At 71.1% G+C, this 115,343-nt stretch carries 98 protein-coding genes, 1 tRNA gene and 2 pseudogenes (1 of these 101 running past the window's edge); 51 read left to right on the top strand and 50 right to left on the bottom strand.

The annotated features are described in order from the left end of the window. From HZS56_RS00500 to HZS56_RS00485, 4 genes are all read left to right on the top strand, one after another. On the top strand, nt 1–216 hold the 3' portion of the coding sequence (locus HZS56_RS00500; RefSeq protein ID WP_216718595.1) for a C-glycoside deglycosidase beta subunit domain-containing protein. Its footprint begins 204 nt before the window's first position; 216 of the gene's 420 nt are visible here — the last part of the coding sequence; the start codon falls outside the window, past its left edge; it ends in the stop codon at nt 214–216. Then, the gene (locus HZS56_RS00495; RefSeq protein WP_216718594.1) at nt 213–1,226 is read left to right on the top strand and encodes a sugar phosphate isomerase/epimerase family protein; all 1,014 of its coding nucleotides are present in this window, start codon (nt 213–215) and stop codon (nt 1,224–1,226) included. Before HZS56_RS00500 ends, HZS56_RS00495 begins: the two co-directional genes overlap by 4 nt. 53 nt (nt 1,227–1,279) lie before the next feature. Continuing rightward, the gene (locus HZS56_RS00490) at nt 1,280–2,146 is read left to right on the top strand and encodes a siderophore-interacting protein (protein WP_308407948.1); all 867 of its coding nucleotides are present in this window, start codon (nt 1,280–1,282) and stop codon (nt 2,144–2,146) included. Between the two features lie 243 nt (nt 2,147–2,389). After that, a complete protein-coding gene (locus tag HZS56_RS00485; protein ID WP_216718593.1) occupies nt 2,390–3,538 on the top strand; it encodes an ROK family protein in 1,149 nt (382 codons plus the stop codon). A 51-nt stretch (nt 3,539–3,589) separates the two neighbouring features. Here HZS56_RS00485 and HZS56_RS00480 read toward each other — a convergent pair whose 3' ends face one another. After that, nucleotides 3,590–4,597 (bottom strand): sugar phosphate isomerase/epimerase family protein, encoded by a 1,008-nt coding sequence (locus HZS56_RS00480; protein WP_216718592.1) that lies wholly within the window; start codon nt 4,595–4,597, stop codon nt 3,590–3,592. A 233-nt stretch (nt 4,598–4,830) separates the two neighbouring features. Between HZS56_RS00480 and HZS56_RS00475 the strand changes: the two genes are divergently transcribed. Continuing rightward, complete coding sequence (locus tag HZS56_RS00475; RefSeq protein WP_216718591.1) at nt 4,831–6,105, top strand: ROK family protein; 1,275 nt, start codon at nt 4,831–4,833, stop codon at nt 6,103–6,105. Nucleotides 6,106–6,142: 37 nt separating this feature from the next. After that, nucleotides 6,143–7,297 carry a Gfo/Idh/MocA family protein gene (locus HZS56_RS00470; protein WP_216718590.1) on the top strand — a complete coding sequence of 385 codons (1,155 nt, stop codon included), beginning with the start codon at nt 6,143–6,145 and terminating at the stop codon, nt 7,295–7,297. Between the two features lie 6 nt (nt 7,298–7,303). Here HZS56_RS00470 and HZS56_RS00465 read toward each other — a convergent pair whose 3' ends face one another. The 3 genes from HZS56_RS00465 to HZS56_RS00455 are packed head-to-tail and all read right to left on the bottom strand — an operon-like array spanning nt 7,304 to nt 9,953. Then, a complete protein-coding gene (locus HZS56_RS00465; RefSeq protein ID WP_216718589.1) occupies nt 7,304–8,020 on the bottom strand; it encodes a maleylpyruvate isomerase N-terminal domain-containing protein in 717 nt (238 codons plus the stop codon). Then, a complete protein-coding gene (locus HZS56_RS00460; RefSeq protein ID WP_216718588.1) occupies nt 8,017–8,841 on the bottom strand; it encodes a fumarylacetoacetate hydrolase family protein in 825 nt (274 codons plus the stop codon). Before HZS56_RS00460 ends, HZS56_RS00465 begins: the two co-directional genes overlap by 4 nt. Beyond that, the gene (locus HZS56_RS00455) at nt 8,838–9,953 is read right to left on the bottom strand and encodes a cupin domain-containing protein (RefSeq protein WP_216718587.1); all 1,116 of its coding nucleotides are present in this window, start codon (nt 9,951–9,953) and stop codon (nt 8,838–8,840) included. The genes HZS56_RS00460 and HZS56_RS00455 overlap by 4 nt, the downstream gene beginning before the upstream one ends. Before the next feature lie 50 nt (nt 9,954–10,003). Here HZS56_RS00455 and HZS56_RS00450 point away from each other — a divergent pair, with 50 nt between their 5' ends. Beyond that, entirely contained in the window at nt 10,004–10,807 is an 804-nt protein-coding gene (locus tag HZS56_RS00450; RefSeq protein WP_216718586.1) for an IclR family transcriptional regulator, read from the top strand. A 45-nt stretch (nt 10,808–10,852) separates the two neighbouring features. Here HZS56_RS00450 and HZS56_RS00445 read toward each other — a convergent pair whose 3' ends face one another. The 3 genes from HZS56_RS00445 to HZS56_RS00435 form a co-directional block, all read right to left on the bottom strand. Continuing rightward, complete coding sequence (locus HZS56_RS00445; protein ID WP_216718585.1) at nt 10,853–11,962, bottom strand: MBL fold metallo-hydrolase; 1,110 nt, start codon at nt 11,960–11,962, stop codon at nt 10,853–10,855. 470 nt (nt 11,963–12,432) lie between these two features. Further along, nucleotides 12,433–12,975 (bottom strand): cupin domain-containing protein, encoded by a 543-nt coding sequence (locus tag HZS56_RS00440; RefSeq protein WP_216718584.1) that lies wholly within the window; start codon nt 12,973–12,975, stop codon nt 12,433–12,435. A 175-nt stretch (nt 12,976–13,150) separates the two neighbouring features. Continuing rightward, nucleotides 13,151–14,071 (bottom strand): LysR family transcriptional regulator, encoded by a 921-nt coding sequence (locus tag HZS56_RS00435; RefSeq protein WP_216718583.1) that lies wholly within the window; start codon nt 14,069–14,071, stop codon nt 13,151–13,153. Nucleotides 14,072–14,214: 143 nt separating this feature from the next. On the opposite strand from HZS56_RS00435, the gene HZS56_RS00430 reads away from it, so the two are divergent. From HZS56_RS00430 to HZS56_RS00345, 18 genes are all read left to right on the top strand, one after another. Continuing rightward, nucleotides 14,215–15,153 (top strand): VOC family protein, encoded by a 939-nt coding sequence (locus HZS56_RS00430; RefSeq protein WP_216718582.1) that lies wholly within the window; start codon nt 14,215–14,217, stop codon nt 15,151–15,153. A gap of 26 nt (nt 15,154–15,179) precedes the next feature. Then, entirely contained in the window at nt 15,180–16,583 is a 1,404-nt protein-coding gene (locus HZS56_RS00425; RefSeq protein ID WP_216718581.1) for an aromatic ring-hydroxylating oxygenase subunit alpha, read from the top strand. After that, entirely contained in the window at nt 16,580–17,110 is a 531-nt protein-coding gene (locus tag HZS56_RS00420) for an aromatic-ring-hydroxylating dioxygenase subunit beta (protein ID WP_216718580.1), read from the top strand. Before HZS56_RS00425 ends, HZS56_RS00420 begins: the two co-directional genes overlap by 4 nt. Beyond that, complete coding sequence (locus HZS56_RS38855; protein WP_216718579.1) at nt 17,107–17,307, top strand: ferredoxin; 201 nt, start codon at nt 17,107–17,109, stop codon at nt 17,305–17,307. The genes HZS56_RS00420 and HZS56_RS38855 overlap by 4 nt, the downstream gene beginning before the upstream one ends. Before the next feature lie 2 nt (nt 17,308–17,309). Continuing rightward, nucleotides 17,310–18,515 (top strand): NAD(P)/FAD-dependent oxidoreductase, encoded by a 1,206-nt coding sequence (locus HZS56_RS00410; RefSeq protein WP_216718578.1) that lies wholly within the window; start codon nt 17,310–17,312, stop codon nt 18,513–18,515. A 36-nt stretch (nt 18,516–18,551) separates the two neighbouring features. After that, on the top strand, nt 18,552–19,379 hold the full coding sequence (locus tag HZS56_RS00405; protein ID WP_216718577.1) for an SDR family oxidoreductase: 828 nt from the start codon (nt 18,552–18,554) through the stop codon (nt 19,377–19,379). Between the two features lie 2 nt (nt 19,380–19,381). Further along, nucleotides 19,382–20,530, top strand: coding sequence for an alpha/beta hydrolase family protein (locus HZS56_RS00400; RefSeq protein WP_216718576.1), 1,149 nt, complete (start codon nt 19,382–19,384; stop codon nt 20,528–20,530). Between the two features lie 9 nt (nt 20,531–20,539). Then, on the top strand, nt 20,540–22,636 hold the full coding sequence (locus HZS56_RS00395) for a hydantoinase/oxoprolinase family protein (RefSeq protein WP_253913480.1): 2,097 nt from the start codon (nt 20,540–20,542) through the stop codon (nt 22,634–22,636). A gap of 1 nt (nt 22,637) precedes the next feature. After that, nucleotides 22,638–24,791 (top strand): hydantoinase B/oxoprolinase family protein, encoded by a 2,154-nt coding sequence (locus HZS56_RS00390; protein WP_216718575.1) that lies wholly within the window; start codon nt 22,638–22,640, stop codon nt 24,789–24,791. Between the two features lie 26 nt (nt 24,792–24,817). Beyond that, nucleotides 24,818–25,720, top strand: coding sequence for a beta-keto acid cleavage family enzyme (locus tag HZS56_RS00385; RefSeq protein ID WP_216718574.1), 903 nt, complete (start codon nt 24,818–24,820; stop codon nt 25,718–25,720). Continuing rightward, nucleotides 25,717–26,112 carry an acyl-CoA thioesterase gene (locus HZS56_RS00380; protein ID WP_216718573.1) on the top strand — a complete coding sequence of 132 codons (396 nt, stop codon included), beginning with the start codon at nt 25,717–25,719 and terminating at the stop codon, nt 26,110–26,112. The genes HZS56_RS00385 and HZS56_RS00380 overlap by 4 nt, the downstream gene beginning before the upstream one ends. Beyond that, a complete protein-coding gene (locus HZS56_RS00375) occupies nt 26,112–26,909 on the top strand; it encodes a CoA transferase subunit A (protein ID WP_216718572.1) in 798 nt (265 codons plus the stop codon). The genes HZS56_RS00380 and HZS56_RS00375 overlap by 1 nt, the downstream gene beginning before the upstream one ends. Beyond that, nucleotides 26,906–27,562 (top strand): CoA transferase subunit B, encoded by a 657-nt coding sequence (locus tag HZS56_RS00370; RefSeq protein WP_216718571.1) that lies wholly within the window; start codon nt 26,906–26,908, stop codon nt 27,560–27,562. Before HZS56_RS00375 ends, HZS56_RS00370 begins: the two co-directional genes overlap by 4 nt. 384 nt (nt 27,563–27,946) lie before the next feature. Beyond that, nucleotides 27,947–28,375: a hypothetical protein gene (locus tag HZS56_RS00365; protein WP_216718570.1), complete on the top strand. Its 429-nt coding sequence runs from the start codon at nt 27,947–27,949 to the stop codon at nt 28,373–28,375. After that, entirely contained in the window at nt 28,372–30,429 is a 2,058-nt protein-coding gene (locus HZS56_RS00360; protein ID WP_216718569.1) for a hypothetical protein, read from the top strand. Before HZS56_RS00365 ends, HZS56_RS00360 begins: the two co-directional genes overlap by 4 nt. 293 nt (nt 30,430–30,722) lie before the next feature. Continuing rightward, nucleotides 30,723–31,214 (top strand): hypothetical protein, encoded by a 492-nt coding sequence (locus tag HZS56_RS00355; protein WP_216718568.1) that lies wholly within the window; start codon nt 30,723–30,725, stop codon nt 31,212–31,214. Beyond that, complete coding sequence (locus HZS56_RS00350; protein WP_216718567.1) at nt 31,211–31,567, top strand: hypothetical protein; 357 nt, start codon at nt 31,211–31,213, stop codon at nt 31,565–31,567. The genes HZS56_RS00355 and HZS56_RS00350 overlap by 4 nt, the downstream gene beginning before the upstream one ends. A gap of 104 nt (nt 31,568–31,671) precedes the next feature. Then, the gene (locus tag HZS56_RS00345) at nt 31,672–31,998 is read left to right on the top strand and encodes a helix-turn-helix transcriptional regulator (protein WP_216718566.1); all 327 of its coding nucleotides are present in this window, start codon (nt 31,672–31,674) and stop codon (nt 31,996–31,998) included. Between the two features lie 89 nt (nt 31,999–32,087). Here HZS56_RS00345 and HZS56_RS00340 read toward each other — a convergent pair whose 3' ends face one another. Then, on the bottom strand, nt 32,088–33,245 hold the full coding sequence (locus tag HZS56_RS00340; RefSeq protein ID WP_253913479.1) for a tyrosine-type recombinase/integrase: 1,158 nt from the start codon (nt 33,243–33,245) through the stop codon (nt 32,088–32,090). 183 nt (nt 33,246–33,428) lie between these two features. Between HZS56_RS00340 and HZS56_RS00335 the strand changes: the two genes are divergently transcribed. Continuing rightward, a complete protein-coding gene (locus tag HZS56_RS00335; protein ID WP_216718565.1) occupies nt 33,429–34,712 on the top strand; it encodes an MFS transporter in 1,284 nt (427 codons plus the stop codon). Between the two features lie 159 nt (nt 34,713–34,871). On the opposite strand, the gene HZS56_RS00330 is transcribed toward HZS56_RS00335, so the two are convergent. The 9 genes and pseudogenes from HZS56_RS00330 to HZS56_RS00290 all read right to left on the bottom strand — a co-directional run bounded on the left by HZS56_RS00330 (nt 34,872) and on the right by HZS56_RS00290 (nt 47,630). Further along, a complete protein-coding gene (locus HZS56_RS00330; protein WP_308407947.1) occupies nt 34,872–39,974 on the bottom strand; it encodes a DNA-binding protein in 5,103 nt (1,700 codons plus the stop codon). Then, nucleotides 39,971–40,831 carry a DUF4132 domain-containing protein gene (locus tag HZS56_RS00325; RefSeq protein ID WP_216718564.1) on the bottom strand — a complete coding sequence of 287 codons (861 nt, stop codon included), beginning with the start codon at nt 40,829–40,831 and terminating at the stop codon, nt 39,971–39,973. The genes HZS56_RS00330 and HZS56_RS00325 overlap by 4 nt, the downstream gene beginning before the upstream one ends. Before the next feature lie 129 nt (nt 40,832–40,960). Then, entirely contained in the window at nt 40,961–41,656 is a 696-nt protein-coding gene (locus HZS56_RS00320) for a GntR family transcriptional regulator (protein ID WP_308407946.1), read from the bottom strand. Between the two features lie 50 nt (nt 41,657–41,706). Next, entirely contained in the window at nt 41,707–42,708 is a 1,002-nt protein-coding gene (locus HZS56_RS00315; RefSeq protein ID WP_216718563.1) for a proline racemase family protein, read from the bottom strand. A 12-nt stretch (nt 42,709–42,720) separates the two neighbouring features. Continuing rightward, nucleotides 42,721–43,617: a dihydrodipicolinate synthase family protein gene (locus HZS56_RS00310; protein WP_216718562.1), complete on the bottom strand. Its 897-nt coding sequence runs from the start codon at nt 43,615–43,617 to the stop codon at nt 42,721–42,723. Between the two features lie 482 nt (nt 43,618–44,099). Beyond that, nucleotides 44,100–45,446: pseudogene (locus tag HZS56_RS00305) on the bottom strand (FAD-dependent oxidoreductase); the annotation flags it as partial. Beyond that, nucleotides 45,436–45,735 carry a (2Fe-2S)-binding protein gene (locus tag HZS56_RS00300; RefSeq protein ID WP_216718560.1) on the bottom strand — a complete coding sequence of 100 codons (300 nt, stop codon included), beginning with the start codon at nt 45,733–45,735 and terminating at the stop codon, nt 45,436–45,438. The pseudogene HZS56_RS00305 and the gene HZS56_RS00300, both read right to left, overlap by 11 nt. Beyond that, entirely contained in the window at nt 45,732–46,880 is a 1,149-nt protein-coding gene (locus HZS56_RS00295) for an NAD(P)/FAD-dependent oxidoreductase (RefSeq protein WP_216718559.1), read from the bottom strand. The genes HZS56_RS00300 and HZS56_RS00295 overlap by 4 nt, the downstream gene beginning before the upstream one ends. Nucleotides 46,881–46,970: 90 nt before the next feature. Further along, the gene (locus HZS56_RS00290; protein WP_216718558.1) at nt 46,971–47,630 is read right to left on the bottom strand and encodes an MmyB family transcriptional regulator; all 660 of its coding nucleotides are present in this window, start codon (nt 47,628–47,630) and stop codon (nt 46,971–46,973) included. A 424-nt stretch (nt 47,631–48,054) separates the two neighbouring features. On the opposite strand from HZS56_RS00290, the gene HZS56_RS00285 reads away from it, so the two are divergent. Together HZS56_RS00285 and HZS56_RS00280 are read left to right on the top strand one after the other, a co-directional pair. Further along, a complete protein-coding gene (locus HZS56_RS00285) occupies nt 48,055–48,717 on the top strand; it encodes a helix-turn-helix domain-containing protein (RefSeq protein WP_216718677.1) in 663 nt (220 codons plus the stop codon). Between the two features lie 342 nt (nt 48,718–49,059). Next, nucleotides 49,060–49,296: a hypothetical protein gene (locus HZS56_RS00280; protein ID WP_216718557.1), complete on the top strand. Its 237-nt coding sequence runs from the start codon at nt 49,060–49,062 to the stop codon at nt 49,294–49,296. A 38-nt stretch (nt 49,297–49,334) separates the two neighbouring features. On the opposite strand, the gene HZS56_RS00275 is transcribed toward HZS56_RS00280, so the two are convergent. Together HZS56_RS00275 and HZS56_RS00270 are read right to left on the bottom strand one after the other, a co-directional pair. Then, nucleotides 49,335–50,015, bottom strand: coding sequence for a 4'-phosphopantetheinyl transferase family protein (locus HZS56_RS00275; RefSeq protein WP_216718556.1), 681 nt, complete (start codon nt 50,013–50,015; stop codon nt 49,335–49,337). Beyond that, nucleotides 50,012–50,881 carry a metallophosphoesterase family protein gene (locus HZS56_RS00270; RefSeq protein WP_216718555.1) on the bottom strand — a complete coding sequence of 290 codons (870 nt, stop codon included), beginning with the start codon at nt 50,879–50,881 and terminating at the stop codon, nt 50,012–50,014. Before HZS56_RS00270 ends, HZS56_RS00275 begins: the two co-directional genes overlap by 4 nt. Before the next feature lie 384 nt (nt 50,882–51,265). Here HZS56_RS00270 and HZS56_RS00265 point away from each other — a divergent pair, with 384 nt between their 5' ends. Next, nucleotides 51,266–52,438 carry an ATP-grasp domain-containing protein gene (locus HZS56_RS00265; protein WP_216718554.1) on the top strand — a complete coding sequence of 391 codons (1,173 nt, stop codon included), beginning with the start codon at nt 51,266–51,268 and terminating at the stop codon, nt 52,436–52,438. Between the two features lie 85 nt (nt 52,439–52,523). Here HZS56_RS00265 and HZS56_RS00260 read toward each other — a convergent pair whose 3' ends face one another. Then, nucleotides 52,524–53,861 carry a 6-phospho-beta-glucosidase gene (locus HZS56_RS00260; protein ID WP_216718553.1) on the bottom strand — a complete coding sequence of 446 codons (1,338 nt, stop codon included), beginning with the start codon at nt 53,859–53,861 and terminating at the stop codon, nt 52,524–52,526. Nucleotides 53,862–54,347: 486 nt separating this feature from the next. Here HZS56_RS00260 and HZS56_RS00255 point away from each other — a divergent pair, with 486 nt between their 5' ends. After that, the gene (locus HZS56_RS00255; RefSeq protein WP_216718552.1) at nt 54,348–55,748 is read left to right on the top strand and encodes a glycoside hydrolase family 16 protein; all 1,401 of its coding nucleotides are present in this window, start codon (nt 54,348–54,350) and stop codon (nt 55,746–55,748) included. A 147-nt stretch (nt 55,749–55,895) separates the two neighbouring features. On the opposite strand, the gene HZS56_RS00250 is transcribed toward HZS56_RS00255, so the two are convergent. Continuing rightward, entirely contained in the window at nt 55,896–56,831 is a 936-nt protein-coding gene (locus HZS56_RS00250; protein ID WP_216718551.1) for a helix-turn-helix transcriptional regulator, read from the bottom strand. Between the two features lie 157 nt (nt 56,832–56,988). Here HZS56_RS00250 and tkt point away from each other — a divergent pair, with 157 nt between their 5' ends. The 7 genes from tkt to HZS56_RS00215 are packed head-to-tail and all read left to right on the top strand — an operon-like array spanning nt 56,989 to nt 67,071. Beyond that, nucleotides 56,989–59,085, top strand: coding sequence for a transketolase (gene tkt, locus HZS56_RS00245; protein ID WP_216718550.1), 2,097 nt, complete (start codon nt 56,989–56,991; stop codon nt 59,083–59,085). 46 nt (nt 59,086–59,131) lie between these two features. Beyond that, nucleotides 59,132–60,301 (top strand): transaldolase, encoded by a 1,170-nt coding sequence (gene tal, locus HZS56_RS00240; protein ID WP_216718549.1) that lies wholly within the window; start codon nt 59,132–59,134, stop codon nt 60,299–60,301. Continuing rightward, nucleotides 60,298–62,085 (top strand): glucose-6-phosphate dehydrogenase, encoded by a 1,788-nt coding sequence (gene zwf, locus HZS56_RS00235; protein ID WP_216718548.1) that lies wholly within the window; start codon nt 60,298–60,300, stop codon nt 62,083–62,085. The genes tal and zwf overlap by 4 nt, the downstream gene beginning before the upstream one ends. Continuing rightward, entirely contained in the window at nt 62,082–63,017 is a 936-nt protein-coding gene (opcA, locus tag HZS56_RS00230) for a glucose-6-phosphate dehydrogenase assembly protein OpcA (protein WP_216718547.1), read from the top strand. Before zwf ends, opcA begins: the two co-directional genes overlap by 4 nt. Beyond that, nucleotides 63,010–64,662, top strand: coding sequence for a glucose-6-phosphate isomerase (gene pgi, locus HZS56_RS00225; RefSeq protein ID WP_216718546.1), 1,653 nt, complete (start codon nt 63,010–63,012; stop codon nt 64,660–64,662). Before opcA ends, pgi begins: the two co-directional genes overlap by 8 nt. 1 nt (nt 64,663) lies before the next feature. Beyond that, complete coding sequence (gene gnd / locus HZS56_RS00220; RefSeq protein ID WP_216718545.1) at nt 64,664–65,554, top strand: phosphogluconate dehydrogenase (NAD(+)-dependent, decarboxylating); 891 nt, start codon at nt 64,664–64,666, stop codon at nt 65,552–65,554. Between the two features lie 56 nt (nt 65,555–65,610). Next, entirely contained in the window at nt 65,611–67,071 is a 1,461-nt protein-coding gene (locus tag HZS56_RS00215; protein WP_216718544.1) for a membrane-associated oxidoreductase, read from the top strand. A gap of 72 nt (nt 67,072–67,143) precedes the next feature. Here HZS56_RS00215 and HZS56_RS00210 read toward each other — a convergent pair whose 3' ends face one another. Next, nucleotides 67,144–69,327 (bottom strand): MMPL family transporter, encoded by a 2,184-nt coding sequence (locus HZS56_RS00210; protein WP_216718543.1) that lies wholly within the window; start codon nt 69,325–69,327, stop codon nt 67,144–67,146. A gap of 5 nt (nt 69,328–69,332) precedes the next feature. Beyond that, nucleotides 69,333–69,548, bottom strand: a complete 216-nt coding sequence (locus tag HZS56_RS00205; RefSeq protein WP_216718542.1) for a hypothetical protein — start codon at nt 69,546–69,548, stop codon at nt 69,333–69,335. 204 nt (nt 69,549–69,752) lie between these two features. Between HZS56_RS00205 and HZS56_RS00200 the strand changes: the two genes are divergently transcribed. From HZS56_RS00200 to HZS56_RS00190, 3 genes are all read left to right on the top strand, one after another. Next, nucleotides 69,753–70,928, top strand: coding sequence for a sensor histidine kinase (locus HZS56_RS00200; protein ID WP_216718541.1), 1,176 nt, complete (start codon nt 69,753–69,755; stop codon nt 70,926–70,928). Continuing rightward, nucleotides 70,903–71,574 (top strand): response regulator, encoded by a 672-nt coding sequence (locus tag HZS56_RS00195; RefSeq protein WP_216718540.1) that lies wholly within the window; start codon nt 70,903–70,905, stop codon nt 71,572–71,574. The genes HZS56_RS00200 and HZS56_RS00195 overlap by 26 nt, the downstream gene beginning before the upstream one ends. Nucleotides 71,575–71,773: 199 nt before the next feature. Then, nucleotides 71,774–73,003, top strand: a complete 1,230-nt coding sequence (locus HZS56_RS00190) for a serine hydrolase domain-containing protein (protein WP_216718676.1) — start codon at nt 71,774–71,776, stop codon at nt 73,001–73,003. A gap of 25 nt (nt 73,004–73,028) precedes the next feature. Here HZS56_RS00190 and ribA read toward each other — a convergent pair whose 3' ends face one another. Next, nucleotides 73,029–73,700, bottom strand: a complete 672-nt coding sequence (ribA, locus tag HZS56_RS00185; RefSeq protein ID WP_216718539.1) for a GTP cyclohydrolase II — start codon at nt 73,698–73,700, stop codon at nt 73,029–73,031. Between the two features lie 125 nt (nt 73,701–73,825). Here ribA and HZS56_RS00180 point away from each other — a divergent pair, with 125 nt between their 5' ends. Continuing rightward, a complete protein-coding gene (locus HZS56_RS00180) occupies nt 73,826–74,599 on the top strand; it encodes a creatininase family protein (RefSeq protein WP_216718538.1) in 774 nt (257 codons plus the stop codon). 86 nt (nt 74,600–74,685) lie between these two features. Here HZS56_RS00180 and HZS56_RS37890 read toward each other — a convergent pair. The 5 genes and pseudogenes from HZS56_RS37890 to HZS56_RS00160 all read right to left on the bottom strand — a co-directional run. After that, nucleotides 74,686–75,441: pseudogene (locus HZS56_RS37890) on the bottom strand (lysylphosphatidylglycerol synthase transmembrane domain-containing protein); the annotation flags it as partial. Nucleotides 75,442–75,578: 137 nt separating this feature from the next. Next, entirely contained in the window at nt 75,579–76,757 is a 1,179-nt protein-coding gene (locus HZS56_RS00175; protein ID WP_253913478.1) for a procyclic acidic repetitive family protein, read from the bottom strand. After that, entirely contained in the window at nt 76,754–77,938 is a 1,185-nt protein-coding gene (locus HZS56_RS00170; RefSeq protein WP_374201045.1) for a glycosyltransferase family 4 protein, read from the bottom strand. The genes HZS56_RS00175 and HZS56_RS00170 overlap by 4 nt, the downstream gene beginning before the upstream one ends. Before the next feature lie 101 nt (nt 77,939–78,039). Next, nucleotides 78,040–78,438, bottom strand: a complete 399-nt coding sequence (locus HZS56_RS00165) for a 6-pyruvoyl trahydropterin synthase family protein (protein WP_216718536.1) — start codon at nt 78,436–78,438, stop codon at nt 78,040–78,042. A 114-nt stretch (nt 78,439–78,552) separates the two neighbouring features. After that, the gene (locus HZS56_RS00160) at nt 78,553–79,557 is read right to left on the bottom strand and encodes an MDR/zinc-dependent alcohol dehydrogenase-like family protein (RefSeq protein ID WP_216718535.1); all 1,005 of its coding nucleotides are present in this window, start codon (nt 79,555–79,557) and stop codon (nt 78,553–78,555) included. Nucleotides 79,558–79,666: 109 nt separating this feature from the next. On the opposite strand from HZS56_RS00160, the gene HZS56_RS00155 reads away from it, so the two are divergent. Beyond that, entirely contained in the window at nt 79,667–80,452 is a 786-nt protein-coding gene (locus tag HZS56_RS00155; RefSeq protein ID WP_216718534.1) for a CDP-alcohol phosphatidyltransferase family protein, read from the top strand. Between the two features lie 49 nt (nt 80,453–80,501). On the opposite strand, the gene HZS56_RS00150 is transcribed toward HZS56_RS00155, so the two are convergent. Next, nucleotides 80,502–81,341: an SDR family NAD(P)-dependent oxidoreductase gene (locus tag HZS56_RS00150; RefSeq protein ID WP_216718533.1), complete on the bottom strand. Its 840-nt coding sequence runs from the start codon at nt 81,339–81,341 to the stop codon at nt 80,502–80,504. A 73-nt stretch (nt 81,342–81,414) separates the two neighbouring features. On the opposite strand from HZS56_RS00150, the gene HZS56_RS00145 reads away from it, so the two are divergent. Next, on the top strand, nt 81,415–82,002 hold the full coding sequence (locus HZS56_RS00145; RefSeq protein ID WP_216718532.1) for a TetR/AcrR family transcriptional regulator: 588 nt from the start codon (nt 81,415–81,417) through the stop codon (nt 82,000–82,002). A gap of 53 nt (nt 82,003–82,055) precedes the next feature. Here the strand turns inward: HZS56_RS00145 and HZS56_RS00140 are convergent, their stop codons facing one another. The 6 genes from HZS56_RS00140 to HZS56_RS00115 form a co-directional block, all read right to left on the bottom strand. After that, complete coding sequence (locus tag HZS56_RS00140) at nt 82,056–83,354, bottom strand: MDR family MFS transporter (protein WP_216718531.1); 1,299 nt, start codon at nt 83,352–83,354, stop codon at nt 82,056–82,058. Next, nucleotides 83,351–85,168 (bottom strand): ABC transporter permease subunit, encoded by a 1,818-nt coding sequence (locus HZS56_RS00135; RefSeq protein WP_216718530.1) that lies wholly within the window; start codon nt 85,166–85,168, stop codon nt 83,351–83,353. Before HZS56_RS00135 ends, HZS56_RS00140 begins: the two co-directional genes overlap by 4 nt. A gap of 3 nt (nt 85,169–85,171) precedes the next feature. Then, complete coding sequence (locus HZS56_RS00130; protein WP_216718529.1) at nt 85,172–86,680, bottom strand: ABC transporter substrate-binding protein; 1,509 nt, start codon at nt 86,678–86,680, stop codon at nt 85,172–85,174. Between the two features lie 85 nt (nt 86,681–86,765). Further along, entirely contained in the window at nt 86,766–87,305 is a 540-nt protein-coding gene (locus HZS56_RS00125) for a GNAT family N-acetyltransferase (RefSeq protein ID WP_216718528.1), read from the bottom strand. A 176-nt stretch (nt 87,306–87,481) separates the two neighbouring features. Further along, nucleotides 87,482–87,688: a DUF397 domain-containing protein gene (locus HZS56_RS00120; protein ID WP_216718527.1), complete on the bottom strand. Its 207-nt coding sequence runs from the start codon at nt 87,686–87,688 to the stop codon at nt 87,482–87,484. Beyond that, nucleotides 87,685–88,563 (bottom strand): helix-turn-helix domain-containing protein, encoded by an 879-nt coding sequence (locus HZS56_RS00115; RefSeq protein ID WP_216718526.1) that lies wholly within the window; start codon nt 88,561–88,563, stop codon nt 87,685–87,687. Before HZS56_RS00115 ends, HZS56_RS00120 begins: the two co-directional genes overlap by 4 nt. A gap of 284 nt (nt 88,564–88,847) precedes the next feature. Here HZS56_RS00115 and HZS56_RS00110 point away from each other — a divergent pair, with 284 nt between their 5' ends. From HZS56_RS00110 to HZS56_RS00100, 3 genes are all read left to right on the top strand, one after another. Next, nucleotides 88,848–89,312, top strand: coding sequence for an ATP-binding protein (locus tag HZS56_RS00110; protein WP_216718525.1), 465 nt, complete (start codon nt 88,848–88,850; stop codon nt 89,310–89,312). A gap of 431 nt (nt 89,313–89,743) precedes the next feature. Further along, nucleotides 89,744–90,520 carry a hypothetical protein gene (locus HZS56_RS00105; protein WP_216718524.1) on the top strand — a complete coding sequence of 259 codons (777 nt, stop codon included), beginning with the start codon at nt 89,744–89,746 and terminating at the stop codon, nt 90,518–90,520. 245 nt (nt 90,521–90,765) lie between these two features. Next, entirely contained in the window at nt 90,766–91,905 is a 1,140-nt protein-coding gene (locus tag HZS56_RS00100) for a hypothetical protein (RefSeq protein WP_216718523.1), read from the top strand. Nucleotides 91,906–92,046: 141 nt separating this feature from the next. Here HZS56_RS00100 and HZS56_RS00095 read toward each other — a convergent pair whose 3' ends face one another. The 7 genes from HZS56_RS00095 to HZS56_RS00065 all read right to left on the bottom strand — a co-directional run bounded on the left by HZS56_RS00095 (nt 92,047) and on the right by HZS56_RS00065 (nt 100,120). After that, nucleotides 92,047–92,520 (bottom strand): DUF2690 domain-containing protein, encoded by a 474-nt coding sequence (locus HZS56_RS00095; RefSeq protein WP_253913477.1) that lies wholly within the window; start codon nt 92,518–92,520, stop codon nt 92,047–92,049. Between the two features lie 362 nt (nt 92,521–92,882). Continuing rightward, on the bottom strand, nt 92,883–94,109 hold the full coding sequence (locus tag HZS56_RS00090) for a hypothetical protein (protein ID WP_308407945.1): 1,227 nt from the start codon (nt 94,107–94,109) through the stop codon (nt 92,883–92,885). Beyond that, a complete protein-coding gene (locus HZS56_RS00085; protein WP_216718521.1) occupies nt 94,097–95,236 on the bottom strand; it encodes a hypothetical protein in 1,140 nt (379 codons plus the stop codon). The genes HZS56_RS00090 and HZS56_RS00085 overlap by 13 nt, the downstream gene beginning before the upstream one ends. 142 nt (nt 95,237–95,378) lie before the next feature. Next, on the bottom strand, nt 95,379–96,998 hold the full coding sequence (locus HZS56_RS00080; RefSeq protein WP_216718520.1) for an alpha/beta hydrolase: 1,620 nt from the start codon (nt 96,996–96,998) through the stop codon (nt 95,379–95,381). 218 nt (nt 96,999–97,216) lie between these two features. Further along, complete coding sequence (locus HZS56_RS00075) at nt 97,217–97,912, bottom strand: response regulator (RefSeq protein WP_216718519.1); 696 nt, start codon at nt 97,910–97,912, stop codon at nt 97,217–97,219. Next, nucleotides 97,909–99,231 (bottom strand): sensor histidine kinase, encoded by a 1,323-nt coding sequence (locus tag HZS56_RS38850; protein WP_216718518.1) that lies wholly within the window; start codon nt 99,229–99,231, stop codon nt 97,909–97,911. Before HZS56_RS38850 ends, HZS56_RS00075 begins: the two co-directional genes overlap by 4 nt. 388 nt (nt 99,232–99,619) lie before the next feature. Continuing rightward, nucleotides 99,620–100,120: a MarR family winged helix-turn-helix transcriptional regulator gene (locus tag HZS56_RS00065; RefSeq protein ID WP_216718517.1), complete on the bottom strand. Its 501-nt coding sequence runs from the start codon at nt 100,118–100,120 to the stop codon at nt 99,620–99,622. Between the two features lie 123 nt (nt 100,121–100,243). On the opposite strand from HZS56_RS00065, the gene HZS56_RS00060 reads away from it, so the two are divergent. Then, nucleotides 100,244–101,068: an SDR family NAD(P)-dependent oxidoreductase gene (locus HZS56_RS00060; RefSeq protein ID WP_216718516.1), complete on the top strand. Its 825-nt coding sequence runs from the start codon at nt 100,244–100,246 to the stop codon at nt 101,066–101,068. Next, the gene (locus HZS56_RS00055; protein WP_216718515.1) at nt 101,068–102,297 is read left to right on the top strand and encodes an NADH:flavin oxidoreductase/NADH oxidase family protein; all 1,230 of its coding nucleotides are present in this window, start codon (nt 101,068–101,070) and stop codon (nt 102,295–102,297) included. Before HZS56_RS00060 ends, HZS56_RS00055 begins: the two co-directional genes overlap by 1 nt. Nucleotides 102,298–102,414: 117 nt before the next feature. Here HZS56_RS00055 and HZS56_RS00050 read toward each other — a convergent pair whose 3' ends face one another. Next, nucleotides 102,415–102,819, bottom strand: coding sequence for a winged helix-turn-helix transcriptional regulator (locus HZS56_RS00050; RefSeq protein WP_216718514.1), 405 nt, complete (start codon nt 102,817–102,819; stop codon nt 102,415–102,417). A gap of 175 nt (nt 102,820–102,994) precedes the next feature. Between HZS56_RS00050 and HZS56_RS00045 the strand changes: the two genes are divergently transcribed. Continuing rightward, complete coding sequence (locus HZS56_RS00045) at nt 102,995–103,897, top strand: alpha/beta fold hydrolase (protein ID WP_308407944.1); 903 nt, start codon at nt 102,995–102,997, stop codon at nt 103,895–103,897. Here the strand turns inward: HZS56_RS00045 and HZS56_RS00040 are convergent. Both HZS56_RS00040 and HZS56_RS00035 read right to left on the bottom strand, forming a co-directional pair. Next, a complete protein-coding gene (locus tag HZS56_RS00040) occupies nt 103,831–104,844 on the bottom strand; it encodes an alpha/beta hydrolase (protein ID WP_216718672.1) in 1,014 nt (337 codons plus the stop codon). The genes HZS56_RS00045 and HZS56_RS00040 overlap by 67 nt on opposite strands. A 224-nt stretch (nt 104,845–105,068) precedes the next feature. Continuing rightward, complete coding sequence (locus tag HZS56_RS00035) at nt 105,069–105,860, bottom strand: SAM-dependent methyltransferase (RefSeq protein ID WP_216718513.1); 792 nt, start codon at nt 105,858–105,860, stop codon at nt 105,069–105,071. Nucleotides 105,861–106,248: 388 nt separating this feature from the next. Here HZS56_RS00035 and HZS56_RS00030 point away from each other — a divergent pair, with 388 nt between their 5' ends. Both HZS56_RS00030 and HZS56_RS00025 read left to right on the top strand, forming a co-directional pair. Next, nucleotides 106,249–107,067, top strand: coding sequence for an SAM-dependent methyltransferase (locus HZS56_RS00030; protein WP_216718512.1), 819 nt, complete (start codon nt 106,249–106,251; stop codon nt 107,065–107,067). A 460-nt stretch (nt 107,068–107,527) separates the two neighbouring features. Further along, nucleotides 107,528–109,348, top strand: a complete 1,821-nt coding sequence (locus tag HZS56_RS00025) for a pectate lyase-like domain-containing protein (protein WP_216718511.1) — start codon at nt 107,528–107,530, stop codon at nt 109,346–109,348. 129 nt (nt 109,349–109,477) lie between these two features. Here the strand turns inward: HZS56_RS00025 and fusA are convergent, their stop codons facing one another. From fusA to HZS56_RS00005, 4 genes are all read right to left on the bottom strand, one after another. Further along, nucleotides 109,478–111,586 (bottom strand): elongation factor G, encoded by a 2,109-nt coding sequence (gene fusA / locus HZS56_RS00020; protein WP_216718510.1) that lies wholly within the window; start codon nt 111,584–111,586, stop codon nt 109,478–109,480. A 472-nt stretch (nt 111,587–112,058) separates the two neighbouring features. Beyond that, a tRNA-Leu gene (locus HZS56_RS00015) sits at nt 112,059–112,143 on the bottom strand. A gap of 463 nt (nt 112,144–112,606) precedes the next feature. Further along, nucleotides 112,607–113,851: a sugar phosphate isomerase/epimerase family protein gene (locus HZS56_RS00010; protein WP_216718509.1), complete on the bottom strand. Its 1,245-nt coding sequence runs from the start codon at nt 113,849–113,851 to the stop codon at nt 112,607–112,609. Between the two features lie 123 nt (nt 113,852–113,974). Beyond that, nucleotides 113,975–115,343: alkaline phosphatase family protein (locus tag HZS56_RS00005; RefSeq protein ID WP_216718508.1), on the bottom strand; the 1,369-nt coding region annotated here is incomplete at its 5' end.

Genomic DNA, 115,343 nt, shown 5'->3' with positions numbered 1-115,343 from the left:
TACGAGAAGGTGGCGGGCCTGCGCGACGCGTGGTGGTTCGTCCTGGACCCGCTGCGTGTCCGTATCCGCGATCTGCAGCAGGTCGCCGAGGGAGAGCACGAGGTGACGGCGACCGTCGGGGCACGCGTTCCCTACATCGTCCTGGGCACCAAGGCCCTCGTCATCACCGAGACCCTCACCCGAGCCCTCCCCCGGAGCACAAGGAGCGCCGCATGAGCCGCCAACTGCCGAAGCTGGGCGTGACCGCTTACAGCTTCACTCCCCAGTACCACGGCCTGGAGCTGTCCTTCGAGGACGTCGTCCGCCGCATCGGCGATCTCGGCATCGGTCCCGGCCTCGAAATCGTCGGCTTCCAGAGCATCAAGGGATTCCCCGTCATCCCGGACGGCTTCGCACGTCAATTCCGCGGCCTCGTCGACGAGTACGGTCTCGAGCCGTCGTGTCTGGCCGTCAACGCCGACCTGGGACTGCTGCCCGACCGTCTGCTGTCACCGCAGGAGATGGCCGACTACCTCGCCCCGCAGGTACGCGCCGCCGCCGAGCTGGGCTTCCCCACCGTACGACTGCAGAAGCCCGCCTCTCCCGAAGCCGTTGAACTCCTGCTCCCTGTCGCCGAAAAGGCTCAGGTCAAGATGGGCTTCGAGATACACGCGCCCGACAGTGTGCACAGCGACTGGGTCATGGCGCTGCGCGAGCTGTACGCCCGGCTCGACTCCCCCTACCTGGGCTTCATCCCGGACTTCGGTTCCAGCACCCGCCGGGTGTCCCCGAGCGTGTGGGAGGAGTACCGGCGCCGCGGTGTTCCCCAGGAGGCCCTGGACACACTCAACGCGCGGTGGAACGAGATCCACGGCTCCGACCAACGCCCCTCGGAGAGCGAGCTGATGGGCGAGTTCTCCGAACTCGCCAACTCGCTCGGCCTTGGCTCCTTCGCCCATCCTCTGGCGATGTTCTGCGCCGGCATCCACGGCCACCAGGACCCGCAGGACTGGGCGGAGATCGGCCCTCAGATCATCCACGTGCACAGCAAGTTCTTCGCGTTCGACAAGGACGGCGACGAACCCGCGATCCCGCTCGGCGACCTCCTCAAGGTGCTCGTCGACGTCGGCTACACCGGCTACCTCAGCAGCGAGTGGGAGGGCTGGCACTGGGACCCGAGTCCCGATGCCGCGGAGATGGTGCGGCGACACCACGAACTCAGTCGCGGCATCCTCGCATCGCTGTAGCCGATGTGGCGAAGACGAGTCGACCGGCCGACGGGCCGGAGCAAGGAGCAACCGTGACACCACCACCTCCCGGGCGCCGTGCGCGCGGGCCCCGGACCGCGCTGCGCGTGCAGGTGCGGCGGGTCGAGCGCCTGACGCCGCGCATGACCCGGATCGTGTTCGGCGGCGACAGCCTGGCGGGGTTCGGCGTCGGCGAGTACAGCGACCACTACGTCAAGCTGCTGTTCCCCGTGCCGGGCGCCGACTACCCGGTCCCCTTCGACCTGGGACGCATCCGGGAGGAGCAGCCCAGGGACCAATGGCCGCGCATGCGCACCTACACCGTGCGGCACTGGGACGCCCGGGCCCAGGAGCTGAGCGTGGACTTCGTCGTCCATGGCGACGAGGGCCTCGCGGGCCCATGGGCCGCACAGGCGACGGCCGGTGACGAGCTCTACCTGGTGGGTCCCGGGGGTGGCTACATACCTCACCCCGAGGCCGACTGGCATCTGCTCGTCGGCGACGAGAGCGCTCTTCCCGCGATCGCCGCGTCCCTGGAGTACCTGCCCTCCGATGCGGAGGCGTACGTGTTCATCGAAGTGGCCGGCCCCGAGGAGGAACTGGAACTGGCCTGCCCGGGCAAGGCAGTGATCCACTGGCTGCACCGCGGCGACAGTCTCGTGGGCGAGAAGCTGGTCCCCGCGGTTCGTGCCCTTCAGGCACCCGCAGGTCGCCCCCATGCCTTCGTCCACGGAGAGGCGGCCTTCGTCAAGGAACTGCGCGGGCTGCTGAGGACGGAGTGGAAGGTGCCGCGCGAGCAGCTGTCCGCCTCCGGCTACTGGCGCGCGGGCCACGACGAAGACGGTTGGCAGGCGTCGAAGCGACAGTGGAACCATCAGGTGGAGGAAGAGCAAGAAGGATCCCCTTCAGCCGCCTCATGACATGACTGCCACCGGGGCCGCAGCCGATCCATCGGCTGCGGTCCCGCGTCGCGTTGATCACCTACTCCCCCTTCCGCCCGACTCGCCGATGCTAATGTCGCATGGCGGCAAAAGAGTGGAACTGGTGACGCATTGAGGAGTGGGACGATGGCAGCCAGGAGCGGGGCGGGAGCCGGGCCGGAGGATCTCTCACAGTCCTTGCTGGACATGTTGCGGTTCTCGGGGCCTGCCACGAAGCCTGTATTGACCGCACGTGTCGGGGCGGGCCGCACCCTGGTCACACAGAAGATCAACGAGCTGATCGACGTGGGCCTGGTGTCCGAGGACCGCGTCGGCCGGTCCACCGGTGGGCGGATCCCGCGCGAGGTGCGCTTCCGCAGCGAAGCGGCCGCGGTCCTGGGCATCGAAGTGGGCAGCTCCAGCCTCGATGTCGCCATCACCGACCTGGCCGGCCGCCCCGCCGTCACTCATCACGAGCCGTGGGACATCACAAAGGGGCCTGAAGCAACCCTGGATCGCCTCGAGCAGATCGTGAACCAGCTCCGCGACGAACCCCAGGCGCCCACCGTGCCGCTGGTCGCGGTCGGTGCGGGGCTGGCCGCTCCGGTGGAGTTCACGACCGGCAGGCCCATTTCCCCGCCTTACATGCCCGGTTGGGACGGATATCCGGTGCGCGACCGGCTCTCCGACCGGTTCGGAGTCGAGGCCTGGGTGGACAACGACGTCAGCGCCATGGCCTTGGCGGAACTGCGCGCGGGCAACGCCCAGGACGCGTCGGACTTCCTCTTCGTCAAGCTCGGCCTCGGCATTGGTGCCGGCCTGGTCTCGGGCGGTGTGCTGCACCGTGGTGCCGACGGCTGCGCCGGGGACATCGCCCACATCCCGGTGGCGACGAAGTCTCCGGCACTGTGCCGCTGTGGGCGCCGGGGATGCCTGGCCGCCCACGCGAGTGGCGCGGCGCTGACGCGCGAGGCCCGGCGTCTCGCGGACAGCGGCGAGAGCCCCTACCTGGCGGCCTTGGCAGCCGAGGGCACGACACTGGAAGCCGCCCATGTCACGGCGGCCTCGCACGCAGGAGACCCGGCGGCGACCGAACTCCTGGCACAGACGGGCCGATTCATCGGAACCGCCCTCGGCACGTACGTGAGCTTCTTCAACCCCTCTCTGGTCGCGATCGGCGGAGCGGTGTCGCAGGCCGGTGACATCCTGCTGGCAGCCATCCGTCAGGCGGTCTACGAGTTCTCGCTGCCGCTCGCCACCCGCCACCTGCAGATCACACCGTCCGACCTGGGCGACACGGCAGGCGTCGTGGGCGCCGCCTGCACGGCTCTGGACGCGATGCTGCGTGCGAACCGCCTCGACTGGTGGGCGGAGCAGCCGCTGAAGAACTGACGGCGGGCCCGGCCGCCCCCTGCACGGCCGGGCCCATGACGATGCACCGTGTCAGTCCGAGGGTTGGGCGAACACCGCGTCGAAGCGCGTGCCCGCCGGAGCGAAGTCGAGACCGCGCAGGAACTCCAGACTGGCCGGTGCCCCCTCGTCCCGGGACATGCCGGCGTCCTCCCACTCGACCGACATCGGCCCGTCGTACCCGATCGCGTTGAGCATGCGCACGCAGGCCTCCCACGGCACGTCCCCGCGGCCCACCGAGACGAAGTCGAAGCCTCGCCGGGGATCACCCCAGCTCAGGTGCGAGCCGAGGACGCCGGACCGTCCGTCGAGCTGGATCTTCGTGTCCTTGCAGTCGACGTGGAGGATCCGGTCCCGAAAGTCGTGGATGAACGCGCGCACGTCTACGCGCTGCCACATCAGGTGCGAGGGGTCCCAGTTGAACCCGAAGGCAGGGTGATGGTTCACCGCTTCCAGCGCACGCTGAGCGGTCCAGTAGTCGTAGGCGATCTCGGACGGATGCACCTCCAGGGCGAACCGCACGCCCTGCGCCTCGAACGCGTCCAGGATCGGGATCCAACGGTCGGCGAAGTCCTGGTATCCCCGCTCGACCACGTCCTCCCCCACCGGCGGGAACATGGCGACGTAGGGCCAGATCGCAGACCCGGTGAAGCCCACCACGACGTTCACTCCGAAGCGGCGTGCCGCCTGCGCGGTGACTTTCATGGTGTCGGCCGCCCGCCGTCGGACCCCCTCAGCGTCCCCGTCGCCCCACACCGATGCGGGCAGGATCGCGCGGTGTCGGGCGTCGATGGGGTCGTCGCAGACGGCCTGGCCCACCAGATGAGCGGAGATCGCCCAGCAACCCAGTCCGTACCGGTCGAGGATGGCCCGGCGTTCGGCCAGATAGTCGTCGTCACTCACGATCCGATGCACATCGAAGTGCCGCGGGTCGCACGCGATCTCCAGGCCGTCGAACCCCCAGTCCGCGGCCTTCTTGGCGATCTCCTCGAAGGTCAGATCGACCCACTGGCCGGTAAACAGGGTGTGAGGACGGGACACGTTGACTCCTTTGCGCTGTCTCGCTGGTGACATCAGCTGCCGGTTCGCCCGCATCGCCTCCGCGCCCCAGCACCCATGCACTGTCACTGATCGACGAACTTAAGTGATGGCATACCCGCATGTGCCGCTACTGCGTTAACCTCTTGCCAGCCTGCGGCAAAGTTAGGCCGCACAGCGACGTAAGTCAACGGCCTGGGCCGCACTGGCCAGCTACTGAAGAAGGGGAATCACCCATGCCCGCCCCATCTCGCTCACCGGCCAACGGTCATGACGCCGTGACCGGCACCCTGCTTCGCCTGGTTCGCTCCGAGCCCACCGCCACCCGTGCCTCGCTCATCGAGCGCTCCGGCATGGGCCGGACGATCGTCACGCAGCGGGTGAACGAGCTGGTCGATGTCGGACTGCTCGCAGAAGCCGGCATGGACAAGTCCACGGGCGGCCGCGCACCCCGCACGGTCCGTTTCAGGCGCGAGGCTGCCTGCGTCGTCGGCATAGAACTGGGCGTCTCCAGCCTCGAGGTGGCGCTGACCGACCTGGCGGGCCGCGCGCTGGGGTTCCACGAGGAGGCCTGGGACGTCACCAGGGGGCCCGATGCGACGCTCGACCGGATCGACTCGATCATCGAGACGCTGCTTGCCACCCACCGGCCTCCGGGGACGCCCATGGTCGGCATCGGCATGGGCCTGCCCGGCCCGGTGGAGTACCTCTCGGGCACTCCCGTCGCACCGCCGGTCATGCCCGGTTGGGCCGGCTACCCCGTGAAGGAACGCCTCACCTCTCGTCACGAGGTGGGCGCCTGGGTCGACAACGACGTCAACGTCATGGCGATGGGCGAGCTGCAGGCGGGAAACGCCGCAGGGGTCCGCGACTTCCTCTACGTCAAGGTCGGCACCGGCGTCGGCGCGGGGCTGGTGTCCCGCGGGCGCCTGCACCGGGGAGCGGGCGGCGCAGCCGGGGACATCGGGCACATCGCGGTGGCCGACGCCGCCCCGCTGCCCTGCAGGTGCGGCAAACGCGGTTGCCTGGAGACCCTGGCCGGTGGCGCCGCTCTGGCCGCGGCCGCCTCGGCCAAGGCGCAGGACGGCGACAGCCCGTTCCTTGCGGCACGGCGCGAGGAACGGGCCGACCTGACCGCTCGCGACGTCGCGGACGGAGCCCGCTCCGGCGACCTGACCTGCATCAATCTACTCAAGGCAGCCGGAGAGCAGATAGGGCGCGCACTGGCCGCCATGATCAACTTTTTCAATCCCTCGCTCGTCGTCATCGGCGGTGGTGTCGCCCTCAGCGGTGACCTCCTGCTCGCAGCCATCCGGCACAGGGTCTACGACCTTTCGCTTCCACTGGCCACGCGGAGCCTGCGGGTGGAGATGTCTGCACTCAGCAATCAGGCAGGCATGATCGGCGCCGCCTTCACCGCGATCGAAGAGCTGCTCTCGCCGCAGCAGTTGACCACTTGGACACACCACCTCACGGACACATCCCCGCCGCAGCAAACCGCTACGGCCTGAATCCCCTTCCTGCACGCCACCGCACCAAGGAGCACCCATGTCCCGTCCCCTCAAGGCAGGCATCATCGGCACCGGTTTCATTGGAGGCGTCCACGCCCGTGCCGCGCGTCAGGCCGGTGCACACCTTGCGGGGGTGGTGTCCTCCACTCCCGAGCGATCCCGAGTCGCGGCCGACGCCCTGGGCGCAGACCGCGCCTTCACCTCGCCCGAAGACCTCATAGGCGACGACGACATCGACGTCGTACACATCTGCACCCCGAATCATCTGCACGCCCCACTCGCGATCCGGGCTCTGGCCGCGGGCAAGCACGTCATTTGCGAGAAGCCCCTCGCGCTGAGCGCGGCCGAGGCAGCCCGCCTCGTCGCGGCGGCGGAGGACGCGGGACGCGTGGCAGCGGTCCCCTTCGTCTACCGCTACTACCCGCTCGTCAGGGAGGCTCGGGAGCGGCTGCACAGCGGGAAGGCCGGGCCGCTCAGGCTCATGCACGGCAGCTACTTGCAGGACTGGATGTTGCGCGAGGACGACGACAACTGGCGTGTCGACGCGGCGTTGGGTGGCGCTTCCCGAGCCTTTGCCGACATCGGCTCACACTGGTGCGACCTGGCGCAATTCATGGCCCGTCAGCGCATCGTGCGGGTCAGCGCACGCAAGCTCGTCGCTCATCCCGAGCGACGGCGGGGGGAAGGCGCGGCCTCCTTCACCAACGGCTCCGGCGCGGCAGGGATACCCACCTCCGTGGACACCGAGGATGCCATGTTCGTGCACTTCGAAACGGGCGACGGCGTGCTCGGGTCAGTGACCATCAGCCAGGTCTCCCCGGGGCGCAAGAACCGGCTCTGGATCGAGCTGGACGCCGGAGAGGAGTCCCTGGTTTTCAACCAGGAAGAGCCCGAGACTCTGTGGTGCGGCCGCCGGGAGTCAGCCACCATCCTGTGGCGCGACCCTGCCCAACTCTCCTCTGCCGGAGGCCGGATGACGGCGCTCCCCGCAGGACACCCCGAGGGGTACGCGTCCTGCTTCGACGCCTTCGTCCGCGACACGTACGCGGCAATCGCCACCGGAGACACCCCGGAAGGCCTGCCGACGTTCGCCGATGGACTCGCGGCCGCCTCGATCACGGACGCGGTGCTGGCCTCGGCGGACAGCGAGCAGTGGACCGAGGTCGACCAGCACACGCCACACGCAACATGACCATCACTACAGCCAGCTGGGAAGCTCCGGAAGTGTTCCGCCCGACACCGCTCGTAGCCGCGGACCGGCGAAGCCACGCGTCAGCCAGCGTGCCAGGTCCGCCGCCGGTCCCTCGACCACGTTCCCCGACGTACCGGCCGTGCGCTCGTCCTGTGCCCGGTCGGTCGCCCGGACAGAGACATCGACGGACTGGGCCCCTCGGCGACGGACGAGCACATCGTCGATCAGGACGTCTGTGAAGTCGTCGGGGAAGGCACCGAAGTCACCTCCGCCCGGCAAATCACATGCGTGGATCCACACCTCCCGGCAGCGCAGCCAGGGGATCGTCGTCGCCGGGACCGTCCGGCCTTGGGCCGTGACGACCGACGTCCGCCAACGTTCATCATCGATGCGCCCGAGCGCGGCCGACAGCCGGTCCTGCTCATCTACGACGAAGTCGCGCAGGCGAGCGGTAGACCATCCGGCTCCGGTCTCGATCTCTTCCGCCCGCGCCGACGCGTCTGCGTACATGGGTGTCTCGATACCTGTCTGCGCCCAGTCGGCGAGGCGGGTGAGCGCTCGTGCGTTGTGCCCGACGTGGGAGAGCAGATGCTTGCCCGTCCAGCCCCGCAGCGCCGTCGGCCCCGCCAACCCGGCATCGTCGATGCCCTTCAGGCAGGAGACGAAATACGCGTGGCCCTCAGTCATCCACTGCAGACAGACGGAAGGCGCGCCGTCGGTCACTTTGCCGCGCCCCTGACCGGGGTGACAAGTTCGCCGATGCCCTCGATGCGGGTGACGACGGTCTGGCCGTGGCGGAGGTAGCGCGCGGGCTTGCGGGCATGGCCGACGCCGCCGGTGGTGCCGGTGGCGATGATGTCACCGGGGTTGAGGGTGATCAACGTCGAGATGTAGCTGACGAGATCTGCCGCGTCGAAGACGAGGTCGCCGATCGTGGACTTCTGCATGACCTCGTCATCCACGATGCAGCTGATCTCCGCGTCGGGGGACAGCTCGTCCGGGGTGATCAGACAGGGGCCGAGGGGGGTCGTGGCCTCCCAGGTCTTGCCCTGCAGCCACTCCTTGGTCCGGTACTGCCAGTCGCGCGTGGTGATGTCGTTCAGGATCGTGTAGCCGGCGATCGCTGCCTGGGCGGTCTCGTGGTCGGCCCGCCGGACGCTGCGGCCGACGACGACGGTGAGCTCGGCTTCCCAGTCGACCGCGTCGGACTCCGGCGGCAGGGTCAGCGTGTCGTTCGGACCGATCAACGCCTCGGGGTACTTGGCGAACAGAGTGGGGTACTCGGGGAGGTCGCGGCCCATCTCCGTGATGTGCGTGGCGTAGTTGAGGCCCACGCAGACGATTTTGCCGGGGTTCGGGACGACCGGAGCGAGGCGGTCGGCCTCGACCCGGACGAGGGGGCCTTCGGCAGCTGCCACGACCGACTGCCAGTCCTCCCGGCGCAACAACTCCCCGACGTCGCCGGGTCCGATGTCCACGTATCCGCCGTCCTCAACGCGTGCGACCCGAAATCCGTCCTCGGTACGTACAGTTGCGAGCTTCATGCCTGGTTGCCTTCCATGTTGGTGCGGTTGAGGTGGAGTCGCTCGAAGACGGGGGTGTCGCTGAACCGGAACAAATCAAGACCTTGATCCGTGGCCAGGCTCAGCGGTTGCCAGGAGGGGACGGCGAACAGGTCGCCGCGTTCGACGCTCCACGTGGTGTCGCCCACGGTCACCTGTCCGGTGCCGTCGAAGACCTGGAACACGGAGGAGCCGACTTCCTGGTGCGCGGCCGTCTCCGTGCCATGGGCGAGACGGTGGAACTCGGTACGCAGCGTCGGCAGGATGTCGTCGCCCGTGGTCGGATTGGTGTACCGGACGGCGGCGTGGCCGGGTTCCACCGTGACGGGCTCGCCCTCCGCCTCCAACGCCAGTTGCTCGGCAAGCGCACGGTCCGTGTACTCCCAGCGGTAGGCAAGCAGCGGGGTGGCAGGGGTGGGATCAAGGTGTGTCAGCGGGCGTAGCCCGGGGTGCGCCCAAAGTCGCTCGGAACGGGAACGTTCCGGTGCTTCGCGGGTCTCGACCTCGTCGAGCCCGAACTCGAAGAAGGTCGCCTCGGTGTAGTGCTGAAACGGGATGTCGAGGCCGTCGATCCACGCCATCGCGGTGTCGCTGCGGTTGTGGTGGCCGTGCCAGTTCCAGCCGGCCTGCGGCAGGAAGTCACCACGCCGCATAGCCACGGGGTCTCCGTTCACCACGGTCCACACACCCTCGCCCTCCACGACGAAGCGGAAGGCGTTCTGGGTGTGGCGGTGGACCGGGGCGTCCTCCTGCGGGTTCAGGTACTGGATCGCCGCCCAGAGCGTCGGCGTCGCGAACGGGCTGCCGCCCAGGCCCGGATTGGCGAGCGCGATGGCGCGGCGCTCACCGCCGCGGCCGACCGGCACCAGTTCGCCCGCCTGCTCCGCCGCCGGGAGCAGGTCCTTCCAGCGCCACAGGTGGGCGAGCGCCTTCGACATCGGCTGAGGCGGCATCAGGCCGCCGATCTCCGTCCACAGCGGGACGAGGAGCTGCCGCTCGAAGTCGCGGTAAAGGCGCTCCAGTTGAGGGGTGCGCTTAGGTTGATCGGCTGAGTCCATGGCCTGGATGTGCACCGGTGACTCGACAGGTGGCATGTGAATACTCCCGAGTTCCTGACGGCCATTGCGCCGTCGACTCCGTCTGAATGCCGAATGCCCGCATCCTCGCCACCTTCCTGCTCTACGGGATAGGTTTTTCTGCTGTGAAGAATGAACCGCCCTATCCCATCGCCTCCGTCGACCACGCCCTCCACCTGGCCCTCCTGCTGCGCCAAGAAGGGCCGCTGCGGGTGAGCGAGGCGGCACAGCGCCTGGGAGTCTCCGTGTCGACGGCGCACCGGCTGCTCGCCATGCTGGTCTACCGGGAGTTCGCACAGCAGCTCCCCGACCGCCGCTACGAAGCTGGCAACGTACTTCGCCCGACCGCAGCGACCGAGGCCCCGGTCGCACTGCTCCACCGGGTGTCTTTGCCACACATGGAGGACCTCGCCCGCGACGTGGGGGAATCGGTCAACCTGATCGTGCTGACCGGAAGCGAGGCACGGTTCATTGCCACTGCTGAGGCCGAGCAGGTTTTGCGAGTAGGAAGCAGGGCGGGACGCACGCTGCCGGCTCATCTCACGGCGGGCGGCAAGGTACTGCTGTCGACCCTGCCGACGGAGACCGTCAAGGCGCTCTATGAATCGGATGCCGCCGAGAACTCCGCAGTGGACGTGCCCCGCCTGTACCGCGAACTCAGCTTGATCCGTAAGCGCGGATTCGCGATCAACGATCAGCGCACCGAGGCCGGCCTCACGGCCGTTGCCGTCACGGTCCAGGACGGGTACGGCCAGGACGTGGCCTCGGTGGCGCTGGCGATGCCCAGTGTCCGTTTCGCCAAGGAGCGGCTGGCCGAATGCGTGAAGGCGCTGCACGCGACCGCCGCGAACATCACTCACGGACTGACATGAGGGGTCGGTGAAGCTGCCGGCCCAACTACGTCCGCCGGCTGTCGTTCATCGCCTGCCTCCCACTGCGAACTGGGTGAGGTCCTGCCCGGCCGTCACTCTGCCTGTGAACGTCTTGCGTACGTGCTTGACCCAGGTGTCGTCCGTGACCGCACGAGCATCGCCGGGGGCGATGTGGCTGAGCACAACCTCGCGTACCCCGGCGCTGGAGGCGACCCGCCCGACCTGCTGCGGCGTCGTGTGAGCCTGCTCCATGTGTTCCATGAAGCCGGGTCCGTAACCGACGATGGTGTCCGCGTTCGCGGAGAACCAGTCCAGGTCGACGACCTCGTGGACAAGGATGTCGCACCCGTCGGCGAGCCGGGCCACGTTGTCGCTGAACTTCGTGTCACCGGAGAAGGTCACTGCCCCTTCGTCGGTGTCGAACCGGAAGGCGAACGATGGGAACACCCGACCGTGCGGTACCAGGATCGCGCTGACCTTAACCCGGTTGTCCTCGAAGACGCGGAAGGGCCGCATCGCCGGGGACGTGTGCGTCGCCGATGCCTTCGAGCCGGCGGGAAGCGCGATGTCACGTGCCTCGAACAGCGCCTGGTGGTTGGTCTGGGCACCTTCCTCGGTGTTGCGGATGTTCATGTCGTACGCGTAGCCGGCCAGCAGGCCGCGGAACATGTCGGCCGTTCCGGGGGTGGGGTGCGCAGTGTTGACCAGAGGTACCGACTTGCCGCCGTAGGGTTCCGGGAGCGCGCCCGCCCGGCCGGGGCCGTGGATCGGTATGGGCCGGCTGAGTGCCCCAGGGGTCGTCCAGAGGAGATTGAACAGGTCAAAGAGGTGATCGGAGTGCAGGTGGGTGATGAACATTCCGCTCAGTGATGCCGCCTCCAAACCGGCCTGGCCGAACCTTCGGGCGGTCCCGAGCCCCGCGTCGATGATGTAGGTGCGTTCTCCCACCACCAGGGCTGAGCCGATACCGGCCCTGCCGGGCGTGAAGGCGGGGCCCGAGGCGGTTCCAAGGAGGATCAGTCGGGTGCGGGAGCCATTGGCGTCGCCCGACAGTGACGTGGGCTCGGCGGGAGCAGTCGTGGTGTGGCCGTTCGCCGAAGCGATGCCGGTGCACATGCTCCATGCGGTTGCGGTGGCTGCGGCCAGTACGCCCACGGCTGCCCGTCGGGAAGGGAGGGTGGCAGAGGAGCAGCAGTGCTCGATTCCGGGCACGGAGGTCTCGCTTTCGGCTCAGGAAGGTTCCGGACTGCGGCAGCGCATTGTTCGGCGCGCGGGCCGGAGGACCGACGCGTGGATGCGCGTTACGGGCAGGAATGTGCGGCACACGAAGGCGGATGGGTTGGTGCGAGCGGCAGCCTCCCAAGGGTGACTTCTCGGCCGTCGCCTTGGGCGTGAGGGCGACAAGGCAGTTGGAGAGCGATGACGAACCCGCGGGAGGCTGCCGTCCTGTGGAGGCGGCCGGGGTTCGGAGGCTGAAGTTTGGCCTGCCGTGCGGCAAAGCCAACGGGCTATCACACGGCGCCACACAAGCAGGAGAAGAGCGGGCAAAGGATCGCCAGCACAGCTTGGAAGGAGACCGCGTTGCGGCCCCTCCCAAGCCCGTACAGGCCACGGGCCCGGATCGCCTAGTCCGGCAACGTCCCGCCGATCAGGACGAACGCAAGCACGCACGGCTCCTGCGACCGGTTGGCCCAGGCGTGTGCGGTGCCGCGCTGGACGAGGACGTCGCCGGCAGTCATGCGGACCTCGGTCTCGTCCAGCACCGCCCAGATCTCGCCGTTCAGGACGATTGCGTAGTCGATGGACTCCGTTGTGTGGAAGGCGAGCGGCTTGACCTCCTTGCCGTCCGTATCGAAGCGCCACTCCTGGTCGGGGGGAAGCTCCAGGATTCGGAAGACGGAGCCGTTCTTCGAGGGACCGACGCTGCGCGCCTCGTCACCGGCGACCGGGTCGGCGTAGGGAGATGTGTTGTCCGCCGGGCTGCTCTCGGTCCGCCACACATCTGTCGCCACATACGTCGGTGTAGCGTGCCCGACCTTGCCGCGCACGACGCTGTCGTCGACGATCGTCGATCGGCCGTCGGCATTGACTCCTGTGACCAGGCGACGGACCTTGCGGGTGGTGGCCGCGGGTTCCACATCGGCGGAGAAAGGGTTGTACGCGCCCAAGGGTTTCTCTCCTCTTGCGGGATTCGGTGGCGACTCTGTGCCGCCGGTTCGATACGCCGGTTTTCAGGCGACGGACCGGCGATGTTGACAGACCGACCCCGAGCGAGCCATCCGCTTCCTGCGAGAGTTGTCCGCAGCCTGCGGTGGACCGAGAACACACCTGCGGCAGGAGACGTCAGGACAGACCCGCGGACTCCTCCTCAGCCAGCCTGATCAAGCACTCACGGAACCACCGATGGCCTGGATCGCGATCGGTCCGCTTCGTCCAGGCCATGATTTCGGTGATCGGCTGGAGTTGCGGGATCGGCGGCTCAAGCAGTCGGATCCCGGCAGCACTTCCGATCTTGCGTGCGAGTCGCTCGTGGACCAGCGTGACGAGCCTCGTGCCGCTCAGCAGGAACGGCGCCATGCCGAACCCCGCGGTGATCTCGGTGTTGCGCGACACGCCGAGGAAGTCGAGCTGCATCTCCGACAGGCCCCGCAGATGTCCCGAGGACGCTGCCAGGTACGGGAGCGTCGTGAACTGCTCCAGCGTGATCTCGTCGCCGACCTCGGGGTGATCCTTGTCGACGGCGACCAGGTAGCGGTCCTGGAACAGCACCCGGTGCGGGAATTGCTCATGCTCCTCGAAGGCTTCCCTCGGCATGACCAACAGGTCCGCCCGGTGGCCACGGAGTTGCTCCGCGAAGTCGTCACCCGTCGGGAAGATGTTCAGCCGGATTCCGGGCGCCTCGACGGACAGTCGGGCGATCAAGGGCTGCAGGAATGTCATCGTCAGGTAGTCGTTGGCGATCACCGAGAAGGTCCGCTGGGCCGTGGCCGGGTCGAACGCCTCACGCTGGGACAGCACGATCTCGATGCCGGTGAGCAGTTCACGCACCGGGCCGACGAGCGACTCGGCCAGGGGCGTGGCGACAAGCCCGCGCCCCTCCCTGGTCAGGAGCGGATCGTTGAAGAGTTTCCGCAGGCGGGACAGGGTCGATGACATCGCCGACTGGCCGATCGACAGCCGGTGCGCGGCATGGGTCACGCTTCGCTCGATCATCAGCATGTCGAAGGCGACCAGCAGGTTGAGGTCAACGCGTCGAAGGTCCACGCCACCACATTAATTGATGTCATCAATGCCAGGCATCATCAGGAATTGTTTGTGCACGGTGATCGGCATCACTACGTTCGGATGAACGACGCGTGAACGCGTATTTCGTCGCCGCTGTCGCCGCCACCGAACGAGGAGAGAACGTGACGAAGCCTCTGATCACCCACCTGCGCCATGTGGCGATTGCGGCCCCGGACCTCGACCGCCAGCTGGCCTTCTATCGCGACCTTTGGGGTCTGACCACCGTCGAGTCGGACACCGGCGTGCAGTTCCTGGCCGCCGAGGGGTCCCCCGAGCAGTACATCCTGCGCCTGCGGAAGGACGACCAGAAACGACTCGACCTGGTCTCCTTCGGGGCGGCCTCCGCGGGGGACGTCGACACCCTCGCGGCCCAACTGGCCCAGCAGGGCGTCCAGATCGTCCACCCCCCGAAGAAGCTGGACACCCCCGGCGGGGGGTACGGGTTCCGGTTCTTCGACGGCGACGGACGCGCGGTCGAAGTCTCCTCGGACGTCACCTCCCGGGGCTTCCGTGCGATCGAGGAACGCGAGTCGATCCCGGTCCGTCTTTCGCACTTCGTCGTCAACTCCCCCACCCCCGAGGCAACCGTCGACTGGTACGTCAAGCACCTCGGCTTCAAGCTCTCCGACACCCTGTGTCTCGGCCCCCGCGGCGACTTCATGTGGTTCCTGCGCTGCAACGACTGGCACCACTCCTTCGCCGTCGCCCGGGGACCGCACGTCGCCGTCCACCACGTCTCCTTCGAGATGCGAGGCATCGACGAATACCTGCGCGGAACCGGCCGGATGCTGCGTGAGGGCGTCCAGAAGATCTGGGGGCCCGGCCGTCACAAGGCCGGGGACAACACCTACTCCTACTTCCTGGACCGGGTCGGGAACTGCGTCGAGTACACCACCGAGCTCGAGACCGTCGACTGGGACCAGCACCACCCGTCCGTCTACGACGTCACGAAGCCCGACTTCATCGACCAGTGGGGCACCGCGAACCAGATGAACGAGTTCGTGGCCAAGCAGCAGTTCAACGACCCCGACCGCGGCGTATTCGTCGCGCCCCCGCTCTAACCCTTCCCCTGAACAGGAAGTCATCGATGACTCTCACGAACGACCCCCCGTCGTCGACACCCTTCTCCACCCCCCTGAACGTGCTCCTCGACCGGGCCGAAAAGGACATGCAGGAGAATCTCGTCCCGGCCGAGATCTTCAACAACGACGATGTCTTCACGGCCGAGATGGAGCGGATCTTCACCAACACCTGGGTCTTCGTCGCCCACGAGAGCGAGATACCGAAGGCCGGTGACTTCGTCCAGCGCAGGATCGGGCTCGACCCGGTCATCGTGACCCGTGACGGCAAGGGCGGCATCAACGTGCTGTCCAACTACTGCCGCCACCGCGGCACGCAGGTGTGCCAGACCGACGCGGGCAACTCACGCTTCTTCACGTGCCCGTACCACGGCTGGACCTACGCCAACGACGGACGGCTGGTCGGCACGCCACTGATGCACCGCGCGTACGGCGAGCCACTCGACCCGAATCAGTGGAGCCTCAAGCGCGCACCGAAGGTCGAGAACCGCAAGGGCTTCGTGTTCGCCTCCCTGTCCGAGGACGTTCCTCCGCTGGAGGAGTGGCTCGGCGGCGGTGGTTGGATGCTCGACCTCGTCACCCAGCTGCACCCGGACGGCATGCGGGTCGCGGGTCCGCCCGAGCGGTACATCGTCAACGGCGACTGGAAGACGGCTGCCGAGAACTTCGCCGGCGACGTATACCACCTGCCAACTCTTCATGCCAGCGTCCAGGAGATCGACCTGCTCGAAGGCATCCAGGCCACCTGCGAGATCGGCCGGACCTACGAGTTCGAGAACGGTCACACCTTCATCGGGCACGCATGGACCCAGGCCATCGATCCGAGCTTCACGTTGTGGGGCTACCCGGAGGAGTACAAGGAGCAGTTCGACCTCGGCTCCCTGGACGAGACCCAGCGGTTCGTGGTCGACCACGAACCTCCCACGGTGGGGACCATCTTCCCCAACTTCAGCTACATCCGGTTCTTCTCCCCGCTCCCGGACGGCCCACCGGCAGTCGTCACCAGTTTCCGCCAGTGGCAGCCCGTCGCTCCGGGCCAACTGGAGCTGTGGAACTGGCAGTTCGTGTGGAACTTCCAGGACGAAGACACTGCACAACGCGACTACATCGGCGGCCAGTACCTCTTCGGTTCGGCCGGCATCTTCGAGCAGGACGACACCGTCGCCTGGGAGGGGGTCCAGCGTGCCGCCGCCAGCCCATGGATGCGCAAGGAAGGGCTGAAGTTCAACTACAAGCAGGGAGAGAACTCGCCCGTCGACGACACTCCGGATCCGAACTGGAGGGGGCCGGGCGTCCACCGCAACACCGGCTACGGCGAGCACGTGCAGTTCAACTTCCTTCGCCAGTGGCTGCGCACCTTGAAGGGCGAGACGGCCACCGGCGACGAGACCACCGAAGGGACGCCGGCATGAACACCGCCGAAGCCCCGGACACCCTCACGGTGACCCCCGCGACGCACACCCTCGTGGCGCAGTTCCTCGCACACGAAGCACGGCTCCTGGACGAGGCACGCGAGGAGGAGTGGTTCGAACTGCTCGACGACGACCTGTTGTACACGGTGCCATCGCGTCAGTCGACCGCACCGCGTGACACAGAGGTCGACCGGTCCGCCTGGCGCATCCGCGACACCAAGGCACACATCCGCACCCGGCTCGCCCGGCAGAACACCGGCCACGCCTACTCCGAGGTACCCCCGTCCCGCACCATGCGGCTGGTCGGCAGCATCGAAGTACGAGAGACGTCCGAGGCCGATGTCGTCGAGGCGTACAGCGCGCTGCTGCTGTACCGGCAGCGCGGGATCGACGTCCACTTCGACCTCATCCCCTGCCGCCGCAACGACAGGATCCGGCTCACGGCCGCGGGCCCGCGGCTCCTGTCGCGCGAAGTGATCCTGACCGAGACCAGCCTCAAGACAGCCAACCTGGGAGTGTTCCTGTGAGCCGCGTGACCGTCGACCCGGGGCGTTGCACCGCCTATGGAATCTGCGTCGGCATCCACCCCGAAGTCTTCGCCGTCCCGCCCGGCAGCCCCGTCGCCGTCATCACCCGCGACGTGCTCTCCGAGGACGATCTGGAAGATGTCGAGGAGGCCGTCCGGGCCTGTCCGGCGCAGGCCCTGCACCTGATCGAGGGCTGACCATGAGCTCGGACAACGACGGCATCGTGATCGTCGGGGCTTCGGCAGCGGGCCTCTCCGCCGCCGACGGCCTGCGGGAGGGCGGGTACACGGGTCCGCTCACCGTGCTGGACGAGGAGGCCGATCCGGGGTACGACCGGCCGATGCTCTCCAAGAGCCTGCTGGCAGCCAAGGAGCACGTCGCGCCCGCCGCACTGCGGACGCGAGACCAACTCGCCGCCAAGCAGATCGAGTTGATCGCCGGCCACGGCGCCAAGGGGCTGGACATCGACCGCCGCCTCGTGGTGACCAACTGCGGCGAGGCCATCGGCTGGCAGCACCTCGTCATCGCGACCGGTGTCACCGCGCGCCCGGTCGTGACGACCGGCGGCACGCCCCTGCCCACCCTGCGGACCCGCGGCGATCTGGCCGCCGTCCGGCTGCTCGCGACGAGCGGGGAGCCGGTGACACTCGTCGGAGGTGGGTTCGTGGGCCTGGAAGCGGCCGCCGCGCTCCGCTCCCGCGGCGTCGACGTGACGCTGCTGTGCGCGAATCACCTGCCGCTCGCCGGAGCCCTCGGGGACGCGATCGCCATCTGGCTGCACGGTCTGCACCTGGCGAACGGAGTCCGATTCAGACTCGGCTCCGCCACGCACCGAGTGGCGGAGACACCGCAGGGCTACGACATCCACCTCGCCGACGGTCGCGCGGAACAGGCCACAAACGTACTCGCGGGCATCGGAACGGAGCCGGCCACCGACTGGCTCGTCGGATCGGGCGTCCAACTCGACCACGGTGTCGTCACCGACGCGGCCGGTCGCACGAACGTCGACGGCGTGTGGGCGGCCGGTGACATCGCCTGCCGTTGGGACCAGAGCCGCCGTCGCCACCGGCGCTTCGAGCACTGGACCCACGCCATCGAGCAGGGCCGCCGCGTCGGACTCAACATCGCCCGCGGTGAGGCCACCGCCCACGACGCGGTCCCCTACGTCTGGACCGAGCAGTACGGACTGACCCTCCACATGCTCGGCGAACGCCGCCCCGGCGACACCGACATCGTCGTCGAGGGCTCCATCACCGCCGGTGACTTCGTCGTCGTCCACGGCACGGACGACGAGCTGCACGGCGCCACGATCTGCGGCCGCGTCCGCGCCCTGCGGACCCTCAAGAAGCTGCTCCGTGCCCGTGCGTCGCTGAACGACGCGCTGGGCAGCGCGGCGTCCGCCTGATCCCCACTCTTCGAAAACCCCCAGCAAGGACCCCTCATGCAGATGCTCGACAACCATGTCGTCCTCATCACCGGCGGCGGCTCGGGCCTCGGCCTCGGCCTCGCCCGCCACTTCTTCGAGGAAGGCGCCCAGGTCGCCATACTGGAGATCTCCGCCGACAAACTGACCGACCTCAAGGCCGAGTTCGGCGACGACGTGCTGCTCGTGCGCGGCGACGTCACCCGTACCGAGGACCTGATCGCCTGTCGGCAGTCGGTCCTGGACCGCTTCGGCCGCATCGACGCCCTCGTCGGCGCGCACGGCATCTTCGACGGCAACATCCCGCTGCGCGACGTCCCCCTGGACAGGGTCGAGTCGCTGTTCGACGAGGTGTTCCACGTCGACACCCTCGGCTACATCCTGGCCGCCAAGGTCTTCGTGGACGATCTGGAGAAGACGGGCGGCTCCATCGTGCTGACCTCCTCCACCGCGGCCTACGCCGCCGACGGCGGTGGACTCTTCTACACGGCGGCCAAGGGCGCGGTGCGCAGCGTGGTCAATCAGCTCGCCTTCGAGTTCGCTCCGAAGGTCCGGGTCAATGGGGTGGCCCCGTCGGGAATCGCCAACAGCCAGCTGCGCGGCCCCCATGCGCTCGGCCTGGAGGACAACAAGCAGTCCGACATCCCCAAGGAGGACTTCGAGGCGCAGTTCGTCAGTCTCGCGCTGCTGCCGACCCTGCCGACCCCGGAGGAGTACGCGCCGCTCTATGCCTACCTCGCCTCCCGCAACAACACCACGATGACCGGGCAGACCATCGTCGCCGACCAGGGTGTGTTCAACCGCGCAGTGATCAGCAACGGCACCGCCGACCGCGTGGGGAAGTGACCATGTTCCGCTACTTCCCCACCAATTACGTATGGAGCCTGTCGGTCAGCATCGCCATGAACTGCGGCGGTCAGATCGGTGAGGTGGAACAGATCTGCGCCCCGCTCGTGGACGCGGCCAAGGACGGCGACGACACCGGCACCGAGAAGTTCTTCCAGTCGTGGTGCGCGTTCGCCGACGGACTCGTGCGCGATGCCGAGCGGAACCTCGCGGACGGGCATGCGCTGTCGGCCGCCGCACGCTATGCCCGCGCCTCGGTCTACTACCTGGTCGCCGAGCGCATGCAGAGCCGGCACTACGCACCGCGCGAGGTCGCCTACCGCAAGTCCGTCGAGACCTGTCGGCTTGCGATCGAACACGGCCGGGAGCGGGCCGAGTTCGTCGAGATCCCCTACGAGAACACCTCGTACCCGGCGCTCTTCGTCCCCGCCGACGGCGAGCCCCCGGTGGGTGGATACCCGGTCATGGTGTTCTGCAACGGCCTGGACTCCATGAAGGAGATGCTGTTCAGGCTCGGGCTGCCGAGGGAGCTCGCGCGCCGCGGCATCGCGACGCTCTGCGTCGACCAGCCGGGCACCGGCGCCTCGCTGCGCGAGCGGGGACTTCCCGCGATCCACGACAGCGAGCGCTGGGCCGGTGCCGCCGTGGACTACCTGGAGACCCGGCCGGACGTGGACAGCACCCGCATCGGCATGAGCGGCGTCTCGCTCGGGGGCTACTACGCGCCGCGTGCGGCCGCCTTCGAGAAGCGCTTCAAGCTCTGTGCCGTCTGGGGCGCCAACTACAACTGGGGCGAACTCCAGAAGCGCCGTCTGCAGCGCGAGGGCGAGAACCCCGTGCCGCACTACTGGGACCACGTCCAGTGGGTGTTCGGCAAGACCGACCTCGACGACTTCATGGCGTTTGCGCCCAGCATGACGCTGGAGGGCGTGGTCGAGCAGATCACCGTCCCGTTCCTCGTCACGCACGGCGAGGACGACCGGCAGATCCCGATGGAGTTCGCCGTGCCCGAGTACGAGAACGCCGTCGGCAGCCCCGACCGCCACTTCAAGGCGTTCGGCCGCGCCGAGGGCGGTTCGTCGCACGCCGGCGCGGACAACGAGTCCGTTCCCTCGCACTACATCGCCGACTGGGTCGCCGACCGCCTCTGAAAGGGAGCCATGACCACTCCATCCCCCGCCCCCGGCTGGACGATCGGCACCGACGTCGGTGGCACGTTCACCGACCTGTGGCTCCGCTCCCCCGACGGCGAGTCCTGGGTGTGCAAGTCCCCGACCACCTCCGACGTGGTGACAGGCGTGATCAATGCCGTCCATCTCGCCGCCGAGACCGTCGGCCTCGACACCAGGGAACTGTGCTCCCGGATCACCCGGTTCGGGCACGGCACCACGGTCGGCCTCAACTCGCTGCTGACCGGGCGCTCGGCGAAGACCGGACTCATCACCACCGCCGGATTCGGCGACGTCCTGGAGATCGGCCGGCTGCGCCGCGGCACCGCCGGCCTGCAGGGCCTGGACCTCGGCGACTACCACCTGCGCGGCCAGGTGGCGCCGCTGGTGCCCCGTCCCCAGGTCGTGGAGGTGACCGAGCGCATTGACTCGGACGGCACCGTCCGCACTCCGCTGGACGAGGCCGACGTGCTCGACGCGCTCGGCCGCCTGCGGGACCTGGGCGTGGAAGCCGTGGCCGTCTGCCTGCTGTGGGCCACGGAGAACCCGGCCCATGAACTCGCCGTCGCCAAGCTCGTCGAGCAGAAGCTGCCCGGCTCCTTCCTCTCCCTCTCGCACGAGATCGCGCCCTCGGTGGGCGAGTACGCCCGCGCCTCGACCACGGTGGCGAACGCGGCACTCGGGCCGGTGCAGGGGCGCTACCTCACCCTCCTCGAAGAGCGGCTGGCCGCGCTCGGCATGACCGCCCCGATCATGATGACGACGAGCGCGGGCGGCGTGGTCCCGGCACGGACCGTCACCGAGCGCCCGGTGTCGAACCTGCTGTCGGGACCGGCCTCCTGTGTCGTCGCCGGACAGAAGCTCGGCGCGGAACTCGGCGCCCCGAACGTCCTGACCATGGACGTCGGCGGTACCAGCTTCGACGTCGGCGTCGTCACGGACGGCGTCGCCCTGATGAGCGACGAAGTCACCGTCGGCGGCGCCGACATGCGCGTACCCAGCATCGACATCGCCTCGATCGGCGCCGGCGGCGGCTCGATCGCGGCCGTCGAGGGCGGCGTCCTGAGCGTCGGACCGCGCAGCGCGGGCGCCGAGCCGGGCCCGGTCTGCTACGGCAAGGGCGGCATCGAGCCGACGACCACCGACGCCGACCTGGTCCTCGGCGTGCTCGACCCGGAGCAGTTCGGGAGCGGGGGCATCGTCCTGGACCGCGAGGCCGCCGAGCGGGCCATCGCGGAGCGGGTCGGCGCGCCGCTCGGCCTCGGCGCCGTCGAGGCGGCCAGGGCGATACGCGTCGTCTTCGACAACGCGATGGCCGACCTGCTGCGCGCCGTCACCATCGAACGCGGCCACGACCCACGGGAGTTCACCCTGGTCGCCGGTGGCGGATCCGGCCCGTCGCACGCGTGGGCGCTGTGCCGCGAGGCGGGCCTTGCCGGCTTCATCGTGCCGCCGACGGCCACTGCCCAGTCGGCGTTCGGAGCCGGCACGTCCGATCTCAAGACCACGTCGTCGCGCACGTGTTACCGGCGTGTGCTCTCGGAGGTCGGCCCGAGCAGCGAGGACGCCCGCGTGGTCGCCGATGCCCTCGCGGACACGAGTGCGCGTGCCGCCGCGGCGCTCCCCGACCCCGCGCTCGGCACTGTCACCCACACCGCGTCCATCCGCTACTTCGGCCAGGCACACCACGTCGACGTCACGGTGCCCACTTCGCCGGACAAGGATGCCCTCGCGGAGCTTCTGCACAGCTTCGAGGAGGAGTACGAGCAGTTGTGGGGCAAGGGCTCCGGCTTCCGGGAAGCGGGCTTCGAACTCCTCTCGGTCCGTTCCGTGGCGGCGCTTCCGTCTGCCACGGCGGACGGGCACGGCACGGGGGAGCCGTTCACCCGGCTCGGCACGCGTCCGGTGGTGTTCGACGACGCCGCGCACCCCGACGAGACCGCCGTGTACAGCGTCCGGCGTCCCGCGGCCGGTCAGGAGATCGCCGGTCCCGCGCTCGTCCAGCTCCCCGGCTGCGTCGTGGTGGTCCCCCCGGGCGGGGTCGCCACCACGGACGCACTCGGCCTCATCCACGTGAAGGTGAACTGACATGACCTCCGCAATCGAGGTGGCCCCCGTCTCCTTGGACGACGCGAGTACAGACCCGGTGATCCGCCAGGTCGTCCGCAGCCGGCTCATCGCCATCACCGACCAGATGCGGCTCGCGCTGCAATCCGTCAGCGGCAGCCCGACGGTGACGGAGGCGAGCGACTTCTTCACTGGCATCTACCTGCCGGACGGCGCGTTCGTGACGATGGGCCACCAGGTGACCTTCGAGGCGCCTCCGGTGGGCTCCCTCATACGTCACCTGCTGGGCAACGGCACCCGGCTCAAGGACGGCGACCGCATCATCGGCAACGATCCGTTCATCGGCGCCCTGCACCAGAACGATGTGCAGATGTGCGCACCGTTGATCGTCGACGGTGAACTGCTCGGCTGGGCGGGGGTGATGGCGCACGAGACCGACATCGGCGGCATGGACTTCGCCTCCTGGTCGCCGAAGGCCACCGAGGTGTGGCAGGAGGGGTTGCGCATCCCGGCCGTCAAGCTGGTCGACGGCGGTGAACTGCGCCAGGACGTGCTCGACATGATCCTCACGGCGTCGCGCCTGCCGGACCAGGTGGGCCTCGACATCCGGGCGTTCATCGCCACCCTGAACGTCGCGTCCGAGCGGCTGACCGAACTCTCCCACCGGTACGGCACGTCCACCGTGCTTTCGGTGATGCACACGATGGTCGACGACGCCGAGGCCCTGGTCCGTGCGCGGCTGCGCGAACTGCCGGACGGCGTCGTGCACACCCGCGACTTCCTGGAGCACGACGGCAAGCAGAACCTGCTGTTCGTCATCGACTGCGTCCTGACCAAACGCGGTGACAGTCTCCACTTCGACTTCTCCGGCTCCTCCCCTCAGGCCAACGGCTTCGTGAACTCCTCCCGCGCGGGCTTGGCCGGCGGCGTCGCGGGCGCGGTGATTCCTACCCTGGGCTTCGGCATCCCGTGGAACGAGGGCCTGTTGCGCCCGGTGGAGATCTCGGCGCCCGACGGTCTCGTGTGCACCGCGGTGCCTCCGGCGCCGGTCGGGTCGGCCACCGTCGAAGCCGTGTGGACCGTCAGCAACGTCGTCTCCGCGGCGCTCAACCGGCTGCTGCTCGCCTCGCCGAAGTACGCGCACCGCGCCCAGGCCGTCAGCAGCGGCACCATGGCGACCTTCAACCTGTCCGGCCGCGACCGGCACGGGAAGGTGTTCGGCCTGCACCTGATGGACCCGCTGGCCGGTGGCTTCGGCGCGTTCGCCGACCACGACGGGCAGAACGCGGCCGGGCCGATCAACGCGCCGTGCCCCTCGATCGCCGACGTGGAGGTCAACGAGCAGAAGAACCCGCTCTTCTACCACTACCGGCGTCTCGCCCCCGGTACCGGCGGCGCCGGCCGCCGCCGTGGCGGGCTCGGCGCCGAGGTCGGCATCACCGTATCCGTACCCCAGGCCGAGGCGCTGGTGATGACGCACGGGGCCGAGGTGCCGAACTCCGTCGGGCTGGGCGGCGGCCTGCCCGGCTCTATGATCAGCCAGCGCTTCCGGGCGGGCGAGGGAAATGCCCAGCGCCTCGGGCCGAAGCCCGGCTCCTTCCCGATGACTCCGGCGGACCTGTTCGAGGTCTCCTGGCAGGGGGGCGGCGGCATCGGTGATCCGCTCGACCGCGACCCCGCCGACGTCCTGGACGACATCCGCTACGGCCTGGTCACCCGCGACGAAGCCCAGGAGACGTACGGCGTGGTGCTCGACGGGGGCGGCGACGCGGTCGACGAGACCGCCACGTCGGCCGCCCGCCGGGAGCGGCGTGCCGCCCGACTGGGCGTCGAACCGGCGGCCGTCAAGGATCCGTTGCCCGTCTCAGAGGCGGCTTCCGACGACACAGTGCGACTCGGCGACCGTCTCCTGCTCACGCGGGCCCCGGCCACCGGGCAGGTCCAGGTCCAAACCCCCGAGGGTGTCGTGCTCGCCACCGACTCGACCCGGTGGCGCGAGGGAGCGCACCGCTTCGCTCTGACGCTGCCGCGTTCGGTCGGCGCGCCCCTCCACTCGGACCTGACGGTCACCGGGTGGGCCTGCCCCAGCACCGGTGCCTTGCTCGCGGTCGACGTACATCTCACCGACCAGGAACCGTTCCACGACCTCGAACTCGACCTCAGCTCGCTGCGCTGAGCCGGGACGACCACGGGAGACATCCGATGAGCCGAAAGATCATTCTCACGATCGCCCCGACCGGGGGCATGGCAACGAAGGAACAGAGCCCTCATCTGCCCGTCACTCCGCAGGAGATCGCCGATGACGTGGCCCGCTGCTGGGAGGTCGGTGCGAGCGTCGTCGCCGTCCACGCCCGCCGCGAGGACGGCCTGGCCACCTGTGACCCCGATGTCTACTCCGAGATCAACTCCCTGATCCGAGCCCGGACGGACATCGTCATCAACAACTCCACAGGAGGCGGCATCCACGGCGACATGCCGGTTCGTCTCAACGACGAACTGTGGGAGCTTGACTGGCACCAGAGGATCAAGGGCATCGAGGGCGTCGGCTGCGAGATGGCCACTCTCGACTCACACACCATCACGGCCAGCACTCCCGAGCGGGAGTATCTCGTCACGACGACCCCGAAGCGCACTCGCCGGCTGCTCGATCAGATGACCCAGCGCGGCATCAAGCCGGAGTGGGAGGTCTTCAACCTCGGGCACATCATGTCCGACTTCACCACCCTGACCGCCGAGGGTCTCGACTCCCCGCCGTACTACTGCAACATCGTCCTCGGCGGCCAGCGCAGCTTCCAGGGCGGCCTGCCGTACACCCCCAAGATCCTCCAACTGCTCGTGGAACACCTGCCTGAGGGAACGCTCTGGGGTGTCTCTGGCATCGGACCGACCCAGCTTCCGGCGACGACCCATGGCCTGCTCCTCGGCGGCCACATGCGAGTCGGTCTCGAAGACAACCTTTACTACTCGCGCGGTCGGCTCGCCACCAACCTGGAGCTGGCGGAGCGCGCCGTGCGCATCATCCGCGAACTCGGTTACGAGATCGCCACTCCCAGCGAGGCACGCGACATGCTGGGCCTCAAGCAGCTCGACGAGGTGACCACATGAGCGTCTACACCGCCTCTGGCATCGTCGCCTGGTCCGATACCGATGCCTCCGGCCGTTACCACTACACGGCGGCGTACCGGTGGGCGGAGAACACCGAACACGCTCTGTACCGGGAGGTGATCCCGGACATCGACATCGGCAGGTTCCCCCGCCGCGCCACCGCGGCCTCGTACCACCAGCCGCTGATGGCGGGCGCTGAGTACACCGTCAGCCTCGAGGTCGAGCATGTCGGGAACTCGTCCATCACCTACACCTGGGACGTCATCGGCCCGAACGGCGTCTGCGTGCGCGGCGAGCACTCGGTCGTCCACGTCGGCGCCGACGGCCGACCGGCGACCGTTCCACAGACGCTGCGGGAGCGTCTGGCTCCGACGACGGCGGAGGTCTCGTAATGGACAAGCTCGTGGCTTCCGCCACCGAGGCAGTCGCCGACATCGCCTCCGGCAGCACCCTCGCGGTGGGCGGGTTCGGGTTGTGCGGCGTACCCGCCGTACTGATCCGGGCCCTGCTCGGGGCCGGGGTCGACGAGCTGGAGACGGTCTCCAACAACGCGGGGGTGGACGACTGGGGTCTGGGCCTGCTGCTCGGCGCAGGCCGTCTGCGCCGGGTGGTGGCCTCGTACGTAGGCGAGAACAAGGAGTTCGCCCGGCAGTACCTCGCCGGAGAGTTGGAGGTCGAGCTCACCCCGCAGGGCACGCTCGCCGAGCGGATGCGGGCCGGTGGTTCGGGCATCGCGGCGTTCTACACGCGCACCGGCGTGGGCACCCAGGTCGCCGACGGCGGCATGCCCTGGAAGTACGCGGGCGACGGAACCGTCGATGTGGCTTCCCCGGCCAAGACGGTGGCGACCTTCGACGGCGTCGACCATGTGCTCGAGCACGCCATCGTGGCCGACTTCGGCCTGGTGCGCGCCTGGAAGGGCGACAGGCACGGCAACCTCGTCTTCAAGGACGCGGCCCGCAACTTCAACCCGCTGGCAGCCATGTGTGGACGCACCTCGATCGCCGAGGTGGAACATCTCGTCGAGCCCGGCGACATCGACCCCAACGAGGTTCACCTACCTGGCGTCTACGTCCATCGGGTCGTCGCCCTCACGCCTGAACAGGCTGCAGACAAGCGAATCGAGAAGCGGACTTTGCGGCCCGACGAGACGTGGGGCACCGGAGACAAGGAGGAATCCGTGCGATGAGCTGGACACGCGAACAGATGGCCTCGCGCGCCGCCGTAGAGCTCAAGGACGGCGACTACGTCAACCTGGGCATCGGTCTCCCGACCATGATCCCGAGTTACGTCCCCGACGATGTGGAACTGGTGCTGCAGTCGGAGAACGGCATCCTCGGAACGGGCCGCTACCCGACCGAGGAAGAGGTCGACCCGGATCTCATCAACGCCGGCAAGGAGACGGTGACGGTGCGCCGCGGCGCGAGCTTCTTCGACTCCGCGACGTCCTTCGGGATGATCCGCGGCGGCAAGATAGACGCGGCAGTGCTCGGCGCGATGCAGGTCTCCGCCGGCGGGGACATCGCCAACTGGATGATCCCCGGAAAGGTGGTCAAGGGGATGGGCGGCGCGATGGACCTGGTCCACGGCGCCAAGAAGGTCGTTGTCCTGATGGAACACGTGGCCCGTGACGGCAGCCCCAAGATCGTTAACGAGTGCGCCCTCCCCTACACAGGCAGGGGCGTCGTTCAACGGATCATCACGGACCTGTGCGTGTTGGACGTCACCCCTGCCGGCCTGCGCCTCGTCGAACTCGCCCCGGGCGTCACCCTCGACGAGGTCCGAGCCAAGACCGAACCGTTGGTGCTCGATTCCATCGCCCGGGATGCGAGCCACACATGAGGAGCGGCCCGCGTTCAACATCACCGCGCGGACCGAAGATGGTCGACGAGCGTGTACAGCACTCGCCGCGTCGACGGCCAGTAACTCGCTGTCTTTCAAGTGCTCGAGCGCCGCCACCTACAAGTGCCGGACGAAACTCGAAACTGCGGTTCAGGGTGTCCGATGCGGACTCACGGATTTCGGTGGCAGTGACTCGTGTGAAGAGACTGCACGATCACCGAGTGGCTCTGGATACACGGGTTCAGTACCCGTATCCCTGAGTGCCTCCTTTCCGGTCATATAGCGTTACGAATACGCCACCTTTTGCGCTGCCCTCATGAACACTGGGGCGCGAAGGGCACAGATGGGCCTCGTTGCTGCAAAACCGCAGAGATGAGGGTGATCTTGGACGTTTCAGGGGAACTGGCCACAGTGGGGACGGCTGCCGCGTCGGCGTTGGTCGTGGCCATGGCGGGGGATGGATGGCGTGGGTTCCGGACCTGGCTTGGGCGCTGGTTCGGGGACGAAAGCGACCGGCAGCTCACCCGACTCGACCGCGACCGCGAGGCACTGCTGTCCGCGCCTGAGGGCGAGCGCGAGGACCAGGCCGCCGGCCTGTCGGCCGCATGGGCTGTGCGACTACAGGACGAAGTGGACGAGGCCCCTGAGGCGGGCCGTGAGTTGCTCGCGTACGTGAAGCAGTGGCAGGCCGAGAACGCGCATGCAGCACCACAGGTGGGGGCGCTCAGTCAACGGGCAAAGGCCAAAGGGAAGTCCCGGATCACACAGGTGGGCCGGGATCAGATCACCGTGCGCCCGGAGCGACGATCGTGAGCGCCGGGGGCAAAGACGCCAAAGAGCAGGTCCGGCAAGAAGCCGAGGCGTCCGAGAATAGCGTGATCACGCAGGTGTCTGGAGACTACGAGGAGCACCACCACCGCTACGTGCGCGAATGGCAGTATCTGAAGTCTGTGGCTGTCGACGCGGAAGAGGCCCGACTAGTCGACCAAGCCTACGTCCACGCAGAGGGAGACTCCCCGTACGGGGAGCGGCAGGTCGCACGCGGAGTCCGGCTACTCAACTCGACGATGGGACGGCACAACGTCCTCGTGCTCACGGGCCCCGCCGACACCGGGCGCCGGACCACAGCTCTGCGCGTGCTGCGTGACGCCGGGGTGGAGCCGAAAAACCTCCAAAGCCTCACCCTGGACTGGGACCGCCCGCGCACTGAACAGCTTCCCACAACACCTCAGCACGGCTTCGTACTTGACCTGTCCGACTACAGCAGCCTACCCAGGGACTTCTACGAAGGTCTGGGCAGCTACCAGGAAGAGGCCCTCTCTTCCGGAGCCCACCTGGTGATCCTGGCCACCCCAGCCACCTGGCGGCCTCGCAATCTCGCGAACGTCCCACGGATCGAGCATGTGGCCCCTCCCGCACTGGCCGTGTCCAGGTCCCACCTCAAGGAGCTCAGGGCCGAGCGGTTGTCCTGGCTGGAGGAGGCCACCGATCTGGCCCGACTGCTGACTCCCGCCACGGCCCCCGACGACGCTGTCTGGCTCGCCGAGCTCATCGCGGAGGCAGACGACGACGGCCAGGGCGAGGTGAAGGAAGAGTTCGAGGGATGGCAGAGACATCTCCTGCAGTGGTTCAAGGACCACGACGACGCGGAGCATCTCCGTGACCGTGCGCTGCTTATCGGGACGGCCTTGCTCGACGGACTCCCTGCGGATGTCGTCATGGCCGCCGCTGACGAACTCTTCAAGCAGGTGAAGGGGAAACTGCCACTCGGTGGCGCCTTGGCCGGCCCCGACCTGGAGGCGCGCCTTGAGATCATCGAAGCAGAACGAACCGAGAACGACGGACTGTCGCTGAGCGACGTGCGCCACGGCCTGGACGAGGCGGTGCTCGCGCATGTCTGGGTCCAACGTCCGCATCTCCGCGGCGACCTCCTACGCTGGGCCTCGCAGATCACTACGCCGAAGGGCATCGCCGCGAAGTACCGTCCAAAAGTAGCTGCGGCGCTCACACAGTTGGCCACGGGGCCCGGAGGTCAGGCGGTCCTGGGGATCGTCAAGGAATGGATCGCCACGGGCAGCGAGCCACAGCGCCGCCTGGCTGCAGGCGTGCTGGAGAGCACTGCCATGCATCCAGGTGTCGGTGTTGCGGTTCGGAAGTACCTCTACGACGCCGCCGGCCAGGAGAAGTTGAGCGAAGCACTCGCCCAGACCGTGGCCGAGGTATGTGCTGGCCAGCTCGGGCACGAGTATCCGCGCGTCGCGCTGACCCGACTGCGAATCCTGGCAGGACGCAGCGACCAGCGTGGAGCGCAGGCCGTCGCGGAGGCAGTACGCGACCTGGCTACCGAGCCGGATCTCCGGCCACTGGTTCTGAGCGAGATAGTCGACTGGGCCGAGAGCAACGACGCCAGGATCCGAGAGGCCGGCACACGAGCGTTTCTGGCGCTGACTGAGCTGGCCGGCGAAGCACCACTCGCCCTGGCATTGGTGGAAGATCTGCTCGCCGAAGACGGGCCGGGCATTGAGGACCACGTCTTCGTGCGAGGATGGCGCGCGGCCTGGCGCCATGAACCCGCGGCTGAAGCGGCCAAGAAGTCGCTGGCCACCTGGCTGGACACGCCGTCGGTACCCAACAGCCATGCGGTGAACATCGCTGTAGAGGTCTTGAACGGCAGCAGCATCGACGCACGCGCAGCCGATCTACTAGTGGGCCAGAGCGCGACAACGCCTGAGGGGCGGAATCGCCGCGTTCAGGTATTCAACCGGATCCTGCCCCCTGCCACAGAGGAAGCTCGACCATCCAACAGAGCCGATGATGTCGGCGAACAGGTTGAATCTGACGGGGAGTTGAACGAGCCCGCAGCATGAGTCTGTTCGCCCGGCGCCGCAACGTCCCAGAGCCGGGGCCATCCGAGCAAGAGACGGCGTCGGCCCCGGCCACCCTCGATACGGGAACCCCCTTCAGTCTTCGCGACGAGCGCGCGCCAAGTCGCATACCAAGCGTCCACTTCACCGTCTCCATCAGCGGCATATGGAGCCTCGATGGCTCTGCCTTCCAGCACCACGCACCGGACGCTCTCGCACGAACCCATTTGCGTGGACACACAACTCGCATTCTCAGACGCCACAGCGTTCTGGAGATACCAGCGGCCCAGGACGCAGTGAACGCTGTCATCGCACGACCGCTCACTCCCGAACCAGGCCTCACCGTGCACGGCGAGGCCTGGCTGACACTGACGGACGCCGATCTGTCCATTGCAGAGGAGCACCTCAAGCGCACCCAGCATGGAGATCTGGAACGGGAGGAGATGCGACACCGCATCGACTTCCTCCGGAGCGTCCTGTCCGACCCCGACCAACGCACCGTCTGGTGGATCGACCAATACCCGGAGCGGCTCGCCGAGCTCCATCAAGTGCAGGAGGCGACTGCAGGCGTCACCCCGCCGCGCGATCACACCCACAACACCGTGGAGGACGAAGTCGCCCGGTTCGTCGATCAGTTGCTCGCCGAGATGCGAACCCCACAGCAGCGCGAAGTCTTCCTGCGGGCCCTCACCCAGACCCTGCGCGCGCTCGGCAGTACAGACCTAGAGCACGCCGCAGCCCGTTTGGCGACCTCTCCCTCCGCCCGACCTGGAGCAGACACGACATGAACCTCCACGCGAGACGCTGGTTACTCGCACCGATGCGCCAGTGGCGCACCGCCCGCCTCATTCACCGACACGGGCCATCACTCGACTACGACACCGCCTGGGCCCTGGTCACCCTGTCCCGCAGCCCCGATGAATTCGCGTTCGTGAAGCAGGCTACGCGCGAGGCAAGACCGATCCGCGAGGCGGGGTTTCACTACGACGACTGGAACTCACTCTCCACCCGTGAGCGCACACGCAGGCAGCGTTGGCTCAAACGCCACGGCAGCACTCCGCTTCAGCAACTGCAGGTTGATGAACTGCAGTTGCTGAACGCTGGACTCCGGGTGGTCGAATGGGGTCCGGCTCCCGGCTGACCTCGCCCCAGCACAATCAGCTCAAGCTGTGATCGGCGACCGCCGCCAGTGCCAGCTGCCATCCTGTCGGACACCAAGGGGGTGTGCTCCGATAGACACTCAGCATGTGCGACGCCCCGCCCGAGGAATCCGATCACCTGCGTTCAGAACTCAGCCACGTGGCGTACCCCTACCAGGTCTCCTCCAGCCGGACCAAGTCGCACTTCGCGGGGACGCTGGCCTCCCGCACCGAATCTGGAGGTCCCATGCCCCCGCAGTTCATGGACGCCAAACAGACTGCCGAATACCTCAACATGTCCGTCACTTGGGTCTATCGCGACGCACCACGACTGGGCCTCTCCGCCTACAAGTTCGGTGCCGGCAGGAACGCAAAGCTGCAGTTCAAGGTGTCCGACGTCGACACTTGGGCTCGGCAACAGCGCCTCGGGTGACCCAGTAGTGGCGCCGAAGCCTCGCCGCCGGGCCTCTACCACGGTCAACCTCAAGACCTCGCCCATGGGCGAGGTCTTCGCCGTCTCCATCAGGCCGCAAGGTCGTGCAGACCTCGGTCGAGAAGCCGCGCCGCCCGGCCGACCGAAGCCGGCATGAGGTGACGGTAGATCCGGAACGTCACCTCGATGCTTTTGTGTCCCATCCACTCGGCGACATCGGTGATGGGGATGTTGTGTGCCAGGCAGTTCGCCGCGAAGAAGTGCCGGTACCCGTAGATCGACATGCCTTCGGGAATGTCCACCTCCTTGCCCGGCAGCTTCCGGTACCAGATGTAGTTGATCGTGCTGTGGTTCATGTGCTTCGCACGGGTCCCCTGGAGGACATACCCGTCGTCGGTGGTTCCGTGCTGTTCGACGAAGCGCTCGATCGCTTCTCGGATGCTGCGGGGCAGCGGGACCTCACGGAACTGCCCGCGCTTCCTGTGCTTGAGCTTCTCAATGCTCTTCGTCCGGTAGTGGACCTGCTCCGTGACGCGGTAGACGTCGTCGGCCACGATGTTGTTCACGTTCAGGGCCAGTGCCTCTCCGTTGCGCAGACCGCAGCCGGCCATCATGTCCACGAACATCGAGAAGCGGTCGTGGTCTGCGGCCGCCTTGATGCCGGCGATCTGCTCCTTGGTGGGCACGATGGCCCGCTCGGCCTCGTACTGCGGCGCGTCGACGTCCTGCAGGGGGTGCTCTTCGATCGCGCCCTTGCGGTGGGCGTCGAGCAGGAGCGTCTTGAGGAAGACGTAGACCTTGAACTGAGTGGGGTCAGGTGTTCCCAGGCGGTCCATCGTCGTGAGGAAGTTCTCCACCACCATCGGGCTGAAGGTCTCCACACGACGTGACCCGAGCTCCGGGATCAGGTGGTTCCGCGCGAGGTGCTCGTACTCGTAGGCCGTGCCGTACGCGAGGCGCCGCTGTCGGCCCATGTAGTCACCGATGAAGTCCTCGAACCGCATCTGCCCGTAGTGGCGGATGAGCTCAGCCTTGGATGCAGGGGTGCTGGACTTTCGCGCGTACAGCTCGACGAGCCGCTCCTTGGCGGCGTCCTGCGTGCGGAAGCCGGACTCTTCCCGCTGCTTCCCGGCCGCGTCGCGGTAGCGGATGAAGTACGGGTGCTGGCAGCGGGTGGGCTGGCTGCAGCCGCACGGCTTGGCGAACGTGCCCATGCCGCGGGCGAGCTGCTTGGGGATTGCTGGCAATGTACTGACCTCGGGCTCTTGCTGACCTTTTGCTGACTCAGCGCCCGTGATTGTGGTTTCGATCTACGGCCGCACCAAACGGCGCGGCTCGTCGGCCGCGGCGGTGCGGCCCGAGTGACATCAATGTGTCGACTCGGTCAAACCGCGTGTGAGCTGGGAGTTTCCGAGGTTAGCGTCAGGATCATGACAGAGACGATCACGACTGCGGCCCCTCCCGCCCACCCGGTCCGACAGCTCCTCGCCGCCTCCGTCGGCAACGCCGTCGAGTGGTACGACTGGTACGCCTACACCTTCCTCGCCACCTACATCGCGGACCAGGTCTTCCCCGAGGGCGCGGACAACTCGCTGGTGCCGCTGCTGTCGACGTTCGCCGTGTTCGCGGTGGGCTTCTTCATGCGGCCCGTCGGCGGGCTGCTGATGGGCGCGATCGCGGACCGGCGCGGGCGGCGCGCGGCACTGACCGTCACGATCCTGCTGATGGGCGGCAGCAGTCTGCTGGTGGGACTGACTCCGACGTACGCGACGGCCGGTGTGCTGGCGCCCGCCGTGCTGGTCCTGGCGCGTCTGCTCCAGGGCCTCTCGGTCGGCGGCGAGTTCGCGGCCTCGACGACCTTCCTGGTGGAGTCGGCGGGGCCGGGCAGGCGCGGCCTGTTCTCCAGTTTCCAGTACGTCTCGACGACGGCCGGGCAGCTCGTCGCGTCGGGGATCGCGACGGTGCTCGTGGACACGCTGAGCGAGGACCGGATGAACGGCTGGGGATGGCGTCTGCCGTTCGTGTTCGGGGCCGTCCTCAGTCTCGTCGGTTTCTGGATCCGGCAGGGCGCGCAGGAGACCCGCAGCGCCGAACAGCAACGGGCGCCGCGGCCGGGACTCTTCGAGGCGTTGCGCCGCCATCCGCGCCAGTCGCTGCTGATCTGCGGCATCACGGCGGGCGGCACCCTCGCCTACTACACCTGGACGTCCTATCTGCCGACGTACGCCGAACTCAACGCGGGCGTCGCCAAGTCGGACGCGCTGCTGGCGGGCACCCTCTCGCTGGCCTTCTTCGCCCTGCTCCAGCCGCTCGGCGGGATGCTCTCCGACCGTTTCGGACGCCGCCCTCTGCTGCTCTTCTTCGGCGTGGGCTTCGCCCTGCTGAGCGTGCCGCTGCTGCATCTGCTGCGCGACTCCTTCGCCGTGCTGCTCCTCGTGCAGTGCGCCGGCATGGTCCTGCTGACCGGCTTCACCTCCATCAGCGCCGCCGTCAACGCCGAGATCTTCCCACCCCGGGTGCGGGCGGCCGGGATCGGCTTCCCGTACTCGCTCACGGTGGCGCTGTTCGGCGGCACGGCGCCGTACGTGGGGACGCTCTTCAAGGACCTGGGGCACTCCGGGCTCTTCCCCTGGTACGTCGCCGTCCTGTGCCTGCTGTCCTCCCTGGTGTACCTGCGGCTGCCGGAGACGGCGCACAAGAAGCTGGAACGCTGATGTCTTACGCCTGACGCCCGGGGGGGCGGCCGGGGCAGCCGGGGCGAGGGCGGGCGCGGGGCCGTACGCCGTACGTCGCCCGCCGCACGTCGCCCGCGTTACGGCGACTGGGTACGGCGGGGAGGCCGCTGGTGGTGGCCGTCCCCGCGGGGGTGGAACTCAGCGGCGACGCCCGCGCGGTCGCGGCACCTCCAGTTCCTCCAGCTGCGGCCCGTCGCCCTTCCGGACGCGCTGCCAGGCCTCCCGGTACAGGCCGTCGACGGGCCGGGTGGGCACGACGACGCCCAGGACGGGCGTCTCGCCGTCGAGCACGTCGTACAGCGGCAGCTTCCACCGCTCCAGCGGCTGGTGCGGGTGACCGGGCCGGGTCCAGCCGCCGGGCAGGAACAGCGAGCGTCCGGCCTTGGCACGGCTGCCCTCCACCACGAGGTCGGTGGCGGCGAGTTCGGCGCGGGCGGCACGGAGCCGGGCGGTGCCGCCGCGTTGTCCGCCCCAGCCGGTCCAGCGGGCGGTGTTGCGGTCGGTGGGGTCGGGCATCGCAAGCAGCATCAGGTACAGGACGGCGGCGTCCGCACCGAGCCCGTAGCGCCCGGCGACCTCCGTGACGAGGTCAGGCACCGACCGGGCGGGATCCTGCGGCCACCACAGCCCGTCCCGGTCGCGCTCACCGGCCGCCGGGTCCCCGGGGTCGGCGAGCAGTTCCGCGAAGCGCCCGTCGTGGACCAGACGCAGGGCGGTCTCCTGGGCGTCCGGCCGTGCGCCGGTGAACAGCGCCGCCAGATACGGTTCGTGGCCGTCGGCGTCGAGCAGGGCCGGACGCACGGCCGCGATCGGCTTGTACCCGTTGGTGTCGAACTCGACCGCCCCGTAGCGCTCGATGCCGTCACCGCTGTGCACCGGGTCTCCGACCGTCCGCCGGAACTCCGCCGGGTCCGTGCGCCGGTCGAGGGCGAGCAGCAGGCCGGGGTGCGACAGCCGCTCGTGCAGCGCGGTCAGTACGCGGGGCAGGACGGCGCGTACCGGGTCGCCGGAGGGGAGGCGGTGGGCGAGCCACGCGGCCAGGGCCACCGAACCCTTCAGGACGTCGTTGTCGAAGCCGGGGCACCGTTCCCCGCTTTCGAGGTGGTACGGTCCGAAACTCCAGGTCAGGTCCCGCGTCAACCGGGGTTCGGTGGCCAGGTCGACGAAGCCCCGCAGGGCCGCGCCCGGCGCCCATCCCGGCGAGTCCACGGTGCGGACGGCGTCGTGCACCACGTCCTCGGCCACGGGGGTGCGCCTGCCCAGCCGCTCGTTCCAGACCTCGGCCGCGCGGGCCGCGTCGGGGCCGTGGGTCCACAGCCGGGACGGGTCGCCGGGGAGCAGTGCCGCCACGACGGCCTGCCGGGCACCCGCGTCGAGGCGGCGCAGTTCGTCCTTGGCCACGCTCGCGTCGGTCGTCTTCACCGCGATCGTCCGCAGCGTCGCCGGGGGCACCGCCTCCCGCTCGTCGTCGACCCGGGGCAGGCCCGCGACCACCAGCCTGGCCATGGTCGGGGTGACGCCGGTGAGCCGCGCGAACTCCTCGGCGACGGCCGGGTACCAGGGCGCCGGCCCGCGTTCGGCGAGCTCGGTGAGGAACGCGGCGGCCCAGCCGGCCGGGCGGACCGGCCCCCGCACGAACGGCCCGTCGGCGACCAGGGTGTACGGGGCGGGTGTCTCGAACCGGCCGGAGGGATCGTGGAAAACCGCTCCGTAGCACCTCCCCGTCGTGCAGTCCTCCGTGTCCCATGCGCTGAGGAACCGGGACGCCCGGTCGGTGAAGAGCAGGAACGCGCCGCCGCCGAGGTCCAGCACGGTCTCGTTCGTGTGGCACCCCAGGGCGTCGGGTACCTCGAACAGGCTCTGGTCCAGCCGGAGCCTGACCCTGCGCCAGTGGCCGGGGTCCAGATCCGTGAGTCCCTGCTCGTCGAACTCCGCGAGGAACGCCCGCAGCGCCTCCCGGTGCTCGTCCGGGGTGGACTGCGCACCGGCCCGCAGCGCGACGACCGCGGGCAACTCCGGCAGGGCCAGGGCGTCCACCTTGCCCAGCGACTTCTGCTGTTCGACGCCGAGATGGGTGCGGCCCGGGGGAACGGGCTCCGCCGTGCCCCGCATCGACCGGCCCAGCAGGCCCGGCAGGTCGTAGATGCGGTGGTCGGATCGGTAGTACCGGGGGCGCCGGCCACGGCCGGTCAGGCCGACGCCGTTCACCGCCGCTTCGAGCAGTTCGTCGCCCACCTTCTGCCTGGGCCTGTCCGGGACGGCGGTGCCCGCGATCGCGGTGTCGAGCCGGGCGAGTGCCGCGTCCAGGATGCGCTGCTGCACGGCCGCGTACCGCACCACGCCGGTGATTCCCGCGCGCAGCGCCTCGTGTTCGACGTCCGGCAGCAGGGTGCGGACCAGGCCGGGCAGCGCCTCACGCCCGCTGGTCGTGCCGCCCTCCTCCGGTTCCTGAGCGGGCGGCTCCTGCGTGGGCTGTTCCTGAGCGGGCGGCTCCGCCACGGCCGCCGTCAGCAGCGCCGCCGCCGTGTCCTCGCCGATCCCGCGCAGTGCGGCGGAGCCCTTCGGGTCGCGTGGCCGCAGCAGGTGCCAGTAGCGCAGGGGCGGCATCAAGGGGGTGCCCGCGCTGAAGGGTCCGGCCGCGTGACCGTTGCCCGTGTCGCCGACCAACGCGCCTTCGGGGTCGCGCACTTGAACCTGCCGGGACGCCTCGTTCACGGTCAGGAGCCGGTCGGTGCCGGGGTACTGCAGCACGTTCTCCGGGCGTTGTCCGAGGCCGGGCGGCACGACGACCGTGCGGCCGGCCAGGTCCTCGCCGCGCCAGGAGCCGTCGGGCAGCCGGACCGTGCGCCAGCCGAGCAGCCCGTCCACCGGTGCGGACAGCGGCCCCGGCACGACGGACGGGGCGGGCAGCAGCCGGCAGGCCTCCAGGGTGCTCCCCTCGGGCGCCGCGCGCAGCCCCTCGCGGAACCAGTCGGGCCCGCCGCGCTCCCCCGGCGCGTCGGCGACCGGGTCGTACGTGTGCCAGTCGCTGTTGGTCTCGTCGGAGTAGTCCCTGATCCACACCCAGTACGAAGTGCCGTCACCGATCACCTGCCGCCGGTGCGGCACGTGTGTGTCGCCCCTGCGCAGCACGCCGTGGCCGGTGGTCCGGCCGCCGCCGGGGAGGGGGAGGGAGGCGGGCGGCATGCCGTTCGTCCCGCCGGACCCGTCCGCGGCGCACAGGTCGCCGTAGCGGACGTCGCCCTCCACCGGTACCGGTGACGGCGGACCGGCATCGGCATCGGCGCGGTACCAGAATCCGCGCGAGTCGTGCGTGTCGAACGAGTACCAGGTGACGAGGAGCGCCCCGTCCACGTACCGGAGGTCGCAGTGCCCGGGGGGCACCCCGTCCGGCAGGCGCAGCTCGTGGTTCAGCACGGTGCCCTCGGGACCGATCACCCGGGCCCGGGTGCCGTTGAGGACGATCAGGTGCGGCCAGGCCTCACCCACCCGCGTCTTCCTCGCCTCGTCCCGGGAGGCGGGTGTGCCGACCGCCTCGTCCCAGGCGGGCCAGCCCAGTTCGTCGAGGATTCCGTCCCGCAGGGTGCGGGCGAGAGTCGGGGCCACAGTGGCGGCGAGCGTGTCGCGCACCTGCTGCTCCACGGTGGCCAGGGCCGCTCCGGGCAGCCACTGGAGCGTTTCGAGCGGACTGTGCAAGCCCCTGGCCTCGGCCAGGTTCAGGCGTACGGCCGCACCGCAGACGCCGGCCACCCAGGGTGCCAGCAGTCTCCGTCCGCCCGGCGTCCCCGCCAGCGCGAGGACCGTGCGTTCGCCTCTGCCGTCCCAGTTCCTGGTGGGGCAGCCGCCCAGGAAGGCGTCCCGGAAGCGGGGGTCGGCCGCCAGGGCCTCGAGGTCGCGTCGCTGCTCGCGCTTCGCCCAGCTGTCGAGGTCGAGGGAGCGTCCGGCCGGGTCCGCGACCGGGATGCGCAGGGCCAGGAGCTGGTCGAGGAGGTCGACGTTGCCCGTCAGAGCCGGCAACGAACCTCCCGTTTCGGCCAGTTCGGCGCGGATGGTGTCGGCCAGCCGGTCGACGAGCGGGTACAGGCCGGCCGGTGCGAAGGCGCGCCTGGTGGCCTCGCACCGTTCGAGGAACCGGCTGAGCCAGCCCGCGGTGCCGTCGGGGGAACGGACCTCGGGGGGCAGGCCCGCGTCGTGCAGACCGGCGACTGCCCCGGTCTTCTCCAGCAGGTCGAGCCACTGGTCCAGCTCCTCCCGCTCCCACTCCGAGGGCAGCATCCCGAGCAGGGTGCCGCGGACCGCGGGCTCGCTGCGGGTCAGTGCGACCAGGGCGGCCCGGTGCGCCTTCCACCAGCCGGCCGGTGCCTTGACGGTGCCGGGCAGCGTCAGCATCTCCCGCAGGTACTCCGTCTCCCCCACCTGCGCGTCCTTGCCCGCGGCGGCCTTCGCGAGCCGCCGCAGGTCGGCCGCGCCCGGACTGGACGGGGGCAGTCCGTGTGCGGCCAGCCGGACGAAGAGCCCGCGCAGGTGCCGGAACGCCGTCGCGGCCGGCACCCGGGACGTGAGGCCCTTGGCGTAGCTGGAGAGCACCTTGGTCGGCATGGCGCCGGCGAGGGCGAACTCCAGGAAGACGGTGTCCATGCGGGCCTCGTCGAACGGCAGCGCGTGTGCCGTCTCGGCCTTGCGCGCATTGACGAACATCTGGGCGGCGTACGCCCGCTCGTCGGCGGCCAGGAACACCCGGCCGGCCTCCTCGTAGAAGGTGGGCAGGAAGTGCGGCACCGAGCCCGCCAGGCGCTCCCCGATCGACTCGTAGGCGGCGCGGGCCTTCCTCGCCCGGGACCGCACCGTCCGTGCGACCTTTTTCATCTCCGCGACCAGGGACATCGCCAGATGCCCGTCGGAAGGGTGTCTGACCAGCACCCACTCGGGGAAACCCATGGCCCGTTGCTGTCCGATCCCGACCTCGACGGGCTCGCCCTCGGGCCGCAGCCCCAGGAACCCGTCGGGCGGGTCGCCCGCGCCCAGCCGTACGACGACCCTGCCGTCCACCCCCGGGTGCCGGAAGGCGCGGGTGAACACGGGCACGGCCCGGTCGCCTCCGCCGGTGGTGCCCGGCGGCAGCACCGCACCGGCCCGCAGCAGCTCCTCCACCTGTGCCTCCGCCGTGTTCCGGGCGGCGCCGTCGTTCGTCGTGGCGTGCCTCTCCCCGGTGTCCGCCGCGGTGTCCGCCGTCCCGTTCACTCGGCGCCGTCCGTGGTCGTCGTGCGGCCCGCGTGCAGGGCCGCGGCCATGCGCATGCCCTCCGACCAGGCGAGGGGCCCGACGTCGGACAGCGGCAGGCGCCGCTGCCCGTCCTCGTCGTACCAGCCCAGGTTTCCGGTCCAGGCCTTGTCCTCGGTGTAGGGGTCGCTCATCGCGACGGAGGCGGTGAAGACGCGCCCGGCGTCCCTGATCCGTGCCACGACGCTGCTGCCGGACACCTGGTAGCCGAGGGCGGTGGCACGGGAGGCGAGGTGGAACCACGAGCGGTACTCCGCTTCGGCGAACTCCGTGACGACGTAGTCCCGTTCGGTGATCGCGGCCGGTTTGCGCCAGGTGGCCCGGTGCAGTTGTTCCACCCCCTGCAGCACGCCCAGTCCGGCGGCGAAGGTCCGCAGCCCCTCCAGGTCCGGGAGGAGCACCGGATGGGGCATGGTGACCGTCGGGGCCGCCACGGACACGGTCCCGCCGTCCCGGTTCACCAGCCGCAGCCCGTCCGCCGGGTCGGCGCCGCGCAGCAGACCGACCTCGCCGGGGCCGTCACCCACCACGACGATGTCGCGCAGCGCAGCCTGCCACGCCTCGTCGGGCCAGACCTGGGCGAGCAGTCCCGTCGGCACCGGCAGCGCGGACACCATCCAGGTGGTGACCTGCGCCGCGCAGTCGGCCGCGTGACGGTCCAGCCACTCGCCGAACCGCTGGAGTTCGAGCACTTCCGCACGGTCCCGTATCTCCGCGGGCACGGTCCGTCCCGGCTTCCCGCCCGACGCGGACCGGGCCACCACCCGGCCCTCCACCAGAGCGACTTGGTACGTGTCGCCCGCTGCCAGCCAACCCATCAGTGCTTCGCCTCTCCCACGGCTCGGAACCCGCCACGGCACCCCGGGACGGCCCCGGCCGGCGCACCCCCTGTGACGGTGCCGAAAGACTAGGGGCACCCACCGACAGTCCCCCTCGCCGGCGACCTTTCAGGTCGTCTGTTCCGCCGCCTCGCCGGCCCCGGCCGCCCACAGCCCGCGCACGTGGCCCAGGTGCCGGGTCATCACGGCGCGCACGGCGTCCTCGTCGCGGGCGAGCAGCGCGTCGAGGATCTCCAGGTGCTCCTCCGCCGACGCCTGGAGCCGCCCCTGCTCCACCAGCGCCGTCAGCCCGTACAGCCGGGAGCGGCGGCGCAGGTCCCGTACCACCTCCACCAGGTGGGCGTTGCCGGCCAGGGCCAGCAGCCCGAGGTGGAAGCGGAGGTCGGCGTCGACGTACGCGATGAGGTCGCCGGCCGCCGCCGACGTGACGATCTCCTCGGCGACCGGGCGCAGTGCCTCGAGCGCGACGGCGTCGGCACCGACGGCGAGTGCGGCGGTGGTCGGGATCTCGATGAGCGACCTGATGTGCGTGTACTCGTCGAGCTGGCGCTCGGATACGGCGGTGACCCGGAAGCCCTTGTTGGGCACCGTGTCGACGAGCCCTTCCTTGGCGAGGTCGAGCATGGCCTCGCGGACCGGGGTCGCGGAGACGCCGAAGCGGGCGGCCAGGCCGGGAGCCGAGTAGACCTCGCCGGGCCGCAGTTCGCCCGCGATGAGGGCGGCCCGCAGCGCCTCGGCGACCCGCTCGCGGTGGCTGGGCTTGCGGCTGCCCAGGACGGGCAGGGCGGGCCGGGGGTGCGGCACGGGTGGTGGGTACGGCAGGGGCGGAGGGTGCGGCACGGGGCCGGTGGCGGTCACAGCACGAACCCCGCGGGGAACGGGTCCTCGGGGTCCAGCAGGTACTGGGCGGTACCGGTGATCCAGGCGCGGCCGGTGAAGCTGGGCAGGACGGCGGGCTGTCCGGCGACGTCGGTGGTGCCGAGCAGGCGTCCGGTGAACCGGGTGCCGATGAAGGACTCGTTCACGAACTCGGTGTGCAGCGGCAGTTCGCCCCGGGCGTGCAGCTGGGCCATGCGGGCGCTGGTGCCGGTGCCGCAGGGCGAGCGGTCGAACCAGCCGGGGTGGATCACCATGGCGTGCCTGGAGTGGCGGGCGGTGGCGTCGGGTGCGGTCACCTGTACATGGTGGCAGCCACGGATGGACGGGTCCTCCGGGTGGACGGGTTCACCCTCGGCGTTGATGGCAGCCATCAGGGACAGACCGGCGGCGAGGATCTCGTCCTTGCGGGACCGGTCGAAGGGCAGCCCGAGCCGCTCCAGCGGCAGGACGGCGTAGAAGTTGCCGCCGTAGGCGAGGTCGTACGTGACCGTCCGGCCGTCGGGCAGGGTGACCTCGCGGTCCAGGCCGACGGCGAAGGCGGGCACGTTGCGCAGGGTCACGGCCCTGGCCGCGCCGTCCTCCACGGCCACCTCGGCGACGACGACCCCGGCCGGGGTGTCGAGGCGGATGGTGGTGACCGGTTCGCTCACCTCGACCATGCCGGTCTCCACCAGGACGGTCGCCACGCCGATCGTGCCGTGCCCGCACATGGGGAGGTAGCCGGAGACCTCGATGTAGACGACGCCCCAGTCGCAGTCGGGCCGGGTGGGCGGCTGGAGGACCGCGCCGCTCATGGCGGCGTGGCCGCGCGGCTCGTTCATCAGCAACTGTTTGACGTCGTCGCGGTGTTCGCGGAAGTACAGCCGCCGTTCGTTCATGGTGGCGCCGGGGACGGTGCCGATACCGCCGGTGATCACCCGGGTGGGCATGCCCTCGGTGTGCGAGTCGACGGCGTGCAGGACGAGTTTGCTGCGCACGGCGCTGCTCCCCTACGCCAGTCCGGCCGCGAGGGCCTTCTCGGTGGCGGCGCGCACGGCCGCCTCCTGGGCGGGCAGCAGCGGAACGCGCGGCGGGCGGCAGGATCCGCCGTGCCTCCCGGCCAGGTCCATGGACACTTTGATGGCCTGCACGAACTCGACCTTCGAGTCCCAGCGCAGCAGCGGGTGCAGCTGCCGGTAGAGCGGTTCCGCCGTGGCCAGGTCGCCCGCGGCCGCCGCGCGGTACAGCTCGACGCAGGCGGCGGGCAGCGCGTTGGGGTAACCGGCGACCCAGCCCTTGGCGCCCGCGAGCGCCAGCTCCAGGAGGACGTCGTCGGCGCCGACCAGCAGGTCGAGTTCCGGGGCGAGTTCGGCGATGCGGTAGGCGCGGCGGACGTCGCCCGAGAACTCCTTCACACCCTGGATGTGGCCCTCGCCGTGCAGCTGGGCGAGCAGTTCGGGCACCAGGTCGACCTTGGTGTCGACGGGGTTGTTGTACGCGACGACCGGCAGGCCCGCCTTCGCGACCTCGGCGTAGTGGGCGAGGACCGAACGCTCGTCGGCACGGTAGGCGTTGGGCGGCAGCAGCATCACCGCGCCGCAGCCCGCCTCGCGCGCCTGCTCGGCCCAGCGGCGGGCCTCCGCCGAGCCGTAGGCCGCGACACCGGGCATGACACGCCGTCCGCCGATCGCCGCGACCGCGGTCTCGACGACGCGGGTGCGTTCCTCGGGGGTGAGCACCTGGTACTCGCCGAGGGAGCCGTTGGGCACGACGCCGTCGCAGCCGTTGGCGACGAGCCAGGCGCAGTGCTCGGCGTAGGCGTCGTAGTCGACGGAGAGGTCGTCGTTGAGGGGGAGGGCGGTGGCGACGAGAACGCCGCGCCAGGGGCGGGGGCGGGGGTCGGTCATGGGAATCCTTCCTCAGGACGGTTCGGGGTGAACCGGCCTCGTGGGGTCGCTCGTTCGGGAGGGCGGCGGCCGGGAGCGGTTCGTGCGCGCGAGGTGTCCGGGCGGGGGCGCCCGGACGCGGACCACCCGGACGCGGACTACCCGGACTACCCGGTCGGGGGCGGGCCTGACGTGGGCCGGCGGGACGTGGGCCGGCCGGGCGTGCGCTGCTCGGGGGTGGGCAGGTCGGACGTGGACAGGTCGGGCGTGGACAGGCCGGGCGTGCGCTGCTCGGGCGTGGGCAGGTCGGACGCCGACCGGTCCGACGCGGGCAGGTCGGACGAGGACCGGCCGGACAGGGGCTGTTCGGACGAGGGCCGGTCCGAGGAGGGCTGCTCCTGCCCCGACGAGGACCGGTCGGTCAGCGAGTGGCCGGTCGACGAATGGCCGGTCGACGAATGGCCGGTCGGCGAATGGTCCTGCGGGGGCTGGTCGAGGGGTGTCCGGGCGAGGACGCCGAGGGGGACGGGGCGGGCGAACGGCCGCCGGGGCGCGTCCGGTCGGCAGCCGGCGAGACCGGCGACGGCGGTGGCGCACATCCGTCCCTGGCACCAGCCCATCCCGGCCCGGGTGAGCAGCTTCACGGTACGGACGTCTCCCGCGCCCAGGTCGTCGGCGGCCGCACGGACGGCACCGGCGGTGACCTCCTCGCAGCGGCACACGACGGTGTCGTCGGCGACCTGTTCGGTCCAGTGGGCGGGCGGGGCGAACGCGTCGTCGAGGGCGGCGGCGCCCGTGCGCAGCGACTCGCGGGTGCGCGCGGCCGGTGCCCACCCCGCGGGGTCGGGCACGGCGCCGCGCAGCCGGGCGGCGGCCGAGCGTCCGGCGATGTGCCCCTCGGCGAGGGCGAGGGAGGCACCGCCGACGCCCGTGGTCTCCCCCGCGGCCCAGACGCCGGGGACGCTCGTGCGCTGTTCGTCGTCGACGGTCACCGTCGGCCCGTCCCGGCGGCAGCCGAGTCCTTCGGCGAGGTCGGTCTGCGGGAGCATGCCGTGGCCGACGGCGAGCGTGTCGCAGGGCAGGTACCGCCCGGTGCCGCGCCGGACGCGTCCTTCGGCGTCGAGGGCGGCTACGGTGACGCCGGTCAGACGGTCCTCGCCGTGGGCGCGGACGACGGTGTGCCGGGCGAGGGGGCGGACGCGGTGGCGCAGCAGCCGGGCGGCGTGTCCGGCGCCCTCGGGCAGCTTGCCGGCCAGGGCGCGGGCGTGGCGGGCGACCCGGCGCGGGTCCGCCGACTCCACGAGTGCGGACACCCGGGTCCCGGCCGCCGCGAGGCCGGTCGCCACCGGGAGCAGCAGGGGGCCGGTTCCGGCGACGACCGCGGTCCGTCCGGGCACCACGAGGCCGTGCTTGAGCATCGCCTGGGCTCCGCCGGCGGTGACGACGCCGGGGAGGGTCCAGCCGGGGAAGGGCAGGACGTGTTCGTGGCCTCCGGTGGCGAGCAGTACGGCGTCGGCGTGCACGGTGGCGGGCTGGTCCTCTTCGGGCCCGAGCAGCGCGTGCACGGTGAAGGTGCCGGACCCGGCGGTCACGGTCCACACGTGATGGCCGGTCAGCAGGCGTACGCCGCTCGCGGCGAGTCCGTCCCGCAGCCGCTCCCAGGTGCGCCACTGGTGGTGCAGGGCCCGGGGCCGCCGGGCGTTCAGCTCGGCCGCGGGCTGGCGGAAGTACTGGCCGCCGGGCCCGTCCGCGGCGTCCAGGACCGTGACGTGCACGCCCCGCGCGTCCGCCGCCAGCGCCGCCGCGAGACCGGCCGGACCGGCCCCGACGACCACGAGTTCAGTCCTCATGTCCGGTGCCCTCCTGGGTACGGATCACGTCGCCCGGCCGTACGGGGACCAGGCAGGCCCGTTGGTTCGGGCGGTCGTTGACGGTGACCAGGCAGTCGAAGCAGACGCCGATGCCGCAGAACACGCCGCGCGGCCGGCCGGATCCCCGGGTGGTGCGCCAGGAGGTGACGCCGGCCGCCCACAGCGCGGCGGCGACTGTCCGGCCGGGCAGTGCCTCGACCGTCCGGCCGTCGACGGTGACCGTGAAGGCGGGTTTGGGCCGCGCCCGGACCAGTCGCAGGGGATTCACCGGGCCTCCTCGAAGCGGTCGGGACGGAACGGGGCGGGGTCGAGCAGGGGTTCCCGGCCGGTCAGCAGCCCGGCGATCACGTGGCCGGTGCCGGTGGCCAGGCCGATGCCCGCGCCCTCGTGCCCGCACGCGTGGAAGAGCCCGGGCGCCCCGGGGTCGGCCCCGATCGCAGGCAGGTGGTCGGGGAGATACGGCCGGAAGCCGGCGTAGGTGCGCAGGGCCCGCACACGGGTGAGGAAGGGGAACAGCCGGGTCGCCCCGGCCGCCAGTGCGCGCAGTGCGGGCAGCGACACGGACCGGTCGAAGCCGACCCGCTCCCGGCTGGCACCGATGAGGACCGGTCCGGCGGCGGTTCCCTCCACGACCGGGGAGGTCTGCAGGTCGGCCGAGTCGCTGGCGACGTCGGCGACGTAGTCCGCGGCGTACACCTTGTGCCGGATGCGGGGCGGCAGCGGCTCGGTGACCAGGACGTAGCCGCGCCGCGGGAGTACCGGCAGCCGTACGCCGGCGAGGGCGGCCACCTCGCCGCCCCACGGTCCGGCGGCGTTGACGACGAACGGGGCGTGCACGTCGCCCCGTTCGGTGCGCACACCGCGCACGGCACCGCCGGGGCCGCGCAGAACGCCGGTCACCGTGCGGCCGGTGCGCAGCCGGGCGCCGGACGCGCGCAGCAGGTGGGCGGCGGCCAGGGCCGGCATGACCTGGGCGTCCTGCGGATAGTGCACGGCGCCCGCGAGCCCGGGGGCGAGCCGGGGCTCCAGGTCGTGCAGCCGGTCTGCGGTGACACCCAACGCCGTTACCCCGGCCGCCCGTTGACCGGCGGCGAAGGCCTCGAGACCGGCCAGCGCCTCGGGGGTCTCGGCGACGACGACTCCGCCCTTTTGCTCGTACTCGGTCTCCCGGCCCAGTTCCCCGGCCAGTTCGCGCCACAGGCGGGCGGAGAGCAGGGCGAGTTCCAGTTCGGGACCGGGCTCCTTGTCGGACACCAGGAGATTGCCCTCGCCCGCTCCGGTGGTGCCGCCGGCCACATGGCCACGGTCCACCACGATCACGTCGAGGCCCTCGCGGGCGGCGTACAGCGCACAGGCCGCGCCCGTCATCCCGGCCCCGACCACGACAACATCGCAGGTCAGCGACTCGTTCACCTCAGTACTATGTCACACACCACACCGGCTGAGAAGAGGGCAGGAGCGAGGTGGGGCGGCGGACGCAGGCCACGGCTCCGTCCCCGGCGGTCACTCGGCCGCGGGGACGACCCTCAGGTGGGACGGGGAACGGCGGGCGCGCGGGGGACGGTGCGGCGCACGGGGCGGCTCACGCAGCACCAGCGTCAGCCGCGTGTACCCCAACTCCTCCAGCGCCCGGGGGGTTTCGATCACGACCCGGCACTCGGTGGATCCCCGGCGCGGGTCGGGGTGGTGCAGCGGACGTACGGCACCGTCGTGCTCGACGGCCCGCGCGCCGACGGCGCGGATCCAGTGCGGCAGCCCCTGCCGGTAGGCGGCCTCCATCAGGGGGTCCTGAGCGATGTCGCGGCGGACGGCCTGCAGGCCGGAGTCGGGGCCGTAACGCTCCAGGCTGGCGGCGAAGTGCGCCAGCATGGGCAGGCACCAGCTCGACTCGTGCTCGCCGAGGACGGTCGACGCGTCCGGGTGGAAGAGGACGAACCTGAGGAAGTTGTCGTCCGGCATGGCCGTCGGGTGCGGTCCGACCCCCTGGAAGAGTGTCCGGAAGGCACCGTTGGCCAGCACCACGTCCCAGCGGTGGTCGACGACGAGCGAGGGGAAGGGGACGGCCTCCAGGAGGGTGCCGTAGTCCTGGAGATACGCCTGGGCGTCGGGGGACGCGGGAGCAGGCCGCGGCGCCGGCCGCTGCCCTCCTGCCTGAAATGCCATCGGGAGGTCACCCCTCTTGCCTATGCGGCCTTCTCGCGGCGTCCCGATCCTGGTGCCCCGACGCGAGGCGTGTCAACTATCGTGGCATTTCGTGCCTGTTGACGGCTGAAATAGGCCACAGTTGTGGCGAGACCTGGATGTGGGTACGAGCGGCAGGCTACTCTCCGGGAAGTCCACGGCAATCGCTTGTGAGAAGCCTGTGAGGCCTGTGAGAGACGTGGGAGAGCTTTCGGTGACGGGTGGCTTCGAGGGGCGTTGCCCGGCGGGTTGTGGTTCCGGAGGCCACGATTCCGGAAGCCGCGAACCCGGAGGGCTTGGCTCCGGAGGGTACGGCTACGACGGTCGAGGGGCCGACAGCCGCGAAGCCGACGGTGATGGCCCCGACCCGGGTGGTTTCGCGGAGCAGGGCTTCGAGGGCCGTGGCATCGAGGGCCGTGGCTCCGAAGCGCCGGGGTCCCTTCCCCAGACCGTGCTCGCCGCCGTCGTCGCCAGGGTCGCTGCGCTCGCGGAGCGCCTCGGCGTGCCGCACACCGAGGTCTTCGACGTCGGTGGCCTGTCCGCCGCCTCCGGTGTCCCGGAGTCCGTCGTCGGGTCCCTCCTCGGCGGACGCCCGGCGGGCGAGCCCGATGTGCAGGCCCGGTTCGTGCAGCGGCTGGACCTGTTGCGCCGTACCCGGCTGAAGCCCAACGGCCGCAAGTACACCCAGCAGGAGATCGCCGACGGTGCCGGCATGTCGCGGCAGCAGGCCGGCGCGCTGATCAACGGCGACCGGCGGCCCACCATGGAGCACTGCGACGCCATCCAGCGCTTCTTCCGGGTGCACGCCGGATTCCTGACCGCCGAGGACCCCGAGGCGCTCGCGGGCGCCCTCCGCCACACCGAGCAGGAACTCCTCCAGCAACTCGCCGACCGGGAGCGGGAGGCGTCGGTGGCCGCCGACGGCGACCCGCTGGAGCGGCTGCTGCAGGACCACGGTGTGCGCGGCATCGCCTGGCGGGCCGCTCAACTCCCCACCGACCAGCACCGCGACAAGGTCGCCGAGTGGCTGGACATGCTCCTGGAGAACGTCAAACGACCCGAGTCGTGAGCCGTCTTCGGGCCGTCGTGGGCTGTCTTCGGGCCGTCGTGGGCGGGCTGTCTTCGGGCCGTTGTGAGCCGTCTACGGTCGTCGTGGGCCGAGATGGGCCAGGTGGGCCGTAGTGGGCCGTAGTGGGCCGTAGTGGGCTGATCCGTAGTCGGCCGGTCTGTCCTGAGCCGGTGGAGCCGGCACTGAGCGCGGTGCGGGCGCCGGAAGAGGCCGAACGCCCCGCGCGGGCGCGTCGCGTGGCGCGGCTCGGCCGGATTGTCAGTGGTGGGCGGCAAGCTGGGAGGGTGCCGCCGCTGTGCGGGGGTGCGTGACCGCTGACGTCGTTGTGGGGAGAGCCGACCGATGACCACCGCCGTACTGACCGACCACGAGCGCACCGCAGTCCAGGCCTACCTGCGTCTTCTGCACACCGTGCGGGCCGGTCTCGACACCGCGGCGGGTGCGGCCGGCCCGCCCCGCCCGCCCGTCGTCCCACCCGCGGTACTGGCCGAGGCCGAACAGGCCCTGGAGGCCGCGGGCCTGGCAGGGAACGAGGAGGCGTTCTTCCGGGTGCTGCGCGAGTGGTGTCACCACCCGTGACCCGGCAGCGGCGGTCCGAGGGCCGGCCGGGCCGCCCGTCAGGTGTGCGGGACCGCGACCGCCGTGGCGACCAGGCCGTCCCGGGCGGTCCAGCGGCCGTCGAAGTGGGTCAGCCTGCGGCCGCCCACGGTCGGCCCCGGCACCAGGAGCGCGGCGCGCAGGGTTCCGCGGCGGGGGTCGTCCGGGTCCACGCGGATCTCGATGTCCGCCTCCGAGAAGTCCAGCCACTGCCGGGTGAGGGGGAACCACGCCTTGTAGACCGACTCCTTGGCGCTGAACAGCAGCCGGTCGAAGTGGACGCCGGAGCGCTCCCCCGCCAGTCGGCGCAGTTGCTCGGCCTCGGTGGGCAGGGACACACTGTCCAGGACCCCCTCCGGCAGCGGACCGTCGGGTTCCGCGTCGATGCCGAGGGAGGCCAGGTCGGTGGCGCGGGCCAGGGCCGCGGCACAGTAGCCGTCGCAGTGGGTCATGCTGCCCACCAGGCCCTCCGGCCAGCCCGGCGCCCCGCGTTCGCCGGGCAGCACGGGCTGCGCGGGCACGCCGAGCTTCTCCATGGCCCGACGCGCGCAGGACCGTACGGCGGTGAACTCCCGGCGCCGCTTGGCGACCGCCCGGGCGACGATCGCCTCCTCCTCCGGGTAGAGCGGCAGGTGCCCGGTGTCGTCGTGGGCGTACGCCGCCACGGAGACGACGGTGGGGGGCAGCAGTTCCTCGATCACCGGGCGGCCTCCTCGCGGGCGGGCGACGGCAGGATGCGGCGCAGCCGCCCGGGCGGGTCGGACCGCTTGCGCCACTCCCGTGGGTAGCCCACCGACACCTCCTCGAAGCGGACGCCCTCGTGCCAGGTCGTACGCGGGATGTGCAGATGGCCGTAGACCATGGTGTCGACGCGGAACCTGCGGTGCCAGTCGGCGGTCAGCCGCGTGCCGCACCACATGGCGAACTCCGGGTACCAGAGGATCTCGGTGGGGTGCCGGTCCAGCGGATAGTGGTTCATGAGGACCGTGGGCAGCCCGGCCGGGAGTTCGGCGAGCCTGCGCTCGGTCTTGGCGACCCGTGCCCGGCACCACGCCTCGCGGCTGGGGTAGGGGTCGGGGTGGAGCAGGTACTCGTCGCTGCACACGACGCCGGTGCCGTGGGCGTACTTCAGCCCCTCCTCCTTCGTCGCGCATCCGGCGGGCAGGAACGAGTAGTCGTAGAGCAGGAAGAGGGGTGCGACGACCGCCGGTCCGCCCGCGCCCTCCCAGACCGGGTAGGGGTCCTCGGGCGTCGTCACGCCCAGCTCGCGGCAGAGCTCGACGAGGTGTTCGTAGCGGGCGACCCCGCGCAGGGAGACGGTGTCCTTGGGGTGTGTCCACAGTTCGTGGTTGCCGGGGGCCCAGACGACGCGTCGGAAGCGTTCCGCGAGCGTGCCGAGCGCCCAGCGGATGTCGGCGACTGTCTCGGCCACGTCGCCTGCCACCAGGAGCCAGTCGTCCGGGGACGCCGGGTATGTCTTCTCGACCAGCGCACGGTTCTCCGAGTACGCGATGTGCAGGTCGCTGATGGCCCAGAGCGTGCCCGGGGCGTCGCCCGTCGACGTCATCCCCACCCCTTCCCGACGTCCCTCCGACGTCCCTCCGACGCCACGAGATCACATCCCCGACCCTGTCACAAGAACGGCCCGCGCCGGCCGCACGGGGCTGGACCAGGGCCGGACCGGAGCGGGACCACGGCGGGACCGGGCACGACCCACGGCGGGACCGGGGCGCGACCCACGGCGGGCCGGGGCCCGTCCGGGGTGCCGCGACCGGGGGGCGGCGCATCCGTGTGACGCTCGTTGCGCTCCGGGGCGCACGTACCCCTATGATCGCCCCAACACCACCGCCACGCCTTTTTCTTCGCGCAGCGCGGCTCGGTGACCCTCCAACCCCCTGGCCGGGCACGGCCTGCTTCGCCCTGCCCGCGCGGACCCTGAAAGGCGGCCTGCATGGTTTCTCCCGTACGCGTCTGGCTCAACCGTACGTACGCGGAGAACGTCTTCTTCATGGATCAGCTGCGGAGAAATCCCGCCGACCGGGCCGTCGAGATCCATGCCACGCACGGCGACCCGGACTCCCCCGTGCTGGCCGCAGCCGACACCGCCGACCTGGAGCCGGAGGGGCTGTCCCCGGCGGGTTACGTCGAGTACGCCCTCGCCCAGTGCGAGCGGCGCGGGATCGACGTCTTCGTGCCCCGGCTGCACCAGTCGGCGATCGTGGCCCACCGGGCCGACTTCGAGGCGGTGGGTACGGCCCTGCTCGCGCCGCCGCCGGAAGCGGTGGCCGTCTTCCACGACAAGGTGATCGCGTACGAGGCGGTCCGGGCGATCGGTGTGCCGGTGCCGCCGTGGTGGCGGGTGCGCACGGCCGGCGAACTGGTCCACGCGGTGGAGGAACTGGAGGGGCTCGGCCACCGGGCGTGCTTCAAGCCGGCGTCCGGGGCGGGCGGTGTGGGCTTCCGGATGGTCACCCGGGACCCCTTCTCCCTCGCGCACCTGAACGGTTTCCCGAGTCCCTCGGTGCCGCTGCCGCTGGTCCTCGATGCGCTGCGGGCGGCCGAGGAGCCCGTCGACTGGCTGGTGATGCCGCGCCTCGAACAGCCGGAGGTCTCGGTGGACTGCCTCACCGGGCCGGACAACCGGGTACGGCTCGCCGTGGGCCGTACCAAGCACGGTCGCCGCCGGGGCTTCACGCTCCACGAGCAGTGGCTGGCGCCGGCGCGGCGGATCGCCGAGGCGTTCGGGCTGCACCACCTGTCCAACGTGCAGTTCCGGATGTTCGGCGACCGGCCCGTGCTGATGGACGTCAACACCCGTCCGGCCGGCGGGCTGCACCAACTGGCGCTGTGCGGGGTCAACATGCCGTGGGCGGCGGTCCGGCTGGCCCTCGGCGACGACCCGGGCGAGCTGGAGCCGCCGTTCCTCGGCCAGGACTACACGGTGGTGTCGGGCCCGCGCCCCCTGCGCCCGGTGCCCCCGTCCCACCAGCACGCGGACGTGCCCGCGGCGTCGGCACCGCTGCCGTCCGCGCCGGTGCCCTCCGCAACGGGCCCGCTCGCGGCCCCGGCCACCGCCCGGCTGGACGCTCCCGTCCCCGACCCGGCGGCCGGTGCACCGGCGTAACGGACTCGGCAACGCGATCGGACGGTTCCCTCCGCGCCGGGGGAACCGTCCGGCCACCGGCCCTGTCGCCGACGTGCGCGCGGGCCTACTCCAGGTACGTCAGGCCCGGATGGGCCGCCGTGTAGCCGTCGACCAGGCGGCGCGCGACGTTCACCGAATCGACCAGGGGGTGCAGCGCGAAGGCGCGTACGGCCGTCTCGCGGGAGCCCGTCTCGGCCGCGGCGAGGACGTCGCGCTCGACGGCCTTGACCGCGCAGACCAGTCCGGTGGCGTGCCCCGGCAGCGGGTCGACGGCCACCGGGTGGGCGCCGTCCGCGTCGACCAGGCACGGCACCTCGATCACGGCGTCCGGGTCCAGGACCGACAGGGTCCCGCGGTTGCGGACGTTGAGGATCAGGGTGGTGCGTTCGTTGCGGGCGACGGCCCGCATGAGGGCCAGCGCCACGTTCTCGTAGCCGCCGGACAGGTCCTCGGCCTCGCGTTCGCCCGCGCCCGCCGTCTCCCGGTTCTCCGCCATGTAGGTGGCCTCGCGTTCCGCGCGGGTGCGGTCCCAGGTGGCCAGCGCGGGCGCGTCGGGCGAGCGCATCTCGTCGTAGAAACGGGCCTGCTGGTCGCGCAGGAAGGCGCCGCGGGTGCGGTCGGCCTCCTGGTAGGCGCGGACGGTCTCCCGGTTGAAGTAGTAGTAGTGCAGGTACTCGTTGGGCACGGCGCCGAGCGAGCGCAGCCACTCGGCGCCGAAGAGCCGGCCCTCCTCGAAGGAGCCGAGCAGCTCCGGGTCCGCGAGCAGCCGCGGGAGCTGGTCGCGTCCGGCCACGCGCAGGCCGCGCAGCCAGCCGAGGTGGTTGAGGCCGACGTAGTCGATCCAGGCCCGGTCCGGATCGGCGCCCAGCACGCGCGCGACGCGGCGCCCGAGGCCGACCGGCGAGTCGCAGATGCCGATGACGCGGTCGCCGAGGTGCCGGGACATGGCCTCGGTGACGAGACCGGCGGGGTTGGTGAAGTTGATGACCCAGGCGTCCGGTGCCAGCCGGGACACGCGGCGCGCGATGTCGACGGCGACCGGGACGGTCCGCAGCCCGTAGGCGATGCCGCCCGCGCCGACCGTCTCCTGACCGAGCACACCCTCGGCGAGCGCCACCCGCTCGTCCTCGGCCCGTCCTTCCAGGCCGCCGACGCGGATCGCGGAGAACACGAAGTCGGCGCCGCGCAGCGCCTCGTCGAGGTCGGTCGTCGCCGTCACCTCCGGCGCGTCCGGCACTCCGGCGGCCTGCTCGGCGAGCACCCGGGCGACCGCCGACAGCCGGGCGGCGTCCAGGTCGTGCAGGACCACGCGGGTCACGCGCCCCTCGGCGCGGTCCCGGAGCAGTGCCCCGTACACGAGCGGCACCCGGAACCCGCCGCCGCCCAGAATCGTCAGCCTCACGTCCGCACCCCTTCTTCCGTCGCCCTCCGACCGCACCGGCCGCCACTGCGCGCCGCACCGGCCCGCCGCCTCCGAGGCCGCACGCGACCGTCACCTGCGCGACCGCACCGGCCCGACCGCACCAATCGGTCCGACGCCGATCATGGCACGTCCGCCTGGCGGGGCGAGGCCACGGCGCCCGTTCCGGCCTTCTCCCCTCCTCCCCCCTCTCTCCTCTCCTCCCTCTCCCCTTCCTCCCTTCTCCCCCTCCCTTTTCCCTCCAAGACTGACGACGGCCACCCGCGCCCGTCCGGCACGTTCGCGGACGTACATGACGTTCACGGGCCGAACTCCCCTGCGCAGCAAGGAGTTTCTCGGCTTCACCTCTTGACGGCGGCTGCGGCGCAGAGCACATTGGCCGCACTCTGAGAGCGCTCTCAGCAACTCCCCACGGAGCGCCCTCGGGGCGTACCGCTTCCCACTCCCCCTCCGAGAGGCGACCCCCGCATGAGAGAGACTTCCGGTAACCCGCCCAGACGCCGGCCGCTGCGCCGGGCACTGGTGGCCGTCGTCGGCACGCTCGGCCTCGCCGCGGCGGCGACGGTGGCGACCGGCCCGTCCGCCGGCGCCAGCGTCCCACCGCCCCCGTCCGGCTGGACGCAGGTCTTCGCGGACGACTTCGACGGAGCCGCCGGGTCGGGCGTGAACACGGCCGACTGGCAGTACGACACCGGCACCTCGTACCCCGGCGGCCCCGCCAACTGGGGCACCGGCGAGATCGAGACGATGACCTCGTCGCCGAGCAACGTCTCGCTGGACGGCAGCGGCAACCTCCGCATCACCCCGCAGCGCGACGGCGCGGGCAACTGGACGTCGGGCCGTATCGAGACCAGGCGCGCCGACTTCGAGCCCCCGGCCGGCGGCAAGCTGCGCGTGGAGGCGCGCATCCAGGTCCCGAACGTCACCGGGACCGCGGCCAGGGGCTACTGGCCGGCGTTCTGGATGCTCGGTTCGCCCTACCGGGGCAACTACTGGAACTGGCCCGGCGTCGGCGAGATCGACATCATGGAGAACACCCAGGGCCTCAACACGGTCTGGTCGACGCTGCACTGCGGCACCTCCCCCGGCGGCCCGTGCAACGAGACCACCGGCATCGGCGGCAGCAGGGCCTGTCCCGGCGCCACCTGCCAGGCGGGCTTCCACACCTACGGGGTGGAGTGGGACCGTTCGACGGGCGTGGAGGAGATCCGCTTCTACGTCGACGGCATCAACTACCACACCGTCCGCGCCAACCAGGTCGACGCGACGACGTGGGCGAACGCCACCGACCACGGCTACTTCATCATTCTCAACGTGGCGATGGGCGGCGGCTTCCCGGACGCCTTCGGCGGTGGCCCGGACGGCGCCACGCAGCCCGGCCACTCGATGCTCGTGGACTACGTCCAGGTCCTGTCGGCCGGTGGGAGCGGTACCACACCGCCGCCGACCGGCGGTGACCGTGACGCGTACAGCGCCGTCGAGGCCGAGTCGTACGACGCCCAGTCCGGCACGCTGACCGAGGGCAGCTCGGACTCGGGCGGCGGGAGCAACCTCGGCGCGCTGGCGAACGGCGACTGGGTCCAGTACAAGGGCGTGAAGTTCGGTTCGACCGCGGCGACGCAGTTCAAGGCCCGGGTGGCGAGCGGCGCGGCCGCCGGTGTCAGCGGCCTGGTGGAGGTGCGCCTGGACAGCCGCACCGCCACGCCGGTCGGCAGCTTCGCCGTGGGCAACACGGGCGGCTGGCAGTCCTGGCGCACGGTTCCGGCGAACATCACGCCCGTGACCGGCACGCACGACGTGTACCTGACCTTCAGCAGCGGTCAGCCGGCCGACTTCGTGAACGTCAACTGGTTCAGCTTCGGCCGCTGAACAACCGGCCGGCACACCGGCGTCGCGGCCCCGCAGGAGGGCGAAAGGGGGCTCCACGCGCGCGTGGAGCCCCCTTCGCCGTACCCGGCCTCCGCGCGGCCTCCGCGCACGGGCCCCACACCCCCGACGCCCGCGCGCGGGCCCCGCTCAGCGCAGTTCCGCTCGGAACACCGCCGGTGTCTGGTCCGTGTGCTGCTGGAAGAACTTGGAAAAGTTCGCCGCGTCCGGGAAACCGACCGCCGCGCCGACCCGCCCGATCGGCATCTCCGTGTGGGCGAGGAGGCGCTTGGCCTCCAGGACGACCCGCTTGTCGATGAAGCCCTTGGGTGTCTCGCCGGTGGCGGCGCGGACCGCGCGGACGAGCGTGCGGCGGGAGTAACCGAGCGCGTCGGCGTAGGCGCTGACGCTGTGGTTGGTGGCGAAGCCCCGCTCGACCGCCTCCCGGAACAGGACGAATGTGCGGTCCCCCGGCGTGTCCACCCGCCCCCGCGCCCGGTCCGCGTCGGCCGCGAGGTGGGCGAGGCGCAGCAGGAACGCGGAGAGCGTGTGGCGCAGTACGGCGGTGTGCAGGCTGAGCGGCAGCGTGGTCGCATCCTCGTACTCGCGCCGCAACTGGTCGAGGGAGGCCGTCAGCCCCGCGAGCCGTGCCGGGTCGGGGCGGAGCAGTGGCGGCAGGTCGTAGCGGTAGAGGCCGGTGGCCTCCACGGTGGCTCTGGGCAGGAAGCCGGGCTGCATGGTCAGCACCGTTCCGCGGTACTCGCGCTCCGGCGAGAAGCGGTGGACCTGGCCCGGACGGATCCACAGCAGCTCGCCGGCCGTCGCCTCGTACTCGGCGAAGTCGATCATGTGACGGACCGGTCCGCCGGTGAAGAGCATGACGACGTGGAAGTCGATGCGGTGCACGCGGCGCAGCGGGGCCTGCGCGTGCCAGGTGCGGCCGGAGCCCATGGGCCCCACCTGCATGCCGACGCCGAGGAGGCTGAGATCGACCGGGAAGGGGAACGTTCTGATCCCGTCGCCGCCCCCCTCGGAACCGCGGTCGTCGCCCGCGAGGCCGCCGTCTTGAGTGTGTTCGTCCGCCATGTCCTACTCGTGCCGTCCCGCCCGCGCGCCCCGGGGCCGGGGCGTGTCCCAGTTTCACCACAGGCTGGCACACCGCAACCTTCACTCTCAAAAGTCAGACTTTTAATCTTGAACGCGTCAGGTCAGTTCCTCCGCTTCGATCGAGGATTTCTTGAAGATGAGTACGCAGACGAGCACGCGGACAGTGGACAGCGCGGACCGCTTCGAATGGACCGGACTCGACCGGCGTGCCGTCGACACCGCCCGTGTCCTGGCGGCCGACGCCGTGCAGAAGGTGGGCAACGGCCATCCGGGGACGGCGATGGCCCTCGCCCCGGCGGCGTACACGATCTTTCAGAAGGTGATGCGGCACGACCCCGCGGACCCCGAGTGGACCGGCCGTGACCGCTTCGTCCTCTCCCCCGGCCACACCTCGCTGACCCTCTACACGCAGCTCCACCTCGCCGGGTACGAACTGGGCCTCGACGACCTCAGGGCGTTCCGCACGCACGGCTCGAAGACGCCCGGCCACCCCGAGTACGGGCACACCGCGGGTGTGGAGACGACGACCGGTCCGCTGGGCCAGGGTGTCGCCAACGCGGTGGGCATGGCGATGGCCGCCCGCTACGAGCGCGGCCTGTTCGACCCGGAGGCCCCGGCGGGCGAGTCCCCCTTCGACCACACGGTCTGGGCGGTCGTCAGCGACGGCGACCTCCAGGAGGGCGTCTCCGCCGAGGCGTCCTCGTTGGCCGGTCACCAGCGCCTCGGCAACCTCGTCCTCCTCTACGACGACAACCACATCTCCATCGAGGGCGACACCGCGACCGCGTTCTCCGAGGACGTGCTGAAGCGGTACGAGGCCTACGGCTGGCACACGCAGCGCATCGAGCCCGCCGAGGACGGCGACGTCGACGTGCACGCGCTGTACGCGGCGCTGACGGCGGCGAAGGCCGAGACCGGACGCCCCTCCGTCATCGCCATGCGCACGATCATCGCCTGGCCCGCGCCGAACGCCCGGAACACCGAGGCCTCCCACGGATCCGCCCTCGGCGCGGAGGAGGTCGCCGCGACCAAGCGCGTCCTCGGCCTCGACCCGGAGCGCTCCTTCGAGGTCTCCGACGAGGTGCTCGCCCACACCCGCCGGGCCCTGGACCGGGGTGCCGAGGCGCACGCCGCGTGGCACAGGCGGATCGCCGCCTGGCGCGACGCGGCCCCGGAGCGCGCGGCGCTGTTCGACCGCGTCGTGGCGGGCCTGCTGCCGGAGGGCTGGGCGGACGCCCTGCCGGTGTTCGAGACCGGGAAGTCCGTCGCCACCCGCGCCGCCTCCGGGAAGGTGCTCCAGGCCCTCGGCCCGGTGCTGCCGGAGCTGTGGGGCGGCTCGGCCGACCTGGCCGGCTCGAACAACACGACGATCGACAAGACGTCGTCCTTCCTCCCGGCGGACAACCCGCTGCCGGAGGCCGACCCGTACGGCCGCACGGTCCACTTCGGCATCCGCGAGTTCTCGATGGCCGCCGAGATGAACGGCATCGCGCTGCACGGCAACACCCGTGTCTACGGCGGAACGTTTCTGGTGTTCTCCGACTACATGCGCAACGCGGTGCGCATGTCGGCGCTGATGCAGCTGCCGGTGACGTACGTGTGGACGCACGACTCCGTCGGGCTCGGCGAGGACGGCCCCACCCACCAGCCGGTCGAGCACCTGGCCTCGCTGCGCGCGATCCCGGGTCTGAACGTGGTCCGCCCGGCCGACGCCAACGAGACCGCGACCGTGTGGGCCGAGATCCTCCGGCGGCACTCCGCCGATCCGGCCCCGCACGGCCTCGCCCTCACTCGTCAGGGCGTGCCCGTGTACGAACCGAACCCGGACGCGGCCCGGGGCGGCTACGTCCTCGCCGACGCCTCCGCCGGCGACCCGGACGTCGTCCTGATCGCCACCGGCTCCGAGGTCCAGCTGGCCGTGGCGGCCCGGGAGGCCCTGGAGGCGGAGGGCACGCCCACCCGCGTGGTGTCGATGCCGTCCGTCGAGTGGTTCGAGGAGCAGCCGCGCGAGTACCGCGACAGCGTGCTGCCGCCGGCCGTGCGGGCCCGGGTCGCGGTGGAGGCGGGGATCGGCCTGACCTGGCACAAGTACGTCGGGGACGCGGGCCGCATCGTCTCCCTGGAGCACTTCGGCGCCTCCGCCGACGCGAAGACCCTGTTCACCGCCTTCGGCTTCACCGCCGAGCACGTGGCCGCCGCCGCCCGGGAGTCCCTGGCCGCCGCCCGCGGCTGAAGCCCGCCCTGCGAACCCCGCCAAGCCTGCGAAGCAGAAAGAGAAGATGATCACTGTGACCGATACAACCGCCACCGGGTCCGCGCCCGCGACAGCACCGGTGGGAGCCCTGCGGCGCCTGGCCGACCAGGGTGTCTCCGTCTGGCTCGACGACCTGTCGCGGCGGCGGATCGAGTCCGGCAGCCTGGCCGGGCTGATCAGGACGAGGAACGTCGTCGGCGTCACCACCAACCCGTCGATCTTCCAGGCCGCGATCGGCTCCGGCGAGGGCTACGAGGAGCAGCTCGCCGACCTCGCCGTCCGGGGCGTCGCCGTCGACGAGGCGGTCCGCATGATGACCACCGCCGACGTCCGTGCCGCCGCCGACGTGCTGCGCGAGGTGTACGACGCGACCGGCGGCCGGGACGGCCGGGTCTCCATCGAGGTCGACCCGCGGCTCGCCCACGACACGCGGGCCACGGTCGCCGAGGCCGGGCAGCTGGCCTGGCTGGTCGACCGGCCCAACGTGATGATCAAGATACCGGCGACGAAGGCGGGCCTTCCGGCGATCACCGAGGTCGTCGGCGCCGGCATCAGCGTCAACGTCACGCTGATCTTCTCCCTGGAGCGCTACCGCGAGGTCATGGACGCCTATCTCGCGGGTCTGGAGAAGGCGCGGGCCGCCGGGCTCGACCTGTCCGGCATCCACTCCGTGGCCTCCTTCTTCGTCTCCCGTGTCGACAGCGAGATCGACAAGCGTCTGACGCTGCTGGGCACGGACGAGGCCCGCGCCCTGCGCGGCCGGGCGGCCCTGGCCAACGCGCGCCTGGCCTACGAGGCGTACGAGAACGTCTTCGCGGGCGACCGCTTCACCGCCCTCACCGGTGCCCGCGCCAACCCCCAGCGCCCCCTGTGGGCGTCCACCGGTGTGAAGGACCCGGCATTCCGGGACACCCTGTACGTGGAGGAGCTGGTCGCTCCCGGCACCGTGAACACGATGCCGGAGGCCACCCTGGACGCCGCCGCCGATCACGGCGAGGTCCGGGGCGACACGGTCACCGGCGGGTACGCCCAGGCCCGGGCCGACCTCGCGGCCGTGGAACGGCTCGGCATCTCCTACGACGAGGTGGTGGAGCAGCTGGAGCAGGAGGGCGTGGCGAAGTTCGAGGCGGCCTGGCAGGACCTGCTCGCCGCCGTGACGAAGTCCCTCGACAGCAAGGGAGTTGACGGGGAATGAGCGAGGAGCTTCCCGCTACGACGGTCCGCGAGACCAAGGCGACGAAGGAAGCCAAGGAGGCGCGGACGGCCCGGGAGGCCGCGGGGCCGCTGCACGCCGAGGAGGCCGAGGAGGCCCTGCAGGCACGGACCGCCGACGCGGCCGAGGCGTCCGGACCGGCCAAGGGCGCCCGGGGCGCGAAGAAGTCCCGGACCGCCCGTGCCGCCAAGGGGGCGAAGAGCGGGAGCGCGGGCGCGAGGGCCGAGGAGCCGGTGGCACCGCTCGACTGGAGCAACCCCCTGCGCGATCCCCAGGACCGCCGTCTGCCCCGTATCGCGGGCCCGTCCGGCCTGGTCATCTTCGGCGTCACGGGCGACCTGTCCCGCCGCAAGCTGATGCCCGCCGTGTACGACCTGGCCAACCGCGGTCTGCTGCCGCCCGGCTTCTCGCTGGTCGGCTTCGCCCGCCGGGACTGGGAGGACCAGGACTTCGCCGAGGTGGTGCACGACGCGGTCAGGGAGCACGCGCGCACGCCGTTCCGCGAGGAGGTCTGGCAGCAGCTCTCCGAGGGCATGCGCTTCATCCCCGGCGACTTCGACGACGACCACGCGTTCGACCAGCTGCGGGGGGCCGTGGAGGAGCTGGACGCCTCGCGCGGCACCAGCGGCAACTACGCCTTCTACCTCTCCGTGCCGCCGAAGTTCTTCCCGAAGGTCGTTCAGCAGCTCAAGAAGCACGGGCTGACCGACGCGCCGGACGGCTCCTGGCGCCGCGCGGTGATCGAGAAGCCGTTCGGCCACGACCTGGGCAGCGCCCGCGACCTGAACGCGCTGGTGCACGAGGTGTTCGACCCGGAGCAGGTCTTCCGGATCGACCACTACCTGGGCAAGGAGACGGTCCAGAACATCCTGGCGCTGCGCTTCGCCAACCAGATGTACGAGCCGATCTGGAACCGGTCCTACGTCGACCACGTGCAGATCACGATGGCCGAGGACATCGGCATCGGCGGCCGGGCCGGCTACTACGACGGCATCGGCGCCGCCCGCGACGTCATCCAGAACCACCTCCTCCAGCTGCTGGCGCTCACCGCGATGGAGGAGCCCGCCTCCTTCGACGCGCCGTCGCTGCTCACCGAGAAGCTGAAGGTGCTGCGCGCGGTGCGGCTGCCCCAGGACCTGGGTGAGCACACGGTGCGCGGGCAGTACGCGGGCGGCTGGCAGGGCGGCGCGCAGGTCCCCGGCTACCTGGAGGAGGAGGGCATCGACCCGGCCTCCACCACCGACACCTACGCGGCGGTCAAGCTGGGGATCGACAACCGCCGCTGGGCCGGGGTGCCGTTCTACCTGCGCACCGGCAAGCGGCTCGGCCGCCGGGTCACGGAGATCGCGGTGGTCTTCCAGCGTGCCCCGCACTCCCCCTTCGACTCCACCGCGACGGAGGAGCTGGGCGAGAACGCCATCGTGATCCGGGTCCAGCCCGACGAGGGCATGACGGTGCGGTTCGGCTCGAAGGTGCCGGGCACGTCGATGGAGATCCGCGACGTGTCGATGGACTTCGCCTACGGCGAGTCCTTCACCGAGTCCAGCCCGGAGGCGTACGAACGGCTGATCCTGGACGTGCTCCTGGGCGACGCCAACCTGTTCCCGCGCCACCAGGAGGTGGAGGAGTCCTGGCGGATCCTCGATCCGGTCGAGGAGTACTGGGCCTCGCACGACAAGCCCGCGCAGTACGCGTCGGGCGGCTGGGGACCGCGGGAAGCGGACGAGATGCTCGCACGAGACGGACGGAGCTGGCGCAGGCCATGAGGATCGACCTGACCGACACCACGGCAAGCAAGATCAACAAGGCGCTGGTGCAGGGCCGCCGGGCCATCGGCACCCCGGCCGTGGGCATGGTGCTCACGCTGGTGATCGTCACCGACGAGGAGAACGCGTACGACGCGATCAAGGCCGCCGAGGAGGCCTCGCACGAGCACCCCTCGCGCACCCTGGTCGTCATCAAGCGCCACCCCCGCAACCTGCGCGACCGCACCCGCTCGCACCTCGACGCCGAGGTCCGGGTCGGCTCGGAGGCGGGCACCGGCGAGACCGTCGTGCTGCGCATGTACGGGGAGGTGTCCGAGCACGCCGACTCGGTGGTGCTGCCGCTGCTGCTGCCGGACGCGCCCGTCGTCGTGTGGTGGCCGGTGCAGGCGCCGGACAACCCGGCGAAGGACCCGCTGGGCGCGCTGGCCCAGCGCCGCATCACCGACCTGTACACGGTGGAGCGGCCGATGGAGGTCCTGGAGCGCCGGGTCCGCGCCTACGCGCCGGGCGACACCGACCTCGCCTGGACCCGGCTGACGCTGTGGCGCTCGATGCTGGCCGCGGCCCTGGACCAGGCCCGGGTGCCGGTGACCTCGGCGGTGGTGGAGGCCGAGGCGGACAACCCGGCCGCCGAGCTGCTGGCCCGCTGGCTGGAGGCCCGGCTGCGGGTCCGGGTGGACCGCGTGGTCACCGACGGCCCGGTCGTCACGGCCGTGCGCCTCGGCACCGCGAACGGAGAGATCGTCATCGACCGGCCCGAGGGTCCGCTCGCCACGATGACCCTGCCCGGTCAGCCCCCGCGCTCCCTCGCGCTGAAGGTGCGCGCCACCTCCGAACTCATCGCCGAGGAGCTCAGGCGCCTCGACGCCGACGAGATGTACGCCGTCGCCCTGCGGGGCGAGGCCGGCAAGGAGAGCCCCGTCCATGTCTGACACCCCGAAGCTCGACCGGCGGCCCGAGTGGACCGCGCTCGCCGACCACCGCAAGGACGCGCTGCCGCGGCCGGACCTGCGTGAGCTGTTCGACCGGGACCCCGGGCGGGCGGAACGGTACGTGGTGCGCGTCGGCGACCTGCGCATCGACTACTCCAAGAACCTGGTCACCGACGAGACGCTGGCGCTGCTGCGGGAACTGGCCGCCGCGACGGACGTGTCCGGGCTGCGCGACGCGATGTTCCGCGGTGAGCGGATCAACATCACCGAGGACCGTGCGGTGCTGCACACCGCGCTGCGCGCGCCGCGGGACGCGGTGATCGAGGTCGACGGCGAGAACGTCGTACCGAAGGTGCACGCCGTCCTCGACAGGATGGCCGCCTTCGCCGGCCGGGTCCGCTCCGGCGAGTGGACCGGCCACACCGGCCGCCGTATCCGCAACGTCGTCAACATCGGCATCGGCGGCTCCGACCTCGGCCCCGCGATGGCGTACGAGGCGCTGCGCGCCTTCACCGACCGCTCGCTGACCTTCCGGTTCGTCTCCAACGTCGACGGCGCCGACCTGCACGAGGCGGTCCGGGACCTGGACCCCGCCGAGACGCTGTTCGTCGTCGCGTCCAAGACCTTCACCACCATCGAGACGATCACCAACGCCACCTCGGCGCGGTCGTGGCTGCTCGACGGGCTCGGCGGCGACGAGAAGGCCGTGGCCCGGCACTTCGTCGCCCTGTCGACGAACGAGGAGAAGGTCGCCGGGTTCGGCATCGACACGGCCAACATGTTCGAGTTCTGGGACTGGGTCGGCGGGCGGTACTCGTACGACTCGGCGATCGGGCTGTCCCTGATGATCGCCATCGGCCCGGACCGCTTCCGGGAGATGCTCGACGGCTTCCGCATCGTCGACGAGCACTTCCAGAGCGCCGAGGCCCCGGCCAACGCCCCGCTGATCCTGGGCCTGCTGGGCGTCTGGTACGGCAACTTCCTCGGCGCGCAGTCGCACGCGGTACTGCCGTACAGCCACTACCTGTCGAAGTTCACGGCATACCTCCAGCAGCTCGACATGGAGTCCAACGGCAAGTCCGTCGACCGCGAGGGGCGCCGGGTGCGGTGGGAGACCGGGCCGGTCGTCTGGGGCACGCCGGGCACCAACGGGCAGCACGCGTACTACCAGTTGATCCATCAGGGCACCAAGCTGATCCCGGCCGACCTGATCGGCTTCGCCCGGCCGGTGGCCGAGCTGAGCGACGGGCTCAAGGCCCAGCACGACCTGCTGATGGCCAACCTGTTCGCCCAGGGGCAGGCGCTGGCCTTCGGCAGGACCGCCGACGAGGTACGGGCCGAGGGGGTGCCCGAGGAGCAGGTGCCGCACCGCACCTTCCCCGGCAACCACCCGACCACGACGATCCTGGCCGGCGAGCTGACCCCGTCCGTACTCGGCCAGCTGATCGCGCTGTACGAGCACAAGGTGTTCGTCCAGGGCGCGGTCTGGGACATCGACTCCTTCGACCAGTGGGGCGTCGAGCTCGGCAAGGTGCTGGCCAAGCGCGTCGAACCCGCCCTCACGGAGGGTGCGGACGTGCCCGGCCTCGACCCGTCCACGGCCGCGCTGGTGGCCGCCTACCGTGAACTGAAGGAAGTGCACTGACATGCAGATCGGTCTTGTGGGTCTCGGCAAGATGGGCGGCAACATGCGCGAGCGCCTGCGCAACGCCGGCCACACCGTCGTCGGATACGACACCAATCCCGAGCGGGCCGACGTCGACAGCCTGGTCGAGCTGGTCGACGGCCTGGACCGGCCGCGCGCCGTCTGGGTGATGGTCCCGGCCGGCGGCGCCACCCAGCACGTCATCGACCAGCTGGCGACGCTGCTCAAGCCCGGCGACACCGTGATCGACGGCGGCAACTCCCGCTGGACGGACGACGAGAGGCACGCCGAGGAGCTGGGCAGGCGCGGCATCAACTTCGTCGACGCGGGCGTCTCGGGCGGCGTGTGGGGTCTGAAGAACGGCTACGCGCTGATGGTCGGCGGCGAGAAGGAGACCGTCGACGACCTCAAGCCGGTCTTCGACGCCCTCAAGCCCGACGGGCCGTACGGCTACGTCCACGCGGGCAGGGTCGGCGCCGGGCACTTCTCCAAGATGGTCCACAACGGCATCGAGTACGCGATGATGCAGGCCTACGCCGAGGGCTGGGAGCTGCTGGAGAAGGTCGACTCCGTGGACAACGTCCGCGAGGTCTTCCGGTCCTGGCAGGAGGGCACGGTCATCCGCTCCTGGCTCCTCGACCTCGCCGTCAACGCCCTGGACGACGACCACCACCTGCAGAAGCTGCGCGGCTACGCCGACGACTCCGGCGAGGGACGCTGGACGGTGGAGGCGGCGATCGACAACGCGGTGCCGCTGCCCGCGATCACGGCCTCCCTCTTCGCGCGGTTCGCCTCCCGGCAGGAGGACTCGCCGCAGATGAAGATGATCGCCGCGCTGCGCAACCAGTTCGGCGGCCACGCCGTGGAGTCGGCCGACAAGGACGGGAAGTAGGCGGCGGCGGAAGCACGTTGACGTGATCGGCCGGTTCGGGTCAGAGTCCCTCCCTGATGGAGATCAACGACCTGACACCGGCCGAGACACGTGTGTGGCGCGCCTTCGCCTCCGGCACACTGGTGGACTTCCGCGTCGCGGACGACGAGGACCCCGCCGACGGCGCGGCGTGGGGCCCCGAGCGGACCGTGCGCGCGAGTGTGCTGCGCGCCCTGCTCCTGGACGGCCCCCAGGAGGACGGCCGGGTCGCCACGCTCAGTGTGGCCGGTGCCCGGGTCACCGGGCGGCTGGATCTGCAGTACGCGACGGTCGACCACCCGGTGCACCTGCGTCACTGCCACTTCGAGGAGGAGCCGAGGTTCTTCGCGGCGCGGCTGCGCGAGCTGAACCTGAGCGAGTCGGTGCTGCCGGGGATGATCTCGCACGCGGTGCGGGTGGAGGGCGTACTGCGGCTGACCCGGGCCCGGTTCGGCGGCATGGTGCGCCTCGCGGGCGCGGAGGTCACCGGGAGTCTGTACCTGGAGGGCACCCGGATCGACGCACCGGACACCGACGGGCCGGTGCTCCAGCTGAACCAGGCGGTCCTGGGCGCCGACCTGTGGGCGCCGGGGCTGCGCGCGGGCGGCGAGGTACGGCTCACCGGTGCCCGGATCGCCGGCACGGTCAACCTCACCGACGCGGCGCTGGGCCGGCCGGGCGGCACCGCCCTGCTCGCCGAGACGCTCGCGGCCGAGGCCGACGTACTGCTGCGGCACGCGGACGTCCGGGGCCGGCTGGAGCTGCGCGGCGCGCGGATACCCGGCCGCCTCGACCTCTCGCACGCGCGGCTGGCCAACCCCGGCGGCACCGCGATACGGGCCAGCAGCTGCGTGATCGGCGAAATCTGGCTGCGGGAGGGCCCGGTGGTGCAGGGGGCGCTCAATCTGCGCCGCACCCAGGTGGACGTACTGTTCCTCCAGCCGGAGGTGGTGCCGGACCTGGTCCGGCTCAACGACCTGACCTACACCGCCCTCATCCCGCACGAGCCCGCCGAGCGGCGCCTGCCGATGCTGGAGCAGGGCGACAGCTATCTCCCCTTCCTCTACGAGCAGTTGACCGCCGCCTACCGCCGTATCGGCGACGACGACGCGGCCCGCCTCGTGCAGCTCGCCAAGCAGCGGCGGCGCCGGCGCACCCTGCCCTGGTACGGCCGCCTGTGGGGCCACCTCCAGGACGTCACGGTCGGCTACGGCTTCCGGCCGGTGCGGGCGGGCGGCTGGCTGCTGTCGCTGCTCGCGGCCGGTGCCCTCGCGTACGGACTGCACCACCCGCCGGCCCTGAAGCCGGACGAGGCACCGGAGTTCAACCCGGTGTTCTACACGCTCGACCTGCTGCTGCCGGTGATCTCCTTCGGTCAGGAGACCGCCTTCGCGCCCGAGGGCTGGTACCAGACGCTGTCCTACCTCCTCGTCGTCACCGGCTGGATCCTGGCCACGACGGTCATCACGGGCCTGACCCGCACGGTCAGCCGCCAGTGAGCCGCGCGCCCGCGTGCCGGGCGGCCGCACGCGGCGCGGGCTCATGGTGGTCCGAGCCGGGTCGCGACGAGGTCAGCTCCGCCGAGGGCGTTCGATGGACACCTTGGGCAGTCTCCGGGCCAGCGGGGCGGGCAGCCACCAGGCCCGTGCGCCGAGCATCTGCAGGACGGCGGGGACGATCAGGCACCGGATGACCACGGCGTCGAGCAGGATGGCGACGGCCAGACCCAGTCCGAACTGCTGGAGCATGCGGTCGGAGCTGAGGACGAACGCCCCGAAGACGAACATCATGATGGCTGCGGCGGCGGTGATGACCTTGCCGGTGGAAGCGAGCCCTTCGCGCACGGACCGCGAGGGGTCTTCGGTGCGCACCCATTCCTCGTGGATGCGGGAGACGAGGAAGACCTCGTAGTCCATGGAGAGCCCGAACACGATCGCGAAGATCAGGGCCGGGATGAAGGCTTCCACGGGCCCGGGCTGGGCGCCGAACCAGCCGTGCTGGAAGACCAGGGTGATCACGCCGAGCGCGGCGGAGATGGACAGGAGGTTCAGGACGGCGGCCTTGACGGGGATCCAGACCGACCGGAACACCAGCAGGAGCAGGAGCGAGGAGACGCCCACGACGACGGCGACGAACAGGGGCAGTCGCTCGGCGAGTGTCTCGGAGACGTCCTGGGAGGCGGCCGTGGCGCCGCCGACCAGCACCTCGGCGCCCGTGGTGTGCTCCAGGGGCGGGGCCACGTCGTCACGCAGCCGGTGCACGAGTTCCACGGTCCCCTCGTCCTGCGGGGAGGTCGTCGGATAGACGAAGACGGTGGACAGAGCGCCGTCCTCGGAGGGCAGCGCGGGGCCGGCCTCGGCCACGCCGGGGGTGGTGGCGAGTTCCGACCGGACGGCGTCGCCGGCGTCCTGCCCGCCCTTCACCAGGACGACGAGCGGACCGTTGAAGCCGGGGCCGAAACCCTCGGCGAGCAGCTCGTAGGCGTGGCGGGACGTGGTCTCCTGCGGGTCGTTGCCCGAGTCGGCGAAGCCCAGGCGCATGCCCAGTGCCGGCGCGGACAGGGCCAGGAGCGCGACGACGCCGGCCAGCAGGGTCGGGACCGGGCGTCGCTGCACGGCGCGGGCCATGGCGCGCCAGCCGTTTCCCTCGGTCCTGCCCTTCTTGGTGGCCGTGGCCTGCTGCTTGAGGACATGGCGTCGGATGCGGCCGCCGAACAGGACCAGCAGGGCGGGCAGCAGCACCAGGGAGGCGGCCATGGTGATCAGGACGGTGACGGCCACCGCGAGGGCGATGCCCTGCAGGGAGCCGAGTCCGAGAGCGACCAGGCCCAGCAGGGCGACGATGACCGTACAGCCGGCGAAGAAGACCGTGCGGCCGGCGGAGTCGAGGGCCGTGCGGCTGGCCTCGGCGGGCCGGGCGCCGGCCAGCAGCTCCTGACGGTAGCGGTAGAAGATCAGCAGCGCGTAGTCGACGCCGACGCCGAGGCCGACGAGCATCAGGATGGGCGGGGTGAAGTCGGCGACGGTGAAGACGTGCGAGGCCAGGGCGATCAGACCGATGGCGCCGCCGACCGCGAACAGCGCGGTGATCAGCGGCAGCGATGCCGCGAGCAGTGAACCGAACAGCAGCACCAGGATGACCAGGGCGGCCACGATCCCGGTCAGTTCGGCGGTCGGTCCCGCCTTGTCCTCCGCGTTGCGGGCGGCCTCGCCGCCCACCTCGACCCGGAGGTCCTCGGTGGCGGTGCGCTGCGCGACGTCGATGATCCTGGCGACGTCCTCCTTGGGGACGTCCTCCGTCTTGCCCTCCAGGGTGACGGACGCGTAGGCGATCGTGCCGTCCCCGGACACCGCCGAGGCATCGGCGAAGGGGCTGCGCACGTCGGCGACGCCCGCCATGTGCTTCACCTCGGCCAGCATCGGCTCGATGCCGGCCCGGGCGCTCGCGACGCCACCGGGGTCCTTGAAGACGATCTCGACGCTGTCGCCCGCCTGGTCGCTGCCGTGCTCCTTGAACAGGTCGGTGGCCGCCTGGGAGTCGGTGCCGGGCAGCGAGAAGTCGTTCCGGTACGCGGAGCCGGCCGCGGTGGAGCCCAGCGTGATGGCGGCCACCACGGCCACCCAGAGCAGGAGGGCGGCCCAGCGGTGACGCTGCGCCCAGCCGGCCAGGGCACCGAACCGTCCGACGGGCGCGGAGGCGGCGTCCTGCGGGGCGGGCGGGACAAGGGACGCGGCGGAGCCGCGGGGGGAAGACATGATGCCTACCTCGGATTCGAGCGAGTGTTGCCTTCGGCCGTCGCCGCCCCCACGACCGCTCCCGCGACAGCGGGTACGCCGAGCGCCAGCCCGGCGAACACACCGCTGACCGTGATCGAGAACGTTCCGGCGACGGCGACCAGCAGGATCCCGGCGGCGGTACCCACCAGTGCGCCGACGAGGGCAGCACTGATCCGGGTGGAAGGGGAAGACGACGACATGTCCCCGATCGTGCTCGTGTCCCCCGGGTGACGGCGTCGGCCCACGGCTGACAGCCGGTCTGCACCAGCGGCAGGAGGCGACAGCCGCGCCGTACACCAGGGGATGTACGGCGCGGCTGCCCCCGTACCTCTCCGGCACGGAACGCCGACGCGAATGCGGACACAACGCACTGGTCACTGCCGTGACGCAGGCAGAATGAAGCAATGCCGCAGCTCGATGTCACACGCCTCCGCCTGCCCTCGGGGCCGGGTGCCGACCTGGCGCTCGCCGGGATCGTGCTGGTGCTGGCAGGGGTCGCCGAGGGGCAGCGACTGGGCCCGGGCTGGGACGCGACCGCCTCGGTGATCGGGTCCTGGCTCCTGGCGGTGGCGGTGTGCGCGGCGCTGCCGCTGCGCCGCCGCCGTCCGGTGGCGGTCGGCTGGTTCGCGGTGCTCGGCACCGGCGTCTACTACCTGCTGAGCACGGTGGACGGCCCGCTCGTCGTGATCCCGGTCGCCGCGCTGTACACGCTGGCGGCCCGGGGACGGATCCAGGCGTCGGTCGCCATGGCGGCGGTGATGGTCATCGGCGTGGGGGCGGGGGTCCTGGTGGGCACCGGCGACGTCAACGGCACAGCGGTGTTCATGCTGACCGGGTGGCTGGTCGCGGTGGTGGCGCTGGGGGCGATGCGCCACGGCCGGGTCGCGTACGCCGAGGAGGAGGCGAGGCTGCGCGCCACGCAGGAGCGGCTGCGTATCGCACGTGACCTGCACGACGTGGTCGGCCACACCATGTCGATGATCCACGTGCAGGCGTCGTCCGCCCTGCACCGGCTGCCGAAGGACCCCGCCCGGGCGCCGGAGGCGCTGACCGCGATCAAGCAGGGCAGCAAGGAGGGGCTGCGGGAACTGCGCGCCACCCTCGGCGTACTGCGCCAGGTCGACGAAGCAGCCCCGAGGGCTCCCGCGCCGGGGCTGTCCGGGATCGACGAGCTGGCCTCCTTCGCCGCCGGGGCCGGCCTGGACGTACGCGTCGAGCAGAGCGGAACCCACGCGCCGCCGCCGGCCGCGGTGGACCTCGCCGCCTACCGCATCGTCCAGGAATCACTGACCAACGCCGTCAAGCACAGTGGTGCGCGTCGGGTCGTCGTCGGGATCCACCACGGCGACCGGGAACTGGCGCTCAGTGTCCGGGACGACGGACGCGGCGTGTCCCGTTCCGGGCAGGGGGGCGGCAGCGGGATCGCCGGCATGACGGAGCGGGCGCGCGCACTGGGCGGAACGCTGAGTGCCGGGCCCGGACACGAGGGCGGGTTCGTCGTCCGGGTGCGGCTACCGTTCTCAGACCACCACGAGCCGAGCGGCGGAGCAGTTGATGATCAGGATCCTGCTGGCGGATGATCAGCGCCTCGTGCGCGCCGGGATCCGCGGCATCCTCGACGACGAGGACGACCTGCGGGTGGTCGCCGAGGCCGCCGACGGGCGGGCCGCCCTCGCCGCCTGCCGTGAACAGCGGCCCGACGTGGTGCTGATGGACATCCGCATGCCGGTCATGGACGGGCTGGAAGCCGCTCGCCGCATCGCCGCCGACGAGGCGCTGACGGCGGTCAAGGTGGTCATGCTGACGACCTTCGACCTCGACGAGTACGTGTACGGGGCCCTGCGGGCCGGCGCCACGGGCTTCCTGGTCAAGGACACCGAACCGGCGGAACTCCTGCACGCGGTGCGCGTCGCCGTGCGGGGCGACGCGCTCATCAGCCCCTCCGTCACCCGTCGGCTCATCGCCGAATTCGCCGGCCGGCCGGACCACCCGCGGGAGCCCGACCAGCGTCTCGACGCGCTGACCGGCCGCGAACGCGAAGTAATGCGGCTGATCGCGGCCGGATGCACCAACGACGAGATCGCCGCACGCCTGGTGGTCTCGCCCCTGACCGCGAAGACGCACGTCAGCCGCATCATGGCCAAACTCGGCGCCCGGGACAGATCACAGGTCGTGGTCATGGCCTACGAGTACCGCATGGTCAGCCCCGGCTGGCTGACGGACTGAACCCCCGGCTGCCACCGGACTCCCGTGCCGCCGCGCTCTGTCCGCGGTCCAGTCGCCCCAGCCATCGGATCAGCGGGGCAGTGGATCGGTGGATCGGTGGATCGGTGGATCAACGGGTCGGTGGATCGTGCGTTCCGAAGAGGCGTGGGCGGGGTATGCCGGACGGGTCTTCGTAGAACGATCAAGGAGAACGATGACGATGCCACCCCTGCGGCAGGAGGTCGACGCGGGCGCGGCCGGGCTGGACCCCGCGGCACTGGACCGGCTCGACGGGCACTTCGCCCGGCAGGTCCACGACGGCCGGCTGCCCGGCTTCCTCGTGGCCGTCGCCCGCGGCGGACGCGTCGCGCACCTGAGCGCGCACGGACTGCGGGACGTCGCGGCCGGGCTCCCGGTGACCGCCGACACGCTGTGGCGGATCTACTCCATGACCAAGCCGGTCACGTCCGTGGCCGTGCTGACGCTGGTCGAGGAAGGACGGCTGTCCCTGGACGACCCCGTGGACCGGTATCTGCCGGCCTTCGCCGAACCGCGGGTGTACGTCGAGGGTCCCGCGGACGCGCCCGTGACCCGGCCGGCCACCGGTCCGGTGCTCGTCCGGCACCTCATGACCCACACCGCGGGCCTCACCTTCGGCTTCTACCGCTCCCACCCCGTGGACGCCCTGTACCGCGCGGCCGGGGTGGAGTCGTCGGTGCTGCCGGGCGCGGACCTGGCCGAGACGGTCGACCTGTACGCGAGCCTCCCCCTGCAGTTCGAGCCGGGCACCGAGTGGAACTACTCGGTGGCCAGCAACGTACTGGGACGGCTCGTGGAGGTGGTCTCCGGACAGCCCCTCGACGTGTTCTGCACGGAGCGGATCTTCGGACCGCTCGGCATGACCGACACCGGCTTCCACGTCACCGACGCGCAGGCGGAGCGGCTGGCCGAGCTGTACGGCGAGACGGAGGACGGCGGCATCGAACCGGTGCCCGGACTGCCGCTGCGCGGCCGGCCGCGGTTCCTGTCGGGCAGCGGGGGCCTGGTCTCCTCCGCGTACGACGTGCACCGCTTCGCGGAGTTGCTGCGCCGCCGCGGTGAACTCGACGGCGTCCGGGTGCTCGCCCCGCACACGGTGGACCTCATGACCCGCAACCACCTGCCGGGCGGCGCCGACCTGCGGGCCGTCGGCAGCCGTCCGGTGCACGACGAACCCGGCAACGACGGCGTCGGCTTCGGGCTCGGCGTGTCGGTGGTCGTCGACCCGGACCGTACCCGGTCGCCCTCCGGTCTCGGCACGTACGGCTGGAGCGGGGTGGCGACGACCACCTTCTGGGTCGACCCGGGCCGTGACCTGACGGTGCAGTTCATGACCCAGGTGCGGCCACGCGCTTCGCACACGGTCTACCCGGACCTGAAGCGGCTGGTGCACGAGGCCCTGCGGGACTGACCCGCACCCGCACCCGCGCGACCGGTCAGGACGAGACGTGGGCCACCGCGTCCAGGTGCGGCAGGTGGTGGTCGAGGCGCTCCCGCTTGGTCCGCAGATAGGTGATGTTGCTCTCGCACGGCGGTATCAGCAGCGGCACCTGCTCGGCCACCTCGATGCCGTGCCGCACCAACGCCTCACGCTTGCGCGGGTTGTTGGACATCAGGCGCACGGACCGCACTCCGAGGTCGTCCAGGATGCGGGCGGCGACACCGTAGTCGCGCGCGTCGACCGGCAGGCCGAGGGCGAGGTTCGCCTCGACCGTGTCCAGGCCCTCCGCCTGCAGCGCCATCGCGCGGAGCTTGCCGAGCAGCCCGATGCCGCGTCCTTCGTGGCCGCGCAGGTACACCACGACGCCGCTGCCCGCGCCGGCCACCTGTCGCAGAGCGGTGGCGAGTTGGGCCCCGCACTCGCAGTGCTCGGAGCCGAACGCGTCCCCCGTCAGGCACTCGGAGTGCAGGCGGGTGAGCACTCCTTCGGCGCCCGGGTCGCCGTGCACGAGGGCCACCTGCTCGTCGCCGCGTTCGTGGTCGAGATAGCCGTACGCCCGGAACTCGCCGTACACGGTGGGAAGCGGCGTGACCACGACGCGTTCCACGTCCGTGCGCTGCGACCGCTGCGAAGCCTTCTTGCCGAGTACACCAATTTTTTCTGTCATGATTCTCGCGTTCCTCAACAGACTGCTCAACGGATTACTCAACGGACTGCTCAACGGAAGACCAACCGAAAGACCCACCGAAAGACCCACCGAAAGACTCACCGGAGACGAAAGGCCGTACGGGTATGGATGTTTCACTGGTGCCGGCGGACACGAGCGCGGACGTGAGGGAACGGGGTTCCGCTGTTCCCCGGCAGGTCGCGGTACTGCCGGTCGGGAGTTACGAGCAGCACGGCGCCCACCTGCCGCTGGCGACCGACACGCTCGTGGCCTGCGCCGTGGCCCGGGAGATCGCGGCCGGCCACCCGGTCCACCTGCTCCCGCCGGTGACCGTCGGCTGCTCGCACGAACACGCCGACTGGCCGGGGACGGTGAGCATCTCCTCGATGACCCTGCACGCGGTGGTACGGGACATAGCCGACTCCCTTCGCCGTTCGGGCGTAGAGGCGCTGGTCGTGGTCAACGGGCACGGCGGGAACTACGTGCTGGGCAACGTCGTCCAGGAGGCCGCCGCGCGCGGTGAGCGGATGGCGCTGTTCCCGGCCGCGGAGGACTGGGAGGCGGCGCGGCAGCGGGCGGGGGTGCTCACCTCGCTGCTCACCGACATGCACGCGGGGGAAATAGAGACCTCCATTCTGCTGCACGCACACCCGGAATCGGTACGGCCAGGTTACGAGACCGCCGATTTCGTCGCCGACGACCGACGTCATCTGCTCTCCCTCGGTATGTCCGCCTATACCGATTCCGGCGTCATCGGGCGGCCTTCACTGGCATCTGCGGAAAAGGGGAAGGAACTGCTGGCGAGCCTCGCGGATTCCTTCGGGGCGTATTTCTCCTTCCTGACGGCCGAGGACCTTCCCGCACCGGTGACGGGTGCGCCGGAGCGGGGGCGGTCGTAGCGGCGGACGAGGAGGACGACGGCGCCGGGCAGGCTCGCCACGAGGCTGAGCACCCCGTACACCACGGCCACGCCCAGCCCGGTGCCCGCCCCGAGCCCGGCCGCGCCGAACGCCCAGGCGGTGACGCCCTCCCGGGGCCCCCAGCCGCCGACGTTCAGCGGCAGCCCCATGGCCAGCAGCGCCAGCACGGCCAGCGGTGTCAGTTCGGCCACGGAGGCATCGCTGCCCGCCACCCGGGCGGCGACCACGAACATCGCGAGGTGCCCGGCGAGTACGACGACGGACGACATCGCGACGCCCGGCAGGTTGCGCCGGGACAGCAGCGCCTCGCGCACCTCGCCGAGCACCGACCGCAGGGCCCCGCCCCGGCGTGCGGGCGCCCGGTTCATGCGCAGGGCGAGGAGGACGGCGAGCGCGCCGGCCGCGGCCAGGGCGGCGAGCGGTGCGACCTGCCGGGCCCCGGCCAGCACCGGGGAGTCCATGGTGAGCAGGACGACGACACCGACGGTCGTCAACGCGGCCTGTCCGGCGGCCCGTTCCAGCACGACGGACCGCACACCGCGCGCCAGGTCGCCGGCGCTCCGCCCGTGCCGTACGGCGCGGTGCACGTCGCCGAGGACGCCGCCGGGGAGGGCGGCGTTGAGGAACAGGGCGCGGTAGTAGTCGGCGACGGCCGCGCGCAGCGGCAACCGGATGCGCAGACCCCGGGCCACCAGGACCCAGCGCCAGGCGCTGAACACCGTGGTGACCAGCCCGATCCCGAGCCCCGCGAGCAGCGTGGGCGCGTCGATCCGGCGCAGTCCGTCCAGGAAGGCACCGGTGCCCGTCCGCCACAGGAGCACACCGAGGATGACGGTGCCGGCGAGGGTCCCGAGGTGGGCGCGCAGTCCGCGGCGGGCGGAGGGCGCGGACGGCTCAACAGGCGCCGGTTGTCGGCTGGTTGCCGGTGGGACGTCTGCCCGCACCACCGTCGGCGCGCTCACGGGGTTCCGCCCGCCGGCCGGCACAGCGCCAGCAGGTCGGTGTGGTGGACGACCACCCGCAACTCACCGGCCGCGCAGATCGCGAGGCGCTCGTACAGGTACCGCTCGGCCCGCTCGTGCAGATCGGGTCGCTGCTCGACGGCGGCGCCGACCCAGCCCCGCAGCCACTGGGCGGTGAGTTCGGCCTCGTCGGGGCCCAGCCGCCAGGGGCTGGGGTGGGCGTGGACGGTGGCGCCGTGCGCCGCGAAGGCGTCCGCGGCCGCGGTGACCGCCTCGGGGCCCAGGAGTCCCTCGCGCCGCTGGTGTGCGTTGAAGGCCTCGGTGATCTCGGCGTCCAAGGGATGGACGGGGGTGAGGTCGACGCGTCCGGCGACGGAGAGGGTCAGCAGCGCGGGGCAGCCCGCTTGGGCGCAGGCGGCGGCGAGGTTGCCGACCTCCTCGGTGGTGAGGACGTCGAGCAGCGCGGACGCCGTCACCAGACCGGCGCCGGTCAGCGCGTCCGGGGTGAGGCGGGCGAGGTCGGCGCGCCGCGTCTCGACGGTGACACGGCTGCCGTCGGCGGCCGAGCGCGGGGCGGCGACGGCGGCGAAGTGCAGGAGGTAGGGGTCACGGTCGTGCAGGACCCAGTGCTGGGCGCCGTCGAGGAGCGGGGCGAGCCAGCGGCCCATCGAGCCGGTGCCGCAGCCCACGTCGTGCACGATCAGACCGCCCGACCGCGTCGGCCGGTTGGCGAGGCGGATCCGCAGCGGATCGAGCAGGTCGTGCGCCCGCGCGGCGCCGTCGGCGGGCTCCCGCAGGCGCAGCCACTCGGGGGCGTAGCGCGGGGGCTCGTCTGCGGCGCTCCGGGGGGCTGCGGCGCTTCGGGGGGCTGCGGCGCTTCGGGGGCCTCGGTCCGTGGCCCCGTGCTCCGGCTCCGGTCGCCGGTTCGGTTCCGGTTCCTGTTCCGGTCCCCGGTTCGGCTCCGGCTCCGGTCCCCGGTTCGGTTTCGGCTCCGCTTTCGCCTCCGGGGCCTCTCGGAGGCGAAGGGTGGCGCGTTCGCCGACGGACTGCCCGTACTGGTCGTAAGCGTCCCGCGGACCGCGCGGGGCCGGGACGGCCGTCCCGGTGTGCGCTCCGGCCGCTGCTCCGCCAGCCGCTCCGCCAGCCGCTCCGGCCGGCACCGTGGACCTGTTCATGCCGCCCTCCGGGGTTCGCTCGGCAGCCGGTGCAGCACGCCGGCCAGGCTCTGGGCCGTGCTCGCCCAGCCGTTCAGGGCGGCGCGGCGGCCACGGGCGGCCGCCTTGAGACGGCGCCGTACGTCCGCCTCCCCGAACCAGCCGCGCAGCTCGGCCGCGAGCGCGGCGGGGTCCTCCGGCGGGACGAGGATGCCGGGGACACCTCCGTCGGGCGCGCGTCCGACCGCCTCGGGCAGCCCGCCGACGTCCGTGGCCAGCACGGGAACACCGCGCGCCAGGGCCTCGGTCACCGCCATGCCGTACGTCTCGGCGTACGAGGTGAGGACCATGAGGTCGGCGGTCGCGTAGGTGGCGTCCAGTTCGGCACCGGCCCGCGGGCCCGCGAGCACGAGCCGGTCCTCCAGACCGTGCCGTGCGATCAGCTCCCGCAACCGGTCCACGTACTCCGGCTCCTGGCCGAGGCCGCCGACGCACACGCAGCTCCACGGCAGTTCGGACACCGCCGCCAGCGCCTCCACCAGCCGGTGCTGGCCCTTGCGCGGGGTGACGGCGGCGACGCACACGAGCCGGGAGACGCCGTCGGTGCCGGGCGCGAGCGGCGCGATGTCGGCGCCTGGGGCCGCGACGTGGACGCGGGCGGGGTCGAGGCCGTGGTGGGAGACGAGGCGGCGCACCGCCCAGTCGCTGGTGGCGACGACGGCCGGCACGGCCCGCAGCACGGTGCGTTCGCGGGCGTCGAGTTCGGCGGCGACGGCGGGCTCCAGGCCGGTCTCGTCGCCGAGCGGCAGGTGGACGAGGACGGCCATGCGCAGCCGCTCCGCCTCGGGCACGACGACCTCGGGCACCCCGCAGGCGACGAGGCCGTCGAGCAGCACGACGGCGCCGTCCGGCAACCTCCGCAGGACACGGGCGAGTTCGGCGCGGGCGGTGTCGTCCGGCCGGGGCCAGTCGCCGTCGACGGGCAGGCCGCGCACCCGCCAGCCGAAGCCGGGCAGGTCGAGGCGGACCCGGCGGTCGTAGGCGTTGCCGCCGCTCGGGGCGGCGGGGTCGTCGACCCCGCCCGGCATGACGAAGTGCACGGAGCGCAGGGACATGGGGACGATCCCGTCGTTCCTCGGGGGCGCGGGCCGCGTGGGGCGCGCGGGCTGCTGCCCTGACAGTTGTGCGGGGACGTAGGCCAGACGCGTGCGCGCGGCCGTCGCACCGCCGGTCGTGGCGGTGTCGGCGACAGTGGTGGCGGCGCTGGCCGTGCCGGCGGCGGTGGAGCTGAGGGACGTCTCGGTCACAGCGCACGCTCGTAACTCGCCCAGGCGACGTGCGACTCGTGCAGGGTCACGGTGAGCCCGGCCAGGCCCGCGGCCCCTTCGCCGAGCGCGCCCTTGTGCACGCGTTCGGCGAGCCGGTCGGCGACGACCTTGGCCAGGAACTCCGTGGAGGTGTTGACTCCGGCGAAGTCGGGCTCGTTGTCGAGGTTGCGGTAGTTCAGCTCGCTGACGACGGCACCCAGTTCCCGGGTGGCCAGTCCGATGTCGACGACGATGTTGTCCTCGTCCAGCTGCTCGCGCCGGAAGGTGGCGTCCACGAGGAACGTTGCTCCGTGCAGGCGCTGCGCGGGCCCGAAGACGTCGCCGCGGAAGCTGTGGGCGATCATGATGTGATCGCGGACGGTGATGCTGAACAACGGACGACCCTCCAGGTGTGGCACGTCTTTTCCCCCGCCGGTCGCTGCGCGGGGTGCCGTCTATTACGGCTGGGTGCCTTGCCTTGTTCAGTCGGCCGTACGTCTTCCTCAAGGTCAGGCGCCGGTGCCCGTGCGGACGTCCTCCTCGTCGTAGCTGATCCGGTGGCACAGGGCGGCGATCTCACCGGAGGCCAACCGCGGCATCAGCTCCGGCAGTTCACCGAACGCGGACTCGCCGGTGACGAGCGCGTCGAGTGCGGGGTCGGCGAGCAGGCCGAGGGCGAGGGCGAGCCGGTCGGCGTAGGTGCGGGTGGCGGCGCGGGCCGGGGAGACGGTGCCCACCTGGCTGCTGCGCAGGGTCAGGCGCCGGGAGTGGAAGGCCTCGCCGAGCGGCAGGGCGACGCGCCGGTCGCCGTACCAGCTCAGTTCGAGGACGGTGCCTTCGGGCCGCAGCAGTTCCAGGGAGCGGGCGAGACCCGCGTCCGTGGCACTGGCGTGGACGACGAGGTCTCGGTCGCCGAGGGCTTCGCCGGGCGGGGCGAAACCGACACCGAGCGCGTCGGCGACCGTGCGCCGTGCCGGGTCGGCGTCGACCAACTGGACCTGGACGCCGGGGAACCGGGCCAGCAGGGCGGCGACGGAGCAGCCGACCATGCCGCCGCCGACCACGGCGACGCGGTCGCCGAGCAGCGGTGCGGCGTCCCACAGGGCGTTGACGGCGGTCTCGACGGTGCCGGCCAGTACGGCCCGCCCGGCGGGCACCGCGTCCGGCACGGGGGTGACGGCGGTCGCCGGGACGACGTACCGCGTCTGGTGCGGGTGGAGGCAGAACACGGTCCGTCCGACGAGAGACTCCGGCCCCTCCTCGACCACGCCGACGCTGAGGTAGCCGTACTTCACCGGCCCGGGGAAGTCGCCCTCCTGGAAGGGCGCGCGCATGGCGGTGTGCTGGTTCGCGGGCACCCGGCCGCCGAAGACGAGGGTCTCGGTGCCCCGGCTCACGCCGCTGAAGAGCGCACGCACGAGCACCTCGCCGGGGCCCGGCACCGGCAGCTCCACGTCCCGGATCGCGCCTACGCCGGGTGCCTCCAGCCAGAACGCACGTGCCCTGCGTGTCATCGGAACTCCTCCTGAACGATCGGGAAGCCACCCACGTACCGAGGGATGCACAAGCCGCGCACAAGGTAGCGGCGTTGATCGACTCTGTCACACGGCCGGAGGGTGTTCGGTGGCCCTGAACAACACGTACGACGCACAGGACTTCTGCGACGCGTACGACGCGAGGCCCGTCCAGCAGGAGACCGCGGTGGGGGCGGGGGCGCAGATCGTGCTGCTGTCGGTGCTCGGCACGGCCATCGGCATGGGCACGGCCGGCTGGCTGACCGGCCTCGCCTTCGCGTTCGCGAGCTGGGCGGTGCTGTCCCGGGCCCTGCACCGCTCCCGGCTGCCGTCGTTCGGCCCGGCCAACCGCGTCACCCTCGGCCGGGCCACCCTGGTCGGCGGGGTGACGGCCCTGGTCGCGGACTCCTTCCGCAGCGCGCCGCCCGTCTCCCTGCTGGTCGGCCTGACGGCGGTGGCCCTGGTCCTGGACGGCGTGGACGGCAAGGTGGCCCGCCGCACCGGCACGTCCAGCGCGCTGGGCGCCCGCTTCGACATGGAGGTGGACGCGTTCCTCATCCTGGTGCTGAGCGTGTACGTGGCGATGGACCTGGGACCGTGGGTGCTGCTGACCGGCGGCATGCGGTACGTGTTCGTGGCCGCGGCCCGGGTGTGGCCGTGGCTGACCGCGCCGCTGCCGCCGAGCACGGCCCGCAAGACGGTGGCCGCGCTGCAGGGCGTACTGCTCCTGCTGGCGGGCGCGCAACTGCTGCCGGGGGCGGCGAACGCGGGCGTGGCGGCGCTGGCCCTCGCCCTCCTCGTGTGGTCGTTCGGCCGGGACGTGCTGTGGCTGTGGCGCAGTTCGCGGATGCCTGCCGCCCCGGCCGGGGCGGTGCGCGAGCTCGTGGCCCGCTGAGCCGCACATCCCCGCACGGCACGGGTCCGGTGAGTCCCTCTCCTGTGCCCTATGCCGCGGCGCCCACCGCCCCGTCGGCCGTGCCGGTGCTGTCGGCCCCGTTGGAGCGGGCCGAGATCCGCCCGCCGAGCAGGACGGTACGCCGGCGGGTGAAGAAGCGGGGCAACGAGACCATGGCGGCGTTCAGCAGGCCCGACTGCACGCTCGGCCGCCGTCCGCGGTCCAGGGTGCGCATCGCGGTCGCGACCACCTGCTCCGGGGTCTGGTAGCTGCCCCGGTAGGCGCCGCCCTCCAGCCCGTCGAAGAACTCGGTGCGGGTGAGGCCCGGGGCGAGCGAGAGCACCCGCAGCCCGGTGCCGCGGGACTCGTACCACAGGGCCTCGGTGAAGCTGAGGACGAACGCCTTGCAGGCGGCGTAGACCGCCATGCCCGGGTTGGGCGAGTAGGCCGCGGCGCTCGCTACGTTGACGAGGACGCCCCGGCCGGAGTCGCGGAGCGGCTCGATGAACGCCCGGGTGAGGTCGACGAGGTTGGCCACGTCGACGTTGATCTCGTCGGTGAGCCGGTCGGGGTCCTCCCTGTGGAAGGCGCCGTTGGTGCCAAAACCGGCGTTGTTCACCAGGCCGTCGACGCGGATGCCCCGTTCTGCGAGATCGGCGGCCAGCCGGCGCCCCGCCCCCGGCTCGCTCAGGTCGAGCGGGGCCACCGTGGCGCGCACACCGTGCCGCGTCCGCAGTTCCGAGGCGAGTTCTTCCAGGCGCTCGCGGCGCCGTGCGACGAGGACGAGGTCGGAGCCGCGACGGGCCAGTTCGCGGGCGAAGGCCGTACCGATGCCGGAGCTGGCGCCGGTGACGACCGTGGTCTGACCTGAGTAATTGATCGGCGTCATACTCTGCACCCTAAGCAGTTACTTGCACTCGGTGCAACTGTAGGCATGCAATGCAAAGCTATAGGCTGCGTGCATGGCCGACACCCCCACGCTCCGGGAGCGCGCACGTCGAGCGGCGCGCGCGGAGATCACCGCCACCGCCCTCCAGCTCTTCGCGGAGAACGGCTTCGAGGCGACGACGATCGACCAGATCACCAGCGCCGTGGGCATCTCGCGCCGCTCCTTCTTCCACTACTTCGGCAGCAAGGAGGACCTCGTCCTGGGCGACACCGAGGCGCTGGGCGAGTCGGTCCGGGCGGCGCTGGAGGCACGCCCCGAGGACGAGTCGGCCTGGACGGCCGTCCGGGCCGCCTTCCTGACCATCCGGCCGGCGGACAGGACGCCGGAGGAGCAGTTCGTCCTCGCCCGCCTCCACCACGAGGCCCCCTCCCTGCGCGCCCGGCACCTGGAGAAGCACCTGCGCTGGCAGAGCCTGCTCGCCCCCGGCGTGCAGCGCCGCCTGGGCCTGCCCCCGACCCCGGACCCGGACCCCCGCGCCCTGGCCTTCGTCGCCGCCGCGCTGGCCTGCTTCGACGCGGCCGTCGACGCGTGGTACCGCTCCGGCGGCGCGGACGACCCGGTACGCCTCTTCGACGAGGCGGTCGCGACACTGCGGGCGTAGGACGGGCAGGACGGGCCCCGATCCGGTACTCAGGGACCGGGCCGGGGCTGGGACTAATGCTGTGACTGCGACTGCGACTCTGAGCGAGACTGGGACTGAGACGTGGACCGGGAGCCGCCCGTCCGCCCCCGCGGCAGCATCCCCGCCGCCATCACCGGCACGGCGGCCAGCACCAGCCACGGCACGGCGACCGGCAGCCCGGCGTCCAGCAGCAGGCCGGTCGCGGAGCTGCCGGCCAGCACGATCAGCCCGGACACCGAGGACAGCGCCCCCGTGTACAGCCCGAGCCGCCCCTCCTCGGCGAGGTCGGGCACCCAGGCACGGGCGACGGGCGCGACGAGCATCTGCCCGAGGGTGAGCAGCACGACGAACCCGGCGGCCGGCACCAGTCCGCCGTTCCCCGTCCACCCTGCGGGCCGCGCCACCCCCACGACGGCGAACCCGACGGCGATCAGCACCAGCCCCGCCACCATCGACCGCCGGGGCACCAGCCGCTTCCCCGCCCACCGGGTCACCGGCAGCTGCGCGCTCACCACGAGCAACGAGGACAGCGCGAAGAGCCAGGCCAGCGGCGCCTGCGACCCGGCGGCCCGCTCCACCTCGGCCGGCAGGGCGAGGTAGAGCTGGTTGTAGGCGAGCAGATAGGCGCCGTACGCACAGCACAGCGCGAGGAACCGCCGGTTGCGCAGCAGCAGCCGCGCCCCGCCCGCCACCCGGACCTGAACCCGTCCGGGGATGCGCTGCGGCAGCAGCCACGCGTGCCCGGCGAGGACGAGCACGAACACTCCGGCACCCGCGAGGCACGCCGTACGGAAGTCGACGGCCAGCAGCAGCGCCCCCAGCAGCGGCCCGACGAAGGCACCGGCCTGCCCGGCGACGGTGAACAGCGCGAGCACCCGGGTCCGGTCCCCGCCCCCCTCCGCCTCCCACACCACGGCCTGCCGGGCGACCTCGGACTCGACGGCGGGCGAGAACAGGGCGGCGGCGAACCCGATCAGCAGGACGGCGCCGACGACGGCCCAGGTCCGCTCGGCGAACCCCAGCCACACGAAACCGCCGATCCGCAGCACGCACCCGGCGAGCACGACGGGCCGGATGCCGTACCGGTCGGCCAGGGCCCCGCCGACCACGAACAGCCCCTGCTGGCTGAAGGTCCGCAGCCCGAGCACGAACCCGACCAGCCACCCCGCCATGCCCACGGTCTGCCCGAGGTGCTCGGAGAGGAAGGGCAGCACGGCGAAGAAGCCGACGTTGAAGGCGAGTTGGGTGAGCACGAGCAGCCGCAGCAGCGGAGAGAGCGGAACACGCCGCACGGCCTTCGCACCCCGGCGCACGGAGGACATGGCACTCATCGGACGACGACGGCTTCCTTCTCGACGACGGCCTGCCCGCCACCCGCTCGCCCGCCCCCGCCCGGGGAGTCCGGACGGGACGGCGCCCTTCTCCGGCGCGGCCCGCGGCGCAGCGCGCCGGCCGCGGTGACGGCGAGCGCACCGAGGAGCGCCAGCACGGCCGCGGGAGCGAGGACGGCCCAGGGGGCGCGCTCCGCGTAGGGCTGGTTCTCGGCGAGGAGCAGCCCCCACTCGGGCGACGGCGGCTGGGCGCCGAGCCCCAGGAAGCCGAGGGAGGCGAGCGCGAGGGCGACGCCGGGCAGCCGCAGCAGCGCGTGCCGGAGGACAGGGGGCAGCACGGCGGGCAGCAGTTCGTGCCGCAGCAGATACGCCCGCCCCGCGCCCAGCCCCTTGGTGGCGGTGATGTGCAGGGTGGCGCGTTCCTGGCGGAGCAGGGAAGCGGTGTGCGTGGCGAGCGGCGCCCAGGCGACGGCGCCCACGGCGAACGCCGGCGTCGCCGCCCCGCTCCCGACGGCGGCGGTGACGAGCAGGGCCAGGAGCACGGGCGGCACGGCGTTGACCATGTCGACGAGCGGCGCGGAGACGCGGGGCACCAGCCCGAGAAGCACCCCGAGCAGCAGTGCGGCGGCGCTGATGGCGGAGGCGAGGAGCAGCGTGTCCAGGGCACCGTGCCCGACGCGGGCGAGCAGGTCGCGCCCGAGCGCGTCGGTGCCGAAGGGATGCGCGAGGGAGGGCGCCCGCAGCCGCTCCCCGGTGTCGAGGGCGAGCGGGTCGCGGACGAGCCCGGCCCCGACGACGACGATCAGGACGGCACCGTAGAGGACGGGCGGGAGCAGTCGCCCGGGCGGCGCGGGCCGGTGCAGCGAGGAGAGCGCACCGTCCCGCAGCGCGGGCCCGGTCAGCATCCGGGCCGCGAGCCGGGCGCCGCCGGTGGCGAGCGCGGCGAGGAGGACGAGGGCGAGGGTCCCGGCCTGCAGTACGGGAAGATCCTGCGCGAGGGCGGCCTGGAGCGTGGTCCGCCCCAGCCCGGGTATGTCGAAGACCTGCTCGACGGCGACCGCCCCGCCCGTCAGACCGACGACGAACAACCCGAGGTTGGGCAGCAGCGCGGGCACGCACCGCCGCACGGCCTGCCGGGCCACGGACCTCCCGGTCAGCCCGCGCGCCGCGGCGGCCAGCGCCCAGGGCTCGGCAAAGGCCCCGGGCAGCAGATCGTCGAGCAGCCGCCCGAGCACGGCCCCGGCGGGCAGCCCGAGGGCGAGCGCGGGCAGCACGGTCCACTGGGGCCCGTACCACCCGAGCGCGGGCAGCCACCCCAGCTGCACCCCGACGAGGGTGGCGAGCACGGAGGCGACAAGGAACTCGGGCAACGAGGCAAGCACCGCGGACCCCGTGCCACCGCTCCTCCTCCCCCCGAGCCGCCGCTGTCCCCCGAGCCACAGCGTGCGAGCGCACACGACCCCGGCGGTGACGAGGGCGACGAGCAGGGCGACCCCCATGAGCAGGAGCGATGCCCCCAGCGCCGTCACGACACCGGGCAGCACGTCACTCCCCGAGAGCCACGACTCCCCCAGGTCCCCCCGCAGTACGCCGCCCAGCCAGCCGCCGAGGACGTGCGACGGCCCGCCGTCGACCCCGAGCTGCTGCCGGATGTCGTCCAGCACCTCGGGCGACGGCTCGCGCTCGGCGGACCGCGCCTTGAGGACGGTGTACGCCGGATCGGTGCGGGTGAGCCACGGCAGCAGCCCGACGCCGCACACGAGCCCGCCCGCGAGCACGACCCGCCACACCACGGTGGCCACCCGCTGCCGCACGGCTCAGCGCCGGGTGCCGGTGCCGACGAGGGCGCGCTCGTACGGGTCGAGGATCACGCCCTGTACGGAGTCGGCGACACCGGTGATGATGCGCTGGTGCACGAGCGGCACGACGGCGTCGCTGCCGAGGATGCGCGCCTCGGCGGCCATGGCGGCGTCCTGCCGCTCGGCGGTGTCGGCGATCTTCTCGGCGTCGGCGACGGCGCGGTCGACGTCCTCGTCGCAGAGCTGGGCGATGTTGAAGCCGCCGTCGCAGGTGTAGTCGCTGGCGAGCACGGCGACGGGGTCACCGGTGTCGAGGAGCGTGTTCCGCGCGAGCACGAACGCGTCGAACTTCCCGTCCAGCGCGTCCGCCTCCAGCCGCGAGTACTCCCGCACGGTGAGCTTCACCGTGAACCCGGCCTTCTCCAGCTGCTGCTTGACGACCTGGGCGGCCTCGGGCAGCTCGGGCCGGTTGTCGTAGGTGGCGAGCCGGACGACGTCGTCACCGCCGGGCTCGGTTGCCTTCGCCCGCCCGACGGGCGCACTCCGCTTCCCCTCGGCCCAGGTCACAGCGGGCCCGTAGATCCCGGCCCCGGCGTCGCCGTACCCCTCGTACACGTCCTTGGCGAACACGGAGGTGTCGACGGCGCCACGGGCGGCGGCCCGCAGCCCGGCATCCTTGAAGGTCCCGGAGGAGGCGTTGAACAACAGGCTGGTGGTCCGGGTGGTGGCAGTGTCGCGCCGGGCCCCCTCGTCGAGCGACGCGGCCTGAGCCACCGGAACGGCCTCGGCGATGTCCAGCTCACCGGTCCGCAGGGCGTTGGCGCGGGCGGTGCCGTCGGCGATGAAGCGGGCGTCGATCCCGGAAGCCTGGGCGCGGCCGCCCCAGTAGTCGTCGAACCGGTCGAGGGAGGCAGAGGTGGCGCCGTTGACCTTGGTCAACTCGAAGGGCCCGGTGGCGGTACCGGCAGCATCGGTCCGACCGCCCTTGTAGGCCTTGGCGGAGAGGATGGCGAGGCTGGGACTGGAGAGCCGCAGCGGCAGTACGGGATCGGGCTCGTCGGTGGTGACGCGGACAACCCGCTCACCGCTGCCCGCCTTCGCGGAGAGGCTGACACCGGCGAGGGCGGCGGGCGCCGGCTTGGCCCGGGTGGCTTGTCCGAGGGAGTCGGCCACGGCGGCGGGGGTCACTTCACTGCCGTCCTGGAAGGTGGCGTCCCGAAGGGTGAACTCCCACACCTTCTCCCCGTCCCGGCGCCACGACTCGGCGAGCGCGGGGGCGGCGGAACCGTTGGCGTCGAGGCCGGTGAGACCCTCGGTGACCCCGAGCCGGCTGAGGAGGGTGGCGTCGGCGCCGTACGGCGAAAGGTTCTCGGCGGGCGGAAAGGCAAGGGCGACACGAAGCCGGTCCCCGTCCCCGCCCTTGCCACCACTGCCGCCCGAGTCGCCACCTCCGGAGGCGAAACAGCCGGCTGTCAGCGGGGTGAGCAGGAAGGCGGCGAGCAGCCGGGGGCGGCGGTGGGAGCGCATGGTCCTCGGATCAATCAGAAAACGGACGGGCGAGGGGACGGACAACGAAACCCGCCCCTACTTGGAAACGATTATCACGCGAACGTCACCCCATCGGAACGTCGAAGTGCACGATGCCCTGCCCCCCACCAGCATCTTCCCGCTCATCGTGCACGACCTTGGCAAGCGACCGCCAGAACGGCTCGGCCCCGGTCACGGCGGGGTCGGTGTGCAGATAGACGGCCCGATAACCCCCGTCGGCACCGGCGAACGCCAGCAACTCATCGACAAGTCGACGCGCAAGCCCACGCCGCCGATGCTCGGGCCGCACATACACCCGCCGCAGCTGCGCGGTCACGCCGGACGGATACCGCTCGGCTACGTGCACCGGGTTCGGCGGGTGCACGGGCCCACGCGAGTCGAGCGCCCCAGTCGCCACGACCTCCCCGCCCCTCCCGTCCACGGCAACGAGGAGCGTGTGCCGGGCGGGGGTCAGATACGCCCCGGCCAGGTCGATGACGTCGCGGTGCCAGCGGGGCACGTACCCGGTGCCGAAGTCCCGGTAGACGGTGTCGAGCATGACGGCCCGGGCGGCGTCGAGATCGGCGTCCGTCGCGGTCCTGATGCTGTAGTCACTGTGGCGCACTTGCACATCGTACGCATTAGGTGAACACGGGCAGCGAACGCCCCTCACCTGCGCCAAGCCCTCCGCCAGAGGCCGGGGCTTCAAGCCCGGGGACGAGGGGCTGGACGACATCTGACGCGGGTGGGGGCCCGGTACCTGTGATCAGACCGAGCCCCACTCATCGTGCACGGCTCAACTCAGCGCTCGGCAGCCATCCTCACGAAGCCGTCCCATGCTTGGGGACCGAACGCGAGCCTGGCCTCTGCGGGCTGCTTCGAGTCCCTCACGAGAACAATCGTGGAGACTGCGGCGACCTCGACGCATTCGCCACCGTTGCCTGTGCTGTAGCTGCTCCTGTACCACGCGGCCTCGGGCACAGCCGCCTTGCTGTGCTGCACGCTCATGTGTCTCCCATCAGTTGCTCGATGAACGCGACTGACTCGCTCGGTGTCAGCGCCTGTGACCGGAGGATGCCATAACGCGCTTCGAGCGTACGCACGTAGGTGGTGTCGGTGTAGAGACGGCTCAGATCCTGTACTTCGGCGTAGGCGAGGCGTTGCCCTCCGTCGACGTCGATCAACGAGAAGGGTCCGCTCAAGGCAGCGTTGTCCTCTCGACCAATCGGCATGACCTGCACCTCAACGTTCCGGGACTGACTGGTGACGAGGATTTGTCCCAGCGTCTCGCGCATGACACTCGGACCGCCGATCGGCCTGCGCAGTACTGCTTCCTCGATTACGAAGCTCATCAGCGGAGCAGGGCGCCGCCGAAAGACCTCCTGACGCACCATGCGCGCCTCGAAGCGCTGCTCGATCATCTCGTCGTCCAGCAGCGGTCGCTGCATATGGAAGATGGCGCGTGCGTAGTCCTCTGTCTGCAGTAGTCCTGGCACGGCGTACACCGCGTAGACATTCAGCGCCGTGGCTTTGGCTTCAAGACGCGCCATGTCCCGGAAGAACGCCGGATACTGGGCTCGCCCCACCTCCTCCTTCAGGGCGGTGAGCACTCCCCCGGCCCCCAACACCTCATCCGCCTTCTCGATGAACTGAGCCTGCGGAATCCGCCTCCCCTGCTCGATGGACGCCACCGTGTCCGCCGAGTAGCCCATCCGCTTCCCGAACTCAGGCCGCTCCAGCCTGGCCCGAATCCGCAGCAGCTTCAACTGCCGTCCGAACGCGGCGACTACACCCGCCCCCGGCTCGTCCCCCGCCCTCCGGCCGCCCTGCACCGGTACCGCCGCCTGTCCCCGACCGGCCTCTTCGTCCCGAACGCTCGTCATGACCCGCACCTTTCCCGTACCGCTCCGTACACCGTCGGATGCCGCCGCGTACGAAGGGGTCGCGTCGGCGCGTCACCACTGGTCACGCTAGGCCACGATGCGCCACCGTGAGTACGCGACCGCAGCACAACCACCCCTGCCGGTGACGGCTCACGTTGCGGTGCCGGCATCGCTTCGTCGGTCTCCGTACCGTTCCGTACACCGCTGGCGACCGCCTCGTACGAAGGGCCGCGTCGGTGCGTCACCGCTGGTCACAGCGGGAAACGAAACGCCACCGTGAGTGCATGACCTCGACTCGACCTCCCCTCGCGACGCACCGGTTCACGAAGTGCTTCAGCTCCTCCCCGCACGGTGCCCGACTCGCCCGGCGCATGTGCGAGCACCGGCTGGACACCTGGGGCGTCTCGCACGGCAGCGACGCGCACGGCGTCGTCTCGCTCGTCACGGCCGAGCTGTGCGCCAATGCCGTCCGGCACGGGCATGTGGCCGGTCGTGACTTCCACGTCCTGCTGACGGCCGACCCGGCCACCGGGACCGTACGCATCGAGGTCACCGACACACGCGGTGAACGCCTGCCCGCACTCCCGGCCGCGTCGGGCGCCGACGGCGAGGGCGGGCGCGGCCTGCTGCTCGTCGAGGCGTTGGCCGACCGATGGGGCTGCCGACCGCGCCGCTCGGGCGGTCCCGGCAAGACGGTCTGGGCGGAGTGCGCCGCGCCTGGCCTGATCTCGCCGCCCCTGACCCCGTAGGACGTCGCCTCGTCCCCACCGGCTGAACTTACGAGACCACAATCCGGCTTGACCGGGCGGTCGGTGAAGCTGCGCACGAACTACCGCAGCACGCAGGAGATCCTGCGCTGGCCCACGGCGCTGCTGGTCGGCGGTCCTGTCGCCCGGTTGGGGGACGCCGAACTTCGGATTCGGGACCCACGTACAGCGCCCTCCAGTACACCGGCGTCCGCGTGTCCCACCACAGCACCGGTCGTGTGACGTCACTCTGAGCCGTTCCTCCGCACGTAATCGACTCGGAGGAACGGACGATCTGTCCAGGTGAGGACCCGCGGGGCTGGATTTGTGTGGGGAGGGACGTAACCAACCGGTGCGATACAGGGAGTTCGGCCTCAACGGTGAACAGAAGGTAGCTAATATCGCCTCAATCTCAGCGAGAGGGGGAGGACTTTTTGACAGACGCATCCGGTGATCATTCCACTGCCAAGTGGTTGGCAGTGCTCGGTGGACTCGCCTCCGTGGTCTCGATCCTGGCCTGGCTGGGCCTGAGCGACGCGGCCGAGCTGAAGGACCTGTTGACCAGCTCGTCCCCATCGAGTTCCAGCACGACCCCGTACACTCCCCCGTCGACCGCCGACACCACCGATGACCCCGGTATGAAGGAGAGGAACACCGACGACGAGTCCGGGCCCGAGTCACCGACGCCCACTCCGGATCCCACGGAAGAGGCATTCAAAGCCGTCTCCGTCAGCGACTGCCTGGCGGTCCACGACACGGGCCGGGGAGGCGCCACCAGTATCGACTGGAGCTCCGATGCGCCTCCGGACCCCGTGCCCTGCGCTGACGTGCGGGCTCAGGTTCAGGTGACCGCCACCGACACGGACTGCCCCACCGGCTACGGGAAGTCGTACTGGAGCTACTGGTCCGACGCCACCAGCACCACCACGAAGCTCTGTCTCACCCGCATCTACCACGCCAACTACTGCCTCCTCGGCCAGCAGTCCGGCGACTCGATCTCCCTCGGCCTGATGACGGCCGTGGACTGCCAACGCAAGCCGGTGCCTTCCCCGTACAACCAGATCATGAGCATCACAGGGGTCTACCGCGCCCCTGCGGGCGCCAACGCGAACAACTGCCTCCGGGTGGCAGGCGACCAGACGCCCTACTGGACTGCCCTGGTGGACGACGGCGCCACGCTGCTGTGCACCACGATCTACCAGGGTGGCTGACGGGGACACCAGTTCCTCCCTCATCTCCCGACTGCGGGTGCAGGAAGGCCCGTTAGCGCTCGGCAGTACTCCCGTATGCATGTGTTTCGACACGTCACCGGTCGCCTGACGGCACGCTAAGGTTCCGCTCAAGGGGAGGAGCGGGCCGTTGTACGGCTCGCCGAATCAACGCGCGGAGACGGCAGGCGGAGGTGCAATGCACCCCGCAGTTCGGCCGGCCGCGGAACAGTCTGGGGGAACACGCCATGACAGATGTGCCGAGACACGTCGCCGACGCGGACGAGGCCGACGAAACCGCCGAAGCCGCCGACCAGAAGGTGGTCGAGCAGGAGCAGGCCGCGATCAGGGACTTCGTCAAAGGCCTGAGCGGGGACGACATCAAGTCGGGCAACTGGTTCACCAAGCTCGCCGCTCATGCCATGAACACGTACACCGAGAAGGTCGACTGGCAGTACTTCCAGGACCGTTACGCGGGTGTGCCCGCGGATGTCATCGTGGACCAGCGGATCAAGATGGCGGCCCGGTACGCCGCGCTCGAAGGCGGTCTTTCCGCCGGGGCCTACACGGCGACCGTCGCCGCCACCATCGGGACTCTCGGGGGTGCCTCGCCGGCTACGGTCCCCGCGGCCGTGGCGACCATGACGGTCGACGTCGCCTTCCTCACCCAGCTCCAGCTCCGCCTGGCCTACGACATCTCCGTTCTCTACCGGGTGCCACTCGACGTGCACGACCCCGACGACCTGTGGAAGCTCATACGCGTGGCGCTGACCATCAAGAGTGGCGAAGTGGCCAACAAGACCGTGTCCAAAGCGGTCCCGGTCATGGTGCGACCGTTGGTCAAGCGCTTCTACTCGAAATCGGCGCTCGCCGCCGGAAAAGCACTGCCCGTCGTCGGAAAGCACCTCCTGCAACGCAACGTCATCAAGATCGGCATCCCGCTGGTCGGCGTCCCCCTCTCCGTCCTGCTGAACCGCTACACCACGCTCGTCGCCGGCCGGCACGCGCGGGCCGTCTTCCGCAACGAGGCGCGGGTGATCGAAATCGCCGCGAGGATCAGCGAGCGCAGTCGGCACCCGCAGTTGGTGGTGTGGGTCGCGTGGCTCGTCATCAGGGCGAACGCGAAGGCCAGGATCGCCGACGACGAGGCGCTGCTGATGCGGCATCTGGTAAGGATGGTCAGAGAGCGGCACCAGGTCGTCGATGAGCAGCTCGCGCAGGTCGTCGACATCGACCCGGCCGAGGTGTGGAAGCGTGTGGACGCCGAGCCGGGTGATCTCAGCGACGTTCTCGACGCGGCGGAGCGGGTGGCCACCGTGGACGGTGACGTCAACTCCCGTGAGAAGGCGATCCTCGCGGAGCTCGGGGAGCGGTGCCGCCGGGACTGACGTCGTCGCACGGCACCGCGCGCACGCCACCCCCGGCGGAACGCCTGCGCCTGCCCAGAGGTTCACCGAAGCCGGGCAGGCGCGACGGCATCGCAGATCCGCCGACGACGCGGATCGTCCGGGGCCGGCGTCCGGATGCGGTCACCGCCAGGCGGTCGCCTCGGTGCCGTGAATGCAGTAGTAGTCGTACGTGCCTGCACCGCCCGACTTGGGGACCGCGCAGCCGGCGACCTCGAACTCGCCGTCGCCCACATGCACCATCGGGGTGTACTGGTCGTCGTCGAAGTGGATCTCGGCACTGCGTTTGGCCCCTCCGGTCGCCTCGATGGTGACCAAGTCGCCCTTGCTGCCGTGCTCGATCTTCGCCCACACGGCCTGGCACTCCTCGCTGTAGCGGAGTTGGAGGACCGCCGGGTTGCTGGTGGCCGGCTTGAAGGTGCGCGCGCCCTCGTCGCAGCCCTGACGGCCGGGATTCTTCCCCTCACACGCCTCGCCCGGACAGGTCGGTTCCTCCAACACCTTGTTCAGGACGTGCTCCCCGAGCGGGGAGAGGACCGCGGCCGTCAATGATCCGACGATCGCCACGGCATAGGCCACGATCGTCGTGTTGCTCAACCGGCGCCGTCCTGTGGGCTGCTGGGAGTCGGTGGGCTGTGGGGCGGACTGGGAAGGCTGTGTGGAGGGTTCGGGAGGCGTAGCAGGGCTTCCGTTGTTGCTGCTTGTGGTCATGAAAACCGCCTGGTGCTCTGGCCTGGAAGAGGCAGGATCCATCCCATGGGGTCACGGGGAAGAGCACACGCCGGGTTGCGCGGGCTGCCCGCCCGACTCATGTCTTCGCTGGTCGTGTGCTTCTTGTTCCGAGAAACGACACCCGCCGGGCCGGGCAACGGGGCGCGCGGGAACGACGGGAGGGCGCGCGACGCGCGGGACCGGTTCTCCCGTACAACACCCGCCTGTACACCCGCACGGCGTGCTCTTCACCGCCACTCCAGGAACAGCGTGCGGTTGGTCAGGGACTCGTGGACGATGCGGGTCGCCTTGCCTTCCCCCGAGGTCGGCACGGCCCGGAAGTCGGTCCCGTCGCTCCAGTGGCCATACCGGTCGTTGGGCAGGTGGACGGCGACGATGAACCGCATGCCGTCCGTCGAGACCAGCATCCCCTCGGCGATCATGGGGTTGGCATTGATCTCGCTCGGGTGAACCACCGGGATCTCCGCTCCCTCCACACGACCGGAACGGGCGTCCACGGCCCGGAAGGAGCCGGACTGGCCCCGGCACAGCACCTGCTCGTCACCGATCCAGCCGAGGATGCCCACGCATCCGCTGAGCAAGGTGGCCGAGTGGGCCGACGACTCCGTGAGCGGCCCGGAAGAGTCCGGCGTGTCGAAGACGTGCCCGAAGACCTTCGGCGCCGTCGCCGTGAGGCGGCGGCCGTCGGGAGCGAGGTGGACCATGTTCGCCTGGACGGCGTGCGGGGGCTTGCCGGAGACGACCAGAGGGAGATCGTGTCCGGCCGCCGGGCCTTCGTCCGACACCCCGTGGTCCCCCTCGGCGGGCCGGGAGCCGATCCTGTACTCACCGTCGGAGTCGGTGTACGTGAACCACACACTGCGCCCGTCGGGCGACATCACGGCGTTCTGCTCGTCGTCGCCCGTCGCACGGCTCAGACGTACGGAGTCGTCGGAACCGGTGCCGCTTTCCAGGAAGCCGGCATGTGTGCTCTTGCCGTCAGGGTCCCGGAACACCACCGCCATGCGGGTGAACGCCAGGTCGAACAGGGCGCGGACCCGCGGGGACATGTACTCAAGGTCGTCCACGCCGTAGGGAGACGGCTCGGTCGGCATCATGGCGCACAGGTCTACGAGAGGGCTGTTGACCGCCTTCATTTTCGGGAAGTTGGCGAGAGCGACGTCGTCCGGAAGCCGGAAGTAGCGCTGCCCGCGCGGCTCCCACCGCTCGGCGTCCCATGCCTGCACCAGGACGCCGACGCCACCCGAAGCCGAGCCACAGGTCGCTGTGATGACCGTGTCCTCGCGGGTGAAGGGACTGTCCGGAAGGGCGTACTCCCGGTTTCCGTCGTCGGGAGCCGAGGGTACGGACGTCGGCGTGTTCCGCTTCTCCTTGCTCGGTTCGGCGCTGCATCCCTGGACGCACAGCACGGCCAGGAGAACTAGGGCCGCGATTCTGCCGACTATACGACGCACTTCGACAGATCCTCTTGGTCGCACAGCCTCCATGGCTGGACGACGAAAACCCATTCCTGCCGGGGGTCCAAGGGCGCGGAATCCGTGTGTATGCGCAAGGGCTCTCCCTTGCCGTCCTTCAACTGGATCCACTGCGTTCTCTGGTAGGAGTCGGTGTAGCGGACCTTCAGGCCCCACTCGCACGACTGCCCTGGTGGCGCGATCGCCTGCACCTTGAAACCGCCCGCCGGCTGGCCGCCTCCGACCTCGATGTAACGCGTGCTGAAGTAGGGCTCGCCCTGTCCCTCGGTCTCGTCGCTCAGCACGGGTTCGCCGGCGAGAGGCGGAAGGTGGAGTTGGATGCCTTCGTAAGCCGATCCGCCCTGCCTCGGCAGCACAACCACGGTGTGACCGGTGCTCTTCCGACAGGTGAGGTCGGTGATCTTCCAGCCGGTGATGATCACCGAGGTGGACCGGGTGCTCATCACGTTCATCTGGAACACGTCGGCGTATCTCCCGATGGCCTCCGACGCCAGCTGCCTCTTGTACCGTTCGGGGGCGTACTCCATCGCGGCCTCGTGCGCGAGCGGGTGACCGCCCAGTTCCTTCAGGTACGAGAAGGCGGCCGATCGGTTGCCGCCGGCCACCAGCTTCCGCTTCTCGTCGGGAGTCAGGGCCCGGTCGAGAACCATCGTCCAGGTATCGGGCTCGTCCTCCTCCGGCCGCACGGACACCGTGAACGGCACCTTGTCGGCGTCGTACTCCGCGTTGGAGTCGTTCTCCTTGACGACGCCGGGTTCGATCATGACGTATCCGATCAACGTGTCCCGGAAGACGGCCACGAAGGCGAGCAACAGCATCACGACCAGGGTCACCGCTCTTCGACGCCGGGATGAACCCGGCGCCAGGCCGAGCGTCTCGGCGACGATCGAGGCGAGACTCTCCCGAGACCCGCTGCTCTCGTCGGCGTCGCTCGACTGCGAGGGTTGCGCGGACGGGGTCGGCGCGTCACCTGCGGAGTGGTCCTCGGCCTGCCCGTCCGGTGCGGCCGGCTCCGCCTGGCTGTCGGCCGCAGCGTCCGACTGCGGCTGCGGATGCGGCTGCGGATGCGGCTGCGGTCTGCCGTCCGACGACCCGGTTGTCGTCATACGTGTTCTCCCCCCACCACCTGAAACCGTTCAATCCTTGCTCGGTTTCCGGCCTTTCACCACAGCTGTGCCATGCAAGGAATCGGACGCGGGTCCGAAGGCCCCGTCCCCTCGGCCCAGCCCGGGGACGGGCGCGCGAGGGTTACTTCTGCTTGACGTCCGTGCAGTTGACGTCCTCGTCCGGCAGGCGGCCCGTGGTGAGGAAGTCGACCGTCGCCTTGTCGGCACAGGCGGAGCCCGTGTCGTAGACGTAGTGGCCGCCGTTGTCGACGCCGAGGAAGGCCGAGCTGTCGCCGAGGGCCTTGTGGAGGCCGACGGCGCCCTCCCACGGTGTGGCGTTGTCCCGGCGGTTCTGAAGGATCAGCGTGTTGCGGGGGCCCTTGCCGGTCACGGTGACGGGCTGCTCGTTCGGCTTGTCCCAGTAGGCGCAGGTCCAGATGTTGCCCGGCATTCCCGCGGTGAGGGGCCACTCCTCCCGGTCGGCGGCGGCGCGCTCGGCGTAGCCGTCGGCGTCGTGCGGCCATTCCGCGTCGCCGCAGGTGAGAGCCAGGAACATGGTGGCCTGATTGTCCGCGGGGACGCCTGGGGACGTGGGGGCGTCGGCGAAGACCTGCTCGAGAACCGCCTTGTCCGCCTCGGTGACGCTGCCGTCGGCCAGGTCGGCGGCGGCCTTCCAGAAGGCGGTCAGCGGTGCGAGCGTTTCGTTGCGCTGGAGCATGCTGTACGTGATGTTCCGCAGGAGCGGCCCGTCGAGGGAGAGCGGCGTGCCGGGTACGGGGGCGGGCTTGCGGTCGAGTCGGTCGGCCAGGTCCAAGTAGGTCTGGGTCACCTTCTCGACGCTGTCGCCCAGTCCCAGGGTGCCGTCCTGCGCGGCGGCGACGGCGGCCGCGTCGGGGAAGCGGTCGGCCATGCCCTTGCCCCAGGTGTCCGCCACCTGGTCGGCCCACACCTTGGTGGGGTCGACGTTGCCCTCCAGGATCATCCGGTCGGTCTGCTTCTGGAACAGGGACCGGTAGACGGCGCCGAGGTAGGTGCCGTAGGACTGGCCCCAGTAGGAGATCTTGCGCTCGCCGAGCGCTTCGCGTAGGCGGTCCATGTCGCGGGCCGTGTTGGCCGTGGTGAAGTGTTTCAGCTTGTCGCCGGCCCCTTCGGCGCACGTGTCGGCGTTGGCCTTGGCCAAGGCCGCGTTCTTCGTGATCGAGCCGTCCGCGGCGGGGTACGGGAAGAGGGAGGCCACACTGGGGTCGTCGAGACCGCAGCTCTGCGGGGTGCTGTGCCCGACGCCGCGCGGGTCGAAGCCGATCAGGTCGTAGCTGCCCAGAACGGACTTCGGCAGGGTGGACGCCATGGTCGCCGGCATGTCGAGGCCGCCCAGGGCCGGTCCGCCGGGGTTCAGCAGCAGGACACCGCGCCGCTCGCCGGTCTTGGCGGCGGCCAGCCGTGAGACCGCCACCTCGATCTTCTCGCCGTCCGGGTTGTCGTAGTCCAACGGGACCTTGAGCGAGCCGCAGTCCAGTTCCGGGGCTCGCTTCGCGCCCTTGGCCGGCTCGGGGCACTCGCCCCAGGTGATCTTGGGGGTGTCCGCGCCTTGCGGAGCCGCCTCGCTCCGGTGCGCCGCCCCGTCCTGCGTCGCCGACGTGTCCTCGGCCGTCCCGTCGCACGCGGTCAGCGCGGCTCCGGCAAGCGTCGAAACGACCAGTGCCGCGGCGAACCGGCGTCCTCCCGGAAGTCCGTGCCATCCGGAACTGTGCGTCCTGCTCACGGTGTTGCCCCTCTGCTGCTCGGCTCGGCGGACCAGTGGTCCGGCCGCTGTGCTGTCAGCCGTCGAGTCAACTGGAGGTCGTCCGCACGGGGCTTCACCCCGGAGTGGACAGCTCGGGTAGCTCGCTCGGGTGACCACAGGGGCGACGGCACGTGCGACGATGCTGTCGGCGGCCAGGCACCGGCTTCCTCGCTCCGTACCGCAGGGGCGCCGGACGCTCAGCCCCGGCCGTCGTTCCCTGCCACACCTGCCTGATACGCCAGAACAACCGCCTGTACGCGGTCGCGCAGGTCCAGTTTGGTGAGGATGCGGGAAACGTACGTCTTCACGGTCTCGGAGCTGATGACCATTTCGGAAGCTATTTCGGCGTTCGACAGTCCTTTGCTGATCAGGACGAGGACCTCGTACTCGCGGACGGTGAGGACCTTGAGACGTTCACGCTCGGGCGAGGTGCGGGCGGTGGGACGCAGCCGTTCGGCGTGGCGGCCGATCAGGGCACGAGTGACGGCGGGGGCCAGGAGGGACTCGCCGCGGGCGACGGTGCGTACCGCCTGGATCAGCTCGGGCGGTTCCGCGTCCTTGAGCAGGAAGCCGCTGGCGCCGGCGCGCAGGGACTCGTACACGTACTCGTCGACGTTGAAGGTGGTGACGATGAGGATTTTCGCGGGGTTGGGAGACTCCGGGCCGGCCAGGTGACGCGTGGCCTCGATCCCGTCGAGCAGCGGCATGCGGATGTCCATGACGATGACGTCCGGCTTCAGCTCCTCCGCGCGGCGGACCGCGGCCCGGCCGTCCGTGACCTCCCCCACGACCTCCATGTCGGGCTGGGCGGAGAGGATGGTGACGAACCCGGCGCGCACGAGGGCCTGGTCCTCACAGATCAGTACTCTGGTGACGTCCGGTGGAACACTCATGCTGCACATCCTGCGGGTAGGTGTGCGTGCACGCGAAACCCGCCCCCGGTACGGAAGCCCGCCGCGAACTCGCCGCCCAGCATCTCCACTCGTTCCCGCAGCCCGGCCAGGCCCCGGCCTCCGGACATGTGCGGGCCGCCGTCCCGGAGGGCGGCGGACTCGGCCGCCTCGTCGGCGTTGCCCATGGTGGTGACCTCGACCTCGGTCCAGTCGGGGGTGTGCACGAGTCGTACCAGTGTCCGGTGGTCCGCGGCGTACTTCACGGCGTTGGTGAGGGATTCCTGCACGACGCGGTAGACCGCGAGGCGGGCGCCCGCCGAGAGGGCCGGCGTGCCTTCCTCGATCAGCTCGACGGGCTGACCGCCCGCGCGGATCTGCTCCACCAGGTCGGACACCCGGCCCGGCATCACCGGTCGCTCCTGGGGCTGCCGGCGCTTCTGGGGCTCCTGGGACTCCTGGGACTCCGAAGCGCCGGTTGCCTCCAGCACACCGAGGAGGAAACGGAGTTCGGCCAGTGCGCGGCGGCCGGAGCCGTTGATGGCGTTCAGGGAGTCGGCCATCCGGTCCGGCGACTCGGTGAGGTACTGGGCCGCGCCGGCCTGGACCACCATCGCGGTCACATGATGGGTCACCACGTCGTGCAACTCCTTTGCCATACGGCTGCGTTCCGCGGCGATGGCCACCTGTGCGGACAGGTGCCGGCGTGCGGCCTCCTGGGCGCGTTGCCTGCGCACCAGGGCACCCAGTCCCCACGCCACCATCACGACCAGGTAGTAGAGCAGGTAGTCGACCAGACCGGCGGGCGAGCCCAGCGCGTGCAGGGCGACGCAGAAGAGCACGTATCCACCCGTCGCCGCCAGTGGTGCGGCCCACCGGACGTGATGCTGATGAGCACCCGCGGAGTACAGCGCGATGTACAGGCCCACGGTGCCGATGGTCGGAGGGCAGCCGAGGGACTGGTGGAGCGCGAACGACGCCCCCACCACCGCGAGGCAGGCAGCCGGCCACCGGGTCCGCACCGCGAGTGGCAGAGTCAGCCCCAGTGTCAGCAGCACGCTCGCCACGGAGGCACCGTGCACGGCGAGGTCGCCGAACTGCGCCCCGATACGTGACAGGGGCGGGGTGAAGGCCAGCACCATGAGGACGAGCGCGAACTCGCGGTTCCTGGCAGCGACGGGGCGTGCTTCCCACCAGCTCCACAGCAGGCGCAGCCGGGTGGCCGCGGCGACCGGCAGGCTCGGGCGGGAGGGAAGACCTCCGCCCTTGGCCGGCAACGCGTGTCCGGCCCGGGAAGGGGGCGCCGCCGATCCGTCGGTCACTGAACTGCCCCGGCGTGGAACGGGTTTCGGGCAGGCAGGTGATACGCCGCGCCCGAGGGATCAAGAACTGCCTGCTCTTCCATAGTCACCCATGATCGATCCATTGCGGCGCCGGACGGCATGAGGGCCGGGCCGTGGCAGGTGCCCCGTGATTCACCGCCGCCTGCGGGCAGAACCCGCCCGGCATGCACACCACTTGGCACCGTAGGCCGGACGCCACCGCCCGACGAATCTAACGCCTGGCGCGGGGCGGAGACAGTCGCAGCCCCGGCCGCGGGTGAGCGGCAGACGGCATCGGTGCGGCCGCCGTCCCCGCGTGCTCGTCGGCCGCAGCCCGACTGAACGACGACCCGGTACCCGCGGAGCGTGCCCGTACGTTCACGTCCGTTCACGCAGTGTGCGGATCGAGGGCTTCCTGCGGATCGCGCGCGCGTTCCGCCTCCTCCGGGTCGCCACCCTCGGCCCCCGCCGCCATCGGTGCGAGGGCCTTCCCCAGGAGGTGCGCCAGGCTGGTCAGCTCGTCCGGGGACAGGCGTGCGAACGGCGTCAGGGCCAGCGTCGCCCCGATGACCGCCTCCCGCACCCGTCGACCCTCCTCCGTCAGCGCCACCACGCGTGAGCGGCGGTCCGCGGGGTCGGCGGAGCGTTCGGCGAGGCCGCGGTTGGTGAGCTGGTTCATGACGAAGCTGAGGTTGGGTGCGTTGCAGTAGAGACGGCCGGCCAGCTCCTTCATCGAGGGCGGCGCCTGGTCCGGGTCGATCGCCCACAGGGCGTGGGCGGTCGCGGGGGTCAGGCCGTGTTCCGCCAGGACGGCCTCGACCCGGTCACTGGTCTGCAGGAAGAGCTCGTGGTTCGCCGCCACCACCGTCTCGAGGGTGCTTCGCGTCATGGGTCCCATCCTAGCCTTTTTACTTCGAGACTCGAAGTGTATGTTTGACCCCTGTTACTTCGAGGCTCGAAGCAACAGGGGGTAGGTCCGTCCTGCATCCAGCCGCACAGGAAGCACTCACACATGTACGACTACACGCGCACCACCGCCCTGGTCACCGGAGCATCGAAAGGGCTGGGTGAGGCCTACGCACGGGAACTGGCCTCCCGCGGCGCCCACTTGGTGCTGGTCGCCCGCTCGGGCGACGCGCTCGAGGCCCTTGCCGGGCAGATTCGCGAGGCGCATTCCGTCCGCGTCGACGTGATCGCCGCGGATCTTTCGGACCGGCGCTCGCCGCAGGCCGTCGTCGACGCCGTCGACGAGCTCGGCCTGGACATCGATCTTCTGGTCAACAACGCCGGGACGGGGGCCGTGGGGCCCTTCCTCGGCCGTCCCCTCGGCCCCACTCTCCAGTCCGTCGACGTGAACATCACCGCGTTGGTCGGCCTCGTGCACCTCCTGGGCGCCCGCATGGTCGCCCGCGGCCACGGCGGTATCGTCAACGTCGCCTCCACCGCCGCCTTCCAGCCCATGCCGTACCAGGCGAGCTACGCCGCGACCAAGGCCTTCGTACTCTCGTTCACCGAGGCGCTCGCCGAGGAGGTGCGAGGCACCGGCGTGCGTGTGATGGCGGCCCATCCGGGAGCCACCGACACCGGCTTCTTCGACGGTACGACCGCGTCCATGAACCCGAAGGCCACGGACGCTCCGGCCGACGTCGCCGCCAGGACGCTCGACGACTTCGCGCGTGGCCGGTTCCTCTCCTTCCCCGGCCGCGCCTCCCAGCGCGCCGGAGCCTTCGTACCGCGTCTGCTGCCCCGCGGCACCGTCACCCGCCTGACCGGCAACCTGAACCGCAAGGTGGGGTTCCAGGACGTCAGCGACCTCGACCCCGCCCGGGAGAAGTGATGACCGGGTTGAGTGAGCCGCTGCGCCTGGGCAGCGGTGCCGTGCTGCCCAACCGGATCGCCAAGGCCGCGATGGAGGAGTTGCTGGCCGCGCCGGGGCAGGTGCCCGGTGACGCGCTCGTCACGCTCTACCGCCGCCTGGCCGCCGGTGGTGCCGGGCTCCTCGTCACGGGACACGTCATGATCGACCGCCGCGCGGTCGCCCAGCCCGGCGACGTCGTACTGGAGCAGGACACGCCGCTGGAGCCGTTCCGGCGGTGGGCTCGGGCCGGGCGGTCGGCGGGCGGGCAGGTCTGGATGCAGATCAATCATCCCGGGCGCGTCATACCCAAGGACCTGGCCCGCACCACCTGGGCCCCCTCGGCCGTGCCCATCGAGGTCGGCGGTCTGTCCAGCATGTACCCGACCCCCCGGCCGATGAGCGACCAGGACATCGAGGCGACCGTGGAGCGCTTCGCCGTGACCGCGCAGCGGGCCCGTGAGGCCGGCTTCGACGGGGTGGAGGTCCATGCCGCACACGGCTATCTCCTCTCCCAGTTCCTCTCCCCCCTGGTGAACCGGCGGGACGACCGGTGGGGCGGCAGCCTGGCCAACCGCGCCCGGCTGCTGCTCGACGTGGTGGGCGCGGTGCGCGAGCGCGTCGGTACGGGCTTCGCCGTGGGCGTGAAACTGAACTCGGCCGACTTCCAGCGCGGCGGCTTCGACACCGACGACGCACGTGACGTCATCAAGATGCTCGCCGACGTGGGAGCGGACCTGGTGGAGCTGTCCGGCGGCAGCATCGAGAGCCTGGCCACCGCCGGCGCCCCGGCGGACGGCCGCACCCTCGCCCGCGAGGCGTACTTCCTCTCCCTCGCCCGGCAGCTCGTGGACACCTCTCCGCTGCCGCTGATGCTGACCGGCGGGATCCGGCGTGGCGCGGTCGCCCAGGAGGTGATCGACTCCGGGGTCGCGGTGGCGGGCGTGGCCACGGCGCTGGCGATCGATCCCACTCTGCCCCGGCACTGGCTGGCCGGTCGCGAGGTGTCGGCCGAGCCGCCACGCACCCGGCTGCGGAACAAGACCTTCGCCGCCGCGGCCCTCCAGTCCGTCACCTCACGGCGGCTCTCGCGCCTCGGACACGGCAAGTCGTCCAGGACGCCCTACTCCCCCGTCGTCGCCCTTCTCCTCGAACGCCTCGTCCGAGCGCGGCGCCTGCGCGGCTATCTGAAGTGGCACACGCCCGGCTGAGCCCGGCCACGCTTCCCGGGCGGCACCGGCTCCCGGCTGAACCCGGCCACGCTTCCCAGGCGGCACCCGCTCCCGGCGGAAGCGGCGGGCCCGGTCGCCCTCGCCCCGGCAGCTCCCTCAGCCGGGCGTGCCTTCCTCGCTGCGGCGGTTGGCCCGGTCCACCTCGGCCATGTGTGTCTCCGCCCATTCCCGGAGCGCGGCCAGCGGTTCCTCCAGGGACAGGCCGAGGGGAGTGAGCCGGTAGTACACGCGCGGCGGAACCGTGGCCTCCACCCTGCGGCCGGCCAGTCCGTCCCGCGTGAGGCCCTGGAGGGTGACCGACAGCATCTTCTGCGACACGCCGGGCATCCTGCGCTGCAGCTCCGCGAAGCGGATCTCCTCCGGGGACGCCTCGGCAAGGACCTTGACGGCCATGGAGGTCCACTTGGTGCCGATCCGGTCGAGCAGGCGCCGGGTGGGGCACTGGGGGTCGAACAGGTCCCCCCGGCGGCCGTTCGGGGAGCGTGACGTCGAGGGGGTCACCTGGAGCTCACCACCTGTGGCAGAAGTGCGGTCTTGGCCCACTCACCCTAGTTACCTATCGTTCTGTTGTCACCATTGGTAACTACCCTATTTGCCCTACTGCCTACTGCCTACTGCCTACTGCCTACTGCCTACTGCCTACTGCCTACTGCCTCAGGGCTGCCCAGGAGGATCCGTGTCTGTCACTCTTCGGCGCATCGCCGTCAACGGCGTCGAGCTCAACGTGGCGCTTCAGGGGGAGGGTCCCGCCGTCCTGCTGCTGCACGGGTTCCCGCACACCTGGCAGGTGTGGACCCGTGTCATCGACCGCCTCTCGGAACGTCACCGGGTGATCGCCCCGGACACGCGGGGAGCGGGGGCCAGTACGCGGGCCGCGGGCGGGTACGACGCCGCGACGCTGGCCCGTGACGCCGAGGCACTGCTCGACGCCCTGGGGGAGCGGTCGGCAGCCGTGGTGGGCATCGATGCCGGTACTCCCCCGGCCTTTCTGCTCGCCATGCGGCGGCCCGACCTCGTCACCCGGCTCGTGGTCATGGAGTCGCTGCTGGGCACACTGCCCGGCGCCGAGTCGTTCCTTGCCCGGGGGGCGCCCTGGTGGTTCGGCTTCCATTCCGTGCCCGGGCTGGCGGAGACGGTGCTCACCGGGCACGAGGAGCAGTACATCGACTGGTTCCTCGACACCGGATCCCTCGGGGAGGGCGTCGAGCCCGCCGTGCGGGATGCCTTCGTACGTGCCTACACCGGGAGCGAGGCCCTGCGCTGTGCCTTCTCGTACTACCGGGCGCTGCCCGCCAGTGCCGAGCAGATCCGGCAGTCCGTCGCGGGCGGCGGCCGGTTGACCGTGCCCACCATGGCCGTCGGTGCCCGGCCGGTGGGAAGGGCCCTGGAGCAGCAGCTGCGGCCGGTCACCGATCGCCTCGTCGGTCACCTCGTCGAGGACTGCGGGCACATCATCCCGCTGCACCGTCCCGAGCGGCTGCTCGGTCTCCTCGTGCCGTTCCTGGGCGGACCTCAGCCGGCCACGCCCAGCGCCGTGAGCAGCATGGGCAGGGAGGCGTGCAACTCGCGTTCCCAGTAGGGCCAGCCGTGGGTTCCGGGGCCGTAGAAGTGCGTCGTCACGTGCCGCGCGCCCACCCGGCGCAGTTCCTCGGTCAGGGCGTGGTTCTGGCGGTTGAAGTCCGCTTCCAGCGCGCTCGTGCTGCCCGGTGCGTCCAGGGGGCCTGTCGTGCCGTCGCCGCAGGAGAGGTAGACCGGGATCGACCTGAGCCGCTTGGCCAGGTGGAAGGGGTCGTGGGACTGCCAGACGCGGCGTTGGGCCACCGGGTCGCCCCAGACGCGGAGGGGGTCCTCGTCGCCGCCCGGTCCGGCGAAGAAGCCGAGGATGCGGTCGGTCGACTCGTCGTTGAGGAGGGGGTGCGCGGAGCCGGAGTAGGCCGCGGTCGCCCGGAACATGCCGGGGTGCCGGGCGGCGTACGACAGGGCTCCCTGGCCGCCCATCGACAGGCCGGCGACGACGCGGGTGCTGCCCGCGCCCCAGTCGCGCTCCAGCAGCCTGCGCAGTTCCACCGTGTGGAAGGTCTCCCAGGCCGGGTCGCCGCCGCGGCCGTGGTTCCACCAGTCGCTGTACCAGCCGTTCCAGCCGGCCTCGGGCATGACGACCAGGACGTCGCGCAGGCTGTCGGTCTCCGCCACGTCGGTCATCGCGGTCCACGAGGTGTAGTCGCCGCAGCAGCCGTGCAGGAGCCAGAGGGTGGGCCAGTGCCGGCGGTGCCGGCGGCCGTCGCCGAGGTCGTTCGGGGTCCAGCCGTCGGGCGTGAGGAGGCGTACCTTGACCGTGCGGCCGCCCAGGGCCGCCGACCGTACCGACAGGTCGACCTGCCGGTCCGCGACCTGGGTGACGGCGACCACCTCGGCGCCGGTGCGGTGGGCGGAGTCCGACGGTGTTCCGGCGGCGTGTGCCGAGGCCGTCGGGGTGAGGGCGGCCAGGAGGGCAAGGAGCAGGACCAGGAGGGCGGCCGGGGTCAGGAGGGCTCCGGATCCGGGGCGGGGCAGGACAGTGGGCGACTTACCGGGCACGGCGGCTCCCTGGGGATGGGTGGGTGCTCTTCGTCGCGTGGGGCGCAGAGCCTGGTGGGCACAGCCTGGTGGAGCGTCGCACCGACCGCCCCGGCCGAGTGCTGCGCACCAGTATCGGCCGGGCACAGCTCCCGTCAAGGTGATCCCCACGGTGACTTCCGGGGCCCGGAGTCTCAGGGGACCCTGGCGACACCGACGTAGAAGCCGCTGCGCTCCTGTACGGGTGCCGGTTCCTCCTGGTACCACTCGGGGGCGAAGACCAGTCCCGGGGCGACGAGTTGCAGCCCCTCGAAGAAGGGCTCGACCTCTTCGCGGCTGCGCATGCGCAGCGGGATCGCGCCCTTCTTGTACGCGGCCTCGGTCTCCTGCTTCAACTCCGGGTGCTGGTCCGCCGTGCCGTGCGACAGGAGCAGGAAACTGCCCGGAGCGAGCGCCTCGACGAGCCTGCGGACGACACCGTACGGGTCCTCGGCGTCCGGCATGAAGTGGAGGAGGGCAATGAGGGAGAGGGCCACGGGGCGGTCGAGGTCGAGGAGCCTGCCCGCGGGTTCGAGGATCGTCTCCGGCTGCCGCACGTCCGCGTGGAGGAAGTCGGTGGCGCCCTCGGGGCTGCTGGTCAGCAGCGCTTCCGCGTGACGCAGGACGATCGGGTCGTTGTCCGCGTAGACGATCCGGGCGGACGGCTCGATCGCCTGCACGACCTGGTGCAGATTGGGTTCGGTGGGGATGCCGGTGCCGATGTCGAGGTACTGGTCCACGCCGTTCCTCGCCAGCCAGGCGGCGGCGCGGTGCATGAAGGCGCGGTTGCGGGCGGCGTTGCCCCGCGCTTCTTCGGGGAGCGTCTCGCCGACCTTCTGGTCGACGGGGTAGTTGTCCTTTCCGCCGAGCAGCCAGTCGTAGACGCGTGCGGGGTGCGGCCTGCTCGTGTCGATGTCGGGTCTGGGTCCGGGAGTACCTGGTGTCACAGGGTTCTCCTCCTCCGTTCTCCTCAGTTGTTCTTCGGCGCCGTTCTTCTACGACGTCCCTCCGCGCCGTTCTCCCTCCGTGCTCCGTGCCGTTCTCCCTCCGCGCACGGGACATGCACGGGAGTTACGCGCAGGGAAGTTACGGATCCCACGGAGCCGGAGTCGTCAGCCTAGCCCGGCCGTGACCGTTCCGCCCTGGCCGAAGGGCTGTTGGCGGTGACCGCCCCCGCCTGGTCGGTGGCCGCCCCCGCGGGAACCCCGGCCGGCGGAAGTCCGGTCCGTCCGTGCCCCGCGCTCCGCCCCCGGGCATGCCAAGATGATGTTCCGGCAGTCACTCGCCTCGGTCTTTCCGCGGGCGGCGCACGAGTTGAGGACGGAGTCAGGCTGTATGACCTCCCTGAGCGGCGGCGAGAGCGCCGCCCACCCGAACCGGATCGACACGAGCAAGCCCCACCCCGCCCGGATGTACGACTACTTCCTCGGCGGAAAGGACAACTACGAGGTCGACCAGCGGGCCGCCGAGCAGTTCATGAAGTCGGCGCCCGAGGTACGCGAAGGGGTCCTCGCCAACCGGCACTTCCTGCACCGGGCGGTACGGCACGTGGTGGCCGAGGGCGGCGTCCGGCAGATCCTCGACATCGGCACGGGCCTGCCCACCGAGCCCAACGTGCACCAGGTCGCGCGGGCCCTGGCTCCGGAGACCCGGGTCGCGTACGTCGACAACGATCCCATCGTCAGCACCCACTCGCGGGCACTGTCGGACGACCCGGACACCGCTGTCGTACTGGCGGACCTGCGTGACCCGCGGGCGCTACTCGACCATCCCGAGGTCCGTGAGGTCATCGACTTCGACCGGCCGGTGGCGCTGCTGCTCGTGGCCGTCGTGCACTTCGTGTCCGAGGCGGAGGACCCCGCGGGCATCATGGCCACCCTCCGCGACGCGCTGCCCGACGGTTCGTACCTCGTGCTGTCGCATGCGACCGGCGACGCGCACGAGGACCGGCGGGAGGAGGCGGCGGCCGTCTACAGGAACGCCACCGCCTCCATGAACCTGCGTTCGCATGCCGAAGTCCTTGAGCTTTTCGGGGACTTCGACCTGGTCGAGCCGGGCCTGGTCCGGGTCACCGACTGGCGCCCCGACGAGGCCCGGCGCCCCGACGCCCCGGCGATCGGCATCTACGGCGGAGTCGCCCGCAAGAGTTCCTGAGGGAAAGCAGCCGCCGGACCCCGCCACGCCGGCCCTGCCCCGTCCGGCGTGGCGCTGCCCTGTGACGCCCGGGTCAGGGGGGAACGGCCGTCCACCCCCGCGCTCCCTGCCCCGCGCCCTGCCCCGCGCCCGGCGACGCGGGGCCGGTGAAGGCGGCGAAGTGGTGGCCGCTGCGGGTCGCCGTGGCCCGTCCCACGGCGACTCGGGAACCGGCTGGGTTCAGGTCTCGTACGCGCCGTCACCGCAGGACCGGTGACGCACCAGGCCGCATCGCGTGGCGCAGTGCGACGGAGAAAGCCTGGCGGAACAACGCGACCTCTGCCCCCACTTGTTGAATGCCGTTCACATGAAACGGTCGCAACCCTTGACGTGTCCCGGCTAACGGATGAAACATGCACACGCAGAGAGCGCTCCCTCACCCCCACTTCGTTCACTTCCCGAACAAGGAGAGCCGCCCCCCATGCCCTCTTCCCCCACACACTCCCCCACGCCCGAGCCCTCCGGCGTGCGTCGGCGCGCCGTCCTCGGTGCGGCAGCCGCCGTTCCCGTGCTGGCCGGTCTGGCCGGGGCGGGTGCCGCCGCCGCGGAGTCCGGCGACGGCACCGGCGAGAGCCCCGCCCGCACTCCCCGCGCGCTGCCCGGCGGCGGCGACCTGGGGCCGAACGTCATCGTCTTCGACCCCTCGACCGCGAACATCCAGGGCAGACTGGACGAGATCTTCAAGGAGCAGGAGTCGGCCCAGTTCGGCACCGGCCGCTACGCCCTGCTGTTCAAGCCCGGCACCTACAACGGCCTCAACGCCCAACTCGGCTTCTACACCTCGATCGCGGGCCTGGGCCTGTCGCCCGACGACACCACCATCAACGGGGACGTCACCGTCGACGCGGGCTGGTTCGACGGCAACGCCACGCAGAACTTCTGGCGTTCGGCGGAGAACCTGGCCCTCGTGCCGGTGAGCGGCACCAACCGCTGGGCGGTGTCGCAGGCTGCGCCCTTCCGGCGCATGCATGTGCGCGGCGGTCTCAACCTGGCGCCGGACGGCTACGGTTGGGCCAGCGGCGGCTACATCGCCGACAGCCGGATCGACGGCGAGGTGGGTCCGTACTCGCAGCAGCAGTGGTACACCCGGGACAGTTCGGTCGGCGGCTGGCTCAACGCCGTGTGGAACATGGTGTTCTCCGGTGTGGAGGGCGCACCCGGGCAGAGCTTCCCCGAGCCGCCGTACACCACGCTCGACACGACGCCCGTCTCCCGCGAGAAGCCTTTCCTGTATCTCGACGGCGACGAGTACCGCGTCTTCGTGCCGGAGAAGCGCACCGACGCCCGCGGTGTCTCCTGGGGCAACGGCACACCGCGCGGCACCTCGCTGCCGCTGTCCCAGTTCTACGTGGCCAAGCCGGAGGACTCCGCGGCCACGCTCAACCAGGCGCTGGAGGAGGGCCTGCACCTGCTGCTGACGCCGGGGGTCTACCACGTCGACCAGACCGTCGAGGTGCAGCGCGAGGGTACGGTCGTCCTGGGCCTGGGCTACGCCACACTGATTCCCGACAACGGTGTCACCGCCCTGAGGGTCGCCGACGTGGACGGCGTACGGCTGGCCGGGTTCCTCGTCGACGCCGGGCCGGACAACTCGGAGACGCTGCTGGAGGTCGGGCCCGAGGGCGCGTCCGCGGACCACTCGGCCAACCCGACCACCGTGCAGGACGTGTTCATCCGGATCGGCGGTGCGGGCCCCGGCAAGGCGACCACCAGCCTGGTCGTCAACAGCCGGCACACCATCGTCGACCACACCTGGATCTGGCGTGCAGACCACGGCGACGGTGTCGGCTGGGAGACCAACCGCGCCGACTACGGTGTGATCGTCAACGGCGACGACGTACTCATGACCGGCCTGTTCGTCGAGCACTTCAACAAGTACGACGTGCAGTGGAACGGCGAACGCGGCCGCACGGTCTTCTTCCAGAACGAGAAGGCGTACGACGCCCCCGACCAGGCCGCGATCCAGAACGGCTCGATCAAGGGGTACGCCGCCTACAAGGTCGCGGACGACGTCGCCGACCACGAGGGCTGGGGCCTGGGCAGTTACTGCTACTACAACGTGAACCCGTCCATCGTGCAGCACCACGGCTTCGCCGCACCGAACCGGGACGGGGTGCGGTTCCACGGGCTGCTCGTGGTGTCGCTGGGCGGCCAGGGGCAGTACGAGTGCGTCATCAACGACACGGGGTCGCCCACGTCGGGTTCGGACACCGTGCCGTCGAAGGTCGTGGAGTACCCCTGAGGACGCACGGGCGGAGCGCACGGGCGGAGCCGCCCGGGAAACGCTGAGGTGCCGAATGGGTGCCCCTGTCCCCCGTGGGTCTCCCGCGTGGGACAGGGGCACCCCCTTCGCCTCCGCCGACCGCTGGCGCTACCGCGTCGTTGTCGCGGCCGTCGGCGCCGGGGCGTAGCCGGTGGGCCGGGCCGTGAAGGTGCCGCGGCCCTGGGTGCGGCCGCGCAGCCGGGTCGCGTAGCCGAACAGCTCGGCCAGCGGCACGGTGGCGGTGACCGTGACCGCGCCGCCCCGGGTGTCGGAGCCGGTGACCCGGCCGCGGCGGGCGGCGAGGTCGCCGAGTGCGCCGCCGACCGCGTCCTCGGGCACGGTGACCGTGACCTCCACGACCGGTTCGAGCAGGACCATCTCCGAGGCGCGCAGGGCGTCGCGGAGACCGAACCGGCCGGCGGTGCGGAAGGCCGTGTCCGAGGAGTCCTTCACATGGGTCTGGCCGTCGGTGAGCGTGACCCTGAGGCCGGTCACCGGGTGCCCGCCGAGGGGGCCTTCGGCCAGCGCCTCCCGGCAGCCGGCCTCGACGGCCCGGACGTACTCCTGCGGCACGCGCCCGCCGACGACCGCCGAGCGGAACACGAAGCCGCCGTCCTCCCCGGTCTCCGGCCAGGGTTCCACGTCGAGGACCACGTGCGCGAACTGCCCCGCCCCACCGTCCTGTTTGACGTGCCGGTACACGAAGCCGGTCACTCCCGCGCCGACCGTCTCGCGGTGGGCCACGCCGGGGCGGCCCACGGCGACCTCCAGCCCGTGTTCGCGCCGGACGCGTTCCGCCGCGACCTCCAGGTGCAGTTCGCCCATGCCGGACAGCACGGTCTGTCCGGTCTCCGGGTCGGTCCGCACGGCCAGGGAGGGGTCCTCCTCGGTCAGCCGGGCCAGCGCCGACGCCAGTTTGCCGGTGTCGGCGGCGCGGCGCGCCTCGACCGCGACGTGCACGACCGGTTCGGCCACGCCCGGCGGTTCCAGGAGCAGCGGGGCACCCGGGGCGCACAGCGTCGAACCGGCACGGGCGGACTTCAGCCCGACCACGGCGACGATGTCCCCGGCCGCCGCCCGCTCCAGCGGGTCGTGCCGGTCGGCGCGGACCCGCAGGATGCGGCCGATGCGCTCGGTACGGCGCGTGCCCGCGTCCCACACGGTGTCTCCCTTCTCGATCGTGCCGGAGTAGACCCTCAGGTACGTCAGCCGTCCCGTCGGGGTGGCGTTCACCTTGAACGCCAGTGCCGCCATGGGCTCCGCCGCGTCGGCCCGGCGTTCCTGCTCGGCGCCGTCGTGGGTGCCGCGTACCGGCGGCACGTCCAACGGCGAGGGCAGGTACGTCACCACGGCGTCCAGCAGTGGTTCGACGCCGCGGTCGCGGTAGGCCGAGCCGCACAGCACGACCACGCCGTCACCTGTGCGCGTCAGGTCGCGCAGGGCACCGGCGAGGGTGGCCCCGGTCAGCGTCTCCCGGTCGCAGAACTCCTCCAGCGCGGCGGGGTGCCGTTCGGCGACCGCCTCCTCCAGCAGCCGTCTGCGGTGTGCCGTCTCCTCGCGCAGAGCGTCGGGCACCGGCCCCTCCTCGGGCGTCCTGGCACCGTCCGCCCACACGAGCGCGCGCATCCGCAGCAGGTCGACGACGCCGGTGAAGGCGTCCTCGGAGCCGATGGGCACCTGCACGACCAGGGGTACGGGGTGCAGCCGCTCGCGGATCGAGGCGACGGCCGCGTCGAGGTCGGCGCCGGCCCGGTCCATCTTGTTGACGAACGCGATCCTGGGCACACCGTGCCGGTCGGCCTGGCGCCACACCGACTCGCTCTGCGGTTCCACTCCGGCGACCGCGTCGAACACGGCGACCGCTCCGTCCAGCACCCGCAGGGAGCGCTCGACCTCGTCGGCGAAGTCGACGTGCCCCGGCGTGTCGATCAGGTTGATCCGGTGACCGTCCCAGCGGCAGCTGACGGCCGCGGAGAAGATGGTGATGCCGCGGTCGCGCTCCTGCGGGTCGAAGTCGGTGACGGTGGTGCCGTCGTGGACCTCGCCGCGTTTGTGGGTGGTACCGGTGGTGTAGAGGATCCGCTCGGTGACGGTGGTCTTGCCGGCGTCCACATGGGCCAGGATGCCCAGGTTGCGGACGGTGGTGAGGGAGTTGGCGGGGTTGTTGGTGTGGGTGTGGGTGTGAAGGTTGGTGTGGGTGCTGGTGTGGGCGCGCACGGCCGGTGGCCTCTCGCTGCTCGGTGGTGACCGATCGGTGGACAGGGGCGCGCGCGATTCCCGGGACGGGAAGGTGAACGTGAACGTGAACGTGAACGTGGCCGAGCCACGGACGACCGGCCCGTCGAGGACGGGCGGGTGGAGGTGACGGTACGTCAGATGCCGGTCCCGGGCATCCGGTGCCGGCCGCGCAGCGGGCACCGGACGGCCGAAGACACCAGGATCACCTCGTACCGGGACGGGGGAACGACGGCAGCGGTGCTGATACGCACGGCCCGGCTCCCCTCACTCGGTCTCGCGTCACTCGGTCTCCCGGTGACGTGGTGAGTGTAGGGAGGAGGGAGGTGCTGCCGCACCGTGTTTTCCGGCAGGCCCACGTGTTCAGGCGGGGTCACGTGTTCCGGCGGGGCCACAGAACGCCGAATGCCGACCGGGTTCTCTCCCGGCCGGCATCCTTCTTTTTCTTGCTTTGTGTCCGAGGGGGGACTTGAACCCCCACGCCCGTTAAAGGGCACTAGCACCTCAAGCTAGCGCGTCTGCCATTCCGCCACCCGGACCAGGTGCCTGTCGTGGCGCGGGAGTGTGCCCCGCGGCGACATGGACAACCATACCAAGGTTTCGCAGCACCTTTCACCTGCGTTTCCTTCCCCCGAGCGGCGGTCTGGGACGGACGGGGCGAGACCTCCCCAGTGCCGCACCATGAGTGACTGACTGATTACCCAGGGTCCGCTTCCGCGTCGTCGGCCGGCGCCCAGATGCCGGTGCCGGCCGACAGTGCGGAAGCGGACACCGGGAGCTGCTGCGGCAAGCGGTCGAGCGGGTCGCGCCCACCGCGGTGGACCGGGCCTTCGCGCAGTCGCCGGACCGGCAGGGAATCGGCCGACCCGCACGGCTTCTCCGCCGTCCCGGGCTTTCGCACGGCCGGACGGCCCACCCGCAGTACGCGCAGTACGCGCAGTACGCGAAGTGGGCCGCCCGTTCCGTGCCGGTGTCCGGGTCAGCTCCGTGCCCGTGTCCGGGTCAGCGGTGGCGCTTGCGCAAGGCTGCCAGGTTGTCGTAGCTGATCTTGGCCTCGCGCAGCGACTGTGCGGGGTCGGTGGCGCTCGGGGAGTTGTCGTCCTCGATCATCGGGTTGTGGTAGTTGCGCTGCCCGACCCTGGAGAAGAAGGTCGTGTAGTCGATGACGCCCGTGCCGAAGGGCACCATGTCGTAGCCCTGGCCGTTGGTGGTGTCGACGACGCCGTCCTTGGCGTGGAACAGCGGGTAGCGCCGGTTGTGGCGGACGACCAGCCCGGCCGGGTCGAAGACGTTCTTCCTGGTGGAGCCGTCGTGGGCGGTGTACTCGTGGAACTTGTACTGGGCGACGTGCGCCCAGAAGATGTCCATCTCCAGCCACACGACGCGCGGATCGGTGATCTTGAGGAAGTACTCCAGCTTCCGGATGCCGGAGCTGGCGGTCGGCCGGCCCTGGTCGTCCAGCGGGCCGCCGTCGAGCAGGAATCCGTAGGCGCCGTCGTGGTTGTGGGTGTACAGCTTGATGCCTTCGCGGTGGGCTATGGCACCGAGGGCGTTCCACTTGTCGGCGGCGACGTCCCAGTCGGCGCGGTAGGAGCTGTTGGTCGGGTCGCCACCGGTGCCCATGTGGTCCATGCCCAGGATGTTGGCGATCTCCAGGTGCTTCTTGAAGGTCTCCTTGTCCTCCTTGGTCAGCGGCCAGGAGGACGGGATGAAGCCGTGGTTGCCCTGGGCGCGCAGACCGTAGTCGTCGAGCCAGGAGCGCAGCAGCCTGGCGCCCTTGACCGATTCCAGGCTCGCGCCGCCCGGGGCGTTGGCGTGCTGGTTGTATCCGGCGAACTCGACCTGCCGGTAGCCGTGGCGGGCCAGCTGCTTGAACACCTCGCGGAAGCCGGAGGGCAGGTCGGAGGCGAGCGGGTCGCGGGCGGTGGCGTCACGGACGGTGTAGAGGATGATGCCGCGCTTGTCCGCGGGGACGAGGAGCTGGCCTCGCCCGTGTCCGTGTCCGTGTCCGTGTCCGTGTCCATGACCGTGGTCATGATCATGCCCGTGGCCTCTGCCGCCGTCGTGCGCGAGGGCCGGGGAGGCCCCGAAGACCGGCGCCGCGACGGCGCCGGCCGCCACGGCGGTGCAGGTGCTCAGGAAGCGGCGCCGGTCGACGCCGAGGGCGCGGCGCAGGCCCTCCCCCGGGCCGTCGGCGGACGGGGCCGTGGTGGTGTCGGTGCGCGAAGGGTCGGTGAACGGGGTCACGGGTGCCTGCCTTCTGGGTCGTGGCCTGCCTCGTTGCGGCTCGGGCGGGCCGTTGTCAGTGCCGTGTGTTTCACTCTCAGTAGTCGGATTCGGGCGGCGTCCCGGTGGGTCCCACCAGGTGGGTCAGCCGAGTCCGGCGAGCTGGAGCAGGAGTTGTTTCACATCGGTGGCCGCGACGCGGTCGCCGACAGCGCGGGGGGTGGAGCAGATGAGGAGCGGACCGTCGTCGTCGCTCGCGGGGAGGCGGCCGTGGCTGCCTCGAATAGGTGAGGCGTCGAGGGGCACGACCGCCATGCGGTAGCGCATGCCGAGCTTCTTGCGGGCCAGGGCGGTGGCCGCCTTGACCTTGACGTAGGGGTCGAGCGGATCCATGAACAGCTCGACCGGGTCGTAGCCGGGTTTGCGGTGGATCTCCACAAGCTGCGCGAAGTCGGGCGCGCGGTCGTCGTCGAGCCAGTAGTAGTACGTGAACCAGGCGTCCGGCTCGGCGACGGCGACGAGTTCGCCGGCCCGCGGATGGTCGAGGTGCTGGGCCTTCTTGCCTTCGTCGTCGAGGAGTTCGGCGATGCCGGGCAGCCCTTCCAGGGCGGCTCGGGTGGCGTCGAGGTCCTCGGGGCGGCGGACGTACACGTGGGCGATCTGGTGGTCGGCGACCGCGAAGGCACGGGAGGCCATCGGGTCCAGGTACTCCATGCCGTCCTGGGTGTGCACCTCGATCAGTCCGGCGCGGCGCAGGGCGCGGTTGATGTCCACGGACCTGCTCACGGGGGTGATGCCGTACTCGGACAGCGCGACGACGGTGCGGCCCTCGGCGCGGGCGTCGTCGAGCAGCGGGGCCAGCGCCTCGTCGAGGTCGGCGGCGGCCTTCAGGGAGCGCGGGTCGTCGGGGCCGAAGCGCTGCAGGTCGTAGTCGAGGTGAGGGAGGTAGCACAGGGTCAGGTCGGGGTGCCGGGTCGCCATGATGTGCCGGGTGGCGTCGATGATCCACTGGCTGGAGACCAGGTCCGCGCCGGGCCCCCAGAAGTGGAAGAGGGGGAAGGTGCCGAGTTTTTCGGTGAGTTCGTCGTGCAGGGCCGGGGGCCTGGTGTAGCAGTCGGGTTCCTTGCGGCCGTCGGCGTAGTAGACGGGACGGGGGGTGACGGTGATGTCGGTGTCGGCGCCCATGGCGTACCACCAGCAGATGTTGGCGACGGTGTAGCCGGGGTGGGCGCGGCGCGCGGCGTCCCAGAGCTTGTCGCCCGCGACGAGCCCGTTGTGCTGGCGCCACAGCAGGACGTCGCCGAGCTCGCGGAAGTACCAGCCGTTGCCGACGATGCCGTGCTCGGCGGGCATCGTGCCGGTCAGGAACGTGGACTGGGCGGCGCAGGTGACGGCGGGCAGGACGGTGCCGAGCGGCGCGCGGGAGCCGGACTGGCCGAGCTGCTTGAGGTGGGGCATGTGGTCGAGGAGACGGGGGGTGAGGCCGACGACGTCGAGGACGAGGAGGGGGGTG

Origin of the sequence: Streptomyces mayonensis, assembly GCF_018982965.1 — a bacterium.
Classification (GTDB): domain Bacteria; phylum Actinomycetota; class Actinomycetes; order Streptomycetales; family Streptomycetaceae; genus Streptomyces; species Streptomyces mayonensis.
The sequence above is the reverse complement of the archived record's forward strand: the minus strand, read 5'-3'. Positions and strand labels throughout refer to the sequence as shown.

Bases quoted from the DNA above. Each gene is read 5' to 3' on its own strand.
- HZS56_RS00495 (WP_216718594.1), top strand. From the start codon at position 213: ATGAGCCGCCAACTGCCGAAGCTGGGCGTGACCGCTTACAGCTTCACT.
- HZS56_RS00475 (WP_216718591.1), top strand. From the start codon at position 4,831: ATGCCCGCCCCATCTCGCTCACCGGCCAACGGTCATGACGCCGTGACC.
- HZS56_RS00470 (WP_216718590.1), top strand. From the start codon at position 6,143: ATGTCCCGTCCCCTCAAGGCAGGCATCATCGGCACCGGTTTCATTGGA.
- HZS56_RS00460 (WP_216718588.1), bottom strand. From the start codon at position 8,841: ATGAAGCTCGCAACTGTACGTACCGAGGACGGATTTCGGGTCGCACGC.
- HZS56_RS00455 (WP_216718587.1), bottom strand. From the start codon at position 9,953: ATGCCACCTGTCGAGTCACCGGTGCACATCCAGGCCATGGACTCAGCC.
- HZS56_RS00450 (WP_216718586.1), top strand. From the start codon at position 10,004: ATGCCGAATGCCCGCATCCTCGCCACCTTCCTGCTCTACGGGATAGGT.
- HZS56_RS00425 (WP_216718581.1), top strand. From the start codon at position 15,180: ATGACTCTCACGAACGACCCCCCGTCGTCGACACCCTTCTCCACCCCC.
- HZS56_RS00420 (WP_216718580.1), top strand. From the start codon at position 16,580: ATGAACACCGCCGAAGCCCCGGACACCCTCACGGTGACCCCCGCGACG.
- HZS56_RS00410 (WP_216718578.1), top strand. From the start codon at position 17,310: ATGAGCTCGGACAACGACGGCATCGTGATCGTCGGGGCTTCGGCAGCG.
- HZS56_RS00405 (WP_216718577.1), top strand. From the start codon at position 18,552: ATGCAGATGCTCGACAACCATGTCGTCCTCATCACCGGCGGCGGCTCG.
- HZS56_RS00400 (WP_216718576.1), top strand. From the start codon at position 19,382: ATGTTCCGCTACTTCCCCACCAATTACGTATGGAGCCTGTCGGTCAGC.
- HZS56_RS00395 (WP_253913480.1), top strand. From the start codon at position 20,540: ATGACCACTCCATCCCCCGCCCCCGGCTGGACGATCGGCACCGACGTC.
- HZS56_RS00390 (WP_216718575.1), top strand. From the start codon at position 22,638: ATGACCTCCGCAATCGAGGTGGCCCCCGTCTCCTTGGACGACGCGAGT.
- HZS56_RS00385 (WP_216718574.1), top strand. From the start codon at position 24,818: ATGAGCCGAAAGATCATTCTCACGATCGCCCCGACCGGGGGCATGGCA.
- HZS56_RS00380 (WP_216718573.1), top strand. From the start codon at position 25,717: ATGAGCGTCTACACCGCCTCTGGCATCGTCGCCTGGTCCGATACCGAT.
- HZS56_RS00375 (WP_216718572.1), top strand. From the start codon at position 26,112: ATGGACAAGCTCGTGGCTTCCGCCACCGAGGCAGTCGCCGACATCGCC.
- HZS56_RS00370 (WP_216718571.1), top strand. From the start codon at position 26,906: ATGAGCTGGACACGCGAACAGATGGCCTCGCGCGCCGCCGTAGAGCTC.
- HZS56_RS00350 (WP_216718567.1), top strand. From the start codon at position 31,211: ATGAACCTCCACGCGAGACGCTGGTTACTCGCACCGATGCGCCAGTGG.
- HZS56_RS00345 (WP_216718566.1), top strand. From the start codon at position 31,672: ATGTGCGACGCCCCGCCCGAGGAATCCGATCACCTGCGTTCAGAACTC.
- HZS56_RS00335 (WP_216718565.1), top strand. From the start codon at position 33,429: ATGACAGAGACGATCACGACTGCGGCCCCTCCCGCCCACCCGGTCCGA.
- HZS56_RS00325 (WP_216718564.1), bottom strand. From the start codon at position 40,831: ATGGGTTGGCTGGCAGCGGGCGACACGTACCAAGTCGCTCTGGTGGAG.
- HZS56_RS00310 (WP_216718562.1), bottom strand. From the start codon at position 43,617: ATGACCGACCCCCGCCCCCGCCCCTGGCGCGGCGTTCTCGTCGCCACC.
- HZS56_RS00290 (WP_216718558.1), bottom strand. From the start codon at position 47,630: ATGGCATTTCAGGCAGGAGGGCAGCGGCCGGCGCCGCGGCCTGCTCCC.
- HZS56_RS00280 (WP_216718557.1), top strand. From the start codon at position 49,060: ATGACCACCGCCGTACTGACCGACCACGAGCGCACCGCAGTCCAGGCC.
- HZS56_RS00270 (WP_216718555.1), bottom strand. From the start codon at position 50,881: ATGACGTCGACGGGCGACGCCCCGGGCACGCTCTGGGCCATCAGCGAC.
- HZS56_RS00265 (WP_216718554.1), top strand. From the start codon at position 51,266: ATGGTTTCTCCCGTACGCGTCTGGCTCAACCGTACGTACGCGGAGAAC.
- HZS56_RS00255 (WP_216718552.1), top strand. From the start codon at position 54,348: ATGAGAGAGACTTCCGGTAACCCGCCCAGACGCCGGCCGCTGCGCCGG.
- HZS56_RS00250 (WP_216718551.1), bottom strand. From the start codon at position 56,831: ATGGCGGACGAACACACTCAAGACGGCGGCCTCGCGGGCGACGACCGC.
- tkt (WP_216718550.1), top strand. From the start codon at position 56,989: ATGAGTACGCAGACGAGCACGCGGACAGTGGACAGCGCGGACCGCTTC.
- tal (WP_216718549.1), top strand. From the start codon at position 59,132: ATGATCACTGTGACCGATACAACCGCCACCGGGTCCGCGCCCGCGACA.
- zwf (WP_216718548.1), top strand. From the start codon at position 60,298: ATGAGCGAGGAGCTTCCCGCTACGACGGTCCGCGAGACCAAGGCGACG.
- opcA (WP_216718547.1), top strand. From the start codon at position 62,082: ATGAGGATCGACCTGACCGACACCACGGCAAGCAAGATCAACAAGGCG.
- pgi (WP_216718546.1), top strand. From the start codon at position 63,010: ATGTCTGACACCCCGAAGCTCGACCGGCGGCCCGAGTGGACCGCGCTC.
- gnd (WP_216718545.1), top strand. From the start codon at position 64,664: ATGCAGATCGGTCTTGTGGGTCTCGGCAAGATGGGCGGCAACATGCGC.
- HZS56_RS00215 (WP_216718544.1), top strand. From the start codon at position 65,611: ATGGAGATCAACGACCTGACACCGGCCGAGACACGTGTGTGGCGCGCC.
- HZS56_RS00210 (WP_216718543.1), bottom strand. From the start codon at position 69,327: ATGTCTTCCCCCCGCGGCTCCGCCGCGTCCCTTGTCCCGCCCGCCCCG.
- HZS56_RS00205 (WP_216718542.1), bottom strand. From the start codon at position 69,548: ATGTCGTCGTCTTCCCCTTCCACCCGGATCAGTGCTGCCCTCGTCGGC.
- HZS56_RS00200 (WP_216718541.1), top strand. From the start codon at position 69,753: ATGCCGCAGCTCGATGTCACACGCCTCCGCCTGCCCTCGGGGCCGGGT.
- HZS56_RS00195 (WP_216718540.1), top strand. From the start codon at position 70,903: ATGATCAGGATCCTGCTGGCGGATGATCAGCGCCTCGTGCGCGCCGGG.
- HZS56_RS00190 (WP_216718676.1), top strand. From the start codon at position 71,774: ATGCCACCCCTGCGGCAGGAGGTCGACGCGGGCGCGGCCGGGCTGGAC.
- ribA (WP_216718539.1), bottom strand. From the start codon at position 73,700: ATGACAGAAAAAATTGGTGTACTCGGCAAGAAGGCTTCGCAGCGGTCG.
- HZS56_RS00180 (WP_216718538.1), top strand. From the start codon at position 73,826: ATGGATGTTTCACTGGTGCCGGCGGACACGAGCGCGGACGTGAGGGAA.
- HZS56_RS00175 (WP_253913478.1), bottom strand. From the start codon at position 76,757: ATGAACAGGTCCACGGTGCCGGCCGGAGCGGCTGGCGGAGCGGCTGGC.
- HZS56_RS00160 (WP_216718535.1), bottom strand. From the start codon at position 79,557: ATGACACGCAGGGCACGTGCGTTCTGGCTGGAGGCACCCGGCGTAGGC.
- HZS56_RS00150 (WP_216718533.1), bottom strand. From the start codon at position 81,341: ATGACGCCGATCAATTACTCAGGTCAGACCACGGTCGTCACCGGCGCC.
- HZS56_RS00145 (WP_216718532.1), top strand. From the start codon at position 81,415: ATGGCCGACACCCCCACGCTCCGGGAGCGCGCACGTCGAGCGGCGCGC.
- HZS56_RS00140 (WP_216718531.1), bottom strand. From the start codon at position 83,354: ATGAGTGCCATGTCCTCCGTGCGCCGGGGTGCGAAGGCCGTGCGGCGT.
- HZS56_RS00130 (WP_216718529.1), bottom strand. From the start codon at position 86,680: ATGCGCTCCCACCGCCGCCCCCGGCTGCTCGCCGCCTTCCTGCTCACC.
- HZS56_RS00120 (WP_216718527.1), bottom strand. From the start codon at position 87,688: ATGAGCGTGCAGCACAGCAAGGCGGCTGTGCCCGAGGCCGCGTGGTAC.
- HZS56_RS00115 (WP_216718526.1), bottom strand. From the start codon at position 88,563: ATGACGAGCGTTCGGGACGAAGAGGCCGGTCGGGGACAGGCGGCGGTA.
- HZS56_RS00110 (WP_216718525.1), top strand. From the start codon at position 88,848: ATGACCTCGACTCGACCTCCCCTCGCGACGCACCGGTTCACGAAGTGC.
- HZS56_RS00100 (WP_216718523.1), top strand. From the start codon at position 90,766: ATGACAGATGTGCCGAGACACGTCGCCGACGCGGACGAGGCCGACGAA.
- HZS56_RS00085 (WP_216718521.1), bottom strand. From the start codon at position 95,236: ATGACGACAACCGGGTCGTCGGACGGCAGACCGCAGCCGCATCCGCAG.
- HZS56_RS00075 (WP_216718519.1), bottom strand. From the start codon at position 97,912: ATGAGTGTTCCACCGGACGTCACCAGAGTACTGATCTGTGAGGACCAG.
- HZS56_RS00065 (WP_216718517.1), bottom strand. From the start codon at position 100,120: ATGACGCGAAGCACCCTCGAGACGGTGGTGGCGGCGAACCACGAGCTC.
- HZS56_RS00060 (WP_216718516.1), top strand. From the start codon at position 100,244: ATGTACGACTACACGCGCACCACCGCCCTGGTCACCGGAGCATCGAAA.
- HZS56_RS00055 (WP_216718515.1), top strand. From the start codon at position 101,068: ATGACCGGGTTGAGTGAGCCGCTGCGCCTGGGCAGCGGTGCCGTGCTG.
- HZS56_RS00030 (WP_216718512.1), top strand. From the start codon at position 106,249: ATGACCTCCCTGAGCGGCGGCGAGAGCGCCGCCCACCCGAACCGGATC.
- HZS56_RS00025 (WP_216718511.1), top strand. From the start codon at position 107,528: ATGCCCTCTTCCCCCACACACTCCCCCACGCCCGAGCCCTCCGGCGTG.